The organism is Enterovirga rhinocerotis (assembly GCF_004363955.1).
In the GTDB taxonomy this organism is placed as follows: domain Bacteria; phylum Pseudomonadota; class Alphaproteobacteria; order Rhizobiales; family Beijerinckiaceae; genus Enterovirga; species Enterovirga rhinocerotis.
The window spans coordinates 620063-731683 of record NZ_SNZR01000013.1; the positions used below are offsets into that span (position 1 = coordinate 620063).

General features: G+C 69.3%; 108 protein-coding genes (1 of these 108 running past the window's edge). 52 read left to right on the forward strand and 56 right to left on the reverse strand.

Going from position 1 to position 111621, the window contains the following annotated elements:
• The first annotated feature begins 248 nt into the window (after window positions 1–248).
• Entirely contained in the window at window positions 249–1499 is a 1251-nt protein-coding gene (locus EV668_RS14585; protein ID WP_133771228.1) for an NAD(P)/FAD-dependent oxidoreductase, read from the forward strand.
• On the opposite strand, the gene EV668_RS14590 is transcribed toward EV668_RS14585, so the two are convergent.
• Both EV668_RS14590 and EV668_RS14595 read right to left on the reverse strand, forming a co-directional pair.
• Window positions 1489–2505: an LLM class flavin-dependent oxidoreductase gene (locus tag EV668_RS14590; RefSeq protein WP_133772063.1), complete on the reverse strand. Its 1017-nt coding sequence runs from the start codon at window positions 2503–2505 to the stop codon at window positions 1489–1491. The two genes, EV668_RS14585 and EV668_RS14590, sit on opposite strands and share 11 nt — an antisense overlap.
• A 156-nt stretch (window positions 2506–2661) precedes the next feature.
• The gene (locus EV668_RS14595) at window positions 2662–3153 is read right to left on the reverse strand and encodes a Ros/MucR family transcriptional regulator (RefSeq protein ID WP_133771230.1); all 492 of its coding nucleotides are present in this window, start codon (window positions 3151–3153) and stop codon (window positions 2662–2664) included.
• Between the two features lie 530 nt (window positions 3154–3683).
• Between EV668_RS14595 and EV668_RS14600 the strand changes: the two genes are divergently transcribed.
• The gene (locus tag EV668_RS14600; protein WP_133771232.1) at window positions 3684–3887 is read left to right on the forward strand and encodes a hypothetical protein; all 204 of its coding nucleotides are present in this window, start codon (window positions 3684–3686) and stop codon (window positions 3885–3887) included.
• A gap of 95 nt (window positions 3888–3982) precedes the next feature.
• Window positions 3983–4822 (forward strand): ABC transporter substrate-binding protein, encoded by an 840-nt coding sequence (locus tag EV668_RS14605; protein ID WP_245513189.1) that lies wholly within the window; start codon window positions 3983–3985, stop codon window positions 4820–4822.
• A 4-nt stretch (window positions 4823–4826) separates the two neighbouring features.
• Here the strand turns inward: EV668_RS14605 and glcF are convergent, their stop codons facing one another.
• From glcF to EV668_RS14635, 6 genes are all read right to left on the reverse strand, one after another.
• Window positions 4827–6158: a glycolate oxidase subunit GlcF gene (gene glcF, locus EV668_RS14610; protein ID WP_133771234.1), complete on the reverse strand. Its 1332-nt coding sequence runs from the start codon at window positions 6156–6158 to the stop codon at window positions 4827–4829.
• A gap of 15 nt (window positions 6159–6173) precedes the next feature.
• A complete protein-coding gene (locus tag EV668_RS14615; protein WP_133771236.1) occupies window positions 6174–6767 on the reverse strand; it encodes a DUF2585 family protein in 594 nt (197 codons plus the stop codon).
• 11 nt (window positions 6768–6778) lie between these two features.
• Complete coding sequence (gene glcE / locus EV668_RS14620; RefSeq protein ID WP_133771238.1) at window positions 6779–7966, reverse strand: glycolate oxidase subunit GlcE; 1188 nt, start codon at window positions 7964–7966, stop codon at window positions 6779–6781.
• A 300-nt stretch (window positions 7967–8266) separates the two neighbouring features.
• Window positions 8267–8977 carry a hypothetical protein gene (locus tag EV668_RS14625; protein ID WP_133771240.1) on the reverse strand — a complete coding sequence of 237 codons (711 nt, stop codon included), beginning with the start codon at window positions 8975–8977 and terminating at the stop codon, window positions 8267–8269.
• A gap of 59 nt (window positions 8978–9036) precedes the next feature.
• A complete protein-coding gene (gene hemF, locus EV668_RS14630) occupies window positions 9037–9975 on the reverse strand; it encodes an oxygen-dependent coproporphyrinogen oxidase (protein ID WP_133771242.1) in 939 nt (312 codons plus the stop codon).
• Window positions 9972–10838 (reverse strand): LysR family transcriptional regulator, encoded by an 867-nt coding sequence (locus EV668_RS14635; RefSeq protein ID WP_166652473.1) that lies wholly within the window; start codon window positions 10836–10838, stop codon window positions 9972–9974. Before EV668_RS14635 ends, hemF begins: the two co-directional genes overlap by 4 nt.
• A 111-nt stretch (window positions 10839–10949) precedes the next feature.
• Between EV668_RS14635 and EV668_RS14640 the strand changes: the two genes are divergently transcribed.
• Complete coding sequence (locus tag EV668_RS14640; RefSeq protein WP_166652474.1) at window positions 10950–11177, forward strand: YjiS-like domain-containing protein; 228 nt, start codon at window positions 10950–10952, stop codon at window positions 11175–11177.
• A gap of 24 nt (window positions 11178–11201) precedes the next feature.
• Here the strand turns inward: EV668_RS14640 and EV668_RS14645 are convergent, their stop codons facing one another.
• A complete protein-coding gene (locus EV668_RS14645) occupies window positions 11202–11837 on the reverse strand; it encodes a class I SAM-dependent methyltransferase (protein ID WP_133771247.1) in 636 nt (211 codons plus the stop codon).
• A 14-nt stretch (window positions 11838–11851) separates the two neighbouring features.
• Entirely contained in the window at window positions 11852–13009 is a 1158-nt protein-coding gene (gene mnmA, locus EV668_RS14650) for a tRNA 2-thiouridine(34) synthase MnmA (protein ID WP_133771249.1), read from the reverse strand.
• An 801-nt stretch (window positions 13010–13810) separates the two neighbouring features.
• On the opposite strand from mnmA, the gene EV668_RS25045 reads away from it, so the two are divergent.
• The 7 genes from EV668_RS25045 (at window position 13811) to flbD (ending at window position 20402) form a co-directional block, all read left to right on the forward strand.
• Entirely contained in the window at window positions 13811–15166 is a 1356-nt protein-coding gene (locus tag EV668_RS25045; RefSeq protein WP_245513190.1) for a flagellar hook-length control protein FliK, read from the forward strand.
• 11 nt (window positions 15167–15177) lie between these two features.
• Complete coding sequence (locus EV668_RS14660; RefSeq protein WP_133771251.1) at window positions 15178–15843, forward strand: flagellar hook assembly protein FlgD; 666 nt, start codon at window positions 15178–15180, stop codon at window positions 15841–15843.
• A gap of 120 nt (window positions 15844–15963) precedes the next feature.
• Window positions 15964–16239 carry a CtrA inhibitor SciP gene (gene sciP / locus EV668_RS14665; RefSeq protein WP_133771252.1) on the forward strand — a complete coding sequence of 92 codons (276 nt, stop codon included), beginning with the start codon at window positions 15964–15966 and terminating at the stop codon, window positions 16237–16239.
• A gap of 120 nt (window positions 16240–16359) precedes the next feature.
• The gene (gene fliF / locus EV668_RS14670; RefSeq protein WP_133771254.1) at window positions 16360–17994 is read left to right on the forward strand and encodes a flagellar basal-body MS-ring/collar protein FliF; all 1635 of its coding nucleotides are present in this window, start codon (window positions 16360–16362) and stop codon (window positions 17992–17994) included.
• Between the two features lie 22 nt (window positions 17995–18016).
• Window positions 18017–18682: a FliH/SctL family protein gene (locus EV668_RS14675; RefSeq protein WP_133771256.1), complete on the forward strand. Its 666-nt coding sequence runs from the start codon at window positions 18017–18019 to the stop codon at window positions 18680–18682.
• Complete coding sequence (gene fliN / locus EV668_RS14680) at window positions 18679–19017, forward strand: flagellar motor switch protein FliN (RefSeq protein ID WP_133771258.1); 339 nt, start codon at window positions 18679–18681, stop codon at window positions 19015–19017. Before EV668_RS14675 ends, fliN begins: the two co-directional genes overlap by 4 nt.
• A 29-nt stretch (window positions 19018–19046) precedes the next feature.
• Window positions 19047–20402 carry a sigma-54-dependent transcriptional regulator FlbD gene (gene flbD, locus EV668_RS14685; RefSeq protein WP_133771260.1) on the forward strand — a complete coding sequence of 452 codons (1356 nt, stop codon included), beginning with the start codon at window positions 19047–19049 and terminating at the stop codon, window positions 20400–20402.
• A gap of 68 nt (window positions 20403–20470) precedes the next feature.
• On the opposite strand, the gene EV668_RS14690 is transcribed toward flbD, so the two are convergent.
• The 4 genes from EV668_RS14690 to alaS form a co-directional block, all read right to left on the reverse strand.
• Window positions 20471–20860 carry a hypothetical protein gene (locus EV668_RS14690; protein WP_133771262.1) on the reverse strand — a complete coding sequence of 130 codons (390 nt, stop codon included), beginning with the start codon at window positions 20858–20860 and terminating at the stop codon, window positions 20471–20473.
• 14 nt (window positions 20861–20874) lie between these two features.
• The gene (locus EV668_RS14695; RefSeq protein WP_133771264.1) at window positions 20875–21660 is read right to left on the reverse strand and encodes an MBL fold metallo-hydrolase; all 786 of its coding nucleotides are present in this window, start codon (window positions 21658–21660) and stop codon (window positions 20875–20877) included.
• 149 nt (window positions 21661–21809) lie between these two features.
• Window positions 21810–22376 (reverse strand): M15 family metallopeptidase, encoded by a 567-nt coding sequence (locus EV668_RS14700; RefSeq protein ID WP_133771265.1) that lies wholly within the window; start codon window positions 22374–22376, stop codon window positions 21810–21812.
• A 76-nt stretch (window positions 22377–22452) separates the two neighbouring features.
• Complete coding sequence (alaS, locus tag EV668_RS14705) at window positions 22453–25131, reverse strand: alanine--tRNA ligase (RefSeq protein WP_133771267.1); 2679 nt, start codon at window positions 25129–25131, stop codon at window positions 22453–22455.
• A 216-nt stretch (window positions 25132–25347) separates the two neighbouring features.
• Here alaS and EV668_RS14710 point away from each other — a divergent pair, with 216 nt between their 5' ends.
• Window positions 25348–26259: a cation diffusion facilitator family transporter gene (locus EV668_RS14710; RefSeq protein ID WP_133771268.1), complete on the forward strand. Its 912-nt coding sequence runs from the start codon at window positions 25348–25350 to the stop codon at window positions 26257–26259.
• 27 nt (window positions 26260–26286) lie between these two features.
• Here the strand turns inward: EV668_RS14710 and EV668_RS14715 are convergent, their stop codons facing one another.
• Entirely contained in the window at window positions 26287–26517 is a 231-nt protein-coding gene (locus EV668_RS14715) for a hypothetical protein (protein ID WP_133771270.1), read from the reverse strand.
• Window positions 26518–27164: 647 nt separating this feature from the next.
• On the opposite strand from EV668_RS14715, the gene hydA reads away from it, so the two are divergent.
• The 6 genes from hydA to EV668_RS14745 all read left to right on the forward strand — a co-directional run bounded on the left by hydA (window position 27165) and on the right by EV668_RS14745 (window position 33239).
• Window positions 27165–28622, forward strand: a complete 1458-nt coding sequence (gene hydA / locus EV668_RS14720) for a dihydropyrimidinase (protein WP_133771272.1) — start codon at window positions 27165–27167, stop codon at window positions 28620–28622.
• A gap of 44 nt (window positions 28623–28666) precedes the next feature.
• On the forward strand, window positions 28667–29698 hold the full coding sequence (locus EV668_RS14725; RefSeq protein ID WP_133771274.1) for an extracellular solute-binding protein: 1032 nt from the start codon (window positions 28667–28669) through the stop codon (window positions 29696–29698).
• The gene (locus EV668_RS14730) at window positions 29695–30819 is read left to right on the forward strand and encodes an ABC transporter ATP-binding protein (protein WP_133771276.1); all 1125 of its coding nucleotides are present in this window, start codon (window positions 29695–29697) and stop codon (window positions 30817–30819) included. The genes EV668_RS14725 and EV668_RS14730 overlap by 4 nt, the downstream gene beginning before the upstream one ends.
• A 65-nt stretch (window positions 30820–30884) precedes the next feature.
• The gene (locus EV668_RS14735; protein ID WP_166652475.1) at window positions 30885–31703 is read left to right on the forward strand and encodes an ABC transporter permease; all 819 of its coding nucleotides are present in this window, start codon (window positions 30885–30887) and stop codon (window positions 31701–31703) included.
• Window position 31704: 1 nt separating this feature from the next.
• Window positions 31705–32496, forward strand: coding sequence for an ABC transporter permease (locus EV668_RS14740; protein ID WP_133771280.1), 792 nt, complete (start codon window positions 31705–31707; stop codon window positions 32494–32496).
• Window positions 32496–33239 (forward strand): aspartate/glutamate racemase family protein, encoded by a 744-nt coding sequence (locus tag EV668_RS14745; RefSeq protein ID WP_133771282.1) that lies wholly within the window; start codon window positions 32496–32498, stop codon window positions 33237–33239. The genes EV668_RS14740 and EV668_RS14745 overlap by 1 nt, the downstream gene beginning before the upstream one ends.
• On the opposite strand, the gene EV668_RS14750 is transcribed toward EV668_RS14745, so the two are convergent.
• Together EV668_RS14750 and EV668_RS14755 are read right to left on the reverse strand one after the other, a co-directional pair.
• On the reverse strand, window positions 33223–33987 hold the full coding sequence (locus EV668_RS14750) for a GntR family transcriptional regulator (RefSeq protein WP_245513192.1): 765 nt from the start codon (window positions 33985–33987) through the stop codon (window positions 33223–33225). The genes EV668_RS14745 and EV668_RS14750 overlap by 17 nt on opposite strands.
• A 36-nt stretch (window positions 33988–34023) precedes the next feature.
• Entirely contained in the window at window positions 34024–35463 is a 1440-nt protein-coding gene (locus EV668_RS14755; RefSeq protein WP_133771283.1) for a metal-dependent hydrolase family protein, read from the reverse strand.
• A 209-nt stretch (window positions 35464–35672) separates the two neighbouring features.
• On the opposite strand from EV668_RS14755, the gene glsA reads away from it, so the two are divergent.
• From glsA to EV668_RS14780, 5 genes are all read left to right on the forward strand, one after another.
• Window positions 35673–36668 carry a glutaminase A gene (glsA, locus tag EV668_RS14760; RefSeq protein ID WP_133771285.1) on the forward strand — a complete coding sequence of 332 codons (996 nt, stop codon included), beginning with the start codon at window positions 35673–35675 and terminating at the stop codon, window positions 36666–36668.
• A 53-nt stretch (window positions 36669–36721) separates the two neighbouring features.
• Window positions 36722–38341, forward strand: a complete 1620-nt coding sequence (locus tag EV668_RS14765) for an MFS transporter (protein ID WP_245513194.1) — start codon at window positions 36722–36724, stop codon at window positions 38339–38341.
• A gap of 41 nt (window positions 38342–38382) precedes the next feature.
• The gene (locus EV668_RS14770) at window positions 38383–38592 is read left to right on the forward strand and encodes a hypothetical protein (RefSeq protein WP_133771287.1); all 210 of its coding nucleotides are present in this window, start codon (window positions 38383–38385) and stop codon (window positions 38590–38592) included.
• An 87-nt stretch (window positions 38593–38679) separates the two neighbouring features.
• Window positions 38680–39189: a hypothetical protein gene (locus EV668_RS14775; RefSeq protein WP_133771289.1), complete on the forward strand. Its 510-nt coding sequence runs from the start codon at window positions 38680–38682 to the stop codon at window positions 39187–39189.
• A 93-nt stretch (window positions 39190–39282) separates the two neighbouring features.
• A complete protein-coding gene (locus EV668_RS14780; RefSeq protein ID WP_133771292.1) occupies window positions 39283–39969 on the forward strand; it encodes a fumarylacetoacetate hydrolase family protein in 687 nt (228 codons plus the stop codon).
• Between the two features lie 87 nt (window positions 39970–40056).
• Here EV668_RS14780 and EV668_RS14785 read toward each other — a convergent pair whose 3' ends face one another.
• Window positions 40057–40632, reverse strand: coding sequence for a YidB family protein (locus EV668_RS14785; RefSeq protein WP_133771294.1), 576 nt, complete (start codon window positions 40630–40632; stop codon window positions 40057–40059).
• Window positions 40633–40812: 180 nt separating this feature from the next.
• On the opposite strand from EV668_RS14785, the gene EV668_RS14790 reads away from it, so the two are divergent.
• Complete coding sequence (locus tag EV668_RS14790; RefSeq protein ID WP_133771296.1) at window positions 40813–41682, forward strand: C40 family peptidase; 870 nt, start codon at window positions 40813–40815, stop codon at window positions 41680–41682.
• A 179-nt stretch (window positions 41683–41861) separates the two neighbouring features.
• Here EV668_RS14790 and EV668_RS14795 read toward each other — a convergent pair whose 3' ends face one another.
• The 9 genes from EV668_RS14795 to EV668_RS14835 form a co-directional block, all read right to left on the reverse strand.
• Window positions 41862–42821 (reverse strand): 2-hydroxyacid dehydrogenase, encoded by a 960-nt coding sequence (locus EV668_RS14795; protein WP_133771298.1) that lies wholly within the window; start codon window positions 42819–42821, stop codon window positions 41862–41864.
• Window positions 42818–44134 (reverse strand): thymidine phosphorylase, encoded by a 1317-nt coding sequence (deoA, locus tag EV668_RS14800; protein WP_133771300.1) that lies wholly within the window; start codon window positions 44132–44134, stop codon window positions 42818–42820. The genes EV668_RS14795 and deoA overlap by 4 nt, the downstream gene beginning before the upstream one ends.
• A gap of 7 nt (window positions 44135–44141) precedes the next feature.
• Window positions 44142–44966: an NAD-dependent epimerase/dehydratase family protein gene (locus EV668_RS14805; protein WP_133771302.1), complete on the reverse strand. Its 825-nt coding sequence runs from the start codon at window positions 44964–44966 to the stop codon at window positions 44142–44144.
• Window positions 44959–45786, reverse strand: a complete 828-nt coding sequence (locus tag EV668_RS14810; RefSeq protein WP_133771304.1) for a purine-nucleoside phosphorylase — start codon at window positions 45784–45786, stop codon at window positions 44959–44961. Before EV668_RS14810 ends, EV668_RS14805 begins: the two co-directional genes overlap by 8 nt.
• Window positions 45776–46222: a cytidine deaminase gene (locus EV668_RS14815; protein WP_133771306.1), complete on the reverse strand. Its 447-nt coding sequence runs from the start codon at window positions 46220–46222 to the stop codon at window positions 45776–45778. The genes EV668_RS14810 and EV668_RS14815 overlap by 11 nt, the downstream gene beginning before the upstream one ends.
• A gap of 59 nt (window positions 46223–46281) precedes the next feature.
• Complete coding sequence (locus EV668_RS14820) at window positions 46282–46989, reverse strand: hypothetical protein (RefSeq protein ID WP_208111547.1); 708 nt, start codon at window positions 46987–46989, stop codon at window positions 46282–46284.
• 156 nt (window positions 46990–47145) lie between these two features.
• Window positions 47146–47274, reverse strand: a complete 129-nt coding sequence (locus tag EV668_RS14825) for an ABC transporter (protein ID WP_133771308.1) — start codon at window positions 47272–47274, stop codon at window positions 47146–47148.
• A 294-nt stretch (window positions 47275–47568) separates the two neighbouring features.
• Window positions 47569–48153, reverse strand: a complete 585-nt coding sequence (locus EV668_RS14830) for a protein-S-isoprenylcysteine O-methyltransferase (RefSeq protein ID WP_133771310.1) — start codon at window positions 48151–48153, stop codon at window positions 47569–47571.
• On the reverse strand, window positions 48150–49316 hold the full coding sequence (locus tag EV668_RS14835; protein ID WP_133771312.1) for a hypothetical protein: 1167 nt from the start codon (window positions 49314–49316) through the stop codon (window positions 48150–48152). The genes EV668_RS14830 and EV668_RS14835 overlap by 4 nt, the downstream gene beginning before the upstream one ends.
• A 309-nt stretch (window positions 49317–49625) precedes the next feature.
• On the opposite strand from EV668_RS14835, the gene EV668_RS14840 reads away from it, so the two are divergent.
• Window positions 49626–50120: a L,D-transpeptidase gene (locus tag EV668_RS14840; protein WP_133771314.1), complete on the forward strand. Its 495-nt coding sequence runs from the start codon at window positions 49626–49628 to the stop codon at window positions 50118–50120.
• A 34-nt stretch (window positions 50121–50154) separates the two neighbouring features.
• On the opposite strand, the gene EV668_RS14845 is transcribed toward EV668_RS14840, so the two are convergent.
• On the reverse strand, window positions 50155–50580 hold the full coding sequence (locus tag EV668_RS14845; protein ID WP_133771316.1) for a CoA-binding protein: 426 nt from the start codon (window positions 50578–50580) through the stop codon (window positions 50155–50157).
• A gap of 491 nt (window positions 50581–51071) precedes the next feature.
• On the opposite strand from EV668_RS14845, the gene EV668_RS14855 reads away from it, so the two are divergent.
• The gene (locus tag EV668_RS14855; protein WP_133771320.1) at window positions 51072–52940 is read left to right on the forward strand and encodes a sigma-54-dependent Fis family transcriptional regulator; all 1869 of its coding nucleotides are present in this window, start codon (window positions 51072–51074) and stop codon (window positions 52938–52940) included.
• Between the two features lie 33 nt (window positions 52941–52973).
• On the opposite strand, the gene EV668_RS14860 is transcribed toward EV668_RS14855, so the two are convergent.
• From EV668_RS14860 to hemH, 3 genes are all read right to left on the reverse strand, one after another.
• Entirely contained in the window at window positions 52974–53522 is a 549-nt protein-coding gene (locus tag EV668_RS14860) for a flavin reductase family protein (RefSeq protein WP_133772073.1), read from the reverse strand.
• A gap of 82 nt (window positions 53523–53604) precedes the next feature.
• A complete protein-coding gene (locus EV668_RS14865) occupies window positions 53605–54705 on the reverse strand; it encodes an LLM class flavin-dependent oxidoreductase (protein ID WP_133771322.1) in 1101 nt (366 codons plus the stop codon).
• 303 nt (window positions 54706–55008) lie between these two features.
• Window positions 55009–56103: a ferrochelatase gene (gene hemH / locus EV668_RS14870; RefSeq protein ID WP_133771324.1), complete on the reverse strand. Its 1095-nt coding sequence runs from the start codon at window positions 56101–56103 to the stop codon at window positions 55009–55011.
• A 118-nt stretch (window positions 56104–56221) separates the two neighbouring features.
• On the opposite strand from hemH, the gene EV668_RS14875 reads away from it, so the two are divergent.
• Window positions 56222–56953 (forward strand): uracil-DNA glycosylase, encoded by a 732-nt coding sequence (locus EV668_RS14875; RefSeq protein WP_133771326.1) that lies wholly within the window; start codon window positions 56222–56224, stop codon window positions 56951–56953.
• A gap of 19 nt (window positions 56954–56972) precedes the next feature.
• Here EV668_RS14875 and gdhA read toward each other — a convergent pair whose 3' ends face one another.
• From gdhA to rpsU, 7 genes are all read right to left on the reverse strand, one after another.
• Window positions 56973–58322, reverse strand: coding sequence for an NADP-specific glutamate dehydrogenase (gdhA, locus tag EV668_RS14880; RefSeq protein WP_133771328.1), 1350 nt, complete (start codon window positions 58320–58322; stop codon window positions 56973–56975).
• A 203-nt stretch (window positions 58323–58525) separates the two neighbouring features.
• Window positions 58526–59755, reverse strand: coding sequence for an ABC transporter substrate-binding protein (locus tag EV668_RS14885; RefSeq protein ID WP_342636836.1), 1230 nt, complete (start codon window positions 59753–59755; stop codon window positions 58526–58528).
• Between the two features lie 151 nt (window positions 59756–59906).
• The gene (locus EV668_RS14890) at window positions 59907–60413 is read right to left on the reverse strand and encodes a CYTH domain-containing protein (RefSeq protein WP_133771330.1); all 507 of its coding nucleotides are present in this window, start codon (window positions 60411–60413) and stop codon (window positions 59907–59909) included.
• An 81-nt stretch (window positions 60414–60494) separates the two neighbouring features.
• A complete protein-coding gene (locus tag EV668_RS14895) occupies window positions 60495–61463 on the reverse strand; it encodes a sugar kinase (protein ID WP_133771332.1) in 969 nt (322 codons plus the stop codon).
• A 4-nt stretch (window positions 61464–61467) separates the two neighbouring features.
• Window positions 61468–62946 carry an FAD-binding oxidoreductase gene (locus tag EV668_RS14900; RefSeq protein WP_133771334.1) on the reverse strand — a complete coding sequence of 493 codons (1479 nt, stop codon included), beginning with the start codon at window positions 62944–62946 and terminating at the stop codon, window positions 61468–61470.
• Window positions 62947–63013: 67 nt separating this feature from the next.
• Window positions 63014–63865 carry a tetratricopeptide repeat protein gene (locus EV668_RS14905; protein ID WP_133771336.1) on the reverse strand — a complete coding sequence of 284 codons (852 nt, stop codon included), beginning with the start codon at window positions 63863–63865 and terminating at the stop codon, window positions 63014–63016.
• A 117-nt stretch (window positions 63866–63982) separates the two neighbouring features.
• A complete protein-coding gene (gene rpsU / locus EV668_RS25365; protein WP_245513196.1) occupies window positions 63983–64324 on the reverse strand; it encodes a 30S ribosomal protein S21 in 342 nt (113 codons plus the stop codon).
• A gap of 244 nt (window positions 64325–64568) precedes the next feature.
• Between rpsU and EV668_RS14915 the strand changes: the two genes are divergently transcribed.
• On the forward strand, window positions 64569–65345 hold the full coding sequence (locus EV668_RS14915; protein ID WP_166652476.1) for a pentapeptide repeat-containing protein: 777 nt from the start codon (window positions 64569–64571) through the stop codon (window positions 65343–65345).
• Between the two features lie 10 nt (window positions 65346–65355).
• Here the strand turns inward: EV668_RS14915 and EV668_RS14920 are convergent, their stop codons facing one another.
• The 3 genes from EV668_RS14920 to EV668_RS14930 all read right to left on the reverse strand — a co-directional run bounded on the left by EV668_RS14920 (window position 65356) and on the right by EV668_RS14930 (window position 70184).
• Entirely contained in the window at window positions 65356–66324 is a 969-nt protein-coding gene (locus tag EV668_RS14920) for an alpha/beta hydrolase (protein ID WP_166652477.1), read from the reverse strand.
• Window positions 66325–66494: 170 nt separating this feature from the next.
• Window positions 66495–69113: a hypothetical protein gene (locus tag EV668_RS14925; protein WP_245513198.1), complete on the reverse strand. Its 2619-nt coding sequence runs from the start codon at window positions 69111–69113 to the stop codon at window positions 66495–66497.
• 207 nt (window positions 69114–69320) lie between these two features.
• Window positions 69321–70184, reverse strand: coding sequence for a protein-L-isoaspartate O-methyltransferase family protein (locus EV668_RS14930; protein ID WP_133771341.1), 864 nt, complete (start codon window positions 70182–70184; stop codon window positions 69321–69323).
• A gap of 322 nt (window positions 70185–70506) precedes the next feature.
• Between EV668_RS14930 and EV668_RS14935 the strand changes: the two genes are divergently transcribed.
• A complete protein-coding gene (locus tag EV668_RS14935) occupies window positions 70507–70746 on the forward strand; it encodes a hypothetical protein (protein WP_245513200.1) in 240 nt (79 codons plus the stop codon).
• 173 nt (window positions 70747–70919) lie between these two features.
• Window positions 70920–71303, forward strand: coding sequence for a type II toxin-antitoxin system VapC family toxin (locus EV668_RS14940; protein WP_342636837.1), 384 nt, complete (start codon window positions 70920–70922; stop codon window positions 71301–71303).
• On the opposite strand, the gene hemW is transcribed toward EV668_RS14940, so the two are convergent.
• Entirely contained in the window at window positions 71300–72463 is a 1164-nt protein-coding gene (gene hemW / locus EV668_RS14945; RefSeq protein ID WP_133771345.1) for a radical SAM family heme chaperone HemW, read from the reverse strand. The two genes, EV668_RS14940 and hemW, sit on opposite strands and share 4 nt — an antisense overlap.
• A 229-nt stretch (window positions 72464–72692) precedes the next feature.
• On the opposite strand from hemW, the gene EV668_RS14950 reads away from it, so the two are divergent.
• Both EV668_RS14950 and EV668_RS14955 read left to right on the forward strand, forming a co-directional pair.
• Complete coding sequence (locus EV668_RS14950) at window positions 72693–73358, forward strand: TetR/AcrR family transcriptional regulator (RefSeq protein WP_133771347.1); 666 nt, start codon at window positions 72693–72695, stop codon at window positions 73356–73358.
• A gap of 85 nt (window positions 73359–73443) precedes the next feature.
• Window positions 73444–73920: a DUF2852 domain-containing protein gene (locus EV668_RS14955; RefSeq protein WP_342636838.1), complete on the forward strand. Its 477-nt coding sequence runs from the start codon at window positions 73444–73446 to the stop codon at window positions 73918–73920.
• A gap of 59 nt (window positions 73921–73979) precedes the next feature.
• Here the strand turns inward: EV668_RS14955 and EV668_RS14960 are convergent, their stop codons facing one another.
• Entirely contained in the window at window positions 73980–75461 is a 1482-nt protein-coding gene (locus tag EV668_RS14960; protein WP_133771350.1) for a calcium-binding protein, read from the reverse strand.
• Window positions 75462–75804: 343 nt separating this feature from the next.
• Between EV668_RS14960 and ispG the strand changes: the two genes are divergently transcribed.
• The 4 genes from ispG (at window position 75805) to rpmF (ending at window position 80242) form a co-directional block, all read left to right on the forward strand.
• Window positions 75805–77055 carry a flavodoxin-dependent (E)-4-hydroxy-3-methylbut-2-enyl-diphosphate synthase gene (gene ispG, locus EV668_RS14965; RefSeq protein WP_133771352.1) on the forward strand — a complete coding sequence of 417 codons (1251 nt, stop codon included), beginning with the start codon at window positions 75805–75807 and terminating at the stop codon, window positions 77053–77055.
• Between the two features lie 15 nt (window positions 77056–77070).
• The gene (locus EV668_RS14970; protein ID WP_133771354.1) at window positions 77071–79197 is read left to right on the forward strand and encodes a potassium transporter Kup; all 2127 of its coding nucleotides are present in this window, start codon (window positions 77071–77073) and stop codon (window positions 79195–79197) included.
• Between the two features lie 25 nt (window positions 79198–79222).
• Window positions 79223–79894: a monofunctional biosynthetic peptidoglycan transglycosylase gene (mtgA, locus tag EV668_RS14975; RefSeq protein ID WP_425359625.1), complete on the forward strand. Its 672-nt coding sequence runs from the start codon at window positions 79223–79225 to the stop codon at window positions 79892–79894.
• Window positions 79895–80056: 162 nt separating this feature from the next.
• On the forward strand, window positions 80057–80242 hold the full coding sequence (gene rpmF, locus EV668_RS14980; protein ID WP_133771357.1) for a 50S ribosomal protein L32: 186 nt from the start codon (window positions 80057–80059) through the stop codon (window positions 80240–80242).
• A gap of 115 nt (window positions 80243–80357) precedes the next feature.
• Here rpmF and EV668_RS14985 read toward each other — a convergent pair whose 3' ends face one another.
• Window positions 80358–80612 carry a hypothetical protein gene (locus EV668_RS14985; protein ID WP_133771359.1) on the reverse strand — a complete coding sequence of 85 codons (255 nt, stop codon included), beginning with the start codon at window positions 80610–80612 and terminating at the stop codon, window positions 80358–80360.
• A 184-nt stretch (window positions 80613–80796) separates the two neighbouring features.
• Between EV668_RS14985 and EV668_RS14990 the strand changes: the two genes are divergently transcribed.
• A complete protein-coding gene (locus EV668_RS14990; protein ID WP_133771361.1) occupies window positions 80797–82464 on the forward strand; it encodes a bifunctional diguanylate cyclase/phosphodiesterase in 1668 nt (555 codons plus the stop codon).
• A 32-nt stretch (window positions 82465–82496) separates the two neighbouring features.
• Here EV668_RS14990 and phaR read toward each other — a convergent pair whose 3' ends face one another.
• Window positions 82497–83093, reverse strand: coding sequence for a polyhydroxyalkanoate synthesis repressor PhaR (phaR, locus tag EV668_RS14995; protein WP_133771363.1), 597 nt, complete (start codon window positions 83091–83093; stop codon window positions 82497–82499).
• A 197-nt stretch (window positions 83094–83290) separates the two neighbouring features.
• Here phaR and EV668_RS15000 point away from each other — a divergent pair, with 197 nt between their 5' ends.
• The gene (locus EV668_RS15000) at window positions 83291–84475 is read left to right on the forward strand and encodes an acetyl-CoA C-acetyltransferase (RefSeq protein ID WP_133771365.1); all 1185 of its coding nucleotides are present in this window, start codon (window positions 83291–83293) and stop codon (window positions 84473–84475) included.
• 228 nt (window positions 84476–84703) lie between these two features.
• Window positions 84704–85429 (forward strand): acetoacetyl-CoA reductase, encoded by a 726-nt coding sequence (gene phbB, locus EV668_RS15005; protein WP_133771367.1) that lies wholly within the window; start codon window positions 84704–84706, stop codon window positions 85427–85429.
• 251 nt (window positions 85430–85680) lie between these two features.
• On the opposite strand, the gene EV668_RS15010 is transcribed toward phbB, so the two are convergent.
• Window positions 85681–85881 (reverse strand): hypothetical protein, encoded by a 201-nt coding sequence (locus EV668_RS15010; RefSeq protein ID WP_133771369.1) that lies wholly within the window; start codon window positions 85879–85881, stop codon window positions 85681–85683.
• Between the two features lie 342 nt (window positions 85882–86223).
• Between EV668_RS15010 and EV668_RS15015 the strand changes: the two genes are divergently transcribed.
• Window positions 86224–87915 (forward strand): alpha/beta hydrolase, encoded by a 1692-nt coding sequence (locus EV668_RS15015; RefSeq protein ID WP_133771371.1) that lies wholly within the window; start codon window positions 86224–86226, stop codon window positions 87913–87915.
• An 18-nt stretch (window positions 87916–87933) separates the two neighbouring features.
• Here EV668_RS15015 and EV668_RS15020 read toward each other — a convergent pair whose 3' ends face one another.
• The 4 genes from EV668_RS15020 to gloB form a co-directional block, all read right to left on the reverse strand.
• Window positions 87934–90174, reverse strand: coding sequence for a spermidine synthase (locus tag EV668_RS15020; protein WP_133771373.1), 2241 nt, complete (start codon window positions 90172–90174; stop codon window positions 87934–87936).
• 121 nt (window positions 90175–90295) lie between these two features.
• Window positions 90296–91126, reverse strand: a complete 831-nt coding sequence (locus tag EV668_RS15025) for a GNAT family N-acetyltransferase (RefSeq protein ID WP_133771375.1) — start codon at window positions 91124–91126, stop codon at window positions 90296–90298.
• A gap of 64 nt (window positions 91127–91190) precedes the next feature.
• Window positions 91191–91664, reverse strand: coding sequence for a cupin domain-containing protein (locus tag EV668_RS15030; protein WP_133771377.1), 474 nt, complete (start codon window positions 91662–91664; stop codon window positions 91191–91193).
• Entirely contained in the window at window positions 91646–92413 is a 768-nt protein-coding gene (gene gloB, locus EV668_RS15035) for a hydroxyacylglutathione hydrolase (protein WP_133771379.1), read from the reverse strand. Before gloB ends, EV668_RS15030 begins: the two co-directional genes overlap by 19 nt.
• Before the next feature lie 108 nt (window positions 92414–92521).
• Here gloB and EV668_RS15040 point away from each other — a divergent pair, with 108 nt between their 5' ends.
• Window positions 92522–93259 (forward strand): class I SAM-dependent methyltransferase, encoded by a 738-nt coding sequence (locus tag EV668_RS15040; protein WP_133771381.1) that lies wholly within the window; start codon window positions 92522–92524, stop codon window positions 93257–93259.
• 48 nt (window positions 93260–93307) lie between these two features.
• On the opposite strand, the gene EV668_RS15045 is transcribed toward EV668_RS15040, so the two are convergent.
• Window positions 93308–94780, reverse strand: a complete 1473-nt coding sequence (locus EV668_RS15045; RefSeq protein ID WP_133771383.1) for a CYTH and CHAD domain-containing protein — start codon at window positions 94778–94780, stop codon at window positions 93308–93310.
• 209 nt (window positions 94781–94989) lie between these two features.
• Between EV668_RS15045 and EV668_RS15050 the strand changes: the two genes are divergently transcribed.
• From EV668_RS15050 to EV668_RS15060, 3 genes are all read left to right on the forward strand, one after another.
• On the forward strand, window positions 94990–96021 hold the full coding sequence (locus EV668_RS15050) for a YeiH family protein (RefSeq protein ID WP_133771385.1): 1032 nt from the start codon (window positions 94990–94992) through the stop codon (window positions 96019–96021).
• A gap of 102 nt (window positions 96022–96123) precedes the next feature.
• Window positions 96124–97557 (forward strand): NAD-dependent succinate-semialdehyde dehydrogenase, encoded by a 1434-nt coding sequence (locus tag EV668_RS15055; RefSeq protein WP_133772083.1) that lies wholly within the window; start codon window positions 96124–96126, stop codon window positions 97555–97557.
• A 270-nt stretch (window positions 97558–97827) separates the two neighbouring features.
• Window positions 97828–98175 (forward strand): translation initiation factor 2, encoded by a 348-nt coding sequence (locus EV668_RS15060; protein ID WP_245513202.1) that lies wholly within the window; start codon window positions 97828–97830, stop codon window positions 98173–98175.
• Window positions 98176–98230: 55 nt separating this feature from the next.
• Here the strand turns inward: EV668_RS15060 and EV668_RS15065 are convergent, their stop codons facing one another.
• The 3 genes from EV668_RS15065 to EV668_RS15075 are packed head-to-tail and all read right to left on the reverse strand — an operon-like array spanning window position 98231 to window position 101200.
• On the reverse strand, window positions 98231–99139 hold the full coding sequence (locus EV668_RS15065; protein ID WP_133771388.1) for an NAD(P)/FAD-dependent oxidoreductase: 909 nt from the start codon (window positions 99137–99139) through the stop codon (window positions 98231–98233).
• Window positions 99129–99611 (reverse strand): Rrf2 family transcriptional regulator, encoded by a 483-nt coding sequence (locus EV668_RS15070; protein ID WP_133771390.1) that lies wholly within the window; start codon window positions 99609–99611, stop codon window positions 99129–99131. The genes EV668_RS15065 and EV668_RS15070 overlap by 11 nt, the downstream gene beginning before the upstream one ends.
• Before the next feature lie 50 nt (window positions 99612–99661).
• Entirely contained in the window at window positions 99662–101200 is a 1539-nt protein-coding gene (locus tag EV668_RS15075; protein WP_133771392.1) for a YifB family Mg chelatase-like AAA ATPase, read from the reverse strand.
• Window positions 101201–101355: 155 nt separating this feature from the next.
• Between EV668_RS15075 and EV668_RS15080 the strand changes: the two genes are divergently transcribed.
• From EV668_RS15080 to EV668_RS15115, 8 genes are all read left to right on the forward strand, one after another.
• Window positions 101356–102690 carry a TAXI family TRAP transporter solute-binding subunit gene (locus EV668_RS15080; RefSeq protein ID WP_133771394.1) on the forward strand — a complete coding sequence of 445 codons (1335 nt, stop codon included), beginning with the start codon at window positions 101356–101358 and terminating at the stop codon, window positions 102688–102690.
• Window positions 102691–102876: 186 nt separating this feature from the next.
• Window positions 102877–103674, forward strand: a complete 798-nt coding sequence (locus EV668_RS15085) for an ABC transporter permease (RefSeq protein ID WP_133771397.1) — start codon at window positions 102877–102879, stop codon at window positions 103672–103674.
• Window positions 103674–104747: an ABC transporter ATP-binding protein gene (locus tag EV668_RS15090; protein ID WP_133771399.1), complete on the forward strand. Its 1074-nt coding sequence runs from the start codon at window positions 103674–103676 to the stop codon at window positions 104745–104747. Before EV668_RS15085 ends, EV668_RS15090 begins: the two co-directional genes overlap by 1 nt.
• A 73-nt stretch (window positions 104748–104820) precedes the next feature.
• Entirely contained in the window at window positions 104821–105855 is a 1035-nt protein-coding gene (locus tag EV668_RS15095; RefSeq protein WP_245513203.1) for an extracellular solute-binding protein, read from the forward strand.
• Window positions 105852–106043: a hypothetical protein gene (locus EV668_RS15100; protein ID WP_133771401.1), complete on the forward strand. Its 192-nt coding sequence runs from the start codon at window positions 105852–105854 to the stop codon at window positions 106041–106043. Before EV668_RS15095 ends, EV668_RS15100 begins: the two co-directional genes overlap by 4 nt.
• 1 nt (window position 106044) lies before the next feature.
• The gene (locus EV668_RS15105; protein ID WP_133771403.1) at window positions 106045–106890 is read left to right on the forward strand and encodes an ABC transporter permease; all 846 of its coding nucleotides are present in this window, start codon (window positions 106045–106047) and stop codon (window positions 106888–106890) included.
• Window positions 106891–106917: 27 nt separating this feature from the next.
• Entirely contained in the window at window positions 106918–108684 is a 1767-nt protein-coding gene (locus EV668_RS15110) for an amidohydrolase family protein (RefSeq protein WP_245513205.1), read from the forward strand.
• Between the two features lie 196 nt (window positions 108685–108880).
• Complete coding sequence (locus EV668_RS15115) at window positions 108881–109900, forward strand: CobW family GTP-binding protein (protein ID WP_245513207.1); 1020 nt, start codon at window positions 108881–108883, stop codon at window positions 109898–109900.
• Window positions 109901–109939: 39 nt separating this feature from the next.
• Here EV668_RS15115 and EV668_RS15120 read toward each other — a convergent pair whose 3' ends face one another.
• Both EV668_RS15120 and EV668_RS15125 read right to left on the reverse strand, forming a co-directional pair.
• On the reverse strand, window positions 109940–110338 hold the full coding sequence (locus tag EV668_RS15120; RefSeq protein WP_133771405.1) for a DUF1622 domain-containing protein: 399 nt from the start codon (window positions 110336–110338) through the stop codon (window positions 109940–109942).
• Between the two features lie 469 nt (window positions 110339–110807).
• Window positions 110808–111621: the 3' portion of a flavin-containing monooxygenase gene (locus tag EV668_RS15125; RefSeq protein WP_133771407.1), read on the reverse strand. 818 nt of this gene lie beyond the right edge of the window; only the last 814 of its 1632 coding nucleotides appear in the window; its start codon lies off the right edge, out of view — the gene reads right to left on this strand; the stop codon is at window positions 110808–110810.

Consider the following 111621-nt stretch of genomic DNA (forward strand, 5'->3'; position numbering starts at 1 on the left):
CCTCCTGCGCGGTGAGCCAGTCGAGAACGGCGGTCGGGGCAGCGGTCACGGGCGATCTCCTGATGGTCGTTCCGGCATAGACGGTCGCCGGGCGTCCGGCGAGCGCTTTGGGCGAACGGCTCCCATGCCGCCTTGCGTCATAGCCCCGGCGCCGGACGGGGCTGCGTCGACGTCAGGGCAGCCGGCTTGTCTGGAGCGCGGGGGCGCGTCCATCATCCCGAGCGGGCGTGGCGAGGCGGATGACATCCATGGCAGCGGGACAGCCGCAGAACGTCGTGATCGTGGGCTCGGGGCAGGCCGGCTACCAGGCCGCCGCCTCGCTCCGCGAGAACGGCTTCCAGGGGCCGGTCACGATCGTCGGGGACGAGCCGGGGCTGCCCTATCAGCGTCCCCCGCTCTCGAAGGCCTATCTGACGGGCAAGACGGACGAGGAGGGCCTCCTCCTGCGGGCGAGGCCGTTCTTCGACGACCGGGGCATCGACGTGCTGGCTCCGGAGCGCGCGGCGCGGATCGAGCGCGCCGAGCGCAGGCTGGTGCTCGGCTCCGGCCTGTCGCTGCCCTACGGCCACCTCGTCCTGGCGACGGGCGCCCGGAACCGGCCACTGGCCGTGCCGGGGGCGGATCTCGACGGCGTGCTCTATCTGCGCACGCGCGCCGATGCGGATCGGCTGCGTGCGCAGATGAGCGAGGCGAGGCGCATCGTCGTGATCGGCGCCGGCTTCATCGGCCTCGAATTCGCGGCGGTCGCCGCCGCGCGCGGAGTCGAGGTCACGGTGCTGGAGGCCGCCAGCCGGCCGATGTCGCGGGCTCTGTCCCTGCCGATGTCCGACTTCTTCCGCGAGGCCCACGAGGCGGCGGGACTTCGCCTCGTCTTCGGCGCCGTCGTCACGCGGATCGAAGGACGAGGCGGGCGTGCGGTCGCGGTCGAGACCGCGGCGGGCGAGATGTATCCCTGCGATCTCGTCCTGGTCGGGATCGGCGTCATGCCGAATGCGGAACTCGCGGCCGAGGCCGGGCTCGCGATCGGGAACGGGATCGTGGTCGACGCGCATCTGCTCACCGCCGATCCCGCCATCTCGGCGATCGGCGACTGCGCGGCCTATCCGAGCCCCCATGCCGGCGGCCGCGCGAGCCGGCTCGAATCGGTGCAGAACGCGGTCGACCAGGCCCGCGCGGTCGCCGCGCGGCTGACGGGAAGCCCGGCGCCCTATGCGGCCGTGCCGTGGTTCTGGAGCGACCAGGGCAGCCTCAAGCTCCAGATCGCCGGACTGGCCGTCCCCCACGAGGAGACCATCATCCGGGGCGATCCGGCGAGCGGAGCCTTCTCCGTGTTCTGTTACGAGGGCGAGCGGCTGCTCGGCGTGGAATCGGTCAACCGTCCGGCCGACCACATGATCGCCCGGCGCCTGCTGGCGGCCGGCCTCGGCGTGACCCGGGAGGAGGCGGCGGATCCGGGCCTCGACCTCAAGGCGCGGGCGAGCGCCCTTCTCACGCGGTGACGGATACGCGGCGAACCGCCTCCATCAGCAATTCGTAGGAGCGGTGCCGCGCAGGCTGGTCGTAGATCGCGGAGGTGATCATCAGCTCGTCCGCCCGGGCCGAATCCGCAAAGGCGACCAGGGTCTTGGCGACCTCGTCCGGCGTGCCGACGAAGAGCCGGTCGCGATTGCGCCGGATCGTCTGGCGTTCGAACTCCGTATAGGGATAGGCGGCGGCCTCCTCGGGGCTCGGGATCGGCCCGAACTCGCCGCGATCCCGCTTCAGCCGGTTCAGGTCCTGGCTCGAGGCGAGCCTTTCGGCCTCCTCCGCGGTCTCGCCGATGACGGCCGCGACGGCGAGGATCGACCAGGGCTTGTCCATCCACACGGAGGGCTGGAAGGCCTCCTTGTAGGTCAGCATGGCGTCGTCGACCGGATGGGTCGCGAAATGGTGGGCGAAGGCGAAGCCCATCCCGACCTGCGCCGCGAGCCGCGCCGAATAGCCGGACGAGCCGAGAAGCCAGATCGGCGGGAGCTTCACGTCGGTCGGCATCGCGGAGACGCGCCGGAACGGGTGGCCTTCGGGGAAGCCGCCCGTCTCCCACAGGATCAGCTCCTGGAGCTTCTCGAGGAAGTCGTCGCCTTCGCGCCCCTCCTGGTGGCGGCGCAGGGCATAGGCGGTGACGCCGTCGGTCCCGGGGGCGCGGCCGACGCCGAGATCGATCCGATCGGGAAACAGGCCTTCGAGCACGCGGAAGCGCTCGGCCACCATCAGGGGGGAATGGTTCGGCAGCATGACGCCGCCCGATCCGACCCGGATGCGGGAGGTCGCGGCGGCGACCTGCCCGATCATGATCTCGGGGGCCGGGCTCGCGACCGAGGGAAGATTGTGATGTTCGGCGAGCCAGTAGCGCCGATACCCGGCCGCGTCGCAGGTCTTGGCGAGTGCGATCGTCTCGTGCAGGGCGGCGCTGGGCGGGTGTCCGGAGCGGACGAAGGACAGGTCGAGGACCGAGAGCGGCAGCATGGCTTCGACATGGGGCCGATCACGCCCGATGTCGAGAGCGTCCGATGCGCGCTCTCTCCCGCTCATCCCCAGCCTGGACGTCGGATCGGGTCCGACGCCAGGTCGGCCCCGTTGTCGCCGGGGCCGCGCGGGTCATGGTTCGTGTCGAGGACCCGATTACGCCTCGGCATTCGCCTTCGGGCGGCCGCGGCGCTTCGGCGCCGGGGCCGGCGCGGCTTCGGCAGCCGGCTTCGCGGCGGACTTGCGGCGCTGCTGGCCGAGGCCGAGGGCCTTGGCGAGTTCCGAGCGCTGCTTGGCGTAGTTCGGCGCAACCATCGGATAGTCGCGGGCGAGGCCCCACTTCTCGCGATACTGGGCCGGCGTCAGACCGCGTCCCGACAGATGCCTCTTGAGAGACTTGTAGCGTCGGCCGTCCTCGAGGCTGATCAAGTAGTCTGCGGTGATGGATTTCTTGATCGGCACGATGGGGGTCGGCTTCTCCGGCTCCGGCGCCTTCTTCTCGGTCAGGCCGCGCAGAGCGCCGTGCACCGACGCAATCACTTCGGGAAGCTCGCTCGCTGCAACCTTGTTGTTTGCCACGAATGCCGAAACGATCTCGCTCGTCAGCTCGGCGAGTCCTTCCAAGGAGGTATCCGTATTCGCTTCCATGATTAGGCTTTCTCGATTCGCCAATGATGTCCCTTTCTTCAATGCATTGCCTCGCCAATAACGCAAGTGTTATCTGAAGACGAAATCAGGAATCCACCGTGAACCGAGCCGAGAATGGAAGTCCTGCGCCCGTTTCACCAGAATAGCGCTGACGCCCCAGGCAACTGGCACGCCCGAAGCGCGTGCGGTCGGCGCCTGGCCGATCTCGCAGCCGAGCGATCCGGGCGATCGCGTGTGTGTCGAAGACATCGCGTGCCGGATCGGACATCATCGCCGTAAGATCGGCCCGAGCAGCCGAAGCCTCGTCGGCTGCGTGACATCATCGGCGACGCGGGGTTGCCCGGCTTCACGCTTGCGCAAATCGGGACGGGCCGGGATGGCGTCGGAGTTGATCGCGCGCGGGATCCCGGCGGGAGCATCCGTCGCCCGAGGTCGGCCGACCGGCGCGATGCGGGCAATTCGCCGAAAATTCGACGGGCTTTACGCCGTGTTAACCATGCTTGGCGATGGTCTACGCCAGGAGGCCTGTCATGGCGTGTCCGAATCATCGTCCCGAATCGTCGCCGGTCGCGACCCTTTCTCCGGATTACGACCGGATCGCGCGGCGCATCGGGGCCAAGCTGCGTGAAATGTACGGCGCGCCGGAAGCGGCAGCGCTGCCCGCCGACCATGTCGACCTTCTCTTGCGCTTGCGGCACAAGGAACGCGATCAGATGCGGGCGCGCGGGGTCTAGAGACCCTTGTCGGCGCTGCGGGAGCGATGGCGCCGGCCGGGATCATGCCGACAGGACGAGAGGTTTCCGAGGCCGGAGGCGCGCGCGCCGCGTCGATGCGCGCGCGTCGTGCGTCCGCCGGCCTCGCTTTCGGCGTCATGGCCCTGGTCTGGGCTTCGACCGCCCCCGCCGCCGGGCCGAAGGTCGCCTCCATCAATCTCTGCACGGATCAACTGATCCTGATCCTCGCCGATCCGGACCAGGTCCTCGGCCTCAGCCCGTATGCGCGGGACGACAAGCGCTCCTGGGCGGCCGCGCAGGCCGACACCTTCCCGCGGCTCTCGGGCCTTGCCGAGGACGTCCTGGTGCTCAGGCCGGATCTCGTCTTCGCGGGCCGCTACACGAAGCGCGCGACGCGCGAATTGCTGGCGCGCCAGGGGCTTCGGGTCGTCGAATTCGAACCCGCCCGCTCGATCGCCGAGGCCCGCAAGCAGATCCGCGAGGCCGGCGCCCTTCTCGGCCATCCCGAGCGGGCCGAGGCGTCGATCCGGGCCATCGACGCCGCCGTCGCGCGCATCAGGGCCTCGGTCACGGCGAAGCCGCTGAGCGTGCTGCCGCTGTCGCGGCGCGGCTGGGCTGCGGGGTCGGGCACGCTTCTCGGCTCCCTCATCGACACCGTGGGACTGAGCGTCGCGGCGAAGGGCGGCGCGCGTCCCTCCGGCGGGTTCCTCTCGCTCGAAAGCATCGTGGCCCTCCGGCCCGATCTCCTGCTCGTCTCCTCGGATGACGAGCGCGCCGAGGACCAGGGCAGCGCGCTGCTTCAGCATAGCGTGCTCGCCGAGCTCTACCCCCCGTACAAGCGGATCGTGATCCCCGAACGGCTGACGGCCTGCGGCGGCCCGATGCTGACCGAGGCGCTGTCGCGGCTCGCGAAGGCGGTCGAGGCGCCGCGCTGAGCGCCTATTCCGCGGCCTCCAGCACCGGCAGGCGCCCCTCGAGGCTCGGCGGCATCGGGCCGCCCGTCGCCCAGTCGAGAAGCTCGACGGTGTGGACGATCGGGATCGAGGTGCCGTGGCCGATCTGGGTGATGCAGCCGATATTTCCCGCGGCGATGACGTCCGGCTTCACGCGCTCGATATTGCCGACCTTCCGCTCGCGCAGGCGCGTCGCGATCTCGGGCTGGAGGATGTTGTAGGTCCCGGCCGAGCCGCAGCAGATATGGCCCTCGGGCACGTCCTTGACGATGTAGCCCGCGCGTTTCAGCACGGCCTTGGGCTCGGTGCGAAGCTGCTGGCCGTGCTGCATCGAGCAGGCGGAATGGTAGGCGACGACGAGGTCGCTCTCCCGTGCCGGAGGCGGCAGGTCGAGGGCGAGGACGTATTCGGTGACGTCCTTGGCGAGCCCCGCGACCGTCGCGGCCTTCTGCGCATAGGCCGGCTCGTCGCGGAACATGAAGCCGTAATCCTTGATCGTCGTGCCGCAGCCCGAGGCGGTGACGAGGATCGCGTCGAGTTCGCCGCGCCGATGCTCTTCGAGCCAGACGTCGATCGCCTTTCGGGCGAAGGCCTTGCCCTGCTCCTCGCGGCCCATGTGGTGGACGAGCGCGCCGCAGCAGCCGTCATCGGCCTGGACCACCTCGATGCCATGGCGCGTCAGGAGCCGGATGGCCGCCTCGTTATATTCGGGCGCAAGGACGGATTGCGCGCAGCCGCGCAGCATCGCGACGCGTCCCCGCTTCGCGCCTTCGGCCGGGAAGGTGCCGGGCTTCTCGCCAACGGACCGGTTCGGGAGGCGGGCGGGGGCGAGATCGAGCATCGCCGCGAGCCGGTTGCCGACGCGCGGCAGCAGGCCGACCAGCGGCTTCAGCGGCCGCCCCAGCGTGGCCGCCAGCATCGCGAGCCGGAAGCGGTTCGGATAGGGCAGGATGCGCGCGAGAAGCGCTCGGACCAGCCGGTCGTGGAGGGGGCGCCTATACGTCTCCTCGATATGGGCGCGGGCATGGTCGACGAGGTGCATGTAATGCACGCCCGAGGGGCAGGTCGTCATGCAGGAGAGGCACGAGAGGCAGCGGTCGACATGCTTGACGACCTCGGCCGAGGCGGCCTTTCCCCCCTCCAGCATGTCCTTGATCTGGTAGATGCGCCCGCGCGGCGAATCGAGTTCGTCCCCGAGCAGCAGATAGGTCGGGCAGGTCGCGGTGCAGAACCCGCAATGGACGCAGGTGCGCAGGATCTTCTCCGACGCCGCCATATGCGGATCGGCGAGCTGCTGCGCCGTGAAATTGGTCTGCATGGCTTCTGACGGCCTCTACTTTCCTGTCCCTGCCTGCCAGGCTTTGACGCTCTCCACGGGATGGAGCAGCATCAGCACGTTGAGCGTCAGATTATCCCGGATCAGCCAGGCGAGCGCCACCTCGATCACGAGCGCGATCACGACGATCAGCGCGACCGGGAGGGTGGCGGCGAGGCCGTAGCCCAGCGCCGTCGCCGCGATGTCCCCGAGCGAGTTCACGACGCTGTCGCCGTTATAGCCGAGCGAGACGGTCTCCGCGCGGTAGCGCTCGACGATCCAGGGCGTGTTCTCGACGATCTCCCAGGCGCATTCGAGGAGGATCGCGAGCATGAAGCCGACGCCGGCCGGGAGCGGCGATCCGCGCAGGCGCCCGATCCCCCAGGCCAGGGCGTAGAACAGAAAACCGTGGATGACGTGGGTGAAGCTGTACCAGTCCGTCAGGTGCTGGGAGTTCTCGCTGCTGGCCGGGTCGCCGTGCCAGAGCGCGACATGGCCGCAGGCGCAGCTCCAGGGCCGGCCCATCGCGTGCAGCACCAGCGCCGTCGCGCCGAGGAGGGCGAGGCAGACGAGGGTCGTCCGGGTGACGGCGACCAAAGACCCGCCGCCCATGGCAGGGAGCCTCACACCCCGGCCCACATGCGGCCCGGATTGAAGAGCCCCTTCGGGTCGAACGACGCCTTCAGCGCGACCGAGAGCTTGTGCAGCGGCTCGGCCTGGGGCTGGAACACGTCGATGGCGGCGCGGATCTCGGCCGGCGCGCGGATCAGCGTCGCGTGGCCGCCATATTGGTCGATCGCGGCGCGGATCGCGGCCGTTCCCGCATCGCCCTCGGCGGGGCAGGAGATCCAGACGAGCCCGCCGCCCCAGTCGAAGAACCAGCGCGAGCCGGGCAGCAGCCGGCCGACGACGCCGGCGAGTTCCGGGCCGCGCGTCGGCGCGGTCGAGACGCGCCAGATGGCGGCATTGCGGGGCTCGACCAGCGGCTCGACGTCGCGCACGCTCCGCCAGAGGGCGGCCGCGCCCTCGCCCTCGATCAGGTCGGCCGACGTCTCGCGCCGGAACAGCCTCCGCAACTCGCCGGCGCGGTGGTCGACCGAGAAGGACAGGCCCTCGACGCGGATCAGCGTCTGGCCGCCGCCGCCGAGCCCGGCCGGCAGATGGGCCGCGCCGGTCACGTCGTAGGGCGAGCCGAGCGCCGCCGACAGCGCGGCGATGGCGCGCGCATCGTCGAGCCCGCGCAGGACCAGCGTCGCGGCGCGTTCCGGCTTCGGCAGGACCTTGAAGGTGACTTCCGTCAGGAAGCCGAGTGTGCCCCAGGAGCCCGAGACGAATTTCACGAGGTCGAGCCCGGTGACGTTCTTCATCACCCGCCCGCCGGACTTGATGGCCTCGCCCCGTCCGTTGACGATGCGGATGCCGATCAGGCTGTCGCGCGCGGCGCCCGCCTGGATGCGGCGCGGACCCGAGATGTTCGCCGCCGCGATCGCGCCGATGGTCGGCTCCCCCGCGGTCCCGAGGAGCGGGCGGTGGTCCATCGGCTCGAAGGTGAGCGCCTGGCCGCGCAGGTCGAGCGCGCGCTGGATCTCGGCGAGCGGCGTGCCGGCCCGCGCGGCGATCACCATCTCGGCCGGCTCGTACAGCGTGATGCCGGAGAGCCCGCGCGCGGTGAGCGTGCGCTCGGTCTGGATGGGGCGTCCGATCGCCGCCTTCGTCCCGCTCCCCTCGACGGCGAGCGGCGTCCCGGAGGCCGCGGCCGCCGCGACGGCCTCGCAGGCCTCCGCTTCGGTGGTGGGGGTGAGGAGCGTCATGTCCCGGGCATCGTTATCGTTGGCGGAGAGGCCGCCGGCCGCTCCCGACGACGGTCGTACCGGATTCGGCGGGGTCCGTCATGCGGTCCCGCCGCACCCTCATCCGTCAGCGCTTCGCGCTGCCACCTTCTCCCGCAAGGGGAGAAGGGGAGCGCCGAGGGTCCCGCTTCTTCCTTCTCCCCTTGCGGGAGAAGGTGGCCTCGGCGTCAGCCGAGGTCGGATGAGGGGTGCAGGCTCGATCTCGACGAGGATGGTTCGACCTCGCCTCGTCGCGGTGCCCGCTGTTCCGAAAGCGAAGCTCTACGCTCGGCGCAGCGCGTCCAACGCCCAGCCGGCAAGCTCAGCAAGCAGGAAGGAGCCGCAGACCGTCACGAGGAGCGCCAGCAAGCTCAGCCCCCCGAACACGATGGCGACGCCCAGCATCAGGACGAGGGGGATGTACGCGATCGTCTCGAAGACGACGGAGGCCCCTTTGGCCAGCAGACGCCGAGGGGGACCCGCAGCCCGCCGGAACGATAACCGCCGGGCAGCGGTCGCGGACAATGCGATAAAGGCCAGTAGTATCAGCGTGAGGAAATCACGCGCGTGCTCCCGTGCGTGACCGAATTCGCCTCGCAGAATCTCGAGCGGAGATGCGATCCGCCTGCTGAAACCGACATCGTCGGTTCCCTCATCGAGCGCCCAGATGTCGTCCTGGCCGTCGTTCGGAGACACCAGCGGCCCCGAGACGAGGAACGATGTCGGATCGGGCTCGAGTGACTGGAAGCTCCGACTGTCGTAGCCCAGGCATGTCCTGTCTCTGCAGACGAGCGACATCGGCCGACCGCGACGGCTGCGCGCGAGAAGCCGCCCATCGGGGCCGATGAGCACGACGCGTGAGGGATCGGAAAACATGATCCCGTCCCCGTAGACGATCCGCATCTCGCCGGTCCGTCCATCCGGCAAGTCGACGGTTTCCGATCGCCCGAAATACGGCTGATGCGCTGCACTCGGTGAGGCGCCGAGGAGCACGAGAAGCAGCACCAGGGCTGCGAACGTGCGCATCACCGGATGGCCGTCACGCCGACGTCTCAGGGCCACCGCACGGTCGGCGGGAGGCTCGACAGGATCGAGGCGACGTTGCCGCCGGTCTTCAGGCCGAAGATCGTGCCGCGGTCGTAGAGGAGGTTGAACTCGACGTAGCGGCCGCGGCGCACCTGCTGCTCCTCGCGCTCCGCCTCGCTCCAGGGCGTCGCGAGATTGGCCCGCACGATGCGCGGATAGATGTCGAGGAACGCCTCGCCCACCGCCCGCGTGAAGGCGAAATCGGCATCCGGATCGCCCGACCACAGATAGTCGTAGAAGATGCCGCCGATGCCGCGCGGTTCCTTGCGGTGCGGCAGGTGGAAATACTCGTCGCACCAGGCCTTGTAGCGGTCGTACGGCGCGGCGGGGTGGCCGGCGCAGGCCTCGCGCATCGCCTCGTGGAAGGCGAGCGTGTCCGGGTCGTCCTGGGTGCGGCGCCGGTCGAGGACAGGAGTGAGGTCCGCCCCGCCGCCGAACCACGGCTTCGACGTCACGACGAAGCGGGTGTTCATGTGCACGGTCGGCACATGCGGGTTCCAGGGATGGACGATCAGCGAGATGCCGGCCGCCCAGAAGCCCGGATGCTCGTCGGTGCCGGGGATCTGGGCGCGGAACTCGGGCGCGAACTCGCCGTGGACCGTCGAGACATGCACGCCGGCCTTTTCGAAGACGCGGCCCTTGAGGATGGCCATCGTGCCGCCGCCGCCTGGTGCGCCGGTATGGTCCGTCCGCTGCCAGGGCGTCTTCGCGAAGCGGCCGGGCGCCGGGTCGGCCTCCGGCGCGAAGGGGCCTGTCGCCTCCTCCTCGATGCGCTCGAGAGCCGAGCAGATGCGGGACTGGATTTCGCCGAACCACCGCGGCGCCTCCTCGCGGAGACGGGCGACGGTGGCGGGATCGGACGTCTCGGCGGCGGGGCCGGCGAGGGGATGGCGCGCGCGGCTCATGCCGCCACCCGCAGGCGCGCGGTGAAGGCCTCGCGCAAACCCTGCGCGAGTTCCGCCGCAGGCGCGCGCAGCCCCGATCCGGGGACATGCAGGCCGATGGTGAAGGGGGGCAGTTCCGGCAGGCCGGATTCAGGACCGAGCACAGAAATCTCCTCGGGGACGATGCTGGACAGGGACGCGGCGATGGCGAGATCGGTCTGGATCGTCGCGCTCGCCGCGTCGAGATGGGTCGCGTCCGTGACGACGCGGAACGGGATGTCGGCGCCCCGCAGGGCCTCGAAGATGACGGGCCGGAAAGCGCAGGTCTCCGAGGTCGCGACCGGCAGCGGACGCCGCCGATGGGCGTCCCCGCCTCGGGCGCCGGCCCAGACCAGCCGGTCCGTCATCAGCAGCTCCGCCCCGGGTGCGAGATGCGCCGCCTCGACCACGGCGAGATCGACCTCGCCCGCGGCGGCCGCGAGCGACAATCCGGGCGAGGTGCGGCAGATGAGCGTGACCTCGACCTGCGGATGGGCCTGGCGGAAGCGCCGCAGGACGGCGGGCAGATAGGTCGCGACGAGGTCGTAGGGAACGCCGAGCCTGACCTCGCCGGTGAAGGGCGAGCGGGTCATCTCTGTCCAGATCGCGTCGTTGAGGGCCAGGAAGCTCTTGGCACGCCCGATCAGGCGCTCGCCGGCATCGGTCAGGGTGAGGCCGCCGCGCGAGCGGACGAACAGGTCCTGGCCCAGCGTGTCCTCGAGCCGCTTGATCTGCTGGCTGACGGCCGCCTGGGTGAGGTTCAGCACATTGCCGGCGCTCGTCATCCCGCCCGTCTCGGCGGCGGCCACGAAGGCCCGCAGGAGCGCCGTGTCGAGATTGCGCATGGCATCATGATCCTTGATGCGAGGCATCATAGACATTCGTTTTCGTTATTCAATCGGCGCCGATACCGTCCCGGTCCATGGCGCGGTCCTCCCGCGCAGAGGAAGGCCGGCATGTCGGAAGCCATCATCCGCAGCGTCCCCCCGATCGCTCTCCCGGCGGAGGCCGGGCTTCTGGGACGCATCAACCGCCTGGCGCTCGCATGGTCGTCCCGCATCGAGAGGATGTGCGAGAGGCGGCGCGAGCGCCTCCTTCTCGGGGCGATGTCCGATCGCGAGTTGGCTGATATCGGCGTCGGCCCAGGCCAGGCCGACCGGGCCTTCCGGGAGGGGCGGGGCTGAGACGGCGGAGCGCCGTCTGCCGCGTCAGGCCGGCTTGCGCATCCGCAGGAGCTTGAAGAAGCCGCCGGGGAAGACCTTCTTCAGCGGCAGCGGTTCGAGGCCGTTGCGACGCGCCCAGCCCGTCACGCGCGAGGCCTTGAAGTCCGAACTCCAGCCGATGCGGGCGGAAACCGGCGCGAGCGCCTTCTCGATCTGGGCGAGGGGGCCTTCGTCCTGGCCGAAATGGTTGACCAGCACGATCTCTCCGCCGGGCCGCAGGATACGCGCCATCTCGTCGAGCGCGGCCTCGGGGTCGGGCACGAGCGTGATCAGGAACTGCGCCGCCACCGCGTCGAAGGAGGCATCGGCGAAGCCGAGCCGGGTCGCGTCCATCACGGCGAGGCCTTTCACGTGACGGAGGCCGCGGCGTTCGACCTTGCGCCGCGCCCGGCGCAGCATGTCCTCCGAGAGATCGACGCCGTGCACCTCGGAGCCCGGCTCGTAGTAGCCGAGCGACAATCCAGTGCCGACACCGACCTCGAGGATGCGCGGGCCGCAGCGCTCGACCGCCGCGACGACCGCGCGCGCGGCCGGCTCGGTCAGCTTGTCGTAGATGACGTCGTAGATCGGTGCCCAGCGCTGGTAGGCCCGGCGCATCAGCGCTGTGGTGTCGTCGCTCATCGGGTCTCGGCAGGTCAGGCGGCGGTTCGGATGGGCTCAAGGGTCCGCAGCGAGGCGCGGATGACGCCGCCGCCGAGCACCCGTGCCCCGGCGTCCTCGCCGTCATAGACGACGCAGGCCTGGCCGGGCGCGACGCCTTCGGCGGCTCCGTCGAGTTCGACGACGACACCCTCCGCCGTCCAGAAGAGGCGGGCCGGCGCCGGCGGGCGGGTGGAGCGGACCTTGACCGCGACGGCAAGCCCGTCCGCGGGCAGGTCCTCGACCGGCCTCTCGCCGAGCCAGTTGACCTCGCGCAGCGCGATGCGGGTGACGGCGAGGGCCGAGCGCGGCCCCACGACGACGCGGGCGCGTGCCGCGTCGAGCGAGATTACGTAGAGCGGCTCGCTCGAAGCGATGCCGAGCCCGCGGCGCTGGCCGACCGTGAAGCCGATGATTCCCTCGTGCCGGCCGAGCACGCGCCCGTCGACATGGACCACCTCGCCCGGCCGCGCCGCCTCGGGGCGCAGCTTGAGCAGGACGTCCTGGTAGCGGCCGTTCGGCACGAAGCAGATGTCCTGGCTGTCCGGCTTGTTGGCGACGGCGAGGCCGAGTTCGGCGGCGAGCCGGCGTGTCTCGTCCTTGGGGATGCCGCCGAGCGGGAAGCGCAGGAAGTCGAGCTGCGTCTGGGTCGTGGCGTAGAGGAAGTAGCTCTGATCGCGCGTCGGATCGGCGGCGCGATGCAGCGTGCGGCCCTGCGGGCCGCCCTTGCTGACGACATAGTGGCCCGTCGCCAGCGCCGCGGCGCCGAGCTCATGGGCCGTGCGCAGGAGGTCGGTGAACTTCACGGACTTGTTGCACTCGACGCAGGGGATCGGCGTCTCGCCGGCGAGGTAGCTCTCCGCGAAACGATCCACCACCGCCTCGCGGAACCGGTCCTCGTAATCGAGCACGTAATGCGGGATGCCGATCGTCTCGGCCGCCCGGCGGGCGTCATGGATGTCGGCACCCGCGCAGCAGGCGCCCTTGCGCGCGGCCTTCGCGCCCGACTCGTAGAGCTGGAGCGTGATGCCCACGACGTCGTAGCCCGCCCGCGCCAGCAGCGCGGCGACGACCGAGGAATCGACGCCGCCTGACATGGCGACGACGATGCGGGTCGATGCGGGATCGCCCGGAAGGTCGAGAAGGGTCGACATCGGAAAGAGGCGGCTGTTCGGGCCATGTGCGGCCCCTGGATCGAGGGACGGATATAATCCTGCCGGCGGCGCGGAGCCAGCCCCATCCCTCATCAGGGCGGAAACGGCCCTCCGCGTGGCGGCGGCGCTTCGGCAAGACTTGCCGGGCGGCCGGAGATTTCTGCCGGCGATCCGGCGGGGCGGTCTTCCGGGGCTCCGAAAATATTGAGCATCGTCAATGCATTGCCGGTTGGCCGTCGATGGTCCGATGCTTGCGGCGTCCGGCGCACCATCATGTCGTCAGCCTCGTCCGTCCTCGCCCGCACCGTCTCGCCGACCGCGATCCCTGCCGGCATCAGCCTGCCCGCGGCGCCGCGCGCCGTCCCGGCGCAGCCTGCCTTCGCCTTGCCGGTCCCCGGGGACCCCGGCAGCCCGCCGTCGTCCCGGCCTCCTGCCGAGGCCATGACCGAACGGGGTGGGACGCCGGCCGGCGGTGCATCCCTCGCGGCGCTTCTTCGTCCGGCGGGCTTGGGCGAGGCAGGGGAGGGGGCATCTCCGACCGCCGCCCCCGCAGAGGCATCCCGCATCCCGGCTCCTGGGGAACGCCGCTCTCCGCAAGTCGCGCGCATGGAACGCGGCCTCGGATCGGGTCCGCTCCCCGGGCAGGCCCATGCGTGGGCCGCTGCGCTTCCGGCAGCGGGCCTCGTCTCCATCTCGGGCACGATCCGACCGCCGTCCCGAGCCCTGGAGACGGGCGAGGTCGCGTCTCCGTCCGAGGCTCCGGAGGACGAGGCCACCCCTGCCGAGAGAGGCTCGTCGGAGATGTCGGCGCCTCCCGCCCCGGCGATCGTGCCGCCGGCCGGGATGCCGATCCTGCCGTCGTTCGCGAGCGGGTTCACGCCCGTGGCGGTCGAACACCCGTCCGGATCGCTGCCGGGCGAAGCCGAGCCGAGCGCCAAGGCAGCGCGATCCGACGTGGCGCCCTTGCCGGCACCGTTGCCAGCACCCTTGCCGGGTCCTGCGCCGACCGCCCGCTTCGCCCCCCGCATTCTGCCCTCCGACGTGCCCGGCCCGAGCGTGCATCCGACGCCGATGAGCGGCGCCGAGACAGCGGCCGGAGCCCGTTCGGCGGATCATCCCGGTCTCGAGGCGTCGCCCGTTATGGCGGCCTTGCTCGGCGGCGCCCTTTCGGACGAGGCCGCCTCATCCATCCGATCCACGACCGGACCGTTCAACGCCCAAGGCACGGCGGAGCCGATCCCCGGCGCCGAAAGCGGCATCGCGACGAGGCTCGCCCGCTCCGTCATGTCAGCTCCCGAGAGCGCCCCGCGCCAGGACCGGCCGGTCGACGCCGCATCGGATCCTGCTGCTGCCCGCAGGCCTTCGTCAGGCCCGCCGCCTGCCTCGATCGGGGTCGGCGTCACGCTCCGCCCGGTGCGCGAGACCGAGGCGGCCGACTTCGCCACGCCTGCCCCTGAAGGGACGGCCGCCGAGGCCGACGCCGAGACGCCCGTCGTCGCCAGCGAGGCTCCTCTCCCGGCTTCGGCGCCGCGTGTCTCGGACCCGATCGCAAAGGCCGCCGATGCGATGGCGCCGACCAGCGCCGTCGCCGGTCCCTCCGACGGCCCGGCTCCTCCGCTCGTTGCCGCGCCGGCCCCCGCCGCCCCGCATGCGCCTTCGGCAGCAGTTCAGGCGACAGGCGCGCCTGCACTCGTCCCGCATCCCGTCCTCCAGGGCGTGGCGCTGCCGGCCGTGCCGGTCGAGATCGGGCTGACGAGCCTCGCGGGCATCAACCGCTTCGATATCCGTCTCGCGCCGGATGATCTCGGCCAGATCGACGTCCGCCTCGACATCGACGAGGAGGGGCGGGTGAGGGCTCATCTCGTGGTCGAGCGGCCCGAGGCCTACGCTCACCTTCAGCGTGAGACGGGACAGCTGGAACGCGCGCTCGAACAGGCGGGGCTCAAGACCGGCGATGACGGGGTCGCCTTGAGCCTGCGTCAGCAGGGCTCCGGCGATGGCGGACGAGGCGACGGACGCGAGGGCCGCCAGCAGCCGTCACCGTCGTCCCCGGGCCGCGACACCCCGGACCAGCACCAGGACGCCGCTCGTCAAGCCCGACCCCCGATCCGGCTTCACGCCTGGTCGCACGCCTCCGGCATCGACCGGCGGATCTGAAGGAGACCGCGATGGCCACCGTCAACCTCGCCGGCGCCGTGGGATTCACCCCGAGCTCCGCCTCCACCGCCAGCTCGGGCAACAACGAGATCGCGGGCAATTTCCAGCAATTCCTGCTGCTGCTGACGACGCAGTTAAAGAACCAGAGCCCGCTCGACCCGCTGGATACGAACCAGTTCACGCAGCAACTGGTGCAATTCGCGTCGGTCGAGCAGCAGTTGAAGACGAACTCGACCCTGTCGTCGCTGGTGGAGGCCTCGAAGGCGTCCACCGCCTCGACAGCCGCCGGTCTCGTCGGCGCGACCGTCACGGTCGACGGCTCGCAGGCGACGTTCACGGGCGGTGCGGCGAGCTGGTCGATCGATGCCGCCAAGGCCTCGACGGCGACGATCACCATCAAGGATTCGACGGGCATGACCGTCGCGACGCAGACCAGGGCTCTCGCGGCCGGCTCCCAGACCTTCACCTGGGACGGGCGAGCCCTCAACGGCAATACCGTGACGGCGGGCAACTTCACGGTCTCCGTGACGGCCCGGGACGCCTCTGGCCAGAATGTGAAGGTTTCGACCGACCTCAAGGGGCGGGTCGGCTCGGTCGACATGACCGGGACATCGCCTCTCGTCCTGATCGGGGATCGAGCGTTTTCGCTCAATGCGCTCAAGGCCATCGGCGGCTAAGGTAATTCTTTCGAAAGCGTTACCAAGAAATGCGACATTAGGAACACAAGCTTAGCCAATTTTTAAGCGCCCGGTCCTAACTTCAACTCAGGTTGGTCAGCGTCAGTGTGTGAGCGTATCATGACGGAAGCCATGCGTCCCAGGGCCAAATACGTAATCGGTCCCGATGGTTCGCCGCTTACGATTGCGGATCTGCCGCCGTCGAGCACGCGACGTTGGGTCATCCGCCGCAAGGCCGAGGTGGTCGCCGCCGTCCGCGGCGGCTTGCTGAGCCTGGACGAGGCCTGCAAGCGCTACACCCTGACCGTCGAGGAATTCCTGAGCTGGCAGCAATCGATCGACGATCACGGCCTCGCCGGCCTGCGCACCACCCGCATCCAGCACTACCGCCAGTAGCATCGCCGGCCGCCCGTCCCGAGGCTGCGGCCGGGGCGTTAACCGGACGCTAACCATACTACCCGGAAATTCCTGCCTAGCGGACGCGGCGGGGCGTGCTCCGCCTTGCGGGTTCCGGTCTTGGGCACGGTTCAATCGATCCTGACGCGATTCGGTCCCGGGCGGCTCGCCGCCATGGGGGCCGTCACGCTCGCGCTGGTGGGCTTCTTCGCCTTCGTGATCCTGCGCGTGTCGCAGCCGCAGATGGGGGTCCTGTTCAGCGACCTGTCGGCCGGTGACGCGGCGGCCATCGTCAAGGACCTCGACGCCCGCGGCGTGCGGACCGAAACACGCGACGACGGCGCGACGATCCTGGCGCCGCGCGCGGACATCCCGAAGCTCCGCATGGACCTCGCCTCGAAGTCGCTGCCGTCCGGCGGCGGCGTCGGCTACGAGATCTTCGACAAGGGCGACGCCTTCTCCTCCACCTCCTTCGTGCAGGGCGTGAACGCGCTCCGTGCGCTCGAGGGCGAACTCGCCCGGACCATCCGGACGATCGGCCGCGTTCAATCGGCCCGGATCCATCTCGCCCTGCCCGAACGCCGCCTCTTCGAGAGGGACCGCGAGCCGCCGCGCGCCTCGATCGTGCTGCGCACGCGCGGCGAGCTCTCCGCCGATCAGGTCGGCGCCATCCGCCACCTCGTCGCCTCCGCCGTGCAGGGCCTGTCGCCGGACAAGATCTCGATCGTCGACGAGCGCGGTCGCCTCCTCGCGGGGGCGGGGCAGGGCGATGTGCCGGCGGCCTCCGCGGCCGCGGCCGACGACCGCCGGGTCGCGCTCGAACAGAGGCTGCGCGGCCAGCTCGAGGAGATCCTGACCGGTATCGTCGGGCCCGGCCGCTCGCGCGTCCAGGTCGCGGCCGAACTCGATCTGAACCGCGTCGAGAGCCGCCATGAGACCTTCGACCCGGAAAGCCGCGTCCTCCGCTCCAGCCAGAACCGCAGCGAGAATTCGAACAGCGCCTCCACCGAGGGGCAGGTCTCCGTCGGCAACGAGCTGCCGGGCGCGCGCGAGCAGACCCCGAGCCAGCCGCGCGAGACCTCGGCCAAGTCGGAGGAGGTCGTCAATTACGAGATCTCCCGCACCACCCGCACCGAACTCGCCGAGGCGGGCCGGGTGAAGCGTCTCTCGATCGCGGTCGCCGTCGACGGGGTCTACGTCCGGGGCGCGAACGGGCAGACGGCCTATCAGCCGCGCAGCCGGGACGATCTCGACCGGATCGCGGCGCTCGTCCGCAGCGCCGTCGGTTTCGACAAGGCCCGCGGGGACCAGGTCGAGGTGGTGAACCTCCCCTTCGCCGAGACGCCCGCCGCTGCCGCAGGCGAACCGGAATCCTTCCTCGCCTCCCTTCTCAACGTCACGCGCGACGACATCCTGCGTGTCGCCGAACTCGGCATCATCTCGCTTCTGGTCCTGATCGTCCTGCTGGTCGTCGTCCGGCCGATGGTGCGGACGATCGTCGCGCCGGGCGAGCCGCTTCTCGCAGCCCCCTCTCTCGCGCTTGCCGGCGAGCAGGCGGCGATCGGGGTCGCCGAGGCGGCCCCCCAGATCGCGGCTCCGCCGGGCGCTCCCGAGGCGCCGGCCATCGCCGTCCCTCCCGCGCTCGGATCGCTCGCGCCGGCCGGGACCGAGGCGCTTGCCCGGCTCGGCGAACTCGCCCGGACCAATCCGAAGGAAGCCGCGGGCGTCCTGCGCAACTGGATGAGCGAGCGATGAGCGCCGCCCGGAGGATCGCCTGATGGCGATCGTCGAGCCGCTCGACGCGAGGCCGTTCGGCTTCGGCGACGATCTGCGCCCGTCGCGGTCGCGGCGCGAGAGCGAGGCGGAGCAGGCGAAGGTGGCCGAGGAGCGCCGCCGCGCCGGCATCGAGGCCGAGGCGTTCCGGCGCGGCTTCGAGGCGGGCCGGGCGGAGGGGGAGGCGCGGGCGGCCGCCGAGACCGAGCGGCGTGCGGCCGAGGCGCTGGAAACGGCGGCGATCCAGGCGGGCCGGGCGCTCTCCACGATCGAGGCCCGCGCCGGGATCATCGAACGCGAGGCCCTCATCTATTTCGACACCCTCGCGCGCAAGCTCGCGGGCCGGGCGCTGATCGAGCATCCGCTTGCGGGGATCGCCACGGCCGCGCTCGAAGCCTTCCAGCATCTGCGCGGCGTGCCGCATCTCGCCGCCCGCGTGCATGAGAGCCTCGTCGAGGCCGTCGAGGCCAAGCTGAGAACCATGGCGCGGGAGCACGGCTTCGAAGGCCGGATCGTCGTCCTCGGCTCGGACGATGTTCCGCCCGGCGATTGCCGGCTCGAATGGGCCGATGGCGGCATCGTCAACGATCAGCGCGCCGTCGAGCAATCCGTCGACGCCGTCCTCTCGCGCTGCCTGCACCATCTCCCGACGGGAGAGGAGACCCCATGAGCACCGACCACGATCTGTCGCCGCCGATCGAGAGCGACGTCGCCTTCGGGGCCGGAACGAGGGCCGGGACCGGACCCGCCGGCTCCGGCGCGTCGGGCGACCTCGAAACGCTCTACGACGTCCCCGTGACGATCTCGGCCATCCTCGGCCGCACCCGGATCCCGATCGGCGATCTCCTGAAAATCGGCCCCGGCGCCCTGCTCGAGCTCGACCGGAAGGTCGGCGAGGCCATCGATATCCGCGTGAACGACCGTCTTGTCGCGCGCGGCGAGGTCGTGCTGGTCGAGGACCGGCTCGGCGTCACCATGACCGAAATCGTCCTCCCGTCTGCCTGACGGGACAGAGGATCCCCAGAGGAACCACCATGCGTCTTCTCCTCGTCGGCCGCCTCTCGGGCGAACTCGTGGCCGCGTCCCGCATCGCGATGAGCCGCGGCGCCGCCGTGACCCAGGCGGACGGCGTGGCGCAGGGCCTCGCCGTCCTGCGCAGCCGCGGCGCCGACCTCGTCATGATCGATGCCGCGCTCGCCGTGCGTGAGCTCGTCTCGGCGCTGGAAGCCGAACGCATCCGCACGCCGGTCGTCGCCTGCGGCACGGCCACCGACGCCCGCGCGGCGGTCGCGGCGATCCAGGCCGGCGCGCGGGAATACATCCCCCTGCCGCCGGATCCGGAGCTGATCGCCGCGATCCTCGAGGCGGTGGCCGCCGACAGCCGCTCCTTCATCTGGCGCGATCCGGCCATGGAGAGCGTCGTCAAGCTCGCCGAGCAGGTCGCGCGCTCGGAGGCGTCCTGCCTCGTCACCGGCGAGAGCGGCACCGGCAAGGAGGTGCTCGCCCGCCACCTCCACGCGAAATCGACCCGGCGCGACGGGCCGTTCGTCTCGGTGAACTGCGCCGCGATCCCGGACAACCTCCTGGAATCGGAGCTGTTCGGCCACGAGAAGGGCGCCTTCACGGGCGCCGTCGCGCGCCGGATCGGCCGCTTCGAGGAGGCCAATAGCGGCACGCTCCTCCTCGACGAGATCTCGGAGATGGACGTGCGGCTCCAGGCGAAGCTCCTGCGCGCCCTGCAGGAGCGGGTCATCGACCGGGTCGGCGGCTCGCAGCCGATCAAGGTCAATATCCGCGTGATCGCGACCTCGAACCGCAATCTGACCGAGGAGGTCCGCAAGGGCACCTTCCGCGAGGACCTTCTCTACCGGCTGAACGTCGTGCATCTGCGCCTGCCGCCGCTGCGGGAGCGTCCGGCCGACATCCTCGAACTCGCGGCCTTCTTCGGGCGCCGCTACGCCGACATGAACGGGCTGCCGGAGCGCCCTCTCTCGATCGAGGCGAAGCGGCTCATGACCCGCTCCGCCTGGCGCGGCAACGTGCGCGAGCTCGAGAACACGATGCATCGCGCCGTGCTGCTCGCGAACGGGGAGACGATCGACGCCGACGCGATCCGCACGCCGGATGGCGGCAGCCTCTCGGCGGCCCCCGATCCGGCCGCCCGCGCCGCAGCGACGGCCGAGGCGATGACGCGCGGTCTCGTCGGCCGCACCGTCGCCGCCGTCGAGCAGGACCTGATCCTCGATACGCTCGACCATTGCCTCGGCAACCGCACCCATGCGGCGCGGATCCTCGGCATCTCGATCCGGACACTCCGCAACAAGCTGGCGGAGTACATCCAGGCCGGCATCGCCGTGGCCGAGCCGGGCGGCACCCGCAGCCCGGCCTGAGCGCCGGGCGACATGGTTCGCGGATCAGTCGCGCGTGCTTCGGGTTCCCGGCCTCGAGGCCCGGTGGCTCACGGCGCCACCCGGTTTGCGGGGAGGGTCGGCGGCACGTCGTCCTCCTCGTGGCAGCGGATGATGAGGCCGAGATTGCGCCAGCGCTTCCGCCGCGGATCGAGAACGTAGAGATAGGCGATGTCCGTCGCCTGACCGTTGATCAGCACCTGATGGTTGTAGGTGTCGATCGGCCGGATCTCGGTCCGCTGCACGGTCGCCTTGACGGCCTGGCGGTCGCGGCAGGGTGCGCAATAGCCCTGCACCTCGGTGCCGGGGGCGAGATAGCGCACGGCATCCTCCGCGACGGGCCTCGGCATCCAGGCACAGGTCTGGGCCGCCGCGCCCGAAGCCCCGAGCGCCGCTGCGAGCATCGCGGCGAAGCCGACCCCGCCTCGTCGCTCGGACATCCACGCTCTCCGCATCAGACGAGCTGGAACAGGGTCGTCTTGTCGAGCGTCCTGTCGAACCAGGACGAGATCGCGGCCTCCTGGCCGCGAAGGTAGCGGGGCTCGTCTGCGTCGAGCACCATCGGCATGTCGTGGCCGGGAACGAGGATCGTGCCGGGACGCTTCCGCCACATCGTCCAGATCGCCTCCATCGAGGCCCGGCTGACGGCGGGGTCGTAGGTCATGTCGGCTTCGAGCGAGAGGATCTCGGCGCGGTTCTTGGCGGCATCGCCCGTCAGGATCAGATCCCGCTTCTCGCCTTCGAGCACGAAGACGAGATGGCCCGGCGTGTGGCCCGGGGCGTGGTGGCAGGTAATGCCCGGCAGCACCTCGTCGCCCGCCTTCACCCGCACCGTCTTCGGCGATCGGTCGAGCTCGCGCACATAGAGTTCCGGCACGGGCGTCGTGCCCCAGGGCTCAGCGAGCGACCAGGCGAGCTCCTCCTCGCCGATCACGATCCGCGCCTTCGGGAACATCACCCAGTTGACCGAATGGTCCCAGTGCGAGTGGCTCAGGATGACGTCGGTGACGTCCGCGGGCGTCAGGCCGACACGGGCGAGTCCCTTCAGGATCGGGTCGCGCTGGCCGAAGCAGCCGACATCGACGAGGGCGATGCGGCCATGGCCGCGCAGGAGCGCGATGGTGCTCCAGCCGAGCCCCCCATGGCAGACCGACTTGCCCGGATAGCCGTGGACGAGGATGTCCACCAGATAGCCGCCGGTGCCGAGATCGGGCGCGACGGCCGGGGTCGGAGCGTTCATGCCGGGCTTCCTCCTGATGCGGCTCTCTGTGCGGGCCGCGCTCTTCGTTTAGCGCAAGCTTCGGAAAAGGGGAATCAGGTTCTCCGATAACAGCATGCGATCACAATACGTTAGACCATGCCCTCGCTTCGGCGCGACGGCGGCATGGTCTAACGCATCAGTTCGAAATGGGTCGGGTCTTTCTTGCGCCGCCAGTTGCCGCCCCAGGACAGGCGCACGCCGAGATCGCGCGCGGCGCGCATCATCGCCCCGGCCACGCGCGACTGCTGGGCGGGGGAGAAGACGACGCGGTTCTGCTCGTCGAGCGGCCAGAGGTCGACGGCCATGCCCTCGAGATGTTTGCGGAGCGAGGGCGAGCGCGCGAAAGGATGGACGCGCGGCGACCAGCCCCAGGCCTCGGCCTGCCGCTGCTGGCCTTCGCTGCGGGCGCCCGAGCCGACCACGAAGCGGATACCCGGATTGTCGCCCTGCGCCTTGCGCACGACGGCGGCGAGATCCGGCCTGACGCTCGCGAGGTTGCGCGCGTGGTTGCCGATCGGGTCCGGATTCCAGCGGTTGAACATGCTGAGCTGGTCGCGCCCGCGATCGTCGATCGGCGGAACGCGCGCATAGACGTCCGCCGGGCCGAAGCGACCCGTCGCATGCGCCGGCACGGCCGCCGCGAGGGCGATGCCGAAGGCCATGGCGAGGCGCAGGGGGCTGTAATCACGCGGCATGGGTCGGCGGTCGGTCCGGCTGGTCGGGCCTGCTCCTTGGCCGGCGATTGTGGAGGAGAGGTGGCGCCCGCGGCCGTCAGGCCGCGGCGGGTTTCGCGCCCGCGCCGATGGCGGCCTCGACCGCGGCGAGCGCAGCCTCGGCCTGGGCTCCGTCCGGTCCGCCGGCCTGGGCCATGTCGGGCCGGCCGCCGCCGCCCTTGCCGCCGAGAGCGGCCGAGCCGGCGCGGACGAGATCGACCGCGTTGGCCTCCGCAGTCCGGTCGGCCGTGACGCCGACGACGATCGAGGCCCGCTCGCTCTCGTCCACCGCGACGAAGGCGACGATTCCCGAGCCGATGGACGCCTTGGCCTCGTCGACGAGGGGCTTGAGATCCTTCGCGGGAACGCCCCGCAGGACCCGGCCGAGGAAGCTGATCCCGGCGACCGTCTTCGGACCTTCGCCGCCTCCGGCGCCGCCGCCCATGGCGAGCTTGCGGCGGGCATCGGCGAGCTCGCGTTCGAGCTTGCGGCGCTCCTCGATCAGAGCCGACAGACGATCCGTCACCTCGGCGACCGGGATCTTCAGGAGCGACGCCGCCTCGCGCAGAGCCTTGCTCTCGCCCGAGAGATGGCGGCGCGCCGCCTCGCCGGTGAGCGCCTCGAGGCGCCGCACGCCGGCCGCGACCGCGCTCTCGCCGAGCACCGCGACGAGACCGATATCGCCGGTGCGGCCGACATGGGTGCCGCCGCAGAGTTCCACCGAGAAGGTCTTCGGCGCGGCGCCGTCCTCGCGGTCCGTCCCCATGGAGACGACGCGGACCTCATCGCCGTATTTCTCGCCGAAGAGGGCGCGGGCGCCCGAGGCGACGGCATCGTCGACCGCCATCAGCTTGGTCACGACGGGCTCGTTCTGCAGGACGAGGCGGTTCGCCATGTCCTCGACGGCCGAAAGTTCCTCCGGGCTGATGGGCTTCGGATGGCTGAAATCGAAGCGCAGCCTGTCGGGGGAGACGAGCGAGCCCTTCTGCGCGACATGGTCGCCGAGGACGCGGCGGAGCGCCTCGTGCAGGAGATGCGTCGCCGAATGGTGGCCGCGGATGGCGCTGCGGCGGGCATGGTCCACCTTCAGCTCCAGCGAGGCGCCGGGTGCGAGCGCGCCCTCCTCGACCGTGACGTGGTGGACGAAGAGGTCGCCGAGCTTCTTCTCGGTATCGACCACCCGCGCCCGGATGCCGGCGCCGAGGAGAAGGCCGGTATCGCCGACCTGGCCGCCGGATTCGCCGTAGAACGGCGTCTGGTTCAGCACGACGAGCCCGGTCTCGCCGGCGCGGATCTCTGCGGCCTCGGCCCCATCCTTGACGATGGCGGCGACGACGCCCTCCGCCGTCTCGGTGTCGTAGCCGAGGAATTCGGTCGCGCCGGTCTTCTCGCGAACGGCGTACCAGACCGTGTCCGTCGCGGCCTCGCCAGAGCCCGCCCAGGCGGCCCGCGCCTTCTCGCGCTGGCGCTCCATCGCCGCGCCGAAGGCATCGGTGTCGACGGTGATGCCTCGCGACTTCAGCGCGTCCTGCGTCAGGTCGAGCGGGAAGCCGTAGGTGTCGTAGAGCGTGAAGGCCGTCTCGCCCGAGAAGCGCTGCCCGCTCGTGAGGCCGGCGCTCTCGTCGTCGAGCATGGCGAGGCCGCGCTCGAGCGTCTTGCGGAAGCGCGTCTCTTCGAGCTTCAGCGTCTCGACGATCAGCGCCTCGGCCCGGCCGAGTTCGGGATAGGCGACGCCCATCTCGCGCACGAGGGTCGGGACGAGCCGCCACATTACCGGATCGCGCGCGCCGAGGAGCTGCGCGTGGCGCATCGCCCGGCGCATGATCCGGCGCAGCACGTAGCCGCGGCCCTCGTTCGAGGGCAGGACCCCGTCCGCGACGAGGAAGGACGAGGCGCGCAGATGGTCCGCGATGACCCGGTAGGAGGCGCGGGTCGCATCCTCGGGGGGGCGCCCGATGGCGTGGGAGACCGCGTCGATCAGCGCGCGGAAGAGGTCCGTGTCGTAGTTGGAATGGACGCCCTGCAGGATCGCCGAAATCCGTTCGAGCCCCATCCCGGTGTCGATCGAGGGGCGCGGCAGCGCGACGCGGTTGCCGGGCTCGATCTGCTCGAACTGCATGAAGACGAGGTTCCAGAATTCGAGGAAGCGGTCGCCGTCCTCGTCCGGAGAGCCGGGCGGGCCGCCCTGGAGCGACGGGCCCTGGTCGATGAAGATCTCGGAGCACGGGCCGCAGGGGCCGGTATCGCCCATCTGCCAGAAGTTGTCGGAGGTGCCGATGCGGATGATCTTCTCGTCCGGGAACCCCGCGATCTTCCGCCAGAGCGTGGCCGCCTCCTCGTCGTCGGCATAGACGGTGACGAGGAGCTTGTCCTTCGGCAGCCCGAACTCCTTGGTGATCAGGGTCCAGGCGAGATCGATCGCCTGCTCCTTGAAATAGTCGCCGAAGGAGAAGTTCCCCAGCATCTCGAAGAAGGTGTGGTGCCGGGCCGTGTAGCCGACATTGTCGAGGTCGTTGTGCTTGCCGCCCGCGCGAACGCATTTCTGGGCCGTGGCGGCGCGCGAATAGGGCCGCTTCTCGATGCCGGTGAAGACGTTCTTGAACTGCACCATGCCGGCATTGGTGAACATCAGCGTCGGGTCGTTCCGCGGCACGAGCGGCGACGAGGCCACCGGCTCGTGCCCGTGCTTCCCGAAGTAGTCGATGAAGGTCGACCTGATCTCGTTGACGCCGCTCATGGCGGATGAACCCGTGCGCTGCGGCCGCCACGCGGCCTTCCCGGCGGACTTCTAGGGACGGGGCGGAGGGTTGTCGAGCGGATGCGGGGCTCCGCGCTGGCGCCGGTTTCCCTGTTCCGGAACCGCCCAAGCCTGCCGATGAAGCAGATACAGGATGACTTTTGGCCCCGATAATGCCATAGGATCGGCAGTCACGTGACTACAGTTTGGTGATTTTTGCAGTTTCATGACAATCGGCAAGAACAGCGGCTTCTTCTTTATTCCATCGCCGTAACCGTCATCGACGCAGCGCTCGGGATCGCGGTCGGGCTTTCGATCAATTCCAGCTCGATCGTATTCGACGGCGTCTATTCCGTGGTGGATGCGGCCATGACGGCGTTGGCGCTCGGCGTCTCCGTACTTCTGGCGAAGGGCAGCACGCGCCATTTCCAGTTCGGCTTCTGGCATCTCGAGCCGATGCTGGTCCTGCTCAACAGCATCGTCCTGTCGCTGTCGTGCGGCTACGCCTTCCTCGTCGCGCTGAACGATCTGTTCGGCGGGGGGCGCACGGTCTCCTTCGGCCCCGGTGCCATCTATGCCGTCGGGGCGGGCATCGTGGCGCTCGTCGCGGGGATCATCATCGGGCGGCAGGCGCGGCGTCTCGGCTCGGACCTCCTCGGCATCGACGCGAGGAACTGGATCGTGTCCGGCGTCGTCAGCGTCGCGCTCGGCATCAGCTTCCTCCTCGCTGGCGTCGTGCATGGCACGCGCTTCGACCACCTCGCGCCGTATCTCGATCCGGCCGTGCTGGCGGTGCTGAGCCTCGCGCTGCTTCCCCTTCCGCTCCGTGCCTGCTGGCGCTCGGCGAGGGACATCATCCAGATCGCGCCCGGCGATCTCGACGAGGAGGTGCGCCGCCTGGCGCAGGACATCCAGCAGCGCCACGGCTTCGAGGATTTCACGACCTATGTCGCGAAGATGGGCCGTGCCCGCTTCGTCGACATCACCTTCCTCGCCGGAGCCGATTTCGGCCCGCGCCCCTTGAACTTCTTCGACGGGATCAGGGCGGAGATCGCCGAGGGGCTCGGGTCAGGGCCGCCGAGCCACTGGCTGAACATCGAGTTCACGCACGACCGCCAGTGGCTGTGAGCGGCAGAAGCGCCGCCCTCGAGCCGCTCAGGCGGCGGAGGAGGTGAGGTAGGAGCCGGGCCTTCTCCGCGGCTCGATCGGCCGCCGGCCGGACCGGATCAGGTCGGACGCGGCGCGCGTCGCTGCCGCCGCCGAGGGAAAATCGTGCCCTTCGAGCGATCTCACGCGGGAATCGGTGCCGAAGAACCGATAGCCGTCCTGCCCGAGGACGACGATGCCGACCTCATCCTCGGCGACTTCGATCGTGTAGCTGACCATGTTCGTCTCTCATCTTCATCTGCGCATCTCAGGAACGCGGTGCCCGAGCCTCGATCAGGCCCGGTCCGTGGGGCGATGGTGCGCCCGACAGCGGCCATACCGTCCGCCATCGAGAAGCAGGCGTTTGAGGCGGTGGGGCATGAGAGTGAGAGATCGCATTGAGATTATTCCAGTGTGATCAAACGCTTTAGTTGTTCAGGGGTAGTTAGGGCAACAAACACATGCGAAGCAGTGATTTGCAGTTACATTTTCCGTGCGTAATGTGACATTGTCAATACAAATGGGATTCTTTAGAGAGCGGCAAAACTAGAACAACGTTGCCGTCGGCCCCGGCAATTGAGGCGATCGGAGCACGGCTCGCAGCATCGCCCGGTTATCCGTGTGGCGGTTCAGAGGGATGGTTTCGGGCAGACCCCGGTCCTGATCTCGGCATGGAACGAGGTTTCCGCCGATCGAACGTGCAACAGGCGCCGCGTGCTGCTCAGATTGAAGGCAGGTCGCCCCCGCGCGGTCGCAGCCCTGGCTCGCGCCATGCGCGCGCTGGGCTCATGTCCTTGTGCGCGCGTCTGATTTTCCAATCCGGCATACCATTTGCTGGCTGCCCTCGCAGGTCGGATCGTCGGCCTTCCCTGGTGGGGCATGCGGCAATGGTCTTGGATTTCGATGCCGTCATACGAGGCGGAACCGTCGTCACGTCGGGCGGCGTCGCGCGGACCGATATCGGGATCCGCGACGGACGCATCGCGGCCCTGGCCGTAGGCCTCACGGCCGAGCGGGTGATCGATGCCGGCGGCCTGCTCGTGCTGCCGGGTGGGGTCGACACCCATGTCCATCTCGATCAGCCCGGAACGGGCCCGAGCGAGATGAGCGACGATTTCGACACGGGCACGGCGTCCGCGGCGGCTGGCGGGACGACGACGATCGTCTCCTTCGCCTGGCAGCCTCGCGGCGGTTCGCTGAAGGAGACCGTCGAGGATTACCACCGCCGCGCGGCGAAGGCGCGGATCGACTATTCCTTCCACCTCACCATCACCGATCCGACGCCGAAGGTGCTCGAGGAGGAGCTTCCTCCCCTCGTCGAGAGCGGCTGCCGCTCGGTGAAGGTCTTCATGACCTATGACGGGGTCGGTCTGAACGACGCGCAGCTCATCGAGACGCTCGCGGCCTCGCGCAAGGCCGGCGCGCTCGTCTGCGTCCATGCCGAGCACCATGGGCTGATCGAATACCTCTCGAAGCGGCTGGTCGCGGCGGGCCTGACGGCGCCGAAATACCACCCCTGGGCGAAGCCCGCTCTCGTCGAGCGCGAGGCGATCGGGCGCATCGCCGCCATCGCCGAGATGCTCGACGTGCCGATCCAGATCTTCCACGTCTCCTGCCCCGAGACGGCGGCGGAGGTGGCGCGCTTCCGGGCACAGGGGCTCAAGATCTGGGCCGAGACCTGTCCGCAATATCTCGCCTTCACGGCCGAGGATCTCGACCGGCCGGGCTTCGAGGGCGCGAAGTTCATCTTCGGCCCGCCGGCCCGCTCCGCGTCCGACACCGAGGGCCTGTGGCACTACCTCCGCGACGGCACGCTCGGCATCATCTCGTCCGATCACTCGCCGATGAACTTCGACAGCCCCAGGGGCAAGAAGGTCGCCGGGGAGGATGCCTCCTTCGACCAGGTGCCGAACGGCATTCCGGGCCTCGCGGCGCGGCTTCCGATCGCCTTCCACGAGGGCGTCGTGAAGGGGCGCATCGACCTCGAGACCTTCGTCGATCTCGTCGCGACGCGGCCGGCCAGGCTCTTCGGCCTCGCGCCGCGGAAGGGCGCGATCGCCATCGGGGCGGATGCCGACCTCGTGCTCTGGGACCCCGACGCGACGCAGGTCCTGACGCTCGCCGGGCAGCATCACGGCGGCGACTACACGCCCTACGAGGGCCGAGAGGTCCGGGGCCGCGTCGTCTCGACCTATCTGCGCGGCGAGGCGGTCTTCGCGAATGGCCGCGTGATCGGCCCTCCCGGCGAGGGCCGCTTCCTCGCCCGCGGCCCGTATCCCGAGATCGCCCCGCGCGGCGTCTTCCCGATCCCGTTCAACCCCGTCGACGGCACGCTCGTCGTCTGACCGCCCGACCGCAATCCCGAGCCGAACCCGAAGGACTCCGTCGCATGAACCGTTCGAAGATCAGCCGCCGCAGCATTCTGGCGGCAGCCGGAACCGCCGCCGCCGTCACGGGCTTCCCCAGCATCCTGCGCGCCCAGACGCGCGAGATCTTCATCGGCGGTCCGGCCTCGCCGGGCCTGACGGACGTGCTCTTCCCGCTCATCGAGAAGAAGCACAACATGAAGATCCTCTTCGAGGGCACGAATTCGCTCATCAACCTCGAGAAGATCCGCAACAACAAGGATCGGCCGACGATGACCGTGACGATGATGGACGATCCCGTCCTCGTCCTCGCGCAGCGTGAGAAGCTGATCCAGAAGCTCCCCGCCGAGGTGACGACCCTCGCCGATCTGCCCGCTCTCGCCAAACCAGCGGACGGCATGTGGGCCAACTGGTGCCAGCCGATGTGCTCGGCCTCGCACAACACGCAGAAGGTCAAGGGCGTCGCGAGCTACGCCGATTTCTGGGACAAGACGTACCGCGACGGCCTCATCCTCATCTCGATGCGCATCACCCAGGCCGTGGCGCCGCTCCTCGCGGCGACGCAGCTCGCGACCGGCAAGCCGCTCGCGGAATGCCTCAAGCTCGCCGACGAAGGCTTCGGCAAGCTGCGCGAGCTCCGGCCCAACATCCTCCAGGTCTCGACGAACGCGCCGCAGGCCCAGCAGCTCCTCGAAACCGGGGAATGCCTCGCCTATCTCGCCCCGGATTCCCGCACGACCCTGTTCCGCAAGGCGGCCGGCGCGCCGGTCGACCAGTCCTATCCGAAGGAAGGCGTGATCGCGATGCCGGCCGGCGTCGCCCTCGTCGCGAATGGTCCGAACCGCGATCTCGGCGTGACCTTCATCAATGAGCTGCTCAATCCCGAGACGCAGGCGATGGTCGCCAAGACCTTCTACTCGAAGCCGACCAACACGAAGACTGTGCTGCCCGCCGGCCTGACCTTCCCCGACATGGTCGTGCTCGATTGGGAGTACTTCGCCGACAACCGCAACAAGTGGATCGAGCGCTTCGAGCGCGAGGTCGCCGCCCGATGACGAGCGTCGCACGGCCTGCTCCGGCGTCTGGCCGTCCTCCGGCCTATCTTCAGGTCGCGCAGCTCACCAAGCGCTTCGGCTCGGCCACGGTGCTGCACGACCTGAACCTGACCGTCGAGAAGGGGGAGTTCGTCTCCCTTCTCGGCCCGTCGGGTTGCGGGAAGACGACGCTGCTCCGGCTGATCGCAGGCCTGATGCGCCCCGAGACCGGGCGCATCGTCATCGCCGACCGCGAGCTGACGCGCGTGCCCGCGCACAAGCGCCAGGTCGGCGTCGTCTTCCAGAACTATGCCCTGTTCCCGCATCTGACGGTCGCGGAGAACGTCGCCTTCGGCCTCACCAACCAGCGCCGCAGCCGCGACGAGATCAAACGCCGTGTCGGGGAGGCCCTCCAGCTCGTGCGGATGGCGCCCTTCGCCGACCGCTCCGTCAGCGCGCTGTCGGGCGGACAGCAGCAGCGCATCGCGGTGGCGCGGGCCATCGTGGTCGAGCCGGCCATCCTGCTGCTCGACGAGCCCTTCTCCGCGCTCGACCGCAAGCTCCGCGAGACCATGCAGATCGAGCTCCGCCATATCCTGCGCGATCTCGGCATCACCTCGATCTTCGTCACGCACGATCAGGACGAGGCGCTCGTCATGAGCGACCGGATCGCCGTCATGAACGAAGGCCAGATCGAGCATCTCGGCACGCCCGCCGACATCTACACCTCGCCGAAATCGCTGTTCGTGCTCGAATTCGTCGGGCTCTCGACGCGCCTCGGCGGCACCGTCGTCTCGAGCCATGGCGGCGAGGTCGAGGTCGAGACGGCCTTCGGTCGCATGCGGGCTCCGGCGCAGTTCCGCCCGGGCAGCCCCGTCGTCGTCGCGGTGCGGCCGGAGGCCATCTCGATCGGGGAGAGCGAGGGCGATGGCCGCAATGTCGTCAGGGCCCGGCTCACCGATGTCGTCTATCTCGGGGCCAAGACGCAGCTCCATCTGCGCGGCGAACGGTCCGGCGACCTGATCCAGGCCGAGATCGCGCGGCTGCCGCCGGGCGGCCTGCCATCCGGCAGCGAACTCGCCCTGACCTGGCGCGTCGAGGACACGATGGTGTTCCCCGCGCCTGCATCGGCCGCGTCATGAGCGGGGTCCTGTCCGGAGCGCCGGCGGCGAGACCCGCGCGGAGCCGGCTGCGGTTCGAGGGCGACATGCGCGGCCTCATGGCGCTGCCCGCCCTCCTCTTCATGGGCATCGTCTTCGCCCTCCCGCTCGGGCTGCTCCTCGCCAAGAGCGTCCAAGGCGCGGACGGCCTGACGCTGAACGGCTATGCCCGCGTCCTCGGCGACGCCTATTACCGCGGCGTCATCTGGGATTCGCTGACCCTCGCCTTCCGGGTGACGCTGATCTCGCTCCTCGTCGGCTATCCGGCGGCCTATGCTCTCGCGCGGACCGGCGGCGTGATGCAGGTCCTTCTGTTCTCGCTCGTCTTCCTTCCGCTGACGGTCAGCATCATCGTCAAGACCTTTGGCCTCACGATCATGTTCCGCCGCGAGGGCATCCTGAACTGGCTCCTGATCAATACCGGGCTGACGGACGGGCCGATCCGCTTCGTCTTCACCGAGATGAGCCTCGTCATCGGCATGGTGAACGTGTTCCTGCCCTTCATGATCCTGCCGCTCTATTCCGTGATCCGGATGCTCGACGGGCGCTATCTCGACGCCGCGGCGACGCTCGGCGCGGGGCCGTTCACGACCTTCCGCCGGGTCGTCCTGCCGCTGACCATGCCGGGGATCGTCGCCGGGTCATCGATCGTCTTCGCGATCTCGGTCGCGGCCTATGTCACGCCCGGCCTCCTCATCGGCGAGCGCTACATGACGATGTCGATGGTCATGGCGAAGGCCTTCCTGAACTTCCGCGACTACCAGCTCGGGTCGGCCATGGCCTGCGTGATGCTGGTCATTGCGCTCTCCATCGTCTTCGCCTCGAGTTTCCTGACCCGCAGCCTCGAACAGCGGGGAGGGCGCTGACATGGCGACCGCGGCCCGAATCCTGTCGGCGATCATCCTCGCGCTGGTGCTGATCTTCCTGATCATGCCGATCGCGATCGTGATCCCGATCTCCTTCTCGCCCTCCACGATCTTCTCGTTTCCGCCGACCGGCTTCTCGCTGCGCTGGTACGAGAACATCCGGAACGCCGACGGCATCCTGCGCGCGCTCTGGCTGTCGACGCAGATCGCGGGGCTGTCGACGGCGATCTCGCTCCTCCTCGGCACGCTCTGCGCGATCGCGATCGTGCGCGGCTTCATCCCGGGCGGCCGGCTGGTCGCAACCTTCATGACCTCGCCGCTGATGATTCCGGGCCTGGTGCTCGGCATCGCCATGCTGCAGGCCGCCCGCGAGATCGGGCTGCGCGACGGCTACGCGGCGCTGCTCCTGGCCCATGTGGTGGTGACGATGCCGTTCATCATGCGGACGGTGCTGGCGAGCCTCGCCCTCTTCGACTTCGCGATGGTGGATGCGGCCCGCATGCTCGGCTGTTCCTATCCGGCCGCGCTGTGGCGCGTGCTGGTGCCGAACATCCTGCCGGGCTTCGTCTCCGGCGCGCTCTTCGCCTTCATCGTGTCCTTCGACAACTACCCGGTCTCGATCTTCCTCGTCGACGTCCGCACGAAGACCCTGCCGATCCAGCTTCTGAACCAGCTCGAGATGTCCCCCGATCCGACCCTTGCGGCCGTCGCCACGATCATGGTCGTGCTGACGATCCTCGCTCTCCTCGTCTGCGATCGGCTGGTCGGGCTGAAGCGCATGGCGGCCGTCTGATGCGGCTGCTGGTCCTCAATCCCAATACGAGCCCCTCCGTCACGGAGAGGCTGGCGGCGGTCGCGACGCGGGCGGCCTCGCCCGGCACCGAGATCGTCGCCGTGACGGCGCCGCGCGGCTTTCCGTATCTGTCGAGCCGGGCCGAGGCGCAGATCGGCGGCGCGATCGCGCTCGAGATGCTGGCGGAGAAGGGCGGCGATTATGACGGGGCCGTGATCGCGGCCTTCGGCGATCCGGGCCTCCATGCCGCGCGCGACGTGGTCGAGGTGCCGGTCGTCGGGATGTCCGAGGCCGGCATGCTGGCCGCCTGCCTCCTCGGCCGGCGCTTCTCGCTCGTGACCTTCGCGCCGGCCCTCGCCTCCTGGTACGAGGACTGCGTCGCGCTACACGGCCTCACCGGCCGCTGCGCCTCGATCCGGCATCTCGACGAGGCCTTCCGCTCGATCGGCGAGGTTCAGGAGGAGAAGGCCGAGCAGCTCGTGGCGCTCGCCTGCCGCACGGTCGAGCAGGACAGGCCCGACGTCATCGTCCTCGCCGGCGCGCCGCTGGCCGGCCTCGCGCCGCTCGTCGCGGACCGGATCCCCGTGCCGCTGGTCGATCCGATCGCCGCCTCGATCCGCCAGCTCGAGATGCTGGTCGCCATGACGCCGCGCCTGCCGGAGGCAGGACGCCACCTCCGCCCCGCGGCGAAGCCGAATTCCGGCCTCCCGCCCGCCCTGTCGCGGATCATGGCGGGCCGCTGATCGGCCGCGAAGGCGCTCTCTCCTCGGCAAGCGGTCGGGGGGATGCGTGGGCCGGGCCCCGAGGAGACGGCACGGCCTGCTGCAGGAGAGCGATGGCCTGATCGGTGTTCAGGATGTGCCCGGTGACGAGCCTCCTGGCCTCGTCGCCATCCCCCGCCTCGATCGCCGCGAGGATGGCGCGGTGCTCCCGGATCGATTGCTCGATCCGGCCGTCCTGCGACAGGGCGGCGTTCCGGGCCCGCTGCAACTGGCGCAGGATGCGATCGTGCATCTGGACGAGGATCGGATTGCGGGCGGCGGCGACGATGAGGCTGTGGAGCTGCCGGTTCGCCTGCATGTAGCGGGCGGCGTTGCCCTCGTCATGGGCCCGCTCCAGCGCCTCCTGGAGCTCGGCCATCCGGTTCAGGTCCTGGCGGCCGGGGCGGAGGGCGGCCAGGGAGGCGGCGAAGCCCTCGATCGCGGCCTCGGCCTCGAAGAGGTGGTGCAGCTCCGCCGGATCGAGACGCGAGACGATCGCGGCCCGGTTCCGCCGCAATGTGACGAGGCCTTCGGTCGCGAGTTGGCGCAAGGCCTCGCGGACCGGACTGCGGGACGTCCCGAGCCGCTCGACCAGCATCGGCTCTCCGAGCGCGTCGCCGGGTTTGAACGTGTTCGACACGATCAGGGCGCGAAGACGTTCGGCCGCGCTTTCGGCGAGGGAGGGATCCGCGCTGCGCCGCCGGACGGCGCCGGCGGGCAGATCCCTCACGTCCGCTCCTGCGGGAGATCCCGTGTGCTCCCGCGGCTAGGAGCGGAGCGTGTTCTTGTGAATCTGGCCATCCTTCATGACGAGTGCGAGATTCGTGCCGGGATCCTCGATCAGGCTCAGGTTCTCGAGCAGGTTGCCGTTCACGACGAGGATGTCGGCGAAAGCCCCCTCCTCGATCACGCCGAGCTTGCCGGGATAGGGGTTGCGCGGCCCGGACAGGGCGAGCAGCCCGGCATTGCCGGAGGTCGCCATCCGCAGGGCCTCGGCATTGCTGTACCAGCGGCCGAGATGGCTGAGCATGGTGCCCTGGCGCGGGGTCATCTGCGCCGAGAACAGGATATCGGAGCCCCAGGCGGTCTTGATGCCGTGCTTCCGGGCGAGCGCGAAAGCCGTCGGGGTGCCGCCGATGACCTGCTGCATCCGGTCGTGGCTCGCCCCCGTCAGCGGCCCGGAATCCGCCTCGCTCAGGAAGGGCTGGATGCTGAGCCAGACGCCCTTCTCCGCCATCGATGCGGCGGTCTTCTCGTCCATCAGATGGGCGTGCTCGATACAGGCGGCGCCGGCCGCGACGGCGCGCTGGACGGCCTGCGGCGCGAAGGCGTGCACGGCGACATAGGTGTTCCAGTCGCGCGCGACCTCGACGCCGGCGCGCAGTTCGTCCTCGCCGAAGGTCACCATGTCGAGCGGGCTGCGCGGGGACGAGACGCCGCCCCCTCCGACGAGCTTGATCTGGGAGGCGCCCTGCAGAAGCTGTTCGCGGATCCGCAGCTTGAGTTCGCCGACGCTGTCGGCGATCATCGCGCCGCCGAAGCTCTCGATCTTGCTGAGGCGGGCCGGCTCGCGCGGGATGTCGGTCAGCATGCGCAGATCGGCATGCCCCCCCGACGTCGTGATCATCGCGCCGGACGGATAGATGCGCGGGCCGGGAATGACGCCCGTATCGATCGCCTGTTTGAAGGAGAAGACCGGGCCGCCGAGGTCTCGGACCGTCGTGAAGCCGCGCTGCAGGGTGCGGGCGGCTTCGGCCGTGGAGGCGGCGAAGATCGCGCCGGGATCCGCGGTCACGAGCACATGGGCCGGCACGGCCGCGAACAGCGTGTGCCAATGCGCGTCGATGAGGCCGGGCATCACCATGCGGTCGCCGCAATCGATCACGGTCCAGCCCGGCTGCGGCGCGGCATTGGTGGTGTCGACGGAGATGACGCGGCCGCCCTCGATCAGGATCTGGGCCGCGCGCAGGGAATCCGCCTTGCCGTCGAAGAGCCGCGCCCGCCGCAGCAGCGTCTTGCCCGGCGCCCCGCTGGGCTGAGCAAGGGCCGGCGCCGCGGCCGCTCCGGCGAGCGCGGCGACGCCTGTCAGGAAGCCGCGGCGGGAGAAGGCGTCGAGGCGGCGAGAGGCTCTCTCCAGCAACGGGCTCTGGCAGCCGCAGCCGAGGCCGTGGACGAGGTGCTGATACTTTTGCCCGACGCGGATCATGACGTGCCTTCCCGTCTGCGGGTCGGCGGCGGGGGATCCGCGCACGAGCCGACAGCCCGAAGGGCACAGCAAATCGGCCGTGCCCCGCCCCGTCATACTGCGCATCTAAACAGGTTTTCTAGTCCTTGACGCGCCTAATCTCCTGTGCGTGTATCCTGAGACTTGCTCGAAATAGAACGTGATAAATATAAAATTTTCGGAGTGTGTCGATGGAGGTGAGGGGGAGCGCAGATCAGCCGGAACGGCATGTCTCGACCGGCCGCCTGCCCTCCGCCGAGCGCGTCCAGAGTCTGGTCGTTGAGGCTCACGAGCGGTTTTCTTCCATCGGCACCGGCGAGGTTTCGCAAGTCTACCCGGCGCTGGCGCGCGTTCCGGCCGACCTTTTCGGTATCTGCGTCGTCGGAACCGACGGCCGTGCCTTCGCCGTCGGCGACGCGGACCGCGACTTCACGATCATGAGCGTCTCGAAGCCGTTCGTTTTCGCGCTCGTCTGCGACCTGATCGGCGCGACCGGAGCGCGCGAGCGGCTCGGCGTCAACGCCACCGGATATGCCTTCAACTCGCTGGCCGGGATCGAGCGCAGCCCCGGGGGGCGCACGAACCCCATGGTCAATGCCGGTGCGATCGCGACGACGAGCCTCGTCCCTGGCGCCACGCTCGAAGAGCGGTGGCGCTTCATCCGCGATGGCCTGTCGCGCTTCGCGGGGCGCGACCTGGCTCTGAACGAGGAGGTCTACCAGTCCGCCTCCGAAACCAATCATCGGAACCGGAGCATCGCGCTGATGCTCGACAGCGTCGGGCGGATCTATTGCGATCCGATGGAGGCGACGGACCTCTACACGCGGCAATGCGCGCTGGACGTGAGCGCCCGCGATCTCGCCGTGATGGGCGCGACGCTCGCCGATGGCGGCTTCAATCCCGTCACGCGCGAGCAGGTGGTCGACCCCTCCGTCTGCCACTACGCGCTCGCGGTCATGCTGACGGCGGGCCTCTACGAGACCTCGGGCGACTGGCTCTACGAGATCGGCCTTCCCGGCAAGAGCGGGATCGGCGGAGGGATCGTCACGGTCTCGCCGGGGAAGGGCGGGCTCGGCACCTTCGCCCCGCCGCTGGACGAGGCGGGGAACAGCATCAAGGGGCAACTGGTCGCGCAGTTCCTGTCGCAGCGCCTCGGCCTCGACCTTCTCGTTTCCGCGCCGGCCTGATCGCGGCACGCGGCGATGATGGGCTTTTCCGGCAACTTCTTCAGGGGGCAGCGATGACGGGTGCGACGACGACCGACGGGCCGCATGCCGAGGAGCAGGCATCCTGGGTGCCGATGATCTGCATCGCGCTCGGCCAGGCGATCATGTCGTTCAACGTCGCCTCGCTGCCGGTGGCCCTGGGCGGAATGGTTCAGAGCTTCGGCGTCCCGCCGACGACGGTGGCGACCGGGATCGTCGCCTATTCCATGATCGTCGCCGGCTTCGTGATGCTGGGCGCGAAGCTGGTCCAGCGGTCCGGAGCGCTCAGGGTCTTCCGCCTCGCGGTGGTGGTCTTCTGTGTCTCGCAGGTGATGATGACGTTCAGCCCGAACGCGACGATCATGATCACGGCTCAGGCCGTCTGCGGCGCTGCGGGCGCGGTCATCGTGCCGGCGCTCGTTGCCCTGATCGCGGAGAATTATCGCGGCGCCCAGCAGGCGACGGCGCTCGGGGCGCTCGGCTCGGCCCGTGCCGGCGCGGGCGTCGCGGCCTTCCTCATCGGCGGCGTGCTCGGCACCTATATCGGCTGGCGGCCGGTCTTCGGGATCCTGATCGCGGTCTCGGCGCTCGTGCTCTTCCTGAGCTTCCGCCTGCGGCCTGACCAGGGCCGGCCCGACGTCCGGATCGACTTCGTCGGGGTTGCGCTCGCGGCCTCGGCGATCGTCCTGATCAGCTTCGGCTTCAACAACCTCAACCGGTGGGGATTGGGGATCGCGCAGCCCGGAGCGCCCTTCACGCTGCTCGGGCTGTCGCCGGCGCCGGTCATGATCGTGATCGGCCTCGTGCTCGGGCAGGGTTTCCTGCGCTGGACGCGGCGACGGGAGGCGTCGGGCGAGACGCCCCTCCTGCCGCTCTCCGTCCTCGAATCGCCGGCCGAACGGGCGGCCGTCTACGCCATGTTCTCGGTCGTCGCGCTCGAGGCCGCGCTCAATTTCTCCGTGCCGCTCTACATCCAGATCGTGCAGGGCCGCACGCCCATGGCGACGGCCGTCGCCATGCTGCCGTTCAACCTGACGGTGTTCTTCGCGGCCATGGTCATCGTCCGCTTCTACGACCGCTTCACGCCGCGTCAGATCGGCCGCTTCGGCTTCGTGCTGTGCACCGTCGCGCTGTTGTGGCTCGCCCTGGTGGTCCGGAACGACTGGAGTTCCATCCCCGTGCTGCTCGGGCTCGTCGTCTTCGGCATCGGCCAGGGATCGCTCGTGACGCTGCTCTTCAACGTGCTCGTGACCGCATCGCCGAAGGAACTCGCGGGCGATGTCGGCTCGCTGAGGGGCACGACCAACAACCTCGCCGCGGCGGTCGGGACGGCCGTCGCCGGCGCGCTGCTGGTCGGCCTGCTGAGTTCGGCCGTCATGCGCAGGGTCGCCGAGAATCCGGTGCTGCCGCCCGCGATCCAGGCGCAGGTCGATCTCGACAGCATCACGTTCGTCAGCAACGACCACCTGGCCGGGGTGATCGCGAGAACCGACGCCTCGCCGGAGCAGAAGGCCGAGGCCCTGCGCGTCAACACCGAGGCGAGGCTCCAGGCGCTCAAGATCGGCCTGCTGCTCATGGCAGGGCTCGCGCTGCTGGCGATCCTGCCGGCCGGGCGGCTGCCGGGCTATCGTCCGGGCGAGATCCCGGAGCCCTGATCGGGCGTGATGATCCGACGACGCGGAGTGGAGGGTTGCCGATGAGGTCGATGCTGGTCGTGGCGGTGGCCGCCTTATGCCTCCTTGGCGCTCCTCCGGCGACCGCCGTGCCGAGCGCCAAGGCCGTCTCGGCGAGCGATCTCGTCTCGGAGGCGCGCGTCCGGCAGCGGCGCGTCGTCTGCCGGGACGGCCATGTCCGGCGCTGGGTCCGGGGCCGCTGGCGCGTGACGCCCTTCCGCCGCTGCCGCTGAGCGATCCCCTTCGACTTGGCGCAGGCGAGGAGGCCGTGGCAGGCTGAGGGGAATCGCTCACCCGAACCAATATCCGGAGGATACGCCATGACGATCGCCCTCAAGACGGAGCGCTCGCTCCTGAGCCAGGACGAATTCGCGACGCTCGCGCAGACCCATTATCCGGCCCTCTACGAGGTCGACGGCGCCGCTCTCCCGGACCTGCGGCAGCGCATCCGCACGCTTCGGGACAAGGAGCGGACCCTGGCGCGGACCCTGCGCCGGAGCATCCGCGGCAAGGCCGGCGAGCGGGGCGGCAGCTTCCCGGGCAATATCGAGAAGCCGGCCCGGCGCAAGCAGGTCTTCGCGGGCGCGCTGAAGCGGCTCAACAAGGAAGCCGATCGTCGGCGCGTCATGGAGGCGCGCGAGGCCTTGCGCGGAGCCGTCGCCGCGAAACAGGCGGCCGATGGAACCGGCGCTCCCGATCCCGGCCGCACCGGCCGCACCGGGATGCGGCCCCAGGAAAGCGCCCGGCGGCGGACCGCCGTGAACCGCGCGAAGGTCGGCAGCGTCTCGCAGGCGACCCGGAATGCCCAGGCGAGGCGCGATGCGCGCTGAGCCGGCCTCGGGCCCGGCCACCCGCTGCTCCGGCGCGCTGGAACAGGCCTTCATTTTCGGCTAAGCGGCCAGCGCCATCAGGAAAATCCGCGCATGTCCTATGTCATCGATCCGCCCGCCGTGGCCTCGCTGCCGGTGGAGGGAGAAAGCGGGCGCTTTCCCGTCCGGCGCATCTACTGCATCGGCCGCAACTATGCCGAGCATGCGCGGGAGATGGGGCACGATCCGAACCGCGAGCCTCCCTTCTTCTTCCTGAAGCCGTCCGACGCGGTGCTCGATGCGGCGCGCGATTTCCCCTATCCGCCCGGCACGAAGGACGTGCACCACGAGATCGAGCTCGTCGTCGCGCTCAAGACGGGCGGGCGGGACATCGCGGAGGCCGACGCCCTGGACCATGTCTACGGCTATGCCGTCGGGCTCGACATGACCCGCCGGGATCTCCAGGCCGAGGCAAAGAAGATGGGGCGTCCGTGGGACGTCGCGAAGGGCTTCGACCATTCGGCGCCCTGCACGGCGCTCAAGACCGTCGCCGCGATCGGCCATCCGTCCAAGGGGCGCGTCTGGCTCGACGTCAACGGCCAGACGAAGCAGGAGGGCGATCTCGCCGACCTGATCTGGACGATCCCGGAGGTCATCGCGACGATCTCTCGCCTGTTCGAACTCAAGGCGGGCGACCTGATCATGACCGGCACGCCCGCCGGTGTCGGCGCCGTCAAGACCGGCGACGTCATGGAAGGCGGCGTCGAGGGCGTCGGGACGCTCCGCATCAAGGTCGCCTGACGGCAGGCCGACAGCACGGCGCCCTCCGCGCGATCCACGGAGGGCGTCATGCGGAGAGAGCGCGTCGCGCCCTCTCCGGGGGGCGCTTCAGCGCGTCCCGCTTCCGCCCGAGCTGAGCTTCGAGATCGCCTGGGGCAGGACGCTCGAGAGCTGCTGAAGGAGCTGATCGCGCGGCAGACCGGTGGCCTTCTCGAGTTCGCCCAGCGTCCGCTCGTCCAGCACGCTGTTCAGCTCCGTCGGGGCGACGGGCTTGTTCTCGCCCGGGCCGACCCAGGAATCGACCTTGTCGCCGAGCCCGCCGCCGCGGAACCGGTCGAGCAGCGAATCGAGGCTCGGCAGGCCGGCGAGGACGCCGCTCTGGATCGTGCCAGACCCTGCCGGCTCGGGAGACGAGCCGGGCGCGTTCTGCGCCGGCGCATCGCCCCGGCCGAAGATGGAGCCGGCAATGGATTCGAGGCTCGGAAAGCCGGCGAGGATGCCGCTCTGGATGGTTCCCGATTGATCCGGCGCCGGGGCCGCCTCGGCCTTCGCCGCTGAGGCGTCGTCCTTGCCGAAATAGGACGAGGCCGCCTTGGCCGCGAGCAGCGCCAGCAGGATCTTCGTCAGCGGAGACGTGCTTCCGCCGTCCTTGCTGCCGAGGATATTGTCGAGAAGACCCATCATTCCATCCTTCCGTGCGCGCGCCCGGGCATGCCGTGCGCGGCGACAGTCAAGCTTGAGCCAGAAACGCGCGAGGGTCGAGATCGATCCCTCGGCCTTCCTTCATCTTCGTGTGATACGGGCGGCGGGAATGGCGCGGACCTGGCGGCCGGCAATGCCGGACGACGGAAGCGGAGATGGGCAATGGCAACTTCCGACAGGCGCCTCGCGGCTGCGAGACCCGACCTCGCGGACGAGCGCCTGCGGGGCACGGTGCAGGCGGAGCGCTACGTCGCGGGCCGCGAAGCCCGGATCGTGGCGCCTTGCGCCCCTCTCCGGCGACGTCCCGCTCCCGATGCGCCCCTCGATACCGAAGCGCTGATGGGCGAGCCCGTCCGCATCTTCGACGAGCGCGACGGCTATGCCTGGGCTCAGCTCCTGCAGGACGGCTATGTCGGCTACCTGCCGTCGTCCGTGCTCGGTGCCGAGGCGCCGGCCCCGACCCATCGCGTTCGGGCCGTGCGGACCTTCGTCTATCCGGCCCCGGACCTGAAGACGCCGCCCCTGTCCTTCCTTAGCCTCGGCGCCGCCGTCGGGGCCTCCGGCGAGGTCGAGCGCGGCTATCTGCCCCTCGCCGGCGGCGGCTATGCCTGGGCGGCGCATCTGCGACCCGTGAGCGAGCGCGAGCCCGATTACGTCGCCGTCGCGGAACGGCTCCTCGGCGCTCCCTATCTCTGGGGCGGCAAGTCGAGCCTCGGCATCGATTGCTCCGGCCTCGTCCAACTCGCTCTCGCCGCCGCCGGCATCGCCGCGCCGCGTGACAGCGACATGCAGGAAGCCGGGCTCGGGCAGCCCCTGCCGGAGGGTGGCTCCCTCGCCCGCGGCGATGTCGTGTTCTGGAAGGGCCATGTCGGCCTGATGCTGGACGGCGCGCGCCTGCTTCATGCCAACGGCCACCACATGGCCGTCGCGATCGAGCCCCTGGCGGAGGCCGAGAGCCGCATCCGCGAGGGCGGAGGCGGCCCGGTCACGATGCGGCGGCGCCTGCCGGAGCATCAGCGCCCGCGGGGTTGAAAGCCTGATCCGGCACTCCCTCCCTCCTCATCCTGAGGCGCCTCGCGAAGCGAGGCCTCGAAGGACGCATCACGGACGCGCGTGCTTCGAGGCTCGGCGAAGCCGAGCACCTCAGCATGAGGACGGTCGGGATGGCGTGCTCGGCAGTCCAGGGGGCGGCCAAGCGGCCCCTCCCGCCCTCAATAGCCCCGCGTCAGGTCCACCGCGTTGATGAAGGATTGCCCGCCCTCGTGGCGGCGGATCTGGGCGGCGACGGCCGAGGCGATCGCGTCGGGGTCGCTCATGGCGGCGTTGTGGGGCGTGATCTGCACCGCCGGATGCGTCCACAGGCGCGAGGCGGACGGCAGCGGCTCGGTCTCGAAGACGTCGAGCGTCGCGGCCTTCAGCGTGCCGTCGTCGAGGGCGGCGAGGATGTCGGTCTCGACCTGCAATCCGCCCCGGCCGGCATTGACGAGGATCGGCCCGCCGAGCCGGCCGTCCCGCGCGAGGCCTGCGAAGAGCCGGGCGTCGAGGAGGCCGCGCGTGTCGGCCGTCAGCGGCAGCAGCACGACGAGGATGTCGGTGCGGGCGAGGAAGGCCGGCAATTCGCCCTCGCCGGCATAGGTCGGGATGCCGTCGATCTCGCGCTTCGTGCGGCTCCAGCCGGCGACGTCGAAGCCCATGATCCGGAGCTTGCGCGCGGAATCGCCCCCGAGCACGCCGAGCCCCATGATGCCGACCCGGACATCCCGCGCGGCCGGCTGCTCGCGGTCGTCCTCCCAGACGCCGCGGCGCTGGCGGTCGGCATAGGTCCAGCCCTTCCGCAGATGCATCAGGCAATGCATCACGACGTACTCGCTCATCCGCTCGGTGAGGTCCTGGTCGACGACACGAAGGACCGGCACGTCCGGAAGGTTCGGATCGGTCGCGAGATGGTCGATCCCGGCGCCGAGCGAGAAGACGGCTTCGAGGTTCGGCAGGTTCGAGAGCACGCCCGGCCTGTGCTTCCACGTCGCAGCATAGCGGATGGAGGCCGGATCGAAAGGCTCGCGGGCGGAGACGGTGTCGCGATCGGGCAGGAGGCGGCGGAAGCGATCGAGCCAGGACTCCTCGTGCCAGCCCGTGACGGCGAGGAGCAGGGAGTTGGGGCGCGACGTCATGGGGCCTCGATGCGTTCGCCGACGACCGGCGGGATGACGGGAGGGCGCTCGCCGATGCTGTAGGCGGCCCGGACGGCGCGGGCGGCACGCTCGGCCGCGTCGTCCGATCCCGCATGCACGATCGCGAGCGGCGTGTCTTCCTCGATCTCGGCCCCGATCCCCGCGAACCGGACCAGTCCCACGGCATGATCGATGGGATCTGCGGCGCGGACCCGGCCGCCGCCGAGCGCGACGACGGCGAGGCCGAGCGCGCGCGTGTCGATCGCCTCGACGAAGCCGCGGGCCGAAGCACCGATCTCGCGCCGGACGGGCGCTGCGGGAAGATGGCGCTCCGGGCGCTCGACGAGGTCTGCCGGCCCGCCAAGCGCGCTCACCATGCGCCCGAACCGCTCGGCTGCCGCGCCCGAGGCGAAGGCCTCCTCGATCCGCCGCCGGCCCTCCGCCTCGTCGGAGGCCAGCCCGCCCAGAGCCAGCATCGCACCGCCGAGGGCGACCGTGACCGCCTGAAAGCGGGGCTCGACCTGCCGTCCGGCGAGGTGGTCGACGGCGTGCCGGATCTCGAGCGCGTTGCCGGCGACGGAGGCGAGCGGGGCGGCCATGTCCGTGAGGTAGGCGCTCGTGCGGAGGCCGGCTCCGTTCGCCACCGCGACGATCCGCTCGGCGAGCGCGCGCGACTCCTCGGGCTGTGCGAGGAACGCGCCGGACCCGGTCTTGACGTCCATCACGAGGCCGTCGAGCCCGGCCGCGAGCTTCTTCGAGAGGATCGAGGAGGTGATGAGATCGATCGATTCGACCGTTCCGGTGACGTCGCGGATCGCATAGAGGCGGCGGTCGGCGGGGGCGATGTCGGGCGTCTGGCCGATGACGGCGCAGCCGGCCTCGCGCACGACGCGGCGGAAGGTGTCGAGGTCGGGCTGGGAGACATAGCCGGGGATCGAATCGAGCTTGTCGAGCGTGCCGCCGGTATGGCCGAGCCCGCGGCCGGCGATCATCGGCACGTAGCCGCCGCAGGCCGCGACGGCGGGGGCGAGGACAAGGCTGACGCCGTCCCCGACGCCGCCGGTCGAATGCTTGTCGAGCGCCGGCCCCGGAAGGTCCCAGGCGAGCACGGTGCCCGACCGCGTCATCGCGCCCGTCAAGGCCACGCATTCGGCGAGCGAGAGGCCCCGGATGCAGATGGCCATGGCAAGGGCGGCCGCCTGGCCTTCTCCCACCCCGCCATCGACGAGCCCCGCGACGAAGGCCTCGATCTCCTCCGGCTCGAGCGCCCGTCCGTCGCGCTTCGCCCGGATCACCTCCTGCGGCAGGAACATGCAGGCCTCAGGGTCGCGTCCAGCCGATCTTCACATAGCCGCCGCCCTGATGGGCTTCGATCACGGGATCGTCGCTCGTCTTGGCCGCGAGGGCCTCGGCGAAGCCGTCGGCCGAATCCTCCGGCGCCCAGCCGATGAGGTCCCTGGCATCGCCTTCCCACCAGGTCATGCGGCTGTTGTTCGACGCGCCCCAGACCACGCAGCAACCGACCTGCGGCGCGAGGATCGCCCGGATGCAGAGACGGGTCAGGTCGCCGTAGGAAAGCCAGGTCGCCAGCATGCGTGCATCGACCGGCTCCGGGAAGCAGGAGCCGATACGCACGATCACGCTCTCGACGGCGTGCTTGCGCCAATACAGCCCGGCCATCATCTCGCCCCAGACCTTGGAGGCGCCGTAATAGCCGTCCGGCCTCAGGGGGCTGTCGGGATCGATCGTGGTCGAGCGGGCGTGGAAGCCGATCGTGTGGTTCGAGGACGCGAAGACGACGCGCGCCTTCGCCAGGCGGGCGGCCTCGTAGATGTTGTAGAGGCCGGCGATGTTCGGCCCGATCACCTCGTCGAACGGCTTCTCCACGGACGTGCCGCCGAAATGGAGGATGGCGGAGCAACCCTCCGCGAGCCGGGCGACCGCGTCGCGGTCCACGAGGTCGGCCGCCTCGAAGGTGCAGCCCGCCGGCACGGGATCGGGAAAGGGGACGATATCGGTCAGGCGCAGCGTCCAGCCCTCGGCTGCGAGGCCTCGTGCCAGGACCCGGCCGAGCGCTCCCGAAGCGCCGGTGAGGAGAATGGCTCCAGCCGGACGGGAGGAGGCGTCTTGGTGTCGATCAGTCATCGTCTCGTCCCGACAGATAGGCCCGGAGGACCCGCCGCAGCTTCGGAGCCGCCGCGGCAGCGGCCGCGTTCGTCTCCGCATGCGTGTGGGCCAGCGGGCTGTCTCCGATCCCTGCCGCCATATTGGTCACGGCGGAGATTGCGGCAACCCGCAGACCGTGGAAACGGGCCAGGATCACCTCCGGCACGGTCGACATGCCGACGAGATCCGCTCCGAGCAGTCCCGCCATGCGGATTTCCGCCGGCGTCTCGAAGCTCGGTCCGGAAAACCACATGTAGACGCCCTCGGGGAGCGGCACCTCGGCAGCCGCCGCGGCTCGCGTCAGATCGGCCCGGAGACCCGCATCATAGGCACCGACCATGGGCACGAAGCGGGCGTCCCCCGTCTCTCCGAGAAGCGGGTTCAGGCCGGAATAATTGATGTGGTCGCAGACGAGGACGAGGCCTCCGACCGGCAGGCCGGGATTCACCGCGCCCGCCGCGCTCGTCAGGATCAGGGGCGGCGCGCCGAGGGCGGCGACGATCCCGATGGGGACGGCCATCGCGGCGGCATCGCCCGCTTCATAGAAGTGCACCCGCCCCTGGAACACGAGGACACGGCGGCGGCCGTAGCGACCGGCGACGATGCGGCCCTCGTGGCCGGTGACGCGGGCCGGTGCGAGATGCGGTACCTCGCCGAACGGAACGGAGACCGCATCGGCGACGTCGTCGGCGAGCTGCGAGAGGCCCGTGCCGAGGACGAGCGCGCAGTCGAAGCGGCCCGAGATTCCGCGCGCCGCAAGGGCGGCGAGGGCTTCGGCGACCCGGTCCTCAGCGCGCATCGTCGGGGGCCGCGGGCGGCCGGAGCGAGGTGGGGCCGAACGCTTCGGGGAGCAGATCGACGGCGCGGATCGAGCGGGCGATTCCGTCAGGCGAGGCCATATGGACCTGCGTCGCCCCGTCGGCGAATTCGAGGATGCGCTGGCGGCAGGCTCCGCAGGGCGCGAGGGCGTCCCGCCCGCCGCCGAGGATGACGATCTCGGCAATGCGGGTCTCGCCCGCCGCCACCATGGCGGCGATGGCGCCCGCCTCGGCGCAGGTGCCGACCGGGTAGGACGCGTTCTCGACGTTGCAGCCGGCGAAAATCCTGCCCGAGGCCGTCGCGATCGCGGCTCCGACGGGGAAGCGCGAATAGGGCGCATAGGCCCGATTCCGCGCGGTGGCGGCCGCGTCGAGGAGTGCGCGGCGATCCGTCTTCGCGGCCGGTCTGTCGACCAAGGGGATCGCTCCGCGCTGTCAGGGCGGCCCGGCTATGGCGCCTGCCGCCGGGACCCGGCTCAGATCGAGCCGGGCGGGATGCTGGACCGGTTGCCGTTGGCCCGCTTCATCGTGGCTACGTAGTTCGGAGGCGTCTGAAGGATCGAGCCGCCCGATCGCAGACCCATATAGCGCGCGATGTCGCCGAGGAACGAGTTGCAGTTATAGGTCGTCGCGCTCCAGAGCGGCGTCGAGCGCTGCATCTGCCGGATCTTGGCGACGAGCTTCATATAATCGGCTTCGCCCATCGTCACGCGCCAGCGATTCGAGATGTACATGTCCTCGAGATCGCCGTCGCTCGGACCGGTCTCCGACGGAACGGGAATCAGGTGCCCGATCATCCACGGCACGGGGCTGTCCCCGGCCGGATGCAGGCCTGCGACCTCGCTGGAAATGATCTGACCACGCGAATTCAGGCGCCCGAAGGCGGCGTAGGAATGCCCGTAGCTCTGCGCATAGCGAGAGCGGAATTCGATGAAATAGGCGCCGGGTGCAGCCGGGGCGGCGGCCCGTCTGCCGCGAGTCGCGCGACGCTCCTGCGCCTGGCTCGCATATTCGATGGGCGGTTGGTCGGACGTGTTGGCGACGGCCTGGCTCGGAACCGCCGAGGACGAAGGACCGTCGAGGTCGAAGCCGTTTTCGGCGCGCGGAGCCGTGATGGCGGCAGTGACTGAAAAACAGAGCGCGAGGGCGCCGAGACGGGCCCACTGGCCGATAAAATTTCGCATCTGAAGCTCCGAAAGCCCCTCCAGCCCCCTATTTTAGGCCCGATACGCAACCTGGCCATGGTCAAGAAAGCATGACGAGCGCGTCGTCTTGTCTCGTTCTAAATTGGACGCGCGGACAAAAAGGGGGGCCGCTCGCGCGGCCCCCCTGGAAAGGCCTTAGCCCTTGGTAACGATAGCAGCCGGGATCGGGGCCGGCGGAGGAGCCTTGCCCTTGCCCTTGCCGATGCAAGCACCGGCGCTGAGAACGATGCCGGCAACCGCGGCGATCGCGAAAGCCTTCTTCATGAAGAACCCCCTTCTTGGTGAACTAGACGACACCGGGTGTTTGGTTGGTACGCATCACTGGTATCGCAGTGAATGCTATAGGCCTCACACGCCAGTACTCTAGTGCGAAAAAGACACAGTTGCGAGTGCGAAATGTCGAACGCGCCATCCCGGCGTCGAGTTCCCGGCAGGAGGGTAAATTCTGCCACATCCGATGCCGTCAAATTGCAACGAATTCGCCGCGAATGAAAGGCTTTTCGCCGGTTCCACCCCTTGCTCGGCGACCGGTCCCCGGCCGAATCCCCCTCGAGACGGTCAGTACAGCCAGGGAATCAGCCGCGCCGTGCGGGCCGCGTAGATGCGATACTCGTCCCCGAACGCCTCGAGCATCATGCGCTCCTCGCGTCCGATCCTGAACAGATAGAGGGTGCCGAACCCGACAAGCCCCGAGAGGCCCGCCACCCAGTTCGGGAGCAGCAGCGCCTGGGCGACCGCCCACAGCCAGAAGGCCGTGTACATCGGATGGCGCACGCGGGCGTAGACGCCCTCCTGGATCAGCCGGTGGTTTTCGCGGACCTCCAGGGAAACCGACCAGTTCCGGCCCAGCGCCTTGTGGGTGAGCCTGAACATCAGGAGCGCGACCAGCGCCACCGCGATACCGAGCCACGCGAGAACCGGCACGAAGGCGCGTTCCGCCATCCGCGGCATGCCGGTCGCGACATAGAGGAAGGGGATGATCCCGAGGCCCGACAGCGAGATCAGGAGCAGCACGACCTCGCGGAGATCGCGCGCATTGCGCGTGACGGGCGTCCGGCGCGAGCGCAGCTCGTGGGGCAGCCGGATCACGTACCAGGCGACGGGCATCGCGCAGAAGGCGATCTTGGCGGCGAGGGGGGTCATGGTTCGACGTCGAGTCCAGGAAGCGGCGCGAAAGGGACGACCCGTCCGGTCTCGATGGACCCGTCCGGTCGGATGCAGGCCTCGGCTCCGCCCTGCGCGCGGGCGAGCGTTCCGAGATGGCAGGGTCCGCAGGCGATCATGAAGTAGTCGTAGATCGAGCGCACGTCATTGGCGCTGACGAACTGGTTGTGGATGCGCAGGAAATTCGTGCGCACCCGGCGATAATAGTCCGGGTCGAGCACCTTGCGGATCGGGACCGTGCGGACGAGAGGGCCGCGCTCCCCGGCTCGCAGGTCCCGTACGGCATGGACCTTGTAGAAGTTCATGACGTCGGTCCGCGCCTGGTAGTCGATCCAGACGATTCCCGGTGCCGCGCCGACCAGGCCGACGGCGTGTCGGAGCCCGGAGGCGCGCCGATGCAGCGCGATCTTCGGAATGGAGGAGCCCACGGTCGCGAAGCCGATCTTGACGCGGCCCGTGCCCAGCGACGGCTTCAACGTCAGGGCCCTCGCCAGGATCTCGGCCCCGAGCACGGCCCCGAGGCTATGGCCGAGCACCACGATCTCGTCAGCGCTGCCCTCTTCCTCCGCGGCGATCAGATCGCGCGCCGCCGCCTCGATCTTGGCCCTCAGCCTCGGGTCGGGGCGTCGGATGATCTCGCGCGAGAAGATCCAGTCGTCGAGCAGATGGTTCAGGCGAAGGGCGGTCCGGCCCCAGACGATCAGTCCGGCAAAGACGAGGAGGCCGAGCGGGATGCTGGCCCAAGCCGGGGCGCCCGCCCGCGCGGCGGCGATGCCGATGGCGGCGGAGAGCGCTGCCAGCGCGACGATCAGGACCAGCGGATAGAGGAAGAACAGCGCGTATCGCCAGGCCAGCCGGATATAGCCGGCAAGGGCGCCCGACACCGAGAAATCGAGCAGCGCCAGCACCGCTTCCCAGAGGCGCCTCGCGAGGGGGCGCTCTCCGACGCCGTCCATCAGCTCGTCCCAGCGGAGCATCCTGACGTCGGTCTCGACCGTCCAGCCATTGCCCTGGGCGGCGACGGTCCAGGTGACGAGATCGCCGACCTGCGTGGGCGGGCCGGCCTCGGCCCGGATGGACCACGTTCGGGTGAAGCGTGCGAGCTCGCGCACGAAGCGTCCATAGGCCAGATCGACCGGCATCGGATCGTAGCCTCCGATGTGCCAGAACGATCGTCTCCTGACGGAGGCCCCCATGTCGCCCACCACACCCCGTTAACCACCGCGCGAAGCGCCGTTGCAAACGATCCGAAAGGGAATGTCCAGACGGGAACTCGTCGATGTCCTCGGCCGTTATCGCTGGTACGGTCAAGCTTGGCCGTGATATCCGCCGGTGGCGGCGCCCTCTTCCGTCAGAAGATGGGCATGCGCCGGGTCATATGCATCGGGCTGCGGGAAACTGCGGCGAAACGTCGATCCGCTAGCCTCGCGGACCTCAGGAGGGTGTCGTCGATGAGAACAATCGCGGTTGCGGCTCTGGCCCTGACGGCTCTGGCCTCGGCAGCGCAGGCCCGTGAGGTGGTGCGTTTCGATCCGTCCGTGGCGCCCGGGACGATCGTCGTCCGGAATGCGGAGCGGAAACTCTATTTCGTGACGGATTACGGCTCCGCCCTGCGCTACCCGGTGGCGGTCGGCCGGGCCGGCAAGCAATGGGCCGGCACGGCGACGGTGGCGGGCAAGTACGTCAAGCCCGCCTGGTCGCCCCCGGATGAGATCAAGCGCGACAATCCCCGGCTCCCGAACGTGATTCCCGGCGGTGCCAAGAACAATCCGATGGGCACCCGCGCGCTCGTTCTCGACCGCGGGCAATATGCCATTCACGGCACGAACAATCCCCGTTCCATCGGCACCTTCGCCTCCTACGGCTGCGTGCGGATGCACAATGCCGATATCCAGGACCTCTACGAACGCGTCCAGGTCGGCACGACCGTCGTCGTGACCCGCTGAGGTCTTCGCCGCCCCGGCCTGCGAGCCGGGGCCTTCAGCGTCGACGGGAATGCTCGACGCTGATGCAGCGTCGGGACACCACTTCCAGCCCAGCCGCTCGAGCCCGCGCCAGCGCGGGCTCGTTGTCGATTCCGAGCTGCGTCCAGATCGCCGGAGCCCGCGCCGCGATGGCCTGATCGACGACCTCGTCGATGGCCTCCGATCTGCGGAAGACGTTCACGAGATCGACGGGGCCGGCCTCTTTCAGGCTCGCCCGGACCGGCTCGCCGTGGAGAACCGTACCGGCATGGCCGGGATTGACGGGAATCACCCGATATCCGGCGCTCTGCAGATATCTCATGATCCCGAAGGACGGCCGGGACGGGTCGGGGCTCGCCCCGACCATCGCGATCGTGCGGACGTCGCCGAGGAGGCGCCCGATCGCATCCCCGTCTTCGCCCGGAAGCCCGGCACCGCTCATCGGCTCGCCGTCGGTCCGGAGGGGGGAGGGGCCGCGGGCGGCGCCGCCGGCCCTGGATCAGGCGCGCGGTCCGGGTCCGTCGCGGGAATGCCGGGCGGCTCGGAGGCCGGCGCAGGCGGGACTTCGAGGGGCGCGTGTCCGGGCGGAACCGGAGCGGGGCCCGGCGGCGTCGCGGGCTGAGGCTGGGGATCGTAGGGTCCGCCGGGATTGACGCGGGGATCGCTCATCGGGTGCTCCTTCGAGACGAGGCTTGGGAGGTCAATCGGAGAAGCCGTGGCCGGTTCCCGCCATCGGCACCGCCGGCGTCGTCGACCTGTCGAGGAAAGCGGGGCGTGTCGCGGAGCATGCCGATCCGAGGCCACAGCAGAAGCAAGGATGGGCCAAGAGGACGATCACGGGGGCCGCGTTTCAGATTGACTTTCTCGATCACGGGGCGAGATTGAGAGCAGAAGAACGGCCCCAAGAGGCCGATCAAGGGAGGAGGCGCCGCGATGGGTCGCATGGCGGCTCGCAATCACGTGGATCGTGTGCTCTCGGTCGCGTCGAACCCGGCGGCAGCGGACCGGTCCGGGGTCGCGAATTCGTGGCGGCGCTGCCTGGTCGACCACAAGCTCGATCCGGCCCGGCTCGGACCTCCCCAGACGCTGACGCAGTCCGAGCTGAAGACGAGCGCCGCCGCGATGGACGAGCTGATCCGGATCGCGATGCCGGAGCTCGACATGCTCCACGGCGTGGTGCGCGAGGCCGGCTATTGCGTCAATCTGGCGGATACCGCCGCCACGATCATGGTCAGCCGGCTGCCGGACGGGGACGCCGCCACGACCCTGCGCGACTGGAAGATCTATACGGGATCGGTGTTCTCGGAGGCGGTCGAAGGGACCAACGGCCTCGGCACGGCACTGGCGGAGGAGCGGCCGACCACGGTTCAGCATCACGAGCATTTCCGCGAGCAATGGGCCATGTTCAGCTGCGCGGTCGCGCCCGTCTTCGACGAGGTCGGGCGGCTGGCGGGCGCGGTCAACATCACCTCGTGCCGGGCAGATCTCGACCGAGCCGCCCATCAAATGGCCCTCGCCATCACGGTGCAGGCCGCACGGCGCATCGAGCAGGCGATCTTCCGGACCCGCTTCCGGAACGGGTGGATCCTCGCCCTTGCCCGATCGGGAAGCGGAGACGGCGCGCTGGTCGCCTTCGACGAGGATCAGCGCCTCCTCGGAGCGACCCGCGCGGCCCGCCGGGCGCTCGACCTGTCGGATGAGGCGATCGCGAGCGGGCTTCTGCTCTCGCAGGCGCTCCGCCTCGATGGCGCCCGGCTGGACCTCTCCGCGGAGCAGACGAGGCTGCTCGGCCGCGGCGGGGTCGGCTTCGGTCATCTCGCGGCGCCGGTTCGACCTGCCTCGGGCCTCGCCGGACGGCGCGAGCGGCCGGGCGAGGCGCGGTGTGACGCCGATCTGCTCCGCCTCGCCGGCAGCGATCCCGCGCTGATGCGGAGCGTGAGCCGGCTCGCCCGGATCGCCGACGCGACGATTCCGGTGCTGCTCCAGGGCGAGACCGGAAGCGGAAAGGACGCTTTCGCCCGCGCGATCCATGCCTCTGCGGCGAGGGCGGGCCGCCCCTACGTCGCGCTCAACTGCGCGGCGATGCCCGAAAGCCTGATCGATGCCGAATTGTTCGGCTACGAGGGGGGCGCCTTCACGGGAGCGCGACGGAGCGGCAGCAAGGGCCTGATCGCTCAGGCCGATGGCGGCACGCTCTTCCTCGACGAGATCGGGGACATGCCGCCGGCGCTTCAGACCCGCCTGCTGCGCGTGCTGGAGAATCGCGAGGTGCGCCCGCTCGGCGCGCTGAGGCCCGTCCCGGTCGATGTCCGGCTGATCAGCGCGACCCATCGCGATCTCGGCGCCATGGTCGCGGATGGCGGCTTCCGGGCCGATCTCTATTATCGTCTGCGCGGATTGCAGATCGACTTGCCGCCGCTGCGCGAGCGCGGCGACAAGGCCGAGGTGATCGCCCGGGTGGCGGCGGAGGAAGCGCCCCTGGCCCGCCTGACGGCCGAGGCGCGGACTGCCCTGATGGCCTATCCCTTTCCCGGCAATATCCGCCAGCTCCGCCACGTGCTGCGGCTCGCGGGCTGCACGGCCGATGGCGGGCTGATCGCGCCGGGAGATCTCGACCTGCCGCCCTGCGCGGCCGAGGTGCCGGCCGCCGATTTCGAGACGGCCGAGCGCAACGTCATCGCCGATGCGCTGCAGCGGGCGGGCGGGCACGTGCTCGAGGCGGCGCGTTCGCTCAAGATCAGCCGGGCGACGCTGTACCGGAAGATGAAGGCCTTCGGCATCGAGCCCGCGCGGGCGCATTGACGCCCGCCGGAGCGACCGCCGCGGCCGGTCCGATCATGAGAAGCCGCTCCAGATCATGCGGCGGGCCTCGATATCCCCGAGGGAGACGACGGGGCGCACCGGATGCACGTCGTGGAAGGCGCCGCGCAGATAGATCAGCGGCCGCGCCTCGGGCCTGAATCCGACATCCCGGATATCGCCGATGAAGATCGAATGGGTCTTCGTCTCGACCGCCTCGCGCAGCTCGCAATCGAACGAGACGAGCGCGTCCTCCAGGATGGGCGCGCCGGTGACGCCCGCGGCCCAGCGGCCGAAGGCGAAGCGGGCATCGCCCTCGACCCCCTTCTGGCCGCTGAAGGTCAGGGCGAGGGCCATATGCTCGTGGGCGAGGAAGCTCACCCCGAAACAGCCCTCCTCGCGGATGCGGGGATGCGCGCTGGCATTGCGGTTCACGCAGACGAGCAGCGAGGGGGGATCGTCCGAGAGCGAGCAGACCGCCGTCACGGTCAGGCCCGTGCGGGCGCGTCCCTCCCGGCCGACCGTGACCAGGGCCACCGCGCCGGCGCAATGCCGCATGGCCTGTTTGAAGCGCTGTCCGTCCATGGGTCCGCTCAAGTCGCCGTTGCGTCCATCTGCCTGCCGGATCAACCCCTCTCCCCTGTCGCGGGGAGAGGGGAGCATCCGCCTAGGCTGCCTTGCCGATCTGCACGTCGAGGTGCTTGAGGCGAGGCAGCACCTCCTGCTTCAGCAGGCGCAGCGAATTGCGCCAGGCTTCCGGGTTGTGGGAATAGTCGAAGCCGAACACGAGCAGCGTGCCGAAGCCGCCGACCTCGTGGTAGATCTTCTCGATCTTCTCGGCCACGGTGCTCGGCGAGCCGATGATCCAGTTGTGCTTGGCGCAATACTCGACCGTCACGTCGCTGTCCGGCACGTCCGGCTCGTGCTTGAGATAGTCCTTGAAGCCGAAATGGCCGAGGAGCTGGAGGAAGTACTCACCCATCATGCGACCCATCATGTCGCCGACGGAGAGCCTCCAGGCCTCCTCGTCCGTATCGGCGACGAAGACCTCGCGCACCATGCGCCAATCCTTCCGGTTCGGCGTCCGCCCGGTCCTCGCCGCGCCGGCCATCACCGAATCCCAGTGGCTCGAGACATAGGCCGGGTTGAGGTTGAGGCTCATCGGAATGAAGCCGCGCTCGCCCGCGAGCTTGAGCGTGTCGGAGCCCTTGCTGAGGCCGGCGACGGCGATCGGCGGATGCGGGGCCTGGACCGGCTTGATGTGGGGCTTCAGGAAGTCGAACATCACCTCCGGCTTCGTCACCGTCCAGTACTTGCCGGTATGGGTCCAGGGCGCGTCCTCGGTCCACAGCTTGAGGATGATCTCGAGGGCCTCGCGGGTCATGTCGCGGTTCTGGCCGGACATGCCGTCGACGTTGAACATCGCCCAGTCGCTCGGCAGGCCGCTCGCCGCGACGCCGAAATTGAGCCGGCCCTCGGACAGGTGATCGAGCATCGCCACCCGGTTCGCGAGTTCCGCCGGGTGGTGATAGGGCAGCAGGAATCCTCCCGGTCCGAGACGGATGGTCTTGGTCTCGCGGAACGCCTGGGCGAGCAGCAGGTCGGGCGCCGGATGGGGCTCCCAGGGAGCGGTATGGTGCTCGCCGACCCAGGCTTCCTGGTAGCCGAGCTCGTCGGCCCAGCGCAGCACCTGCAGGTCCCAGTCGTGGCCGTCCTTCAGGCCCCGCTCCGGCGGGTGAGAGGGCATGGTGAAATAGCCGATCTCCATGGAGTTTCCTTCCGTTTCTTGCCGTGGGCGCGCGTTGCAGGCGCCGGGCATAGAACGGCAAGTCCTATGCCAGCATTCGGAAGGTCGAGATGGCTTCGAAAGCCGCCGAGATCACGGCGTGACGGCTGCCTTCGTGATGAGAGAAGAGTCTGATCTGTCTTCGTCTTGTCTCACGTCTGAGACTTGCCGTCTCGCTCTTGAGACAACTCGGGGCCCTGGGCTGCGAACGGCATGGGCCGCTATCGCGCCAAGATGCTCGGCCCCGAGGGAGGCGGCCGCGAACCGGCGGGCGCGACCGCGCCCTTACACCCAGCCTTTCAGCTCCCGCTCCACGACGTTGCGGATGACGTCCATCCCGCGGGGGCTGTCGTTGAGGCAAGGCAGATAGGCGAAGCGTTCGCCGCCGTTGCCCTCGAAATAGTGGCGGTTCTCGCCGTCGAGTTCCTCCAGCGTCTCGAGGCAATCGGCGGTGAAGCCGGGCGCCACGATGGCCATGCGCTTGACGCCGCTCTTGGCGAGGGCCGTCACGGTCTCGTCGGTATAGGGCCGGAGCCATTCGGCGTTGCCGAAGCGCGATTGGAAACTCAGGCGGAAGCGCTCGGCCGGCCAGCCGAAGCGGTCGCGCAACAGGCGGAAGGTCTTCACGCACTGGCAGTAATAGGGATCGCCCTTGTCGAGATATTCCTTCGGCACGCCGTGGAAGGAGACGAGAACGACCTCCGGCTCGAAATCGAGCTTCGCGAGGCTCTCGCGCATGCTCGCCTCGATCGCCTCGATATAGACCGGGTCGTCGTGCCAGGGCGGCGCGATGCGGATCGAGGGCTGCCAGCGCATCCGGGCGAGCGCGGCGAAGACCTGATCGCAGGCCGTGGCAACCGTCGCCGCCGCATATTGCGGATAGAGCGGGACCGCGAGGATGCGGTCGCAGCCCTGGTCGAGCAGCGCCTGGATGCGGTCGGCCGTGCGTGGCAGGCCGTAGCGCATCGACCAGTCGACGACGACGCGATCGCCGAGATGCGCGAAGTCGCGCGCGAGCGATTCGGCCTGGTTGCGGGTAATGGTCTTGAGCGGGCCCTCGTTCTGCTCCGTGTTCCAGATGGAGGCGTAGTCGCGCCCCTTCGGGCCGGGCCGCTTCGTCAGGATGATGAGGTTCAGGATCGGCCACCAGATCAGACGCGACGTCTCGATCACGCGCCGGTCGGAGAGGAACTCCTTCAGATAGCGCCGCATCGACCAGTAATCGGTCGCCTCGGGCGTTCCGAGATTCATGAGGAGGACGCCGATCCGGCCCGATCGTGCGTTCGGATGTCCGGCGGGTCGGGTGCCGACCGCCTGGCCGTCGAGGGCATTGGCGGGGAGGGGCACAGGCGGGCGCTCGGCGGGAAGCGGGTCGGTCATTCTGCTCCCTTAGGGGATTTCCAATCTGCTGCCGAGGCTTGCGCGGCGGGCCGCTTCGTCGCAATCGGGCCGCGCCATCTCCCGCCGGCGCGCCGGCCCCCGTGGAAGCGACGCATCGATGTCAGTCCCCGGCAGAACCGGCCCGGTCGGTGCCGCTCTCGCGACCCTTCGCGCCGATCCGCGCGCGGGCGGCTGGTGCGGGCTGCCCTTCTTCGCGAGCGGCGGCGCGGATCGGATCGCGGCCGAGCTCGATCGAGCGGTGGCGGACGGGGCCGAACTCGCCCCCGATCCGGCGAATGTCTTCCAGGCGCTGGCCCTGACGCCGCTCGATGAGGTCAAGGCGGTGATCCTCGGCCAGGATCCCTATCCGCGGCGGGGCGATGCCCACGGTCTCGCCTTCTCCTATCGCGGCGCGCGCGCGCTGCCGCCCTCGCTCAGGGTGATCCTGCGCGAACTCGCCGAGGATACCGGCTGCGCCGTGCCGACGAGCGGAGATCTGACGGCCTGGGCGGGGCAGGGCGTCCTTCTCCTCAATGCGGCCCTGACGACGCTCGTCGGGACGAGCGGCGCACATATGAGGCTCGGCTGGGACGCGCTGACCGACGAGGCCATCGCCGCGATCTCCGAGCGGAGGCCGGCCGTGGCCTTCCTCCTGTGGGGCGGGCCGGCCCGCGGCCGCGCCGCCCTGGTCGACCGCTCCAGACATCTCGTCGTCGAGAGCGGCCATCCCTCGCCCCTGAACCGGGCTCGGGATTTCCCGGGCACGCGCCCCTTCAGCCGCGCCAATGCCTGGCTCGAAAGCCGGGGTATCGCGCCGATCGACTGGCGGCTGGACGGGACACTGCTCTGATCCCGTCCCGGCGCGCCGGTCAGATCACGCCCTGCGCGTCCATCGCCTCGGCCACGCGCACGAAGCCGGCGATATTGGCGCCCAGCACGTAATCGCCCGGCGCGCCGTATTCCTCGGCCGTCTCGGCGCAGGTGTCGTGGATGTTGCGCATGATCGTCGCGAGCCGGGTTTCGGTCTGCTCGAAGGTCCAGCTATCGCGCGAGGCGTTCTGCTGCATCTCGAGAGCCGAGGTCGCGACGCCGCCGGCATTGGCGGCCTTGCCCGGCGCGAACAGGACGCCGGCCTCCTGGAAGAGCCGCACGGCTTCCGGTGTCGAGGGCATGTTGGCGCCCTCGCCGACGGCGACGACGCCGTTCTTCACCAGCTTTGCGGCGTCCTTGCCCGTCAGTTCGTTCTGCGTCGCCGACGGCATGGCGATCGCGCAGGGCACGTCCCAGATCGAGCCGCCCTCGACATACCGGCAGCCATTGCCCTTCCGCTTCGCATAATCCGAGATGCGACCGCGGCGAACTTCCTTGATCTCCTTGATGAGCTCGAGGTCGATGCCGCCTTCGTCGACGACATAGCCGTTGGAATCCGAGGTCGCGATCACGGTGCCGCCGAATTCGATGACCTTCTCCATCGTGTAGACCGCGACGTTGCCCGAACCCGAGACGACGACGCGCCTGCCGTCGAAGGCATGGCCCTTCGTCGCCAGCATCCGCTCCACGAAATAGGTGGCGCCGTATCCCGTCGCCTCCTTCCGGGCCCGCGAGCCGCCATGGAACAGCGCCTTGCCGGTCAGGATGCCGGCCTCGTAGCGGTTCGTCAGGCGCTTGTACTGGCCGAACATGTAGCCGATCTCCCGGCTGCCGACGCCGATATCGCCCGCCGGAACGTCGGTATATTCTCCGAGATGCCGGTGGAGCTCCGTCATGAAGGACTGGCAGAAGCGCATGATCTCGCGATCGGAACGGCCGCGCGGATTGAAGTCGGAGCCGCCCTTGCCGCCGCCGATCGGCATGCCGGTGAGCGCGTTCTTGAACGTCTGCTCGAAGCCGAGGAACTTGATGATGCCGATATTGACGGAGGGGTGGAAGCGCAGGCCGCCCTTGTAGGGGCCGAGCGCCGAGTTGAACTGGACGCGGAAGCCGCGATTGATCTGAACCTCGCCGCTATCGTCGATCCACGGCACGCGGAAGATGATCTGCCGCTCCGGCTCGCAGATGCGCTCGATCAGCGAATTGTCGGCATAGCTCGGTCGTTTGGCGATGACACGGCCGAGGCTTTCCAGAACCTCGCGAACCGCCTGATGGAACTCGACCTCGCCTGCATTGCGCTGGAGCACCTGATTCAGAATCGGCTCGAGCTTCTCATCCACACTGCCCAATTTGGTTAACCCTCCTGCACGACGGACGCGGTCGGCGCCGGCAGGCGGGGTAGCCTATTTTTTGGCCGTATTGAACAAGGATTAGACAATCGCGCGTGCTCGCCGTCGGTTTTCCTCCATCGAAAGCCGAGCGGCGTTCCGAGAGTCTCGGGGATCGGCGTGAGGTGGGCGCCGCCGACGCTTGGCGACGCCCCATCCGATCGTCATTTCACGAGCGGGCAGCCGCCGTCCTTCAGAGGCCGGAACGCCTCCTCGGCCGGGATCGTCGCGACGACGTTGAAATAGTCCCAGGGCTTCTTCGATTCCTCGGGCTTCTTCACCTGCAGCAGCAGCATGCGGTGGACGGCGCGCCCGTCGATGCGCAGGGTCGTCGGACCGAAGAGCGGATCGTCGAAGGTCCCGGCATCGCGCATCGCCGCGAGGACCGCGCGCCCGTCCTTGGCCGAGCCGGCTTTCTGCACCGCCGTCAGATAGGCGAGGGTGGACGAATAGGCGCCGGCCTGCGTCATGGACGGGTAACGGCCACCGTGGCGCGCGGCGAAGCGGTTGCCGAAATCGCGCGTCTTCTCGTCGAGGTCCCAATAGAAGGCCGTCGTCAGGTTCAGGCCCTGCGCCACCTTCAGGCCGAGCGAGTGGATGTCGGTGATGAAGAGCAGCATGCCGGCGAGCTTCTGCTTGCCGTCGAGGCCGATGCCGAACTCGGCCGCCTGCTTGATGGTGTTGATGGTGTCGGCCCCGGCATTGGTGAGGCCGATGATCTGCGCACCCGATCCCTGTGCCTGAAGGAGGTAGGAGGCGAAGTCCTTGTTCTCGAAGGGATGGCGGACGGCGCCGAGCACCTTGCCGCCATTTTCCACCACGACCGCCCCGGCGTCGCGCTCCAGCGCATGGCCGAAGGCGTAGTCGGCGGTCACGAAGAACCAGGTCTTGCCGCCGGCTTTCGTCACCGCCGCGGCCGTGCCGCGCGAGACGGCCCAGGTGTCGTAGGTCCAATGCACGGCATTGGGGCTGCAGGACTTGCCTGTGATGTCCGAGGTCGCCGCCGCGGTGACGAGGGCGACCTTGTTCTTCTCCTGAATGACCGGGATGGTCGCGAGCGCGACGGCGCTCGTCGGCAGATCGAGGATGGCGTCGACGCCCTCGTTGTCGATCCAGCGGCGGGCGATGCCGGCCGCGATGTCGGTCTTGTTCTGGGAATCGGCGTGGACGAGGTCGATCTTGAGCTTGTCGGCGCCGGGGCGCTTGCGGAAATCCTCGATGGCGAGCTTCGTCGCCTCGACGACGCCCATGCCGCCGATATCGGAATAGGCCCCGCCCATATCGGCGAGGATGCCGAGCTTGACCGGAATCTGCTGGGCTGTGGCGGCGGACACGGTCCAGAGAACCGAGGCCGCGCTCAGGGCGAGCACGACGGCGCGTGTACGGATCGTCAAGGATCGACCTCCCTCATGGCTTCGTATCTGAAGCCCGGCTTCTTCCGGCCGGACACGAGAGGCTAGCGAGGCGCGCGAAGGGAGGCAAACGGTTGCGCAGGAGACTTAGGTCTATCTCGGGCGGGCGCCGCCGGCCGTCTCTCGACGGCGTTCAAGGGGAGGCGGACAGGATGCCCGATATGGTGAGAGGCCGGCCGACCTGTCGGCGGAGCTTCAGCATCGCCGCCTTCTTGAAGCGCGGGTCGCCGGACACCTCCTGTCCGACCCAGTCCGGCTTCGAAAAGGGCTGATCCTCCCGCTGCAGTTCCACCTCGGCGAGGACGATGCCCGACAGGCTGCCCTGGTAGACATCGACCTCCCACTTCAAGCCATCGTGAAACACGTTATGGCGGATCTTCTCCACCTGCTCGCCCTGGCAGACGCTGCGAAGCATCTCGTCCGCGTCGTCGCTCGGGATCTCGTACTCGAACTCCAGCCGGCCGAGCCCCTTGCGCGGCCCTTTCACCGTGAGCCATGCGCGCTCCCCGTCCAGGCGCACACGAACCTTGCTGGTATGGTAGGGGCCGACGAGCCCGTCCCTCAGCAGCCGGCCACCGACTGCCGCCGCGCGCCAGCCGTCGTGGGCGACCAGGAACTTCCGCTCGATCTCGAACAGCATCGTCTCGGCTATAGCGTCGTCTCTCGTCGCGGCCCAGGGCGAATGCGGCCTCGGCCGCAAAGCGGCTCGCCGTGACGGCTCTCAGGACCGGAGGGCGAGGGTGCTTGCCGATCGTCGAGGCAGCGTCCCATCCGCGATGAACGCCTCGACCTCTGACCGCTTCGGGCTCGTCGCCACCGCGCCTTGTCCGAGAGTCTTGAGGGCGGCGGCAGCATTGCCGTACGCGGCCGCCTCAAAGGGATCGCCATGGCGGAGCCACTCGGCGAGGAAGGCACCGCCGAAGCAATCGCCGGCGCCCGTGGCATCGACCGCGTCGACCCGTCGCGGCGGGATGCCGCGGCGCTCCTGCGGCGTCGCGACGAAGACGCCGTCCCGGCCGAGCGTCATCACGACGAGCCGGCAGCCGAGGCCGAGGTAGAAATCGGCGATCTCGTCGGGTGTCTGAAGGCCGGTGAGCTCGCGCGCATCGTCGAGGCTCGGCCGGGCGATGTCGGCCCCGGCCATGGCGGCGTTGATGACGGCGCGGGCTCGGTCGAGCGGCCAGAGGGCCGGCCGATAGTTCGTATCGTAGCTGACGAGGGTATCGTGGGCCCGCGCATGGGCGATGGCCGCGAAGACGGCATCGGCCGCGCTCGAGGAGATGCCCTGGCTGATCCCCGAGACATGGATCAGCCGAGCCCGGCCGATCGCATCGAGCGGCAGGTCTTCGGGCGTGACGCGGCTCGCGGCGGACCCGTCCCGCAGATAGCTGAACGCGTGGCCGTCCTCGCCGTAGCTGATGACGTAGAGGCCGGTCTTCGTCCCCTTCGGCGAGCGGACCGTCGAGCGGTCGATCCCCTCGCGGTCCCAGAGATCGCGGAAGGCGTGTCCGAACCGATCGTCGCCCAGATGGCTGAAGATCCCGACCCGCGCTCCCGTCCGGGCGGCGGAGATGGCGAGGTTCGAAATGTCCCCGCCGAAGCCCGGTCGGTAGACCCGCTCGCCGCCGATCTCGGCTTCCGCCAGTTCGTAGAGGGGCTCGCCGATGGCGAGGATGTCGAGAGCACTCATCGGGTCAACCGGTCTTGCCGAGCGGGATCGCGGGCGGCAGGTCGTCTCCGATCCGGAGCACCTTGCCGGGATTGAGGATGTTCTGCGGGTCGAGGACGCCCTTGATCCGCGCCATGAGGTCGAGGGCGACCGGGTCCTTGTAATGGGGCAGTTCGTCCCGCTTCAGGAGGCCGATCCCGTGTTCGGCCGAGATCGAGCCGTCCATTCCCTGGACGATGCCGTGGACGACCTCGTTGAATCGCTCCCAGGCCGCGAGGAACTCCGCCCGCTCCATCCCCACGGGCTGGCTGATGTTGAAATGGATGTTGCCGTCGCCGACATGGCCGAAGCCGAGCGGCCGGGCGCCCGGCATGACCGCGCGGCAGGCTGCGCCGGCCGTCTCGATGAACTCGGCGACGCGCGAGACCGGCACCGAGACGTCGTGCTTGATCGAGCCGCCCTCGAAGCGCTGGGTCTCGGAGATGCGCTCGCGCAGCAGCCACAGCGCGTTCCGCTGCGCCTCGGAGGCGGTGATGGTCGCGTCCTCGAGGCGGCCAGCCTCGATCTCCTGCGACAGGATCGTCTCCAGCATGCCCGTCAGGTCGGCATCGCCGCGGGGGGAGGCGAGCTCGATCAGGGCGTAGGAGTGATGCGCCTCGGCGAGAGGCTTCGCCGCGTCGGGCGCGTGCTTCAGCACGATCTCGAGGGCGAAACGCGGCAGGTATTCGAAGGCGACGAGAGATTCGCCGGCCTCGGCGCGCAGGCGCGAGAAGACCGCGAGCGCGGCCTCCGTCGAGCCGCAGCCGATGAAGGCCGTCGCCTGCGCCCGCACGGCCGGGAACAGCTTCAGCACCGCCGCCGTGATGATCCCGAGCGTGCCCTCGGAGCCGACGAAGAGGTGGCGGAGATCGTAGCCGGTATTGTCCTTGCGCAGGCCCTTGAGGCCGTTCCAGACCTGCCCGTCGGCGAGGACGACCTCGAGGCCGAGCATCAACTCGCGAGCATTGCCGTAGCGGAGCACGGCCGTGCCGCCCGCGTTGGTTGCGAGATTGCCCCCGATCCGGCAGGAGCCCTCGGAGGGAAGAGAGAGCGGGAAGAGCAGGCCGTGATCGGCCGCGGCCTGCTGGACGTCGGCGAGGACGCAGCCGGCCTCGACCGTCATCGTGGCGTTGAGCGGATCGACCGCGCGGACGCGGTTCATGCGCGCGAGCGACAGGACGATGCCGCCGAAGGGAACGCCCGCCCCGACGAGCCCGGTATTGCCCCCGTGGGGCACGACCGGAACGCGGGAAGCCGCACAGGCCTTCGCCACCTCCGCGACCTCGGCGGTCGAGCCGGGCCTCACGAGCGCGACGGCGCGGCCCTGCCAGATCCCGCGCTCCTCGCGCAGATGGAGGGCGAGATCATCCGCGTCGGTCAGGACGTGAGCCGGGCCGACGATCCGCGTCAGCGCGTCGAGAAACGCATCCGGAACGGCGGGAGGCGGCGATGCGAGGGTCGTCATCGGCGACACATCGCGCGATGTCGTCGTGCGGGCAATGGGGATTCGATCGTCCCGAAAAGCCGGCGCCTCAGCCGCGGAACATGCCCTGGAGGCGCGACAGGCCCTGGCTCGCCGTCTGGTTCCCCTGGTCGATGCCCTTGGCGCGCTGGTAGCTCTCGATGGCCTCCGCCCGCTTGTCGAGCCGTTCGAGGGCTACCCCGCGATGCGCCCAGCTATCGGCGTCGCGTTGGTTCACGTTGAGGGCGGCGTTGAAGTCCTCGACGGCCTTGTCGAACTGGCCGAGCGCGATCAGGCTCTGGCCGCGGCCCGCATAGGGCGCCGACACATAGGCGTTGCGGTCGACGGCGGCGCCGAAATCGATCACCGCCTCGCGATGGCGGCCCATGCGCTGATGGACGAGGCCGCGAGCATGCAGCGCCTCGGCCGATTCGGGCAGGAGGCGGATCGCCTGGTCTAGATCGGCGAGCGCCGCGTCGGACTGGCCCTTGGCGCGATAGAGATTGGCGCGGCCGATATAGGCGGGCCCGTAATTCGCGTTGGCCTGGATGGCGCTCGTGAAATCCGCGAGGGCCTGCTCGCTGCGGCCGGTCTGGCGATAGGCGAGGGCGCGGTTCGTGTAGGCGGCTGCGCTGTTCGGATCGAGTTGCAGGGCCTTGTTGAAATCGGCCAGCGCTTCGGAGTAGCGGCCCGCGCGGGCATAGGCCGCGCCGCGGGTGTTGTAGGCCGAGGCGTCGCCCGGATTGCGGGAGATGACGTCGGTCAGCGATTCGATATTGACGGCCGTCGAGCCCGACTCGTCACGCTCGACGACGGCGATGCCCGGTGCGCGGGCAACCCGGCTCCCCGTCTCACACCCTGCGACCGCGACGGTCAGGACGGCAGCAGCCAGGCATCCGGCTCGGCCCATCCAACGCGACATCAATTCCACCCCTCGTCGATCGATCCGGCTACCCGGCCGGCTGCGAAGCCGGACGGTGTCGTCCCGCGGTTACGAAAGGTTGAACGGGTCTGAACGTTCCGCACCGGCCTCTGAATGTCAGAAGCGAGGGGCGGCCGGAGCGGCGGCGGCGGCCGTCGCCGGAGCCGTGCCAGCCGTTGCCGAACCGGCAGCGGGAGCCGCACCCGGACGCAGCCCGCGGGCGCCGCCACGCGGCGGGGGCTTCGGCTTCGAGGGCAGCAGGCCCTCGCGCTGCATCTTCTTGCGGATGAGCTTGCGGGCGCGGCGGACGGCCTCGGCCTGCTCGCGGGCGCGCTTCTCCGACGGCTTCTCGTAATGGCCGCGGAGCTTCATCTCACGGAAGATGCCCTCGCGCTGCATCTTCTTCTTGAGAGCACGCAGCGCCTGGTCGACATTGTTGTCCCGGACAAGAACCTGCACGCGTCTTCCTCGTCAAAAGCGGTCGCCAATCGGCGGAAAAAGGGAAACGAGGACCGTGCGCATCCATGGAGCATCAAGGTCCCGAAGCGGCGCCGATAGCAGAGCAGATCGCGTCTGTCCACGCCTCATTTCGTCCGCAGCGCCGTGTTGTAGGCCGCGTCAGGCAGAGACCACGCGGCGCATTGCTGGAGCCGACGGCCGCTTCGTACAATCCGGTGCATGTGAGAGGCAAGATATGATCGCGTTGACCAAACGATCGGTGTCCTGGGTGTCGTCCTGGGCGGTGGCCCTGGTCGTGTGCGCCGGCACCGTTGGCGGGGCCGCCGCGCCGGCCGTCGCGGCCTGCGGCGACGCGGTCGGCCCGCGCGTCGACTGGAGCGGGTGCTCGAAGCGCAACCTGCTTCTCTCGGGCACCGATTTGTCCGGCGTCGTTTTTGCGCGCACCGCCATCACGTCCACCGATTTCCGGAAATCGAAGCTCACGGGCGCCAATCTCTCGGGTGCCGACATCACCTTCTCGCGCTTCGACGACGCCGACCTCACGGAGGCCGATCTGACCAAGACGATCGGCTGGCAGGCGAGCTTCCGGAAGGCGCAGCTCGGCAAGGCGAAGCTCGGGATGGCGCAGATCAGCCGCGGTTCGTTCAAGGAGGCGAGCCTCGCGGGTGCCGTCCTCGCCAAGGCAGAGCTCAACCGGGCCGATTTCAGCGCTGCAGACCTCACCGGCGCCGATATCTCGAAGGCCGAGCTGCCGCGCGTGAACTTCGCCGGCGCGAAGCTCGAGGGCGTCGATTTCCGCTTCTCGAACCTCGCCCGCGCGCGCCTCGAAGGGCTCGACCTCGCGGGCGTGAAGATGGGCGGGGCCTATCTCTTCCTGACGCAGTTCGACCGCGCGGACCTCTCCAAGACGGAGGGGCTGCGCCAGGAGCAGCTCGACATCGCCTGCGGCACGCGGGAGACGAAGCTCCCGCCGGGCCTCAAGGCGCCCAAGACCTGGCCCTGCGCCGGCGACGACGAGTGACCGGCGCCCCTCAGCGCCGCCCGATCCGGTAGGTCTCGAACCTGCCGAGCAGGACTTTCAGCGGGTCGGGCGCGAAGGCGCGCGTGAGGAAGGTGCCGTGCTCCGTCGCCGGCGGCGTCGGGACGAAGCTCACGGTGCCCGGGCCGAGCTTCGGCGGGACACCCTCACCCGAATCGAGGCCGCGGGCGGCGAGGAGCGAGCGGAGACGGGCGTTCTCCACCCTCGACGAGGCCGAATAGGCGCTGACGAAGGCCATCCGGCCGCGCCGCGCCGCGACGATCTCGGCGAAGCGGTCGACCTCGCCATAGAGCGCGTCGAGGAGAAGGAGGCCGACGATCCTGTCGGTCGCCCCGCCGACCGACAATCCGAAGGCCGCCGGCAGGTAGCCGCCGCTATAGGCCGCGACGATGACGGGGAGGGAGGCATGGCTCCCGCTGCCCACGAGGGCGGGAAGGACGGCGCCGGCCTCGTCGAGAAAGCGCCTGAGGCCTCCCGCCTCCCAGAAGCGGCCGGCGCTCGAATCGAGAGCATTCACGGCAAGCTGCGGCGCGAGGAGGATCGCGTTCAGCCCCGAGGCCGCGACCTGGCGCGGCACGCCCTGGGAGCGGCAGACCTCGCGTTCGAGCGTCGCGAGGTTGCCGTGCAGATAGACGACGATCACGGCAGGCCTCGCGGGATCGAAGCCCTTCGGCACCGAGATCAGGACGCGGTTGTCGGAATATGTCGGATTCTCCCAGTAGACGCCTCCGCGCGGCGAGGCATGGCCGCGCCTCTCGCCGTCCCGCTTGTCGAGGAAGGGACCTTTGCCGGGCACGTCGCCGTCATACGGGAAGGGAGCGCTCGCGAAGGGCACGAGCCAGCTCCGTCCGGCTCCCGGGCAGGCGATGGCGCGGGCCTGGTCCATGCGAGCCTCCGCGAGGGTCGGGGCGAGAAGGGCGAGCGCGGCGAGGAGGACGATGCGATGCGGCGTCCGCTTCACACCCTCCCCTGGAGGGGGAGGGTCGCCAGCGAAGCCGGGGGGGTGGGGTGACACCCACCTGTCCTCATCTCCGGCGCTGCGGGGGCGGAGGCCGTGCATCACCCCACCCCGGACCTGCGGTCCGACCCTCCCCCTCCAGGGGAGGGTGGCCTGCACTCGTCTCATCCCCCTCACGCCGGCTTCGGCTTCAGCACCGAGAAGAAGGCCGGGACGGCGATCAGGTAGGCGCAGGCGGCGACCAGCAGGACCGAGCCCATGCCGAAGGAGGTTGCGAGGATCGGCACCAGCGCCGCGCCGACCACCGAGAAGCTGCCGTTGATGCCCCAGGCCCAGACGAACATGCTCTCCTTCTCGAGCCGCGCGAGCCAGGACATCGCCGTCGGCATCGGGAAGCCCATCAGGAAGGCCGGCGGAAAGATCAGGGCGAAACAGGCGAGGAGGCGGAGGCCGTAAGGCAGGGCGCCGATCGCATCGAGGACGAGCGGGAGCGCCAGCGCATAGGCGACGAGGAGCGCGACGATCGCCGCGAATACGACCGGCATCGTCGTTCGGGCGCGCGGGATGAAGCGCTCGGAGACGAAGCTGCCGAAGCCCGAGAAGACCAGCATGCCGGTGATGAGGACGGAGGCCGAGACGGTCGCGTTCGACAGCGCGAGCACGAAGTTCGAGATGAGGCCGACCTCGACCACGATGTAGCCGAGCCCGAGACAGGCGAAATAGGTGATGGTCCCGGCCTTGCCGCGCTGGCGGCTGAAGATCGTGCGCCAGCCGAAGGCGACGGGCAGGAGGACGAGGGCGAGGGCGGCGAGGCAGGCGACGCCGAAGGTCGCCCAGATGAGAAGGTAGCCCCATTCGTCCTGCAGCAGTTCCAGCCGGTCGGTGACGCGAGGCAGATCGGCCGGGCGGACATAGGCCGCGAAATAGGGCCGGTCGTTCGTCAGCACGCGGCTGTCGAAGACGTAGCCGCGGGAGAACTCGTCCCAGCCACCGGTGAGGAGGCGCTTCCAGGCGAGCCGGCCGAGCGTGACCGAAGGAAGGACCGTCGGCTCGGCATCGCTCTCGACCCCCGGCGGCGGCAAATCCCCGCCCGGCGGCGGCTCGCCCTCCGGGGCCGCCGCGTCCTTCCGGAGCGCCGCCATGTCGAAGAAGATCTGGTTGCGGTAGTTCTCGAGCGTCGCCTTGGCGGCGCCCTCGTCCACCTCGAAGCCGGGATGGTACAGCACGTCGAAGGACATCGCCTTCGTGTGGGCCCGCAGTTTCTCGATCTCGTCCGGCGTGAAGCCGCCGCTCTTGTAGAGAACCGTCGTCGTCGAGAGATAGCTCGAGGCCGCGAAGAAGGATTTCGCCGGATCGCCGCCGGCCTCCTTCGCCGCCTCCGCCATGGTGGCGTAGAGCTTCAGCACCGATTTCGGCGGCTCTTCCTTGTTCCAGAGCGTGACCGAGAGGATGCCGCCGTCCTTGAGCGCCCGCATATAGGCGGCCATGGCCTCCCGGGTGTAGCCGAACTTCTCGACGATCGCGAAGCCGCCGGGATTGGAGAGGCCCGCGGAATCGGCGAGGCTGAGGTCGATGACGTCGTAGCGCCTGTCGGTCCGCGCGAGGAACAGGCGTCCGTCCTGGTCGACGGCGGAGACGCGCGGATCGCGCAGCAGATCGCCCGTGAAGTCGCGCAGGAAGCGGTCGTCGCGCAGGGCGGAGAGGATGGCGGGGTTGCCCTCCGCGACCGTCACCGATGTCGAGCCGCCGGCCAGCGCGACCGATGTCGAGATGCCGCCGCCGAGCTGCACGACGAAGGTCTCCGGAGCCTCCTTGAGGAGGTACGGATAGATCATCGGCAGGAAGCGGAAATAGGCGGTCTCGTCCGCCGGGAGCTTCCGGATGATGCCGATCGGGCCGTCGCCGTCGATATACATGCCGAGATAGGCGTTCGACGGCATCTTCTTCAGGTTGAACGCGGCGTTGTCGGACAGGCCGGGCGCGAAATGGAGATAGGAGCTGGAATAGACCTCGATCAACCCGAAGGGCGAGGCGGCCTGGTAGACCCGCGCCGCGTCCGGGAACTTCCGCGCATAGGCGACGCCCTTGTAGTCGGAGGTCGCGAGGGTCGGGATGCCGGTCTTGGCGGGCAGAGCGAAGTGGAGCCCGAGGCTGAGGATGGCCGCGGCGACGAGGCCCGCGAGGAAGGACAGGCTCCGCAGGGAGGCGAACCAGAGAAGGCCCGCGAGGAACCAGAGCCCGAGCGGGACGACGATCAGGTTCGCCGGCAGCACCACATACATCGCGCCGAGGAAGACGAGCCCGCACAGACCGGAACCCGCGAGATCGGCGAAATAGACCTTCGGGAAGGCCTCCCGCGCCTTCAGGAACATGGTGCCGAGGAAGACTGCGCCGGCGAGGAAGGGGATGAGGTAGAGCAGGAAATTGGCGGCGAGGCGCCATTTCTGGCTCGGGTCCGAGACGAGGAAGATGGCGTTGAACGGCACCTGCTGCGCCAGGAGGTTCGATCCGACCGCGAGCGGGCCGAAGAGCAGGAGCGAGAGGCCGGCGGCACCTTTCCAGTGCCGCTCGAACCACGCCGTCGTCACACACATCGCGGCGCTCGTCAGGCCGAAGCCGAGCATGGCGAGGCTCACCACCAGCGAGCCGAAATGCGCCCAGTTCCCGACCGAGAAGACGCGCATGATCCCGATCTGGAGCGCGATCACCGCGCCCGCGAGCAGCGCCACGGCGAAATAGAGCGGCAGGTCCAGCCGCATCTCGGTCGGGACGAGCCGGGCGGGGAGGGTCATGCGGTGTCGCCGACGCGCCGCGGAACCGTCCACGCCTCCTTCTCCCCTTGCGGGAGAAGGTGGCACGGCGAAGCCGTGACGGATGAGGGGTGAAACACGCCCGTCGACGCCGAGTCTCCGCCCCTCATCCGACCCTCGCTGACGCGAGGGCCACCTTCTCCCGCAAGGGGAGAAGGACGATTCCGGTGGGGGCGGGCGGGCCGCGTCTCACTTGTTGTGCGTGCCCTTGATCGCGTCGCCTTCGAGCTTGGTGAAGGGCACGAAGGGCACGATGCGGCCGCCATAGATGTCGGAGCGCGTGACCTGGATCGACTTGTCGGGCGCCTCCTCCTTCCGGACCTTCAGGACGCGCTGCGCGCCGGGCGGGCCGACCGGGATGACCATGACGCCGCCGGTCGTGAGCTGCTGCAGGAGGGGAGGCGGCACGTGGTCGATGCCGCAGGTGACGATGATCTTGTCAAAGGGGCCGGCCTCCTCCCAGCCGTAATAGCCGTCGGAGGCGCGCGAGGCGATCGCCTTGTACTCCGTATACCCCTTGGCGATCAGCGCGTCGTAGATGCCGCGGGTGCGCTCGGCGAGCGGCTTGATGATCTCGATCGTCCAGACCTTGTCGGTGAGGTTGGCGAGATAGGCCGATTGGTAGCCGGAGCCGGTTCCGATCTCGAGCACCTTGTCGCCCTGCTTGACGTCGATCACGGTCGTCATGCGGCTGACGATGTGGGGGCCGGAGATCGTCACGCCGTAATCGATGTCGAGGAAGGCGTGGTCGTAGGCGCGCCTGAGGTTCTTCTTCAGGACGAATTCCTCGCGCGGCGTCATCAGGAAGGCGCGCTTGTCGCGGTCCGTCGCGACGTCCTTGTTCGCGACCACCGCGCGGTAGCGGGACCAGCGTTCGGAGAGAAAGCGCTCGTCCTCGCCGCGATTCGTCTTCGCCCACTCGATGAAGGCCTCGCGGTCGTCGAGCGGCGGCATCGTATTGAAGTCGTAGGGCGTCGAAACCTTCGCCGAGGCTCCCGTCGCCGCCCCCGCCGACGCGGCGAGCGCGCCCACCATGAAGTCGCGCCTCTTCATCAGGGACCTCCGCCAGCTGCCGGTGATTCGCAGCCTAGAGCTGCCCCTATCGGCCCACCATCTTGCCGGCCGATGTCGCGTTTGCTGCGGCGACGTTTCGCGCCGTGTGTGGCGCGGGGGATACAGTGGCAATGGCCCACCGCTCGTGTCGTCGACGACGGGCGGAGAGTGGTTTATGTTGTCCCCACGGCTTCTTTTGTTGAACGGCCTTATGCCTCATCGCTCGACCAGACGTGACGCGATCACCACCAAGGGTCGTGCGCGGGCGGCTCTGGGTCGGGCCCGAGCCCGGGCGCTGGCCCGGAGCGCTTCCGACGATCGGGTGTCCTCCGTCATGGTGCGTGCCGATGAGATCGGCCTCATCGCCATCAAGAATGCTCGCATTTCGGGACGGGTCTCGGTCGACTTGATCAAGCGTGCGAAGGCCAGGACCGGCCTGAACACCGACACGGAACTCATCGAATTCGCGCTGGCGAATGTTGCGATCGAAGACGACTTCCTCACCGTATTCGATGCCGTTGCGGGCGCCGTGGATCCAGAACTCGATCTGGATGCCGGGTGACGGTCGATTTTCAGCGGGTCCGGCGGATCCTGCGGGCAGCCGCCGAACGGCGCCTGGTGCCGCGCGGCGACGATGACCTTCCGTTCATCGCGGGCGCCGCGGCAGCGGGAGCCTCTCTGCTCCTCGATACGTGCGTGTACATCGACCGAGCTCAAGGGAGGATTCCGCCCATCGTGCGGGATACGATCGCGGTCAGGACCGTGACGCACAGCTCCGTGGCGCTACAGGAACTGCTCTTCACGGTCGGGCGCCTCGACCCCAACGATCCGCGCAGCGCGACGGCCGTCACGGCAATCGAGGCGATGGTTCGAGCGATGCCCAGCCATCGCCTTTTCACACCCTCCGTCGACGTACTCGCCGCAGCGTCCGTCTATGCCGGCATCCTCAGCCGGAGTCAGGGCTATGCGAAGGACGACCGACGGCGAGCGGTCAATGATTGTGCGCTTTTCCTGCAAGCCCACAAGCTCGGTCTCACCGTTCTGACGCGGAACGTCCGCGACTTCGATCTCCTGCTGCAACTCGTCCCGAACGGGCGCGTCCTTCTCTACAGCGCCTAAGCGGCGAGGTCCGCCACCACCGAGTCCAGCACCGGGAAACCGGCCGGCGTCACCGCGATGCGGGAGCCGGCGCGGTGAGCGATCATGCCGTAGCCGAGGAGGTCCTGGATGCGCTCGTGATCGAGCATCCGGCCCGAGATGGTCCGGTAGCGGGACGGCTCGATCCCCTCGCGCAGGCGCAGGCCCATCAGCAGGAACTCGTCGCCCGCTTCCTCGCGGGTGAGCACGGTCTGTTCGACGAGGCCGTGGCCGTGGCGTTCGACGCGCGCGAGCCAATCCTCCGGCGAGCGTTCGGTCGCGGTCGCCGTGCGGCCCCTGGCCGACATGATCCGGCCATGGGCGCCGGGGCCGACGCCCGCATATTCGCCGTAGCGCCAATAGAGGAGGTTGTGGCGCGATTCCGCGCCCGGGCGGGCGTGGTTCGAGATCTCGTAGGCCGGCAGGCCGGCGCGGTCGCAGACCTCCTGCGTCACGTCGTAGAGGATCCGCGACAGCTCCGGATCGGGGATCGCGAGCTTGCCGGCGGCATGGAGCCGCTCGAACCACGTGCCGGGCTCGATGGTGAGCTGGTACAGCGAGAGGTGGTCGGCCGCCTCGCCGATGGCCCGTTCGAGCTCCGCCTTCCAGGCGGCGGGCGTCTGGTCGGGGCGGGCATAGATCAGGTCGAAGGAATAGCGCGGGAAATGGCGGCGGGCCACGTCGACAGCGGCCAGAGCCTCGGCGACGCTGTGCAGCCGGCCGAGGCGGCGCAGGTCGCCGTCGTTGAGCGCCTGGATGCCCATCGAGACGCGGTTGACGCCGGCGGCGCGGTAGCCGCGGAAGCGCTCGGCCTCGACGGAGGTCGGATTGGCTTCGAGCGTGATCTCGGCCCCGCGGGCGATGGTCCAGCTCGTCGCGATCGCCTCGAGGAGCCCCGCCGTGGTCTGGGGCCGCATCAGCGAGGGCGTGCCGCCTCCGAGGAAGATGCTCGTGACGGTGCGGCCGGGCGCCATGTCGCCGGCATGGGCGATCTCCCGCCGGAAGGCGTCGAGATAGCGCTCCTCGTCGATCCCGCCCGTGCGGACATGCGAGTTGAAGTCGCAATAGGGGCATTTCGACTGGCAGAAGGGCCAGTGAACGTAGACGCCGAAGCCGGCATCCTGGGTCGGGTGGCGGATCATTGTGCCGTCCTAGCACAGGGCAAGACAACGGATCGTTACGATCTGTTGTCCAAACTCGTTAACGTTTCGCAACGGGCCAGGCGGATGCCCGGTTGGCCCTCTGCGAGCGAAGGGCGTGCCGATGCGAGAGGCGGCTGATACGCACCGCCGTCGCGCTCCGGGGCCGAATCACCCCAGGACTCGACTTCTCTTCACGACACGGTGAAAACGCGCCGACAAGGAGGGCGGATTGAAACGGTGGGGACGGCCAGAGCCGTGGGGGCCCGGCGCAGGCGCCGATCCGGGCTGCGACCGGCGGGGCTATCACCACGGCAATCTCAAGGAGGCGCTGGTCGACGCGGCGCGCCGCTTCATCGCGGAGCGGGGCATCGGCGGATTCACCCTGGCGGATGCCGCGAAGCTCGTCGGGGTGACGCCGGCCGCCCTGTACCGGCATTTCCGGGGGCGGGAAGCGCTCGTCCAGGAGGTCGCCTTCCGCGGCTTCGATCAGCTCGCCGAACGCCTGGCCCGAGCCTTGTCGGGATCCGGCACCCCGCTCGAGCGCTTCACCCGGATGGGGGAGGCCTATCTCGATTTCGCGGAGAAGGAGCCGGGCTATTATGCCGCGATGTTCGCGGCGCCGTCCGAGGAGACGGCCGGGGCGGCCCCGCCGGCGCCCTGGGGGCAGCCGCGCAGCCCGTTCGGCATGCTCGTCGAGTCCCTGGGGAAGGCCTTCCCGGACGGGTTCGGCGCGGTCGATCCGCGCTTCGTCGCGCTGGAGGTCTGGGCATTGGCCCACGGGCTCGCCACATTGGATGCGGCGCGGATGCTGCCGCGCGGCCCGGGCCTTCCCGGCAAGCACGAGCTCCTGCGGGCGGGCGTGCTCGCGGTGATCCACGGGACCGGGCGAAAATAGCCCGATCCGACCTCTTGAAACCGGCCCTCGATCCCCGCATGTTAATGTCGTTGACATTTACATGTCGGTGCACAGGAGGTTCATCATGACGACAGCGACCCCCGGCTGGCAGGCCGGCATGACATCCGACCGGACGTCCGAAGGCCGGCGCGCCTGTTCCGGGCCCCGGGGTTCCCGCCGCGCGCTCGAGATCGTCGGGATCGTGTTCCTGTTCTTCTATTTCTGGCCCGCGGCGGCAGCCTACGTGGCCTGGAAGATCATGGGCTATCCCGGCCTGAACGATGCCCGCGAGATCATCTCGCGGCAGGCGGACGACCTGAAGGCCTACCGCTTCTCCGGCACGCCCTTCTCGGGCGGCGGCTTCGGGGGCGGCACCGGCAACGCTGCCTTCGACGCCTATCGCCGCGAGGAGATCGAGCGGCTGGAGCGCGAGCGCCGCCGGCTCGACGAGGAGGCGCGGGAGTTCCGCACCTTCGTCGAGGAGCTGAAGCGCGCGAAGGACCGCGAGGAGTTCGACGCCTACATGGCCAAGCGTCGGAGCAACGGCCCGGTCGACGTCTGACCGGCGTCGTCCTCGAGGGATGACAGACGGCGCGGCCTGCGGGCCGCGCCGTTCGCATGTCAGAAGACGACGAAGTCGGTCGCCTTCAGGTCGGCCTTGTTGTCGAAGATCGCGATCCGGATCGCGGCGGCTCCGCCGGGACCGTCGGCATCGTAGGAGAGGATGCCGGTCGATTTCACGTAGGTGAAGTGGGTGCTGAACTCCTCGGCGGAGAGGGCGCCCCTGTCGAGGGCCGTGAAGATCGCATCGTCCAGCCGGATCTTGTCCTGTCCGGAGACGAAATCCACGATCCGGTCGACATTGGCCGCCGAGACCGCCTTGTCGAAGACGAAGCTGTCCGCCCCGCCGAAGCCCTGGAGCCGGTCGGCGCCGAGCCCGCCATTGAGGACATTGGCTCCGTTATTGCCCCTGATCGTGTTCGCGAACTCGTTGCCGGTGAGGTTGATGGCGGTCGTCGCCGTCGCCACGGAGGCCGTCAAGGTCTCGATCTCCTGGCCGGCGGCGAGCTTGTAGGTGACGCTGGTCCTGACGGTATCGGTTCCGTTGCCCGCGCTTTCGAAGACGCGGTCGGAGGCGTGATCGACCATATAGGTGTCGTTGCCGGCATAGCCGTACATGAGATCGCCGCCGCCGCCGCCATTCAGGGTATTGGCGCCGGCATTCCCCTTCAGGGTGTTGGCGAAGCCGTTGCCGGTGAGGCTGATGGCGGTCGTCGCCGCCGGCACGGACGCCATCAGGGTCTCGACCTCCTGGCCCTCGGCGAGACGGTAGGTCACGCTGGTCCTGACGGTGTCGGCCCCGTTGCCTGCGCTCTCGAAGACGCGGTCGGCTGCGTTGTCCACGACATAGGTGTCGTTGCCTCCGTAACCGTAGAGGTTGTCCGCGCCGGCCCCGCCGTTGAGCGTGTTGTTCCCGGCATTGCCCCTCAGCGTGTTCGCCAGGTCGTTGCCGGTCAGGTTGATCGTCGTCGTCGCGGTGGCGTCGATCGCGGCGAGGACCTCCACGTGCTGGCCTGCTCCGAGGGTGAAGGTCGTCGAGGCGAAGACGGTGTCGGTGCCCTGGCCCGCCGTCTCGAAGACCCTGTCGCCCGCATTGTCGACGTAATAGGTATCGTTGCCGGCGAGGCCGTAGAGCTTGTCGGCGCCCGCGAAGCCGGAGATCACGTCGGCCTGCGCCGAGCCCCTGATCGTGTCGTTGCCCGCAAAGACCTCCTCGAGGATTTGCTGCGGCGTGGAATTGACCCAGCTGGCCAGCGTCGGAAAGACGCTGATCGAAACGTCCTTCAGCTCGAAGGCTGTCTTGCCGCCGAGATTGCCGACGACGCGCGTGATGTTTCCGAAGAAAGGAGTCCCGTTCGGAAGGTAGCTGAACCCTGATCCGTAGACATCGACGAAAGAGCTGACCCCGTTCACCGTGGTCGAGGCCCTGAAATAAGTGGACGTTCGATTGGCGCCGATGGTTCCATCGGTGATATTGTTGAAATAGTTCAAGAACTCGGGGTCGTTTACATTGAACGCCGAGCCAGCGATGAAGGTCGCCATTGGTGATGCCCCTGCAAGCGAAACGCCGCGAAGAGCCAGTAAGTTTTCGAATGTTTCAGGGCGATGTCTTTACCGTTTTCCTGGTCGTCATGTCTTGGTATGTACAGTAAAACGGCTCATCATACTTTCGCTGGGGTGCCCTGCGGCTCGGTCGCAGCGCCGCCGCACAGGTGCGCATTCCGCCTCGGTGGAGGGCTCGCGGTCGGTTCGGGCGGTCTCCAAGAGACGGGCCGGCGGTCCCGGCGGGGCGCGGATGGACGGCGATGCGTTGACGGCCCCCCTCCGCCGGCGGTAACGATCAGCACCAACACGGGGCCCCTGCGGGCCGCCTGAAGGGGCTTTCATGTCCGAGATCGCGGGACCCGCGAGACGCCACGCGACGGTGCCGGTCAAGGTGGGCAACGTCCTCGTCGGGGGCGGCGCGCCGGTCGTCGTCCAGTCGATGACCAACACCGACACGGCGGATATCGATTCGACGGTCGCTCAGGTCGCCGCGCTCGCGCGCGCCGGGTCCGAGATCGTACGCATCACGGTGGATCGCGACGAGGCGGCTGCGGCCGTGCCGAAGATCCGCGAGCGGCTCGACCGCGTCGGGGTCGACGTGCCGCTCGTCGGCGACTTCCACTATATCGGCCACAAGCTGCTCGCGGACCATCCGGCCTGCGCCGAGGCGCTGGCGAAGTACCGGATCAATCCGGGCAATGTCGGCTTCAAGGACAAGAAGGACCGGCAGTTCTCCGCCATCGTCGAACTGGCGGCGAAGCACGGCAAGGCCGTCCGCATCGGCGCCAACTGGGGCTCCCTCGACCAGGAGCTCCTCACCCATCTGATGGACGAGAACGCGAAGGCGGCAGCTCCGCTCGACACGCGCGCCATCACGCGGGAGGCCATGGTGCAATCGGCCCTGACCTCCGCAGCCCGGGCGGAGGAGATCGGCCTGGCGAAGGACCGCATCATCCTCTCGGCCAAGGTCTCGAACGTCCAGGACCTGATCGGGGTCTATCGCGAGGTCGCGCGGCGCTCGGACTATGCCATCCATCTCGGCCTCACCGAGGCGGGGATGGGCTCGAAGGGCATCGTCGCCTCGTCGGCGGCGCTCGGCATCCTCCTGCAGCAGGGCATCGGCGACACGATCCGCGTCTCGCTCACGCCCGAGCCGGGGGGCGACCGGACGCTCGAGGTCAAGGTCGCGCAGGAAATCCTGCAGACGATGGGCTTTCGCGTCTTCGTGCCGCTCGTCGCGGCCTGCCCCGGCTGCGGCCGCACCACGTCGACGGTGTTCCAGGAACTCGCCCGCGACATCCAGAGCTGGATCCACGTCTCGATGCCGGGCTGGAAACAGACCTATCCGGGCGTCGAGACTCTGAACGTCGCGGTGATGGGCTGCATCGTCAACGGTCCCGGCGAGTCGAAACATGCCGATATCGGCATCTCGCTCCCCGGCACCGGGGAGAGCCCTGCGGCTCCCGTGTTCATCGACGGCCGCAAGGCCATGACCCTGCGCGGTCCGGCGATCGCGCAGGAGTTCAAGACTCTCGTCTCCGACTATATCGATCGGCGTTACGGCCAGGGCGCGCGCGACGCCGCCGAATAATCCGGCAGGACCCACATGGTGAGCGACGATCGCGCCTCTCCGGACGGCCCGCGACCCGATGCGGCTGCCTCGGAGCCTGCCAAGCCCCCTGAGGGGCCGCCTGGGCAGCAGGCGGGAGCGACACCCGTCGAGATCACGACGATCGCATCGCCGGAGAACCCGGCCGACGCTCCGGCCGAGGGCGACGCCCCGACCCCGCCATCACCGGTGCCACCACCCTTGCCGCCTTCCGTGGTGGCCCCGGAAGTCTCCTCGGTCTCCGCCGAAGCCGGCCCGCAGAGCGGGCACGGCAAGGCCGGCATCTGGACCCTGACGCTCGGTTCCGTCGGCGTCGTCTACGGCGATATCGGCACGAGCCCGCTCTATGCTTTCCGGGAGGCGCTGCACACCGCCAAGGAAGACGGCATCATCACCCCCGTCGAGGTCTACGGCGTCGTCTCGCTGATCCTCTGGGCGCTGACGCTCATCGTCACGCTCAAATACGTCGCCATCATCGTGCGGCTCGACAATAACGGCGAAGGCGGATCGCTCTCGCTGATGGCGCTCGCGCGCAAGGCGACGGGGGGCAGCTTCGTCATCCTCGTCCTCGGCGTCCTCGGGGCCGCCCTGTTCTACGGGGACGCGGTCATCACGCCCGCCATCTCGGTGCTGTCGGCGGTCGAGGGGCTGAAGCTCGTCACGCCCGCCTTCTCGCCCTACGTGGTCTGGATCACGATCGCGATCATCGTGGTGCTGTTCCTCGTCCAGAGCCACGGCACGGCACGGGTCGCGAGCTTCTTCGGGCCGATCATGGTCCTGTTCTTCCTGACGATCGGGATCGCCGCTCTCCCCCATATCGCGCGCGAGCCGGGCATCTTCCTCGCGCTCAACCCGTATTACGCCGTGCAATATCTCGCGACGCACGGCCATGCGGCCCTGATCGCGCTCGGCGCGGTGTTCCTCGCGGTGACGGGCGCGGAGGCGCTCTTCGCCGATCTCGGCCATTTCGGCCGCCGTCCGATCCAGCGCGCCTGGCTCGGCCTCGTCTTCCCGAGCCTGATGCTGAACTATCTCGGGCAGGGCGCGCTCGTGCTGCACGAGCCCGACGCCGCGGCGGAGCCGTTCTTCCGCATGGTGCCGGAATGGGGCCTCCTGCCGCTCGTCCTCCTCGCCACCTGCGCCACGGTGGTCGCCGCCCAGGCCAACATCACCGGCGCCTTCTCCCTCTCGCGCCAGGCCGTCCAGCTCGGGCTCCTGCCCCGCCTCGAGGTCCGCCATACCTCCGAGGAGCATTCCGGCCAGATCTATCTGCCGCAGGTGAACACGCTGATCATGATCGGCGTCATCATCCTCGTCCTCGCCTTCCGCTCGTCGAGCGCGCTCGCCTCGGCCTACGGCGTCGCGGTGACGGGGACGATGCTGATCACGGGCATGATGGCCTTCATCGTGCTGCGGCACGTCTGGGGCTGGAGCCGTCTGCGGGCGGCGGCGACGATCGTGCCCTTCCTGCTCCTGGAGCTCTGCTTCCTGTCGGCGAACCTGCTCAAGACCTTCGAAGGCGGCTACGTGCCGCTGGCGCTCGCGGCGGTTCTCGTCCTCGTGATGGGAACCTGGGTGAAGGGGACGCGCGTTCTCTTCGAGAAGACGCGCAAGACCGATGTCGAGATGGGCGAACTGGCCGCGATGCTGGAGCGCAGTCCGCCGCATCGGGTGCGCGGCACGGCGGTGTTCCTGACGAGCGACCCGTCGCGCGCGCCGTCCGCGCTGCTTCACAACCTCAAGCACAACAAGGTCCTGCACGAGCGCAACATCATCCTCACGGTGCGCTCGATGAACGTGCCGCGGGTGCGGAGCGAGGACCGCCTGACCCTGGAGCAGCTCGGCCAGTCCTTCTGGACGGTCGAACTCCGCTTCGGCTACATGGAGCAGCCCGCCATCCCGCGGAGCCTGTCGGGGCTGCGCAAGTTCGGCTTCAAGTTCGACATCATGGCGACATCCTTCTTCCTGTCCCGCCGCTCGATCAGGCCTGCGCTGCGCTCCTCGATGCCGATCTGGCAGGACAAGCTCTTCATCGCGCTCGCCCGTTCGGCCTCGGACGCCACGGACTTCTTCCAGATTCCGACGGGGCGCGTCGTGGAGGTCGGCACGCAGGTGACGCTCTGAGCGCCGGCCGATCCGGGCAGGCGCGGTGAGACGGCTTCTGCGCCTCGCCCTCATCGCCATCCTCGCCTATCCGGCTCTCGTCCTCGTCCTGGGCGCGCTCTACATCGCGGTTCCCCCCGTCTCGACCCTCATGGTCGGCCGCTGGCTCACCCTGCGCGGCGCCGAGCGGACCTATGTCCCGCTCTCGGCGATGGCGCCGATCCTGCCGGCCGCCGCCATCGCCTCCGAGGATGCGCGCTTCTGCCGGCATCGCGGCGTCGATTGGGGTGCGATCAGCGACGTGCTCGACGAGGAGGGCGGCCCGAGTCGCGGTGCCTCGACCATTCCGATGCAGGTGGCCAAGAACCTCTTCCTCTGGCCTGGGCGCTCCTACATCCGCAAGGCGATGGAGATCCCGATCGCGCTCTATCTCGATACGATCTGGTCCAAGCGGCGGATGATGGAGGTCTATCTGAACGTGGCCGAATGGGGGGAGGGCACCTTCGGCGCCGAGGCGGCTGCCCGGCGCCATTTCAACAAGGGCGCGGCAGATCTGTCGCGGCGCGAGGCCGCCTTGCTGGTCGCGGTCCTGCCGAATCCGATCCGGCGCAACGCCGCCCGTCCGACGCGACTCGTCAGCGGCAAGGCCGCGCGGATTCTCGCGCGCGTCCCGAACACGCCCACCCGCTGCCTCGCGCCACAGGGCGGAACGCGCTGAGCGGGCGATGCGCAGCCGCGTCGTCGAAACCCCCTAGCCAGGCGGGGCGGGGATCGCTATAAGGCCGCCCTTCAGTTTCCGATACAGGCTGATCGGCTCCGCGGCATGCGGGCGCCGTTCGGCAACGTGACGTGAGCCCGCCGGGCGGGCCGGGAGAGACCAGTGGCCGTTCCGAAAAGAAAGACCTCGCCGGCGAAGCGCGGCATGCGCCGTTCGGCCGATGCGCTGAGCGCCCCCGCCTATGTCGAAGACAAGGATTCGGGCGAGCTGCGCCGTCCGCATCACATCGACCTGAAGACGGGCATGTATCGCGGCCGCCAGGTTCTGACGCCGAAATCCGACGCCTGATCGGGCTGACGCGCCCGACATCGGCGAGACGAGCCGGCCCTTCGTGGCCGGCTTTGTCGTTCTGGCTGCGGAAGAGAGCGGCGGGGGGCGGCGTGAGCGTCTCGCCCGTCCCGCCTCAGACGGTGAGATCCAGCTCCGATGCCGTCGCTCTCGGCTCGCGCCGGTAGCAGGTCAGAGCGTGTTCGGGCGCCCCGCGCCGGCGGTCCCGATATGCGCCGACGCGACTGCGGCAGGCGATCAGCTGCGCGAGGAAATCGGCCTGGGCCGGCGAGCCGCCTCGCGGGGCCGAGCGCCGCTCGAACCGGACGAGCGCACGGCTCGGCGGGATGACGCCGTCAGTCGCATTGGGATCGTCCGCTTCGCTCCGCATTGAGCCGTCCCTGGTGGCCCTTCTGGCACTCCTGCTGTCCTCAGCAAGGATCGTGCACGCCCTTTAACGTCCCGTTTAGATATTCGTTCGCATCACTTCGAAACAGTGCGTTGCGTCCCGATTCGCAGCAGCTTCGAGGCCCGGCGCCGTCCGGTCCTCAGACAAGGGCCAGCCGGTGCCAGCGGTGGAGATCCAATCCGGCGGCGCGCGAAGCGCGTCCGACGACCCGCGCCGAATCCTCACCTCGCTCGGCGTGGTGGTGTACGATTGGGATGTCGCTTCGGACCGCATCGACTGGGGACCGAACGCGGCGGACGTGCTGGGCGCCGGCAATGTCGCGCTCTGGTCCAGCGGCCGATCCTTCGACGAGGCCGTATCGCCCGGCGGCGGCCCGACGCGCGCTGAGATCGCGGTGCCGCGCGGATCCGGAGACGACGGCGCCGGCACCGTCTTCGCGGTGCTGTATCGCCTGCGGCTCGCCGACGGCACCTTCGTTCTCGTGGACGATTCCGGGCGATGGTTCGCCGATGCGCAGGGTCGTCCGGCGCGCGTCCACGGCACGATGCGCATCCGGCCCGACGGGCAGGATGCGACGGATTTCGCGAGGGCGCGGCTCCGTCTGCTCGAGGAAGTCGATCAGGATATCCGCGACGGGCGCCCCTCCGGGCAGGCCTTGACGCTCTTCGTGATCGCGATGTCCAATCTCGCCGATCTCAACGAAGAGCTGGGCTTCGAGGCCGCCGACGACGTGCTGGGGAGCGTGATCGCGCGGCTCGGGGGAACGATGCGGCGGCGCGACCGCTTCGCGCGCTATGCCGGCAATCGGTTCGCCCTGGCCTTGCGGGGCTGCGGCCCGGACGAGGCCGAGATCGCCGCGCGCCGTCTGCTGGACCTCGCGACCCGGGAGCCGGTCGGCACCACGAAGGGGCCGGTCGAGGTGCAGGTCGCCATCGGCGCCGCCTCTGCGCCCGCTCATGCGATCGAGGCCCCGCTGCTGCTGCGCCGGGCCGAAACGATGCTCAGCATCGCAAGGATGCGCCCGGGGCGTCCCTATCTCATGTTCGATCAGGGCCTGCTGCGCACGGCGGCGCGCCATCGCGGCGATCCGGTTCTCGCGGGTGTCGATCTGCTCAATGCCCGCCGCGTCGTCCTCGCCCGTCAGCCGGTCGTCTCGGCGACGACGCGGGAGGAGGTCTTCAGCGAGGCCCTGCTGCGCGTGGCGGACGAGGACGGGACGCTCCGCGCGGCCGCCGACATCATTCCCGCGCTGGAGCAGGCCGGATTGATCCACCTCGCCGATGTGAGGATGCTCGAACTCGTCGCCGATCATCTCGATCGGTATCCGTCGGCCCGCCTTTCGTTGAACGTCTCGCCGCGCACGATGGAACGGTCCGACTGGCTGCCGATCCTGAAGGCGCATCTCGGCGGGCGCCTCGGTCTCGCGTCCCGGCTGATCCTCGAGGTCACGGAGACGGCCGCCATCCGCGACCCGAAGGCGATGAGAGTGCTGCTCGACGGGGTGCGGGCGCTCGGCGCGGCGGTGGCCTTGGACGATTTCGGCGCCGGCCATACCTCGTTCCGCAACCTGCGCGCCTTCCCGGTCGATTTCGTCAAGATCGACGGGGCGTTCGTGCAGAACCTCGCCCGCTCGCCCGACGATCGCTTCTTCGTCAGGACTCTCGTCGACCTGGCGCGCCATCTCGGCATCGCCACGGTCGCCGAATGGGTCGAGGACGAGGAGAGCGCCGTCCTCCTCGCCTCCTGGGGCACGGACCTGCTCCAGGGCAATCATTGCGGCCGCCCGCGGATCGGACGCACCGACATGCCGGACGGCCGCGCGCTCGTCGCCTGACCCCTCGCGGGGTCAGGCGTCTCCTGGCGGGATCAGGTGTTCCCCTGCGACTTCGTCCGGCTGAGCGTGTCGAGCTTCTCGCGCATCTCGGCCATCTGCCGCTTCAACTCATCGAGTTCGCTGGCCGATTTCGGCTCCTCGCCGGCCGCCTCAGGCGCCTCGCCCTCGCGGGTCTCGGGCCGGAACGGGGTCCACATGCGCATCGCATCGCCGAAGAACGCCATGTTGGCCCGCACCTGCTCCTCCATCGCCTGGAAGGCGACGGGGCCGAAGGTCTTCTCCATCTGGGCGCGGAGCTTCGACTGGTCCTTGGTGAGGTTGTCCATCGAGAATTCGAGATAGCGCGGGACCAGCGCCTGCATGCTGTCGCCGTAGAAGCGGATCAGCTGACGCAGGAAGGCGGTCGGCAGAAGGTTCTGCCCCTGCTTGTTCTCCTGCTCGAAGATGATCTGGCCGAGGACCGCGCGGGTGATGTCGTCGCCGCTCTTTGCGTCGGTGACGACGAATTCCTCGCCGTTCCGGACCATCCGCGCCAGGTCCTCGAGGGTCACATACGTGCTCGTCCCCATATGGTAGAGGCGGCGGTTCGCGTATTTCTTGATCGTGGTCGGAGGTTTTTTGTCGACCATGCCTTGGTTCCATCCCGTGCCTTCGTCTTGTCACACGGATGGTGCGGCGCGGCAATGTGCATCCCATATGCGAGGAGAGGCGTCGGTCCCGCTCCCGCCGGGAGGGCTCTGGAGCGCTTGACAAGCGCCGCAGCGAGACCGATGCCGCACACGCAACCGGTCCCGGCCTCGATGGTCGGACGCACAGGGAGAGCATCATGGCTGAGGCCGAAATCGTCATCGTCGGGGCCGCTCGCACGCCGGTGGGGTCCTTCAACGGCGCCTTTGCGACCGTTCCGGCGCACGAACTCGGGGCGACCGCGATCAAGGCGGCGCTCGAGCGCGCCAACGTGAAGCCCGACGAGGTCGACGAGGTCATCCTCGGCCAGATCCTCGCCGCCGGCGAGGGCCAGAACCCGGCCCGTCAGGCCGCGATGAAGGCCGGCATCCCGCAGGAAGCGACGGCCTGGGGGCTGAACCAGCTCTGCGGTTCGGGCCTGCGCGCGGTCGCGCTCGGCATGCAGCAGATCGCGAACGGGGACGCCAAGGTGATCGTCGCCGGCGGCCAGGAATCGATGTCGATGGCGCCGCACGCCCAGCATCTGCGGGGCGGCACGAAGATGGGCGACGTCAAGATGGTCGACACCATGCTCCGGGACGGCCTGATGGACGCCTTCCACGGCTATCACATGGGCAACACCGCCGAGAACGTCGCCCAGAAATGGCAGCTCTCGCGGGACGAGCAGGACAAGTTCGCCGTCGCCTCGCAGAACAAGGCCGAGGCCGCGCAGAAGGCCGGCCGCTTCAAGGACGAGATCGCTCCCGTCACCGTCAAGGGCCGGAAGGGCGACGTGGTCGTCGACCAGGACGAGTACATCAAGGCCGGCGTCACGCTCGAAGGCGTGTCCAAGCTGAAGCCCGCCTTCGCGAAGGACGGTTCGGTCACGGCCGCCAACGCGTCGGGCATCAATGACGGCGCCGCCGCCGTGGTGCTGATGTCGGCGGAGGACGCGAAGGCGCGGGGGCTCAAGCCGCTCGCGACGATCGTCTCCTGGGCGACGGCGGGCGTCGATCCGGCCATCATGGGCACGGGCCCGATCCCGGCCTCGCGCAAGGCGCTAGAGAAGGCCGGCTGGACGGTCGCCGACCTCGATCTGGTCGAGGCTAACGAGGCGTTCGCCGCCCAGGCCTGCGCGGTGAACAAGGACATGGGCTGGGAGGCCGACATCGTGAACGTCAATGGCGGCGCGATCGCCATCGGCCATCCGATCGGCGCCTCCGGCGCCCGCGTCCTGACCACGCTGCTCTACGAGATGGAGAAGCGGGACGCGAAGAAGGGCCTCGCCACCCTCTGCATCGGTGGCGGCATGGGCGTCGCCATGTGCGTCGAGCGCGCCGGCTGAGCGTCCGGCTTCGTCGTCATCCGGCGAATCCCGGGAAGGACCTCCTTCCCGGCCCTCCCGGCCGTTTTCGCTTCGGCCGGGACGGATTCGCCGGCCGATGCCGTCGACTTTGCGTCCGCGCAAAATTCCTCACTTGACCGGGCCTCGCCCGGTCTTTTCATATCAATGCCCCCAAGCGGTGTGCCGGCGCAGGTCCGGAGCCGATAATCGACGCGGGAGGAACGGGTTATGGCGCGAGTGGCTCTGGTCACGGGTGGTTCCCGCGGCATCGGCGAGGCGATCTCCAAAGGCCTGAAGGCGGCCGGCTATGTCGTGGCCGCCAACTATGCCGGCAACGACGAGAAGGCGGCGGCCTTCACGGGCGCGACCGGCATCAAGACCTACAAGTGGGACGTCTCGGATTACGACGCCTGCGTCGCGGGCATCGCCCAGGTCGAGGCCGATCTCGGACCCGTCGAGGTGCTGGTGAACAATGCCGGGATCACGCGCGACGGCATGTTCCATCGCATGACGAAGGATCAGTGGGACGCGGTCATCAACACCAACCTCAACTCGCTGTTCAACATGACACGCCCCGTCTGGGAGGGCATGCGGGCGCGGAAGTTCGGCCGTGTGATCTGCATCTCCTCCATCAACGGTCAGAAGGGCCAGATGGGGCAGGTGAACTATTCCGCCGCCAAGGCGGGCGATATCGGCTTCGTGCGGGCGCTCGCTCAGGAGGGCGCGCGGGCCGGGATCACCGTCAACGCGATCTGCCCCGGCTATATCGGGACCGAGATGGTGCGGGCGATCGACCCCGCCGTGCTCGAGAAATCGATCCTGCCGCATATTCCCGTCGGTCGGCTCGGCGAGCCCGAGGAGATCGCGCGGGCGGTCGTCTTCCTCGCCAGCGACGATTCGGGTTTCATCACCGGCTCGACGATCTCGGCCAATGGCGGGCAGTATTTCACCTGAGGATCCGCGGCGGAGGGCGTTCCCTCCGCTGCACTCCGTCGAGGCCGTCAATCCCGCCTCGACGTTCCCCCCGGTCGTGGCGCCTGGGGCAGGCCTCGGCCAAGAGGCCTACAGGACGATCGGTTCCGGCCAGGCTCGGGCAGCTAGCCTGAAATGGCGTGTCTGAGGCTCGGCGAGCTTCACATCGCGGCGTAAGCCGGCCCCAAGCCTCCCCCCGGCTGTCTCCCACGCGGTGGGGATCGACGAAGCGGCTACCGGGCGAGCCCCGAACCGTTCGGCTTGGCGCTGCCGGCCGTCTTCTGCTCGTGTGCCAGGAAGCCGGCCTGCTTCGCCGCTTGAATACGTCGGTTTGCCCTAAGAAGATCGGTCAAAACTCTGATCTGATCCTCTTTTGTAAGAAGATCGTCTCTCTCGACGCGCTCCCGTAGAAGTTTGATGGTTGCATTGTTCATTTTTTACGTCCTTCTTTGTTCTGGTTAAAGGCTGCTGGCGCCATTTGTAGCTGGGGCGCGTCGAGCCGAATTGTCTTGGTCCGTCTGTTAGAGGGCCGCCATTCTATTGGCTAGCCTTTCATGCTCGGCGGCTGCGGCGTGTTCGTCGAATGGCTGCCGTTTTTTGGGGCGTCGGCCCCTTGCGATCGAGCCCGCTTCATGGCCGAGGTTCCGTCTGACCGTGATCGAATTGACCGGAAGCGGACCGCCGCTCAGGCTGGCAGGGAATCGGGAGAGTGACGGACGATGGCGCCGGTTGACGAGATCGAGTCCTTGCAGCGACGAGAGCGCATACCGGAGGCGATGCTGCGCGGATTGTTCCATCCGCTGTCCGGCACGGGCCTCGTTCTCGGGACGCTGTTCTTCGCCGCGGCGCTGACGCCCTCGCTCGTTCCGCGGACCTATCTGACCCAGGGAGCGCTGGCGGGAGCCTGCCTGGCGGTCGGCTATTGCCTCGGCGTCGCCGCGCGGTGGCTCTGGACCTATCTCGAACTGCCGGAGCCGGCCGAGCGGATCCGCCGCCTCGCCCGCCTGGTCGCGGCGGTGTTCTGCGTCGGCGTCGCGCTCACCTTTCTGTGGCGTGTGGCGGGGTGGCAGAACTCGATCCGGTCCCTGATGGGACTCGAGCCCGTCGAGAGCGGCCATCCGCTGAAGGTCTGTCTGATCGCTCTCCTCGTCTTCGTCGTCGCCCTCATCCTGGGGAGGATGTTCAACGGGATCATGGGGTGGCTTGCGCGGCAGGCCGCCCGCGTCGTGCCGCGGCGCGTCGCCAATGTGCTCGGCGCGTCGGCCGCCGTGTTCCTGTTCTGGGCCCTCGCCAACGATGTGCTGGCCCGGACGGCCCTGCGGATCCTCGATTCCTCCTTCAAGGCCTATGACGCCCTGATCGAGCCGGAACGCCAGCGGCCGGAGGCGGCTTCGAAGACCGGGAGTCCGGCGTCGCTGGTCAGGTGGACGGAACTCGGTCGCGCCGGGCGCGAATTCGTGGCCTCGGGGCCGAGCGCGGCCCATATCGGCGCTGTCACCGGCAAGCCCGCCGAGGAGCCGATCCGCGTCTATGTGGGGCTTCGCGCCGCCGACACGCCCGAGGCCCGCGCGCGGCTCGCCCTCGAGGAGCTGAAGCGCGTCAAGGCCTTCGACCGTCCGGTCCTGGTCGTGGTCACGCCGACAGGCACGGGATGGGTCGATCCCTCGGCGATCGACTCGCTCGAATACCTGCACCACGGCGCGACCGCGTCCGTCGCGATCCAGTACTCGTACCTAAACAGCCCCCTGTCGCTCCTCGTGCAGCCCGAATACGGCTCGGAGGCGGCCCAGGCGCTGTTCGCGGAGATCTACGATTACTGGACGGCCCTGCCCAAGGATCGCCGGCCGCGGCTCTACCTGCACGGCCTGAGCCTCGGGGCCTTCAACTCGCAGAAATCGGCCGACCTCTTCCGCATGATCGGCGACCCGATCCAGGGTGCCCTGTGGAGCGGGCCGCCCTTCGGAAGCCGCCTTTGGCGTTCGTTCACCGACGGCCGCAATCCGGGCTCGCCCGCCTGGCTGCCGGAATTCCGAGACGGCAGCTTCGTCCGCTTCATGAACCAGGACGGCTCGCGCGTGCCGGCCGATACGCCCTGGGGCGCGATGCGGCTCGTCTATCTGCAATATGCCAGCGACGGCGTGACCTTCTTCGATTTCAACGACTTCTTTCGAAGCCCGGCCTGGCTGAAGCTGCCGCGGGGGCCCGACGTCTCGCCGGATCTGCGCTGGTATCCGATCGTGACCGCGCTTCAGATCGCCCTCGACATGGCGGTCGCGACGGCCCCGCCGATCGGCTTCGGCCATTCCTACGCGCCGAAGCACTACGTCGAGGCCTGGATGGCGGTGACGGATGTGCGGGACTGGAGCGGGGACGCCGTCGCGCGCCTCAAGCACCACCTCTCCGAGGCGGCGGCGAGGGAGATCGAGACCCAGGGAGACGAGGGCGCCTACGACAACCGCGGCGGCTGACGCGGGGGCTCGGCGAGATCAGGGCTTGCGGGCATCCAGCAGCGCCTCGACGACGTTCGAGAAGTCGTCCGTCCAGGGGCGGCGGCCGGGCTCGGGGGCGAGCGGCGTGAAGAGCGGGTCGGTCGCGATCGGCCCGAGATCGGAGAGGGTCCGCGCGAGGACCACGATCCGTGCCCGCGAGCGCATGCGCCTCGCGGCGGGCTCGTCGGTCTCATCGGTCCCGACGAGCGCCACGAGCCCGTGCTCGGCGGCCGTGCGGACGAGGATGCGCCGCAGGTCGAGATGCCGGTTGGAGATGTGGAGCACGATCACGCCGTGCGGGCCGAGGCGCGAGAGATAGAGTCCGATCGCCTCCCGCGTCAGGAGGTGGACCGGGATCGAATCGGAGGAGAAGGCGTCGAGGAGGACGAGGTCCTGTCCCGCCGGCGCCGAGGCGAGGGTGAGGCGCGCATCGCCGAGCACGATCGGCATCTCGCCGCAATCGCGCAGGAAGCGGAACCGGGCCGGATCGCGGGCGATGTCGATGACCGATCGGTCGATCTCGTAGAAGGTCCAGGCCTCCCCCTCGCGCCGGTGGCAGGCGAGGCTGCCGGTGCCGAGGCCGACCAGCGAGGCGGAACCGATCCGCCCGCCCCGCGCCGTTCGGACGGAGGCAATGGCCCGGCCGATCACGCCTTCGAAGGTGTAGTAGGTCGTCGGCTCTGGCCGGCCGACGGTCTCCGATCCGTCCTCGCCCCGCAGCTGGATCGCCCCATGGATGGTCGTGCCGTGGGATAGGACGCGGAACCGTCCGTCCGTGGTCGTCTCGATCCTGTGGATGCCGAAGAACGAGCGGATCGATTCGCCGGGCGTTCCGCCGATCAGGCCCGGATGTGTCGCCAGGAGGGCGATGGTCGCGGCGGCCACGACGCTCGCCGCGACGCTGCGCCACCACAGGATCGCGACGATGGCGGCGGCGAGGAACGGGAGTTTCGACGATGCTCCCGCGGGCGCGCCGAGCTTCGGCGCGAGAAGGGAGGCGGCGATCGCGCCGAGGCAGAGCGCGAGGGCGGCCGCACCCTGGACGAGCGCCTTTCGGGGCGGGGCCTGGTCGCGCCAGTCGGATCGGCAGAGCAGGCTCGCGACGACCAGGAGGGGGTATTCGGCGAGCGTGTCGAACACGAGCGGGGCGAGCATGCCGCAGAACAGGCCGCCGATCGCCCCTCCGACCGACAGCGCGAGGTAGAATCCCGTCAGCCCGCCGGCAGGGGGGCGCAGGCGGTACAGCAGCCGGTGGCAGGCGAGCGCGGTGAGCGTGAAGAAGCCGAGATGGAGGGCGAGCCCGACGCCGAGCGAGGTGGGCTGTCCGAGGGCGAGCAGCGTCAGGGTCGCGAGGCCGATCCGGATCAGCGTCAGGCGATCATGGTCGAGGATCTGGCCGGGTCGGAAGGCGACGACGAAGCTGAGGAGATAGAGGCCGAGCGGCAGGGTCCAGAGCAGCGGCATCGGCGCGATGTCGGTCGAGATATGCGCCGTCACCGCGACGAGCAGGCCGGAGGGGATCGCGGCGAGGCCGATCCAGGCGAGCCAGCGCCCGAGCCCCGCACGGTGCCGGGCCTCCTCCTCGAGACGCGGTGCGGCCGCGGGCCCGCGCATGGCGAGGAAGCCGCAGGCGGCGATCAGGCCGATCAGGAGCACGAAGCCGGCCGACCAGCCCTGAAGCTGGTCGCGCAGCCGCAGGGTCGGCTCGATCAGGAGCGGATAGGAGGCGAGGGCCGCGAAGGAGCCGATATTCGAGGCCGCGTAGAGGAAATAGGGATCGCCGGCCTGGGCGTGCCCGGTGCGGGAGAACCAGGACTGCAGCAGGGGGCCGTTCGCCGCGAGGGCGAAGAAGGGCAGACCGAGGGAGACCAGCATCAGCCCCGCGAGCCAGGGGATCTCGTAGCCGGCAGGCGCGGAGGTCCAGCCCGGCGACAGCGCGATCGGCAGGGTCAGGCTCGCGGCACCCGTGAGCGCGAGATGGATCGGCACGGCGCGGCGGATCGGCATGGCGCCGAGCCCGTGCGCATAGGCATAGCCGGCGAGCAGCAGGCACTGGAACACGACGGTCGCGACCGACCAGACGCTCGGGGAGCCGCCGAGGATCGGCAGGACGAGCTTCGCGAAGAGCGGCTGGACGGCGAAGAGGAGGAAGGCGGAGAGCCCGATCGTCGCCACGAAGACCGGCACGGCGGCGACGGCTCCTGATCGCGGGGAGAGGGCGGCGGGGGATGTCGGCATCACGAGGGTTCCGGCCGCCGACAGCCATAGGCATCGAGCCTTAAGGCCGCCTTTCGGCGGGCAGCTTGGGGGCGCTGCTCCGGCGGCCCCTCGTCTCGACGCCTGTCCCGATCGCCGCGGGCTATGCCGAAGCGTCCTCGTCGCCTGGCGGCTGCCGGCTCGCGATGGACGCAGGGCCCGTCGTCGCCCGGTCGCCGGTCCGCCTCTCGGCGGCGCGGAGGCGGTGGGTGTAGCGGTAGGCGATCCCGTATCCGAGCGACGTGTACAGCGCGAAGGCCGTCTCGTTCGCTTCGCGCATCTGCAGATAGGCCCGCTCGGCCCCGGCCTGCCGTCCCCAGGCCATGAGGTCGGCCACCAGCCGCCGCCCGAGCCCGAGCCCCCTGAGATCCGGCGCGACCACGATGTCGTAGAGGCCGACCAGGCCGCGCTCGGCGACGGCGAAGCCCCAGGCGGCCGCCTCGCCGTCGAGGCGGAGGGTCGCGAAGGCCGCCTTCTGGCGGATGCGGCTGACGATCCGCGCAAGCATCTCGGCATCGGCCTTCTCGCCGCCATAGGCCGCGGCGGCGGCCTTGCACCAGGCGGCGCTCGGTCTTGCCGTGATGTCGAGGGCCGAATCCGGCGCGGCGACGGCGTCGAGCGGCGCGGTCAGGGCGAGGGAGGGCTCGTGCGAGACGAAGCCCGCGGCGTCGAGGAGGCCTTCGGCGGCAGCGTCCTGCGTCCCCGTGAGCCGGAAGCAGGCCGGCAGGCCCCTCGCCGCGAAGCTCGCGCCGATCGCTTCGATCAGCTCGGCATCGAGCGAAGCGCCTTGCACGATCGGCGTCGCCGCGTTCGCGCGCTTCGAATAGCCCCTCGTGAAGCGGAGCAGCCAGCCCCCGGCGAGTTCGGTCTCGAAGGACGGCCATGCATTGACGAGCCGACGTTCGAGCTCGAGCGTGAGGGCAGCTTGGTCCATGAACGCCTTGACGTGGGGATCGGGTTCCGAGCCTGCCGCCGTGTCGGCGACACGACGGCTGCTCTCAATCGGTCGGAGGTGACGTCGGCTGCCAATCGGGCGGCGCCATCTCGAACCCGGCGAAGTCGAAGCCGGGCGCGACGGTGCAGCCGACGAGGCTCCAGGCGCCGAGGCTGCGCGCGCTCTGCCAATGGCCGGCCGGCACCACGGCCTGCGGCCGCTCTCCGGCCGGGAGGTCGGCACCGAGGCGGTGGGTGACGACGGTCTCGCCGTCGGAGGAGAGCGCCAGGTCCAGGGGGGCTCCCGCATAGTGGTGCCAGGTCTCGACCGCATCGACGCGATGCCAGTGCGAGGCCTCTCCGGCCGCGAGAAGATAGTAGATCGCGGTCGACGCCGAGCGTCCCGTCCCGTCGCGGCACTCGTCCCGGAAGGTCTCGCGGTAATGGCCGCCCTCGGGATGGGGTGCGAGGCCGAGAAGCCGGACGACGTCCTCGGCCGCGAGAGTGGAGCGAAGTTCGCTCAGAACCGGTTCTTCCATTCGCGCAGGGCCGTGAAGACCGTCTCGGCATCGGCGCCGGCCTTGCCGGCGGCCTCCGCGACGGCCGGCTCGCCGGCGCGCAGGAAGGGATTCGTCGCCTTCTCCTCGGCGATGGTCGAGGGCACGAGGAAGCGTCCTTCGGCCTTGGCGGCCTCCGCTTCCTTCTGACGCGCCTGAAGCGCGTCATTGCCCGGCTCGACCGCCAGCGCGAATTTCGCATTCGACAGGACGTAGTCGTGCCCGGAATAGACGCGGGCCTCGCCGGGCAGCGCCGCGAGGCGCTGGAGCGAATGCCACATCTCGGCATAGCTCGATTCCATCACCCGTCCGCAGCCGAGCGTGAACAGCGTGTCCCCGGCGAAGAGGGCGCGGTCGGCGGCGAACCAATAGGCGATGTGGTCGCGGCAATGGCCGGGCGTCTCCCAGACATGGGCGTTGAGTTCGCCCACGAGGACGCTGTCGCCCTCGCGCACATAGGTGTCGGCGAAGGGGACGTCTGTCTGGGCCTTGACGGGTGCGACGACGCGGCAGCCGTGCCGCGACTTCAGGCCCGGAATGCCCTGGATATGGTCGGCGTGACGGTGCGTGACGAGGATGTCGCTGAGCCTCCAGCCGGTCTGCGCGAGCGCAGCCTCGACGGCGGCCTCCTCCGGCGCGTCGATCGCCGCGCAGGCCCCGGTCTGGGGATCGTGGATGAGGGCCCCGATATTGTCCTCGAGGCAGCGAAAGACGTGAATCTCGGCGGGCATGGTCGCACTCTGCATGAACGCAGGCTGGCTATCATGCCGGACGCGGTCATGGGAACCTCGCCGCCTTCTGTTAGGCTCGGTGTCCCGTGGCGGACGGCAGGAGAGCGGATGAGCGTCGACGTCACCGATCTGATGAGGTTCTACCAGGCCCCTCTCGGGGAGGCCGCACGGAGACAGCTGTCGCGCGTACTCGCCGAGAGCTGGGACGGTCTGCGCGGCCTGCGCCTGCTCGGGATCGGCTATGCGACGCCCTATCTCTCCGCGCTGGGAGCCGATTGCGAACGGACGATCGCGTTCATGCCGCCGTCCCAGGGCGTCGTGACCTGGCCGGAGCCGTCGCGGTCGTCGAGCGCCCTCGCGGATCCGACCATGCTGCCTCTGCCCGAAGGGTCGATCGACCGCGTTCTCGTCGTGCATGCCATCGAGATGGCGCCGGAGCCGGCCGAGATGCTGCACGAGATCGCCCGCATCCTGACGCCGTCCGGCCGCGCCCTGCTGGTCTTCCCGAACCGGCGCGGCCTGTGGACGCGGATCGACACCACGCCCTTCGGCCACGGCCAGCCCTTCAGCCGCAAGCAGATCCGCCGTCTGCTGCAGGAGACGCAGCTCGAGGCGGAGGCCTGGCGGGAGACGCTCTACATGCCGCCGCTCGAGAACGGGCTCGTGCTGCGCAGCGCGGCGGCCTGGGAGCGGATGGGCCGACGGCTCGCGCTTCCCTTCGCCGGTCTGCACGTCGTGGAGGCGGGCAAGCGCCTGCACCGCCCGATCGCGGTGCGCACGCGGCGAGGGAGCAAGGCTCCCCGCCCCGTCTTCCTGCCGGTTCCCGCGTCGCGCTCGTCGTCGTAGCGTCCCGGCGGCCGCCGGAGGCTCTGCCCCCGCCGAAATCGGCGGGCGTCAGCGCCAGAACGGTTCGGTCTTGCGGATCCGGTCGTGCGCTTCGCAGGCGGCCTCGACCAAGGCTGCCTCGTCGACCTCCGAGGGGGCCGGATGATCGGGTTGGGAGGAGGCCTCGGCCTCCATCATTCGCTTAGCCGTATCGATGTCGTTGAGGTCTCCGAGCGCTTCCTGGAGCGCGGAGAGCGCGTCGGACAGGGCACGCTGCCGCTTCTTCGCCTTGCGGCCGGGGAAGGCGCCCGCGAAGAACTCGACCGCGTACCGGAACACCTTGCCGTCGATGCGCACGCGATGCCGCGTTTCGACGTCGAGGCGGTCGAGATGGCGGCCCGACTTGCCGAGACGGCGCCAGCGCTTGTCCAGCCACTTGCTGGCATAGACCGAGAGACGCTGGGCGCGGATCTCCGCCGTGTCGGACCGACGCTGCCAGCCTCCGGTCTCGATGAAGGCCAGGAGGTCGATCATGAACAGCCGCACGCGCTTCGAGCGGAGGTTGCGGATGACCCGATCGTAGGCCGCCTCGCGATTCCGCTGCATCTGCACCCGCAGGTCGGACGGGGCGGCTCCGTCGACGGCGAGGCGGGCGAGATAGACATCGAGGTTGCGGGCGTCGCCGAAGCTTTGGAACAGGCCGCGCAGGCCGCGCGTGATGCGCTCCGTCTCAGGCCCGTCGAGGAGCGGCTTGAACAGCTTGAAGGCCGAGCGGAGCCGGCGGATCGCGACGCGGCCCTGGTGCAGCGACTCGACCTCGCGGCGCAGGATGCCCGGCTCGCATTGCCGGAAATGGGTGAGGCACGATCGGGCGATGGCCTGGAATGCCAGTTGCGCCGGCATGCCGGGGATGAGTTCCGGGGGGCGGGCCTTCGGCGCGCCGGGCTTGGGCGGCGAAAGCAGGCGGTAGCCGCGCTCGGATTTCGATTGGATCCCGATCCGGGCGGGCAGCACGGCGACGATCTCGCGCGCCAGATCGAACATCGACGTGACCGAGCCCGATTTCAGCTCGATCTCGATTTCACGGATGGGCGTCGAGGCCGAGCCCGCGCGGATCGCGCCGATATCGAGGGCGAGTTCGAGGTCGGACCCTTCCCGGCGCAGATGCCAGCAGGTCCGCTCGAACTCCGTCTCGAGCACGGGCGCGAGCGGACCGGCGCCCGCGATCTCGGCCCGGATCGCCGCGTCCGGGATGGCGTCGAGATCCGGCTCATCGCCTTGCAGCTCGGTTTCCCATTCGACCCGGTCGAGCAGCCCGCCGTTGCCGGCCGCCTTGAGGGTCTGGATGCGCCGCTCTCCGTCGCGCCTGAGGCGCAGGACGAGGCCGCTCCGCTGCAGCGCGTGGTCCTCGGTGTCGAAGATGCGCGAGACGAGGTGGTGCGTCTCGCCACCGGGCGGCAGTCCGCGCTTCGGTCGTTGCGGTGCGGGGGGCTGCACGGGTTCGAGTTCGAGTTTGAGCTCGATCTCGCGGGGTGAAGTCATTCTGGTTTCGCTCTCCTGCGCGGAAAGGGTGCCGCCTCGGCCGGGATGCTGTCAACGAACCACATCCTGCCGTTGAGTCGCCTCCGAGCGCGAGCCCGCAGATAGACCCCGCGGGACGACGACCATGTGAAGGATTGTTCGCCGGGGCGTGGCGCGCGGAGACGTTTTTTCTCGACCGGTCGGAGGGAGGACGCTAATCGGCGGTCGTCGTGCCGTCAGCTGCCGCCCTCTCCCGCATCGCTCCCGGTATCCTGCTCTGCGGCGCCGTCACCGTGGTCGCGCTCCTCGTGCAATGGCTCGAGGAGCGGATCTTCGGCCACCCCTATGTCGAGGCCCTGGTGCTGGCGATCCTGCTCGGCACGCTGCTGCGGACCATGTGGGAGCCGGACGACCGCTGGCGCGACGGCATCGCCTATTCCGCGAAGCAACTGCTCGAAGTCGCGGTGATGCTGCTCGGCGCCTCGATCTCGATCGAGCTGATCCTCTCCGCCGGTCTCGGCCTGCTGGCCGGCATCGCGGGGACGGTCGCGGTCGTCATCTTCGCGAGCTACGGTCTCGGCCGCCTCCTGTCGCTTCCGCCGCGGATGGCGGTCCTGATCGCCTGCGGCAACTCGATCTGCGGGAATTCCGCCATCGCGGCCGTCGCGCCCGTGATCGGCGCGAAGTCGCACGAGATCGCCTCGGCCATCGCCTTCACCGCCGTCCTCGGGGTGATCGTGGTCCTCGCTCTGCCGCTCCTCGTGCCGCTGATGGGGCTGACCGAGACGCAATACGGGATCGTCGCAGGCCTGACCGTCTATGCCGTGCCGCAGGTCCTCGCGGCGACGGTGCCGGTCGGCACGATCGCCGTGCAGATCGGCACGCTCGTCAAGCTCGTGCGTGTCCTCATGCTGGGTCCGGTGGTGGTCGCCATGACGCTGATCGGCCCGCGCTTCGCCGAGGGGGGCGATGCGGCCCGTGCGAAGAGGCCCGGCTTCGGCCGGCTCGTGCCCTGGTTCATTCTCGGCTTCCTCGGGCTCGCCGCGGCGCGCTCCCTCGGGCTCATTCCGGACATTCTGGTCGGGCCTGTGCGCGAGATCTCGCGGGCCCTGACGATCCTGTCGATGGCCGCGCTCGGGCTCGGCGTCGATGTGCGGGTGCTCGGCCGGGTCGGTCCGAGCGTCGTCGCCACCGTGACCGGTTCGCTGCTCCTGCTGGTTGCGATCAGCCTCGTCCTCGTCCGCATGCTCGGGACGGCCTGATCGCATCGCGGCACCTTGGACCGCAGCCGTGCGATGCGATAGAGGCGAGGTCTTCCTTCGGACCGGATGACCCCGGCGCGATGCGAACAGGGAGCCAGCATGATGTATCCTGAAATCCGCCTTCACGTCGCCGGCGAATGGCGCGGGGCCCGCTCGGGCGAGACGCTGCCGATCATGAACCCCGCGACCGGCGAGGAGATCGGCCGCGTGCCGAAGGCCGGCACGGCGGATCTCGACGAGGCGCTGGAGGCGGCGGAGCGCGGCTTCAAGGCCTGGCGCAAGGTCTCGGCCTTCGAGCGCAGCAAGATCCTGCGCAAGGCCGGCGACCTCATGCGCGAGCGCGCCGAGGAGACCGCCCGCATCCTGACGATGGAGCAGGGCAAGCCGCTCGTCGAGGCCAAGGGCGAGACGCTGGCGGCCGCCGACGTGATCGACTGGTTCGCCGAGGAGGGCAAGCGTGCCTATGGCCGCGTCATTCCGGCCCGCGGCGATGGCGTGATGCAGCTCGTCATCCGCGAGCCGGTCGGCCCGGTCGCGGCCTTCACGCCCTGGAACTTCCCGATCAACCAGGCCGTCCGCAAGGTCTCCGCCGCGCTCGCGACGGGCTGTTCGGTGATCCTGAAGGGGCCGGAAGAGACCCCGGCGAGCTGCGCGGCACTGATCCAGTGCTATCTCGATGCGGGCGTGCCGGGCGACGTCATCGGCCTCGTCTTCGGCGTGCCGTCGGAAATCTCGGAATACCTCATCCCGCATCCGATCATCCGCAAGGTGACGTTCACGGGCTCGACCGCGATCGGCAAGCTGCTCGCGGGCCTCGCGGGCCAGCACATGAAGCGGGTGACGATGGAGCTCGGCGGCCACGCCCCGGCCATCGTCTTCAAGGACGCCGACCTCGACAAGGCGGTGAAGCTGCTCACGGGTCACAAGTTCCGCAATGCCGGCCAGGTCTGCGTCTCGCCGACCCGCTTCCTCGTCCACGATTCCGTGCTCGAGGAGTTCACCGACAAGTTCGTCGCGGCGACGAAGCAGCTGAAGGTCGGCAACGGCCTCGACGCCGACACCACGATGGGTCCGCTCGCCCATGACCGCCGCGTCAGCGCGGTCGAGGGGTTCGTACAGGACGCGACGGCGAATGGCGCGGAGTTGCGGACCGGCGGCAGCCGGATCGGCAACCAGGGCTATTTCTTCGAGCCGACCGTGATCACCAACGTGCCGCTCTCGGCGCGGATCATGAACGAGGAGCCCTTCGGACCCATCGCCTCGATCAACGGCTTCTCCGACGACGAGGCGGCCTTCGAGGAGGCGAACCGTCTGCCCTACGGGCTTGCGGCCTATGCCTATACGCGCTCGACCGACATCGCCGAGAAGCTCGCCTCGCGGGTGGAATCGGGGATGATCTCGATCAACCATCTGGGCCTCGCCCTGCCCGAGGTGCCCTTCGGCGGCATCAAGGATTCCGGCTATGGCAGCGAGGGCGGTTCGGAGGCGATCGACGCCTATCTGAACACGAAGTTCGTCACCCAGGCCCGCGCCTGACGCATCGGGCGGGAGCGGCTCCGCGCCGCTCCCGCCCGAATAGCCGCGGCGGCAGATGATGCCGGCGCGCTATGCTACTTTTTGCTCATAAAAAAACCATCAAAAAGCCTGGATTCGTGGGCTGCCGGCATCGTACGCCCTTGATCGACACGCGCCTTCTGGTTGCTGTCAGTCTAGGGAGCAAACAAGGTGCTGAAGATCGTCACAGCGGCCGTCCTGGCCGCCAGCCTGGGCGCGTGCGCGAGCGCAACCAGAGGTCTCGACGAGTCGGTGACGTTCACGTCCAATCCGCTCGGCGCCACCGTGACCACCTCGCTCGGCTATGTCTGCGCCGCGACGCCGTGCACGATCGATATCCCCCGGCGGAAGGAATTCGAGGCCGTGTTCTCGAAGCCCGGCTTCAAGACGGCCACCGTGTCGGTGAAGACCAAGCTCGCGGGGGCCGGCGCCGCGGGATTTGCCGGCAACATCCTGATCGGCGGCGTCGTCGGAATGGCGGTCGATGCCGGAACGGGCGCCACGCTCGACCACCATCCGAACCCCGTCGTCGTGACGCTCGAGCCCGAGGGGCGCGCACCGGCCCGCCGTCATGGACGCCGGCCGCGTCCGACGAGCTGAAGGCGCGCGGGGCGCCGATCCTCGTTGCGTGGGAGCAAGGGAGGCCGAGAGGCCTTCAGGCGGCAATCCTGTCGAAGACGAGCGATCGGTGCATCGCGGTCCCGGCCGTGACTCCGTCAGCCGACGCCCAGGTGGCGCTGTGGGGCGCGCGGGCGATGTCGCCGGCCGCGAAGACGCCCCGGATGGTGGTCTCCTTTGTCTCGTCCGTGCGGATGACGGGGCCGAGGATGCCCTCGTCCACGGCGCAGCCGAGCTGTTCGGGGATCCGGCTGTTGAGGTGGCTCCGCGGCGCCACGTAGAGCGCCTCGATCTCCACTTTGCGTCCATCCGCCAGCGCCACATGCGACAGATGCCGGCCCGCCCCTTCCAGGGCGCGGATGGAGGCCGGCTCGATGGCGATCCCTCGTGCCGCGAGCTTTGCCGCGCTGTCGGGATCGGGCAACGCGCCGCCGTCCAGGAAGAAGGTCACGGGTCCCCATTCCCGGACGAACTCGGCCTGATGGATCGAGGCGGGGCCGGTCTGCAGCACTCCGAGCGGGCGTCCCGCGAACTCGTAGCCGTGGCAATAGGGGCAATGGAGGACGGAGGTGCCCCAGCGTTCGCTCAGCCCCTCCACCTCGGGCAGGACGTCCCTGAGGCCGAAGGCGAGCAGGAGGCGGGCAGCGTCCAGGCGCTCGCCGCTCGCGAGGGTGACGGTGAAGGCGTCGCGGACGCCGTCCGCGCCGATGGCTTCGCCCTCGCGGAAGGTCACGCTCGGATAGGCGGCGACCTGCGCGCGGGCCGCTTCGATCATGGCGCGCGGATCCTGTCCGTCCTGCCCGAAGAAGCCGTGCGAGGCCTGCGCGAAGCGGTTGCGGGGTGCGCCGGCGTCGATGATGCAGACCGAGCGCCGTGCGCGGGCGAGGTAGATCGCCGCCGACAGGCCGGCAAAGCTGCCGCCGATGACGAGAGCGTCATAGCGCATCGGGTGTCCTCGCTTCATGGGCCGTTCTCGGGTCGAAGGCCGGGCGATGAGCCGCCATGCGGCGATGAAAATCGGCGCTGAGCGCTGCGAGCGTGACCTCGCCGAGGCGGCTCAGCAGCAGCGCTTCGGCGTCGCGGACGGCGCCGTCCATGGCGGCATTGACGGCCTGTTCGACGAGGCAGCCGGGGGCTTCGGTCCGATTGCCGATGGCGAAGAGATCCGGGGCGCCGAGGGCGTCATAGATGTCGCGCAGCGTCACGGAGCAGAGATCGCAGACGATCCGCCAGCCTCCGCCGTGCCCCTTCTCCGACGCGACGAGCCCCTCGTCCCGCAGCCCCGCCATGATGCGGCGCACGACGACCGGGTTCGTCTGCATGATCACCCCGAGCGCCTCGGAGGTCACGGGGCCGTCCAGTTCGGCCATGTGGAGCAGGACGTGGAGCACGCCCGACAATCGGCTGTCTCGTCTCATGAAACTTCATATGTTGCGTGATGCGCCGCACGTCAACCCGCGGCGGGCGCTCACGCCGCGACCGTGCGCCGGTCGAGATGCGAGCGGTAGGAGATCGCCTCGGCGAGATGGATACGGCGGGGCGCGGCCTCGCCGTCGAGATCGGCGAGGGTCCGCGCGACGCGCAGGATGCGGTGGAAGCCGCGGGCCGAGAGCCGCATCGCGCCGGCCGCCTCGCGCAGGAGGCGCATGCCCTCGGGATCGGGTTTGACCACCTCTTCCAGCACGTTGGGCGGACAACTCGCATTGGTGGCCCCGGGCGAGAGGCCGAGCGCGCCGTAGCGGCTCGCCGCGATCTCCCGCGCCCGCCGGACGCGGGCGGCGACCTCGGCCGAGCCTTCGGCCGGCGGCGGCAGGATGAGGTCTGCGGCGGTGACGGCGGGGACCTCGATGGCGAGGTCGATCCGGTCGAGCAGGGGCCCCGAGATGCGCGAGGCATATTGCGCCATGCAGCGGTCGTTCGGCTGGCGCCGGCAGGCATAGCCCGGATCGGTCGCATGGCCGCAGCGGCACGGGTTCATCGCGGCGACGAGCTGCACGCGGGCCGGGTAGGTCGTGCGGTGGTTGGCCCGGGCGATCATCACCTCGCCGGTCTCGAGCGGCTGGCGCAGCGCGTCCAGCACGCCGGGCTGGAACTCGGGCAGTTCGTCGAGGAAGAGCACCCCGTGATGGGCGAGCGAGATCTCGCCGGGCCGCGCATTGATGCCGCCGCCGACGAGCGCTGCCATCGAGGCGGAATGGTGCGGCGCGCGGAAGGGCCGCCGGCTGGACAGGGCACCCTCCGCGAGCTGTCCCGCGACGGACTGGATCATCGAGATTTCGAGGAGCTCGGCGGGACCGAGCGGCGGCAGGATCGAGGGCAGGCGCTGCGCCAGCATCGACTTGCCGGAGCCCGGCGGGCCGCTCATGAGGAGATTATGGCCGCCGGCCGCGGCGATCTCGAGCGTGCGCTTGGCGCTTTCCTGGCCCTTGATGTCGCGCAGGTCCGGCAGCGGGCCGGAGGAGGGGGCGACGGCCGGCTCGGGCCGCGCCATGACCTGATCGCCCTTGAAGTGGTTCGCGAGCTGGATCAGCGAGCGCGGCGCAAGGATGTCCGCGTCGCGGCTCGCCCAGGCCGCTTCCGGGCCGCAGGCGGCGGGGCAGATGAGACCGTGCCCGCGGGCATTGGCGGCGATCGCCGCCGGCAGGACGCCCGCGACCGCGGTGATCGAGCCGTCGAGGGCGAGTTCGCCGAGGACGGTGTAGCCGGCGAGCGCATCGGGCGGGATCGCGCCGATGGCGGCCATGATGCCGAGCGCGATGGGCAGGTCGTAATGCGAGCCCTCCTTCGGCAGATCCGCCGGCGCGAGGTTCACGACGATGCGCTTGGCGGGCATGGCGAGGCCCGAGGCGAGGAGGGCCGCGCGCACCCGCTCCTTGGATTCGCCCACGGCCTTGTCCGGCAGGCCGACCAGCACGAAGGCGACGTTGCCGTTCGAGATCTGCACCTGCACGTCGACGGCCCGGCCCTCGATCCCCTCGAAGGCGACGGTGGAAACGCGAGTGACCATGGAGACGCCTCGGAGCCGCCGGACAAGTCTATCGGGCCGCTCGGCGACGTCAAGAACAAGTCATGAACAGATTCCAGCTCGCCCGAAAGGCGTGACGCGCGCGCCACGACGGATTAAGGGCTCTGCGCCGATCGCTCCTGCAGCGCGACCCATCCATGGCGAAGCCGCTCCACCGCCGCCTGCCTCTCTGGCTCCGCCTGACGATGGCGACTGGCCTGCTCCTCATCGGCGTCGCCGCGTCCTTCGGCGTCTATCGCTACCTGTCGAGGCCCGTCACGCTGACCATCGCCGTGAGCGAGGAGGGCCATACCCTGCAACTGCTCAACGCCTTGGCCGGGCGGATGGCGGAGACCAGCAAGGACCTTCGGCTGAAGGTGGTTCCGACCTCGCGTATGCTCGAGGCTGCGTCTCTCTTCGGCGCCGGCAAGGTCGATCTCGCCGTCCTGCGGGCCGATCTCGAAAACCAGGGCGATGCGCGTGCGGTCGCGATCATCGCCCAGTCCGTCGTGCTGCTGTTCCTGCCTCACGGCTCGCCGGTCGAGGATGTCGACGGTCTGAAAGGGAAGACGATCGGGGTCGTCGACGGAGACGTCAACGGTCGCATCGTGGGCGCCATCGCCGAGAGCTATGGGTTCGACCGGGCGAGGTTCCGCGACCTGACGCGCGAGGATGCGCGCACGGCGCTGCAGACGCGCCAGGTCCAGGCGCTGCTGGTCGTCACCCCCCTGACATACCGGGCGCTCGCGACCATGAGGGCGCAGTTCGGGCTGAAATCGAAGCAGCGTCCTGAACTCCTGGCGATCGATCAGGCTGCGGCGATCGCGGCCGGCGCGCGCTATCTGGAGAGCCATGAACTGCCGAAGGGCACGCTCTCGGGCTCGCCGTCCCTGCCGGACGAGGATCTGACGACGCTGCAGGTGCCGGTGAACATCGTGGCGCAGCGCAAGCTCGACGATGCGACCGTCGCCGCCCTGACCCGGTTCATCATCGATGCGAAGGGCGAGCTCTCCGGCAAGTACCCGGCCCTCGCGTTGCTGCGAGCGCCGGAGACCGAGAAGGATGCCTACATCCCGCTGCATCCCGGCGCGGCCGCCTATTACGAAGGCGACGAGAAGAGCTTCTTCGACAGGTATGGCGATGCGCTGTTCTACGGTCCGATGGCGCTCGGCGGTCTCGCATCCCTGTTCGCCGGGCTTTGGCGGTTCCTGGCGATCGGCGCGCCTGCGCCCGACGCCCATCCCGTCGTGCGCCTCGTCGGGCTCCTGCCGCGGATCCGGGCGGCCACCGACGAGGCGGTGCTCGATGCGATCGAGGACGAGATCGACGATATCGTGGCGCCTGAACTGTCGGATCGCACCGAACGGCAGGCGGACGAGAAGGGGTCCGACCTCGAACTCGCGGTCTCGCGCCTGGAGCAGGCGGTCGCGCGTCGGCGCAGAACTCTGGCGGGCGGGGGAGACCGGACGGCAGAGGCCGGATTCGCGCTGTGAGCACGGCCTCGCCTCCGGTCTGGCGAACGTGATCGCGGCTCAATTTTTACCGCGGGAGCTGCTCATAATTCCGGCAAGGGGGGCTTGCCCGGCGTCTGGCGCGCGACAATAGTGGTCCTTGTGACGAGCCATAGTCCCGCGCTTCAGCCAGCGGCCCTGCCGACGACGACCGCAGGGATTTCCGTCATGGCCGGCCGCGTCGGCGTCCGCGCCCTGATCGTTCTCGCCTACGTCATCATCTTCGCGCCGATGGTGACGGTCGCGATCATCTCCTTCTTCGACCAGGAGATCGTCAGCGTGCCGCCCGAGGCCCTGACCCTCAAATGGTACGTCAACGCCTGGGCTCAGCGCGATTTCGCGCGCGGCTTCGTGACCTCGCTCCAGATCGCCTCGATCGCGACCCTGATCGGGGTGCCTCTCGGGACGCTGGCCGCCCTCGGCCTGGCCCGCTCCTCCTTCCGGGGCAAGGAGGCGGTCAATACCTTCCTCCTGGCGCCGCTCGCAGTGCCGGCGATCGTTGCGGGCTCGGCCCTGTATCTCTACTACGTCATGGCCGAGAACGTCCTCGACATGGACATCAAGGGGACGCTCGGCGGCCTCATCGCGGCGAACGTGCTGCTGACGATCCCGTGGACCGTCCGGCTCGTCAGCGCGAGTCTCGCCGGGCTCGATCGCTCGGCCGAGGAGGCCGCCGCCAATCTCGGCGCGCGGCCCTTCACCGTGTTCCGCCGCATCACCCTGCCGATGATGCGGCCCGGCATCGTCGCCGCGGCGCTGTTCTCCTTCGTCGCGAGCTTCGAGAACCTGGAACTGAACCTGCTTCTCGTCGGACCGGGGCGGGTGACGCTGCCCGTCGCGATGCTGAGCTATCTGGAGTTTCGCATGGACCCGACGCTGGCGGCCGTCGCCACCGTGCAGATCGCACTCATCGCCGCGATGATGCTGATCACCGACCGTTTCGTGAAGCTGTCGCGGGTCGTCTGATGGGAACGCTCACGCTCGACGGCCTCGTGAAGCGCTACGGTCCCTCGACCGCGGTCGAGCGGGTCGATCTCGAGGTGCGGCAGGGCGAACTGGTCTCGCTGCTCGGCCCCTCCGGCTGCGGCAAGACGACGACGCTGCGCATGGTCGCCGGTTTCATCGAGCCGACGGCCGGACGCATCCTCATCGGCGGGCGCGACGTCACGCGGGCTCCGGCCTATGCGCGCGATACGGGCATGGTGTTCCAGTCCTACGCGCTCTTCCCCCACATGAGCGTCGCGGAGAATGTCGGCTTCGGGCTCGAGATGCGGAAGGTCGGCAGGGCCGAGCGCGAGAGCCGGGTGATGGAGGCGCTCCGGCTCGTCCGGCTCGATCATCTCGCCGCGCGGCTGCCGCGGGAATTGTCGGGCGGCCAGCAGCAGCGCGTGGCTCTGGCTCGGGCGCTCGTCGTCAACCCGGCCGTCTTCCTGCTCGACGAGCCCCTGTCGAACCTCGACGCCAAGCTGCGCGCCGAGGTCCGTCTCGAGATCAGGCAGTTGCAGCAGCGGCTCGGGCTCACGACGCTCTTCGTCACGCATGACCAGGACGAGGCGCTGGCGATGTCAGACCGGCTCGTCGTGCTCGCCGCGGGCAAGGTCCAGCAGGTCGGCTCGGCCGAGGATCTCTACGAGCGCCCGGCCAACGCCTTCGTCGCGGGGTTCGTCGGACGCTGCAACGTCCTGGCCGGCGCGCTCGAGGGGCCGGGGCGGTTCCGGCTCGAGGCCGGCGCGGTCCTTCCGTGCGGGCCGGACGAGACGGGCGTTCCCTCTCACGCGGCCCGGCTCGTGGCGCTGCGGCCCGAACGGATCGCCATCGCGGCGGGGGAGCGGGGCGAAGGCCTGCCGGCCCGGATCACGGCCGTGACCTATCTCGGGGCCGAGACCGAATACCACGCCGATCTCGGCGGCACGACGTTGCTCGTGATCCGACCGACCCCGCCTCACGGGGATCCGCTGCGACGGCTTGCCGTCGAGGACCGCGTCACGCTTCAATGGGACCCGGCCGCCGCCCGTCTGATCGCGGGCGAGGCCTCATGACGATCTGAACGCTCCGATCCAGGTTCTCCGGGGAGCGGATGCGCCCCGGCTTCAACAAAAAGGGGAACAGGCCATGATCATCACCCGTCGCCACGCCCTTGCCGGCGCGTCGGCCGCCATCGCGGCCGGTGCCTTCGGCGGCCCCGCTGCAGCCCAGGCGAGCGAAGTCGTCGTCGGAACCTGGGGCGGCGATTACGGCGCGCTGCTGCAATCGGAGATCGACCAGCCGCTGATGAAGCCGATGGGCATCTCGGTCTCGCAGGACATCGCCAACAACGATCCGCGCCGCACCAAGCTCATGGCGGAGAAGGGCTCGCGACGATCCAGCATGGACGTCGCCTGCATGAACGACATCGATTCCTACACGCTGAGCCAGGCCGGCATTCTCGAGACCGTGCCCACCGACCAGGTGCCGCGAACCGCCGAAGTCCTGCCGGTCTTCAAGAAGCCGCACTCCATTCCGCACATCTATTCGGCGATGGTCGTTCTCTACAATCCGGACAAGATCACGACGCCGCCGAAATCCTATGCCGACCTGTTCGATCCGAAATATGCGGGCCGGGTCGGGTATTCGGATATCCTCTACAGCTTCAACATGGCCGCCGCGAATATCGGCGCGGGCGGAACGCCGAACGATTTCTCCGCGGGCAGGAAGGCCCTGCTCGAGCTGAAGAAGCAGAACCCGAGGGTCTATCCGTCCAACGAGGCCCTCGCCGCCGCGCTGAAATCGGAAGAGGTCTGGATCTCGACGATGTGGCTCGCGCGGGGCTTCATGTGGAAGAAGGGCGGTATCCCGATCGCCTGGGCGGTGCCGGAGGAGGGCGCGATCCCGATCCTGTTCGAGGCCGGCGTGCCGAAAAACTCGCGGGCGAAGGATGCGGCCTTCAAGTATCTCAACGCCATGCTCGACCCGAAGGCCCAAGTCGCCTTCGCCGGCAAGATGGGCTACGTGCCGACCGTCAAGGATGCGAAGCTTCCGGAGGATCTCGCCAAGGAGATCAGCCTGACCGAGGCCCAGCAGGCCAAGCTCCGCCCGCTCGATTACGAGTTCATGCAGAAGGAGCGGGGCCAGATCCTCGATTTCTGGAACAAGGAATTCAAGGCGTGACCATTGCTGGTGAATGCTTCGGGACGGGCCGCCATGCGGCCCTCCTCGGCATGACGCCGATGGTCGATGGCGGAATCGCAAAGGGGCGTCATGCCGAGGAGCCGGCCGAAGGCCGGCGTCTCGAAGCACCCATCATGGGTTCCGGGCTCGATGCCGGGCGTCGTCCCGGAATGACGGCGGTCGCCTGACATGCCCGCCGCCACGCTCGTCGTTCCGGCCTGCCTGCTCGTCACGGCGCTGCTCGTCGGGCCGATGGTTTATCTCGGCCGCATCTCGCTGAACCATTACGACGCGTCCTCGATGATGACCGAGGCGCTGACGCTCGAGAACTATGTCCGGGCCGTCGCCGACCCCTATTATCGCGGCGTGATGGCGACGACGCTCACGATGGCGCTCGTCTGCACGACGACGACGCTGATCCTCGGCTTTCCGGTCGCATACTGGATCGCCCGGATGCAGAGCAGCTGGAAGAGCCTCGTCACGGTGATGACGCTGATGCCGCTTCTCGTCGGCAATGTCGTGCGCGTCGCGGGCTGGGTCGGGCTCCTCGGCAACCAGGGCTTCGTGAATGCGGGTCTGCAAGGGGTCGGCCTGATCGATGAGCCGATCAGGATCCTCTACACGCCCTTCGCCGTGGCGCTCGGCACCGTCGCGGTCGTTTTGCCCTACATGATCCTGACGCTGGCTTCGGTGATCGAGGCGATCCCGCGCAACGTTGAGGAAGCGGCCGCCAATCTCGGCGCGCCCCCCGCGACGGTGTTCAGCCGGGTCGTCTGGCCGCTGGCGCTGCCGGGCGTCGCGGCCGGCTGCACGCTCGTCTTCATCCTGTGCATGAACACCTTCGCGACGGCCGTCCTTCTCGGCGGCTCGCAGTTCAAGATGATGGCGCCGGCCGTCTACGACCAGTTCTCGAAGGGCTCGAACTGGCCCTTCGGCGCGGCGCTCGCCTTCATCCTCTTGATCGCGACGCTGACGCTCACCGTGCTCGGCAGCGTCCTGATCGCGCGGCGGTCGCGCCGACGGGTGGCCGCATAAACACTCTGGGACATTCGGGAGGAAACCATGGCCGAGACCACATCGCTCCCCGGTGAGGAGCTGACGGCGGAGCGGGCCAAGGCAGGCCAGCCGCCGATCGTCGCCGCGACCGGGCGCGACCGGGGGCAGGGGCCCTATCGGCGGCTCGTCCTGCGCGGCGCGACCGTCATCGACGGCACGGGGGCGCCGCCCATCGGGCCGGTCGACGTCGTGGTCGAGGACGGCCGCATCGTGCAGATGAAGAAGGTCGGCTCCTCCCTGTCGACCATCAAGGAGAAGCTGCGGCCGGCCGCGGGCGATCACGAGATCGACTGCCACGGCAAGTATCTCACGCCGGGCTTCGTCGATTGCCACGCCCATTCCGGCGTCGCTTACCACGCGGCCAACGGCTGGGTTCCGCCGGTCGATTACGTCTACAAGCTTTGGCTCGCCCACGGCGTGACGACCGTCCGCGACATGGGCTCCTTCAACGGCCTCGGCTGGATGCAGGGCCAGAAGACGCTCGCGGCCGAGCACAAGATCGCCGCGCCCCGGCTCCTCGCCTATTGCTACTTCCCTGCCGTCAACGACATGCTGAAGACGATCCACACGCCGGAGGAGGCGCGGGCCTGGATCCGGGGCATCGCCGAGCGCGGTGCTGATGGCGTCAAGTTCTTCGGCGCCCCGCCGAACCTGATGCAGGCCGCGCTCGACGAATGCGGCAAGGTCGGCCTGCGCTCGGGCTGCCACCATGCCCAGATGGCCGTGACCCGCATGAACGCGCTGACGACGGCCAAATGGGGCCTGACCAGCGCCGAGCATTATTACGGCCTGCCCGAGGCGCTCTACGAGGACCGCATCGTCCAGAAATTCCCCTCCGACTACGACTATTCCGACGAATATTTCCGCTTCTCGGTCTCGGGCCAGATGTTCGCCCAGGCGGCGAAGCCGGGCTCGGCCAAGTGGGAGGAGACGCTCGACGCCTTCCTCGATCTCGGCTTCACCTTCGTGCCGACCTTCACGATCTACGACGCCAACCGCGACCTGATGCGCGCGCGCCAGGCCGATTGGCACAAGGAATACACCTGGAAGTCGATGTGGGAGTATTTCAAGCCGCAGCGCGGCGGCCACGGCTCCTACTGGTATCGCTGGTCCGTCCAGAACGAGATCGAGTGGAAGGAGCAGTACCGGCTCTGGATGCAGTTCATCAACGACTACAAGAACCGGGGCGGGCGCGTCTGCACGGGCTCGGATTCGGGCTTCATCTTCCAGATCTACGGCTTCGGCTATATTCGCGAGCTGGAGCTTCTGCAGGAGGCCGGCTTCAATCCGCTCGAGGTCCTGCGCGCGGCGACGATCCAGGGCGCCGCGCTCTGCGGGCTCGACGAGGAGATCGGCTCGCTCGAGGTCGGCAAGCGCGCGGACATCCTCGTCCACGACGTCAATCCGCTGACGGATTTCAAGCTTCTCTACGGCACGGGCGCGCTGCGCCTCAACGAGGAGCGCAATACCGGCGAATACGTCCGGGGCCTGCGCTACACGATCGCGGACGGCGTCGTCTACGACACGGCCGAGCTCCTGGCCGACGTGCGCGCCCTCGTCGCGACGAGCTGGGAGGGCGAGGAGGCGAGCCAGGCGGTCGTCGCGCCCTCGCTCGCGCAGAGTTCGGATCCCGTCGCGCAGCCGAAGGCCGCGAAGAAGGCCAAGGCTGCCGCGCCCAAGGCCGCGAAGGAGACCGCTGCGAAGAACGCCACGACCAAGAAGGCCGCACCCGCCGCGAAGCCCCCCCGCATCCGCCGCGAGGCGGCCGAGTGAGGGCATCGCGGCCCGGGGCTCGATGGGATCATCGGGGGCAAGATGCGGCCAGATCCCTCCCCTCCGGGGGAGGGCGAGTCGGCGCCAGCCGACCGGGGTGGGGTGGCCCCGGCCGGGATGTCCCCACCCCGGCTCGAAGCTTCGCTTCGACTCGGCCCTCCCCTGCGGGGAGGGATCGGCGCGTGCGCCGGACGACGTGCGCAGCTTCGTCATGATCGCGCCCGGTCCCGAGTTCCTCGTCCTCACCGGCTTTCTCGGCTCGGGCAAGACGACGCTTCTGCGCGACTTCCTGACCAGGCCCGAGGCCGCCGACACGGCGATCATCGTCAACGAGGTGGGCGAGATCGGGCTCGACGGCGCGCTGTTGCGGGAGGTCGGCGGCGACGTCGCCATGACGACCCTCGCCAATGGCTGCATCTGCTGTCAGATGGGCAGCGACCTCACGACGACGGTCGAGGCCCTCCTCGGCACCGAGCGGCCGGGCGACATCCCGCTCGCCCGGATCGTGCTGGAGACGAGCGGCCTGTCGAAACCCGGCCCGATCCTGCGCCAGCTCGCGAGCCTTGCGCAGCACCGGATGCGCGTCTCGGTCCTCGCCACCTACGATCCGACGCGGCCGCCCGAGATCCGCGATTTCGAGGAGGCCGCGGCGCAATGGGCGGGGGCCCATCGCATCGTCGTCACGAAGGGGGACATGGTCTCCCCGAAGCGCTTCGCCGCCGCCTCCGGCGAGATCGGCGAAATCAACCCGCTCGCCGAGATCGTGGCGGAGGCGTCGCGCGAGCCGGCCGTCTCGGCCGCCTTCGCGCCGCCGAGGCCCGGTCCGGTCACGATGCCGGTGCCGATCGCCGGCAAGACGAGGCCGCACGAGCGGCTGACGAGCCTCCTCCTGCGCCAGGAGGACGTCGTCGCCTATGACGACCTCGCCGCCTGGCTCGACAATCTCGCGGGTTTCCTCGGCGAGCGGCTGCTGCGCATCAAGGGCCTCGTCCGCGTCCGCGAGAGCGAAGAGCCCATCCTCGTCCAGAGCGTCGGGACATTGTTCTCGCAGCCGCGCCTCTATCGCGGCGGCATGCCGGGGGACGGAGGGTTCCTCGTGGTGATCGCGCGGGACGCCGAAGCGGGCGAGATCGGGCGTGTCGAGCCCTCTCTGCCTTTCAGCCTATCCCGCGCGCCGGGGCGGGGCGGTCGCAGCCTCAGGGCCGAAGCCGTCTGACCGGGGCCGCTCCTTCCGCCGGACGGCTCGGCGCCGTCTTCAATCCGTGCGCGTCGCGCTGCCGCGTCCGCCTTCGGCGTTCCGATCCCGGAGCCTGCGCATCTCCTCCTGGTCACGCTCGAGGAAGTAGTTGAGGAAAGTTCGGATGGCCGCGATGGCGGCGAGTTTTCCGATCTCCTCCCAGCTCGGCGCGACCGAGGTCGCGATGATGTCCGCCGCGAGTTGGAAGGTCAGCCCTGCCACCAGCCAGCGCGAATAGCGCAGCCAGACGGCGCGGATTTCGTGCGGGCGTTCGGGCCAGGTCCACATCACTCGGCTGCCGCGGACGAAGCCCTCGATCGTCCCGGCGGCGATGATGAGCAGGGCCATGAGTTCGATCGTCGGCACCACGATCGAGACGGCGGTTCTGAGCGAGTCGTGGAGCAGGGCGTGGATCATGGCGCGACCCCGCAGGCCGACCGGCCCCTTGCGCCCGAACTCGAAGCGGCTTCGCGCGGATGCGTCATCGCAGGCTGACCTCCCCGTCCCTCGCGACGATGCGATTAGCACGATGGGGGACGGAAACGGTACGGATAAGCACGTTCATGCTGCGCGACAACCGGAACCTGCCGGCCGATTTCGCCAAGGACATCCCGGCTGACGGGGCGCATCGCGTTATTTGGACCCGCATCGGCGAGGAAGATCCATGCTCAGCGGGCCGGCGGCGGAGACCGGGATCACCGCGGTCGGGTGCCGATGCGGCCTCTGGGCCATCTCGCCAGGATCTGCGTCGAGGCTTCGGCGAGAAGCCGTTGGACACCCTCCGCGCGCATCGACAGCCGTCGCCGGTCCTCGGGGATGGGCCGGCCTCGATCCGCTGGGTCGTCCCGACGAGCGCGGCGATGCCGGCCGCCGGGACCGCGCCTCGTCAGGTCAGGCTGAGCCCGCGATAATCGTCGGCCGCGACGTCGTCGCAGATCCTGCGATAGGTCGAGACGCCGCCGACATAGGGCATGAACACACGCGGCTTGCCCGGAATGTTCGCGCCGACATACCAGGAATTCGCCCTCGGATAGAGCGTCCCGTCGGCGACCTCGTTGACGTGCGCCACCCAGTTCTCCTCGGCGCCGGGGTCTGCGTCGATGCGCCGGACCTGCCGGTCCGAGGCGGATTTCAGCAGGTCGGCCACCCAGTCGATATGCTGCTCGATCGAGTGGATCATCTGGCTCTTCACGCCCGGGCTGCCGGGCCCGGTGACGACGAACATGTTCGGGAAGCCCGCGACCATGATTCCGAGATAGGTCAGCGGGCCGCCGGCCCATTTCTCGGCGAGACGTTCGCCGTCGGCTCCCCGGATGTCGATTTCGCGCAGCGCGCCCGTCATGGCGTCGAACCCGGTCGCGAAGGCGATGGCGTCGAGTTCGTATTCGCGCTCGGTCGTCCGCACGCCCTTCGGCGTGATCTCCACAATCGGTGCCGCGCGGACGTCCACCAGGGAGACGTTGGGCCGGTTGTAGGTCTCGTAATAGCCGGTATCGAGGCACAGGCGCTTCGATCCGATCGGGTGGTCGTCCGGCGTCAGCAGGGCCGCGATCTTCGGATCCTTGACGATGGTGCGGATCTTCTCACGCACGAATTCCGCCGCCGTCCTGTTCGCGTCCTCGTTGACGAGGAAATCCGTGTAGCAGGTCAGAAAGCCGATGCTGCCGCCCTGCTGCCAGAGCCGCTCGTAATTCCGCCGG

What these genes read in the sequence shown, in the direction of transcription:
- EV668_RS14585 (WP_133771228.1), top strand. Translation starts at nt 249, where the DNA reads ATGGCAGCGGGACAGCCGCAGAACGTCGTGATCGTGGGCTCGGGGCAG.
- EV668_RS14590 (WP_133772063.1), bottom strand. Translation starts at nt 2,505, where the DNA reads ATGCTGCCGCTCTCGGTCCTCGACCTGTCCTTCGTCCGCTCCGGACAC.
- EV668_RS14595 (WP_133771230.1), bottom strand. Translation starts at nt 3,153, where the DNA reads ATGGAAGCGAATACGGATACCTCCTTGGAAGGACTCGCCGAGCTGACG.
- EV668_RS14600 (WP_133771232.1), top strand. Translation starts at nt 3,684, where the DNA reads ATGGCGTGTCCGAATCATCGTCCCGAATCGTCGCCGGTCGCGACCCTT.
- EV668_RS14605 (WP_245513189.1), top strand. Translation starts at nt 3,983, where the DNA reads ATGCGCGCGCGTCGTGCGTCCGCCGGCCTCGCTTTCGGCGTCATGGCC.
- glcF (WP_133771234.1), bottom strand. Translation starts at nt 6,158, where the DNA reads ATGCAGACCAATTTCACGGCGCAGCAGCTCGCCGATCCGCATATGGCG.
- EV668_RS14615 (WP_133771236.1), bottom strand. Translation starts at nt 6,767, where the DNA reads ATGGGCGGCGGGTCTTTGGTCGCCGTCACCCGGACGACCCTCGTCTGC.
- glcE (WP_133771238.1), bottom strand. Translation starts at nt 7,966, where the DNA reads ATGACGCTCCTCACCCCCACCACCGAAGCGGAGGCCTGCGAGGCCGTC.
- hemF (WP_133771242.1), bottom strand. Translation starts at nt 9,975, where the DNA reads ATGAGCCGCGCGCGCCATCCCCTCGCCGGCCCCGCCGCCGAGACGTCC.
- EV668_RS14635 (WP_166652473.1), bottom strand. Translation starts at nt 10,838, where the DNA reads ATGCGCAATCTCGACACGGCGCTCCTGCGGGCCTTCGTGGCCGCCGCC.
- EV668_RS14640 (WP_166652474.1), top strand. Translation starts at nt 10,950, where the DNA reads ATGTCGGAAGCCATCATCCGCAGCGTCCCCCCGATCGCTCTCCCGGCG.
- EV668_RS14645 (WP_133771247.1), bottom strand. Translation starts at nt 11,837, where the DNA reads ATGAGCGACGACACCACAGCGCTGATGCGCCGGGCCTACCAGCGCTGG.
- mnmA (WP_133771249.1), bottom strand. Translation starts at nt 13,009, where the DNA reads ATGTCGACCCTTCTCGACCTTCCGGGCGATCCCGCATCGACCCGCATC.
- EV668_RS25045 (WP_245513190.1), top strand. Translation starts at nt 13,811, where the DNA reads ATGTCGGCGCCTCCCGCCCCGGCGATCGTGCCGCCGGCCGGGATGCCG.
- EV668_RS14660 (WP_133771251.1), top strand. Translation starts at nt 15,178, where the DNA reads ATGGCCACCGTCAACCTCGCCGGCGCCGTGGGATTCACCCCGAGCTCC.
- sciP (WP_133771252.1), top strand. Translation starts at nt 15,964, where the DNA reads ATGACGGAAGCCATGCGTCCCAGGGCCAAATACGTAATCGGTCCCGAT.
- EV668_RS14675 (WP_133771256.1), top strand. Translation starts at nt 18,017, where the DNA reads ATGGCGATCGTCGAGCCGCTCGACGCGAGGCCGTTCGGCTTCGGCGAC.
- fliN (WP_133771258.1), top strand. Translation starts at nt 18,679, where the DNA reads ATGAGCACCGACCACGATCTGTCGCCGCCGATCGAGAGCGACGTCGCC.
- flbD (WP_133771260.1), top strand. Translation starts at nt 19,047, where the DNA reads ATGCGTCTTCTCCTCGTCGGCCGCCTCTCGGGCGAACTCGTGGCCGCG.
- EV668_RS14690 (WP_133771262.1), bottom strand. Translation starts at nt 20,860, where the DNA reads ATGTCCGAGCGACGAGGCGGGGTCGGCTTCGCCGCGATGCTCGCAGCG.
- EV668_RS14695 (WP_133771264.1), bottom strand. Translation starts at nt 21,660, where the DNA reads ATGAACGCTCCGACCCCGGCCGTCGCGCCCGATCTCGGCACCGGCGGC.
- EV668_RS14700 (WP_133771265.1), bottom strand. Translation starts at nt 22,376, where the DNA reads ATGCCGCGTGATTACAGCCCCCTGCGCCTCGCCATGGCCTTCGGCATC.
- alaS (WP_133771267.1), bottom strand. Translation starts at nt 25,131, where the DNA reads ATGAGCGGCGTCAACGAGATCAGGTCGACCTTCATCGACTACTTCGGG.
- EV668_RS14715 (WP_133771270.1), bottom strand. Translation starts at nt 26,517, where the DNA reads ATGGTCAGCTACACGATCGAAGTCGCCGAGGATGAGGTCGGCATCGTC.
- hydA (WP_133771272.1), top strand. Translation starts at nt 27,165, where the DNA reads ATGGTCTTGGATTTCGATGCCGTCATACGAGGCGGAACCGTCGTCACG.
- EV668_RS14725 (WP_133771274.1), top strand. Translation starts at nt 28,667, where the DNA reads ATGAACCGTTCGAAGATCAGCCGCCGCAGCATTCTGGCGGCAGCCGGA.
- EV668_RS14730 (WP_133771276.1), top strand. Translation starts at nt 29,695, where the DNA reads ATGACGAGCGTCGCACGGCCTGCTCCGGCGTCTGGCCGTCCTCCGGCC.
- EV668_RS14735 (WP_166652475.1), top strand. Translation starts at nt 30,885, where the DNA reads ATGCGCGGCCTCATGGCGCTGCCCGCCCTCCTCTTCATGGGCATCGTC.
- EV668_RS14740 (WP_133771280.1), top strand. Translation starts at nt 31,705, where the DNA reads ATGGCGACCGCGGCCCGAATCCTGTCGGCGATCATCCTCGCGCTGGTG.
- EV668_RS14745 (WP_133771282.1), top strand. Translation starts at nt 32,496, where the DNA reads ATGCGGCTGCTGGTCCTCAATCCCAATACGAGCCCCTCCGTCACGGAG.
- EV668_RS14755 (WP_133771283.1), bottom strand. Translation starts at nt 35,463, where the DNA reads ATGATCCGCGTCGGGCAAAAGTATCAGCACCTCGTCCACGGCCTCGGC.
- glsA (WP_133771285.1), top strand. Translation starts at nt 35,673, where the DNA reads ATGGAGGTGAGGGGGAGCGCAGATCAGCCGGAACGGCATGTCTCGACC.
- EV668_RS14765 (WP_245513194.1), top strand. Translation starts at nt 36,722, where the DNA reads ATGACGGGTGCGACGACGACCGACGGGCCGCATGCCGAGGAGCAGGCA.
- EV668_RS14770 (WP_133771287.1), top strand. Translation starts at nt 38,383, where the DNA reads ATGAGGTCGATGCTGGTCGTGGCGGTGGCCGCCTTATGCCTCCTTGGC.
- EV668_RS14775 (WP_133771289.1), top strand. Translation starts at nt 38,680, where the DNA reads ATGACGATCGCCCTCAAGACGGAGCGCTCGCTCCTGAGCCAGGACGAA.
- EV668_RS14780 (WP_133771292.1), top strand. Translation starts at nt 39,283, where the DNA reads ATGTCCTATGTCATCGATCCGCCCGCCGTGGCCTCGCTGCCGGTGGAG.
- EV668_RS14785 (WP_133771294.1), bottom strand. Translation starts at nt 40,632, where the DNA reads ATGATGGGTCTTCTCGACAATATCCTCGGCAGCAAGGACGGCGGAAGC.
- EV668_RS14790 (WP_133771296.1), top strand. Translation starts at nt 40,813, where the DNA reads ATGGCAACTTCCGACAGGCGCCTCGCGGCTGCGAGACCCGACCTCGCG.
- EV668_RS14795 (WP_133771298.1), bottom strand. Translation starts at nt 42,821, where the DNA reads ATGACGTCGCGCCCCAACTCCCTGCTCCTCGCCGTCACGGGCTGGCAC.
- deoA (WP_133771300.1), bottom strand. Translation starts at nt 44,134, where the DNA reads ATGTTCCTGCCGCAGGAGGTGATCCGGGCGAAGCGCGACGGACGGGCG.
- EV668_RS14805 (WP_133771302.1), bottom strand. Translation starts at nt 44,966, where the DNA reads ATGACTGATCGACACCAAGACGCCTCCTCCCGTCCGGCTGGAGCCATT.
- EV668_RS14810 (WP_133771304.1), bottom strand. Translation starts at nt 45,786, where the DNA reads ATGCGCGCTGAGGACCGGGTCGCCGAAGCCCTCGCCGCCCTTGCGGCG.
- EV668_RS14820 (WP_208111547.1), bottom strand. Translation starts at nt 46,989, where the DNA reads ATGCGAAATTTTATCGGCCAGTGGGCCCGTCTCGGCGCCCTCGCGCTC.
- EV668_RS14825 (WP_133771308.1), bottom strand. Translation starts at nt 47,274, where the DNA reads ATGAAGAAGGCTTTCGCGATCGCCGCGGTTGCCGGCATCGTTCTCAGC.
- EV668_RS14830 (WP_133771310.1), bottom strand. Translation starts at nt 48,153, where the DNA reads ATGACCCCCCTCGCCGCCAAGATCGCCTTCTGCGCGATGCCCGTCGCC.
- EV668_RS14835 (WP_133771312.1), bottom strand. Translation starts at nt 49,316, where the DNA reads ATGCCGGTCGATCTGGCCTATGGACGCTTCGTGCGCGAGCTCGCACGC.
- EV668_RS14840 (WP_133771314.1), top strand. Translation starts at nt 49,626, where the DNA reads ATGAGAACAATCGCGGTTGCGGCTCTGGCCCTGACGGCTCTGGCCTCG.
- EV668_RS14845 (WP_133771316.1), bottom strand. Translation starts at nt 50,580, where the DNA reads ATGAGCGGTGCCGGGCTTCCGGGCGAAGACGGGGATGCGATCGGGCGC.
- EV668_RS14855 (WP_133771320.1), top strand. Translation starts at nt 51,072, where the DNA reads ATGGGTCGCATGGCGGCTCGCAATCACGTGGATCGTGTGCTCTCGGTC.
- EV668_RS14860 (WP_133772073.1), bottom strand. Translation starts at nt 53,522, where the DNA reads ATGGACGGACAGCGCTTCAAACAGGCCATGCGGCATTGCGCCGGCGCG.
- EV668_RS14865 (WP_133771322.1), bottom strand. Translation starts at nt 54,705, where the DNA reads ATGGAGATCGGCTATTTCACCATGCCCTCTCACCCGCCGGAGCGGGGC.
- hemH (WP_133771324.1), bottom strand. Translation starts at nt 56,103, where the DNA reads ATGACCGACCCGCTTCCCGCCGAGCGCCCGCCTGTGCCCCTCCCCGCC.
- EV668_RS14875 (WP_133771326.1), top strand. Translation starts at nt 56,222, where the DNA reads ATGTCAGTCCCCGGCAGAACCGGCCCGGTCGGTGCCGCTCTCGCGACC.
- EV668_RS14890 (WP_133771330.1), bottom strand. Translation starts at nt 60,413, where the DNA reads ATGCTGTTCGAGATCGAGCGGAAGTTCCTGGTCGCCCACGACGGCTGG.
- EV668_RS14895 (WP_133771332.1), bottom strand. Translation starts at nt 61,463, where the DNA reads ATGAGTGCTCTCGACATCCTCGCCATCGGCGAGCCCCTCTACGAACTG.
- EV668_RS14900 (WP_133771334.1), bottom strand. Translation starts at nt 62,946, where the DNA reads ATGACGACCCTCGCATCGCCGCCTCCCGCCGTTCCGGATGCGTTTCTC.
- EV668_RS14905 (WP_133771336.1), bottom strand. Translation starts at nt 63,865, where the DNA reads ATGTCGCGTTGGATGGGCCGAGCCGGATGCCTGGCTGCTGCCGTCCTG.
- EV668_RS14925 (WP_245513198.1), bottom strand. Translation starts at nt 69,113, where the DNA reads ATGACCCTCCCCGCCCGGCTCGTCCCGACCGAGATGCGGCTGGACCTG.
- EV668_RS14930 (WP_133771341.1), bottom strand. Translation starts at nt 70,184, where the DNA reads ATGAAGAGGCGCGACTTCATGGTGGGCGCGCTCGCCGCGTCGGCGGGG.
- hemW (WP_133771345.1), bottom strand. Translation starts at nt 72,463, where the DNA reads ATGATCCGCCACCCGACCCAGGATGCCGGCTTCGGCGTCTACGTTCAC.
- EV668_RS14955 (WP_342636838.1), top strand. Translation starts at nt 73,444, where the DNA reads ATGACGACAGCGACCCCCGGCTGGCAGGCCGGCATGACATCCGACCGG.
- EV668_RS14960 (WP_133771350.1), bottom strand. Translation starts at nt 75,461, where the DNA reads ATGGCGACCTTCATCGCTGGCTCGGCGTTCAATGTAAACGACCCCGAG.
- ispG (WP_133771352.1), top strand. Translation starts at nt 75,805, where the DNA reads ATGTCCGAGATCGCGGGACCCGCGAGACGCCACGCGACGGTGCCGGTC.
- EV668_RS14970 (WP_133771354.1), top strand. Translation starts at nt 77,071, where the DNA reads ATGGTGAGCGACGATCGCGCCTCTCCGGACGGCCCGCGACCCGATGCG.
- EV668_RS14985 (WP_133771359.1), bottom strand. Translation starts at nt 80,612, where the DNA reads ATGCGGAGCGAAGCGGACGATCCCAATGCGACTGACGGCGTCATCCCG.
- phaR (WP_133771363.1), bottom strand. Translation starts at nt 83,093, where the DNA reads ATGGTCGACAAAAAACCTCCGACCACGATCAAGAAATACGCGAACCGC.
- EV668_RS15000 (WP_133771365.1), top strand. Translation starts at nt 83,291, where the DNA reads ATGGCTGAGGCCGAAATCGTCATCGTCGGGGCCGCTCGCACGCCGGTG.
- phbB (WP_133771367.1), top strand. Translation starts at nt 84,704, where the DNA reads ATGGCGCGAGTGGCTCTGGTCACGGGTGGTTCCCGCGGCATCGGCGAG.
- EV668_RS15010 (WP_133771369.1), bottom strand. Translation starts at nt 85,881, where the DNA reads ATGAACAATGCAACCATCAAACTTCTACGGGAGCGCGTCGAGAGAGAC.
- EV668_RS15015 (WP_133771371.1), top strand. Translation starts at nt 86,224, where the DNA reads ATGCTGCGCGGATTGTTCCATCCGCTGTCCGGCACGGGCCTCGTTCTC.
- EV668_RS15020 (WP_133771373.1), bottom strand. Translation starts at nt 90,174, where the DNA reads ATGCCGACATCCCCCGCCGCCCTCTCCCCGCGATCAGGAGCCGTCGCC.
- EV668_RS15025 (WP_133771375.1), bottom strand. Translation starts at nt 91,126, where the DNA reads ATGGACCAAGCTGCCCTCACGCTCGAGCTCGAACGTCGGCTCGTCAAT.
- EV668_RS15030 (WP_133771377.1), bottom strand. Translation starts at nt 91,664, where the DNA reads ATGGAAGAACCGGTTCTGAGCGAACTTCGCTCCACTCTCGCGGCCGAG.
- gloB (WP_133771379.1), bottom strand. Translation starts at nt 92,413, where the DNA reads ATGCCCGCCGAGATTCACGTCTTTCGCTGCCTCGAGGACAATATCGGG.
- EV668_RS15040 (WP_133771381.1), top strand. Translation starts at nt 92,522, where the DNA reads ATGAGCGTCGACGTCACCGATCTGATGAGGTTCTACCAGGCCCCTCTC.
- EV668_RS15045 (WP_133771383.1), bottom strand. Translation starts at nt 94,780, where the DNA reads ATGACTTCACCCCGCGAGATCGAGCTCAAACTCGAACTCGAACCCGTG.
- EV668_RS15055 (WP_133772083.1), top strand. Translation starts at nt 96,124, where the DNA reads ATGTATCCTGAAATCCGCCTTCACGTCGCCGGCGAATGGCGCGGGGCC.
- EV668_RS15065 (WP_133771388.1), bottom strand. Translation starts at nt 99,139, where the DNA reads ATGCGCTATGACGCTCTCGTCATCGGCGGCAGCTTTGCCGGCCTGTCG.
- EV668_RS15070 (WP_133771390.1), bottom strand. Translation starts at nt 99,611, where the DNA reads ATGAGACGAGACAGCCGATTGTCGGGCGTGCTCCACGTCCTGCTCCAC.
- EV668_RS15075 (WP_133771392.1), bottom strand. Translation starts at nt 101,200, where the DNA reads ATGGTCACTCGCGTTTCCACCGTCGCCTTCGAGGGGATCGAGGGCCGG.
- EV668_RS15080 (WP_133771394.1), top strand. Translation starts at nt 101,356, where the DNA reads ATGGCGAAGCCGCTCCACCGCCGCCTGCCTCTCTGGCTCCGCCTGACG.
- EV668_RS15085 (WP_133771397.1), top strand. Translation starts at nt 102,877, where the DNA reads ATGGCCGGCCGCGTCGGCGTCCGCGCCCTGATCGTTCTCGCCTACGTC.
- EV668_RS15090 (WP_133771399.1), top strand. Translation starts at nt 103,674, where the DNA reads ATGGGAACGCTCACGCTCGACGGCCTCGTGAAGCGCTACGGTCCCTCG.
- EV668_RS15095 (WP_245513203.1), top strand. Translation starts at nt 104,821, where the DNA reads ATGATCATCACCCGTCGCCACGCCCTTGCCGGCGCGTCGGCCGCCATC.
- EV668_RS15105 (WP_133771403.1), top strand. Translation starts at nt 106,045, where the DNA reads ATGCCCGCCGCCACGCTCGTCGTTCCGGCCTGCCTGCTCGTCACGGCG.
- EV668_RS15110 (WP_245513205.1), top strand. Translation starts at nt 106,918, where the DNA reads ATGGCCGAGACCACATCGCTCCCCGGTGAGGAGCTGACGGCGGAGCGG.
- EV668_RS15120 (WP_133771405.1), bottom strand. Translation starts at nt 110,338, where the DNA reads ATGATCCACGCCCTGCTCCACGACTCGCTCAGAACCGCCGTCTCGATC.